Raw genomic sequence first — 115,343 nt, forward strand, 5'->3', positions numbered from 1 at the left:
GAGTAAAAATACTCACCCAACAAACAAATGATGAATTTGACACCCTCTCTTAATGTACGAAAATAATCGTACAACGACTATCTTTTAATTTTCGGGAACACCCTATTAAAAATTTGAAGAGACTGTATTTGCCGCGTAGGGCTGCCCTATTTATATCATCCGGTCAAAACAGCTTTTGCTGTTCACCATCCGGCATTTGAGGTATATGCAGGTTCAGCTTTAAAAATTTATTCAGCTTTTCTATAAAGTAAGCAGATAATAAAGGCGAAGATAGCTCCACATTTTGATGCACAAAAAAATATAGCCTTTTCAAACCTTCCTTATGCCATTTTTGGACCCGCTTTAACCAGTCGTCCAACCTTTCTTTATCTATCTTATCATTATTGCAACCTACATAACGGATAAAGGCTACAGGAGCCGTAAGCCTCATATGCAGCATATCTCTCCTGCCTGCTGTATCTACAATAATATTGGCTACATGATGCCGTTCCATGAGAATACACAGGTTATTCCATACTGCAGTATCCTCAAACCAGCTTGCATTACGCACTTCCACAGCAAGAGGTATCCCTTTGGGAAATTCTTTAATCAGCTTTTCCAGCTTATCATACTCTTTCGGAGAGAAACTGTCATGCAATTGCAGGAAGATCATCCCCAGTTTTTCCTCAAAGTTGGCTACGGCATTACAATAGGCATCCGTTATATCCTTTACATCCAGCAGTCTTTTATAATGGCTTATGGAATTAGTGATCTTGGGAAAGAATTTAAACCCTTTGGGCGTTTTCTCTTTCCATTTTATTACCTGCTCTACAGATGGCATATTGTAAAATGTAGCGTTCAGCTCAATCGAATTAAACTGTGTTGAGTAATAAGCCAGCTCATCCTTCGTTCCCCTGGGATAAAAACCTTTAAGATCCGCTTTATTCCACTTGGCACAGCCTACATAAGCTTCAAAGTTTTTTCCTTTTACCTTGCTTAGTATTGCGCTGGTTGCGGCAGCATCTTTAGGTAAAATAAAATCAATCCCCTCTGGATGGGGAACCTGTCCGAATTTCATATAGAGTAATTATTGATTTGAAAGATCTTCTTCACAATCCCCTGTAGAGCGCACCGGCTCAATAAACGCCTTAGGAGGAGTCAAGCCCTTTACCTTTTCCCAGATTTCAGGAATGCGTTTTGTCCATGCAATTTCTTTTAACTTATCCCTGGCTTCGCGAACGGGGCTTCCAAAATATGCTTTACCGGCAGATAAAGAAGAAGGCACACCACTTTGGGCATTTACTATAACCCCCTTACCAATAGTAAGCGTTTTGCTGATACCCACCTGGCCCCAAAGTATTACTTCATCTTCAATCACTGCGGCACCGGCAATGCCCACCTGTGCTGCAAAAAGGCAGTTCTTCCCGATAATAGTGTCATGCCCGATATGCACCAGGTTATCTATTTTAGTACCGGCTCCAATAACAGTATCACCGGTAACCCCGCGGTCTATGGTGCAGCCTGCTCCGATCTCCACAAAATCTTTTATTACCACACGCCCGCAACTGCTCATTTTTTTATACTGTACTTCCCGGTTATTTTTCTTATTATAATAAAAAGCATCGCTGCCAATTACAGTACCACTTTGTATGATTACATTATTGCCAATAACACAATGATCAAGAATGGTTACATTTGGAAAGATGATGCAATTTTTGCCAACCACTACGTTATTGCCCAGATAGGCATGGGGCATTACAACCGATCCTTCCCCAACAACAGCAGTTTTTGATACAAGCTCCATCGAAGGGCTGAAGGGGCGGTATCGTTCCACAATCTTCAGGTAAGCTTCAAAAGGCTCCTCTACTATAAGCAGTGCCTTACCTTCGGGAAAGGCCGTTTCTTTGTTAATGATAATAAAGCTGGCTGCAGAATGAATACATTTATCATAATACTTTGGGTGATCTACAAATACCAGGTCACCTGCTTCCACTACATGAATTTCGTTAATACCTGTGGCATGCGCCCGGGTATTGCCTAAAAGCTCTGCATTTATTAAAGTTGCTATATCAGCAAGCGGAACGGGTTGATCAAACTTCATAAAAACATTTTGTGCGAAGTTCCTTCTGTCTGTTATTATAACAAAAAAAATTACATGGGAAATTTATAAACCTTTAGGCATTCTTTTATTGTAATTATGTGTTAATAATACTACTTGGAAATTAAAGTTTCAGGTTAAAAATCATTCAGCATACGACGGGCTAACGCTACATCATCATAAGCTTTAGCCTGCTGACGATTTCAACAGAATATCTCAGTAAAAAATAATCCAACGCCTGGCTTGCATTAGTAATAATAAAAGAGGTATAAATAATTTCCGATATAATACTTATAAGTATGACTCACTGTTCATGACGTAATAAAACGGTTGGAAGTTTCATGCTTTACTAAACATCATCTTTGAATCCCTTTATCAGCAAGTGTTTGAAAGGATTTATTGTTTGAACACAATAATGATAGCCTTCATCATTCATCACTTAAACATACATAATTTTGTATACAGAATAACGGATATCCACAAGTGATTTTATTATTTGTTAATAAAATTTTTTGCAAATAATTTTTATATCGTTAAAATAATATTTAATATTGTGTCAGGAAATAAAATTCCTGTACTTACTAACCCATCTATATAAAATATCCCTTCTCCTTTGAAGGGATTTTTTGTTTTTATTACGCTCCCTTTTAAAGCTATTATGGCAATATTTATGCAGGCTGATAATTGTACTGCAGCACCTCAGAATATTTTGAAATACTATATCTGCCCGAACGGTTCATGATACACATAAGAAAAATGTGGGTACATAAAATATTATTCAACACCAGCTTGCAAACATTATCTTTACATAAAACACAGATATGCTCAAATCGATGACAGGCTTTGGCAGAGCTGAGAAAATGATTGGCCAGAAAACTTTTTTGATTGATATAAAATCTTTAAATGGTAAACAGTTTGATCTATCGTTACGGTTACCGGCTGTTATAAAGCCTTTTGAGTTTGATATAAGAAAAGTGCTGGCTGAAGGCCTGGGCCGCGGCAGCATTGATTGCACCATCAGCCTTAAAGATACCGGGGATGCAAAACCGGTTGTTATTAATACCGACCTTGCCAAAGCATATTATCATTCGCTTTCAGCAATGTCTGCAGAGCTTGGTATTGACACTTCGAATATCTTAAATGCCCTTATTAAGCTCCCTGAAGTAATAACTCCCAGCAGCGAAACGCTTACAGATAACGACTGGGAGCAGTTAAAGATACTGCTAGGTGAAGCCATCAGCGATCTGAATAAGCACAGGCAAGATGAGGGAAAGATCTTAAAAGAAGAGCTGCAAAAGCGGATTGATAACATAGTTGCCCTGCAAAAAGAAATTGTGCCCCTTGATGTACAAAGACAGGAAGCAATGCGGGAGGGCCTGGTAAAGCTTCTTGAAGAAAAAGCAGGAAAAGACAACTATGACGAGAACCGGCTGGAGCAGGAACTGATCTATTATATAGAGAAGATGGATATTACTGAAGAAATGGTAAGACTGGACAATCATTGTAATTACTTCACAGAAGTGCTGAACGAAAAAGGAAATTCTAAAGGGAAAAAGCTTTCCTTTATCCTGCAGGAAGTAGGACGCGAAATAAATACTACGGGTTCCAAAGCCTACGATGCGGCTATACAAAAAATTGTAGTAATGATGAAGGATGAGCTGGAAAAAGCAAAAGAGCAGGTATTGAACGTACTATAGAAACTCACTGCAACTTCACTTACATTTGCATCAAAGATGTAGGTGTGCGTTATTTTTTACTAATTTATTTAATTGTTTTTGCGCTGGTATCCTGCAGGCAGGTGCATGTATATGAAAAGCAGGTTGATCTGCCGGAGCATAGATGGAAAAAGAGCCAGAATGCGGTTATACGCTTTAAGATAACCGATAGTACCAGTCACCGGTTGTATCTTGTTGTAAGACATACCCGGCAGTTTCCATACAATAAATTGCTGGTAAGATTATTAATACAGGATACCACTAAAAAAACGGTCAGTGCTATGCGTATTGTGGCCCCTTTAACCGATAGCGCCGGCAACTGGAACGGTCAGCCGATGGATGATATTTATTACAGCAGGATAAAAATCACCTCCCCGGTAATGCTGCCTCCCGGTGAGTACCGCTTCGTTTTGCAGCAGGCCATGAAAGAAGACACGCTCAGTCATATCTTAAACGTAGGCATTGCACTGGATCAATAATACCTGTATAGCATGGAACAAAAACTTAAAGCCCGCTTAAAAAAGACCACTGTAAAGTTCTGGCTGCTGCTCATTTACATCATTGCTGCGCTGGTGTGGTGGTTTATTTCGCTTGAAAAGCAGAGCAAAGAAATGTACAGCTACCAGCTAAACCACCTTAACACTACCATCAACCAGGAAAAGAACCCGGTAGAATACCAGGCAGAGCTAAAAAAAATAAAGGAAGATTATCACAGCAATACAATAAAGTATGGAGGAGAAGGCATCGTTTTTTTGGGACTGATCATTTTAGGGGCAATGTTGGTGCACCGTTCCATGAAGCAGCAAAAGCTGGTTCAGGAGCAGCAGCAGAATTTTATGATGGCGGTTACGCACGAGCTTAAGACGCCGATCGCCGTTTCCAAACTCAATCTTGAAACATTGCTCAAGCACCAGCATCTTGATGAGCAAAGGCAAAAAAAGCTTATTCAGACAACGCTTGAAGAAACCAAGCGGCTCGACTTTTTAACCAACAATATCCTTGTATCCTCACAACTCGAAGGCAAATGGTATAAGATCAACAAAGAAGAACTGGATTTCTCAAATTTATTAGCAGACCGGGTAGCTGATTTTGCACAGCGCTTCTTTGAAAGGTCTATCACCAGCGATATTGAGCCCGCAATAGATATTGAAGGCGACCCGCTCCTGTTAGAAATACTGATCAATAACCTGCTGGAAAATGCCCTTAAGTATTCAGAGAAAGGCGATGCTGTAAAGGTGACTTTACAGAAAAACGCAGAAGAAGTCACCATGCAGGTGCTGGATGAAGGTCCGGGTATACCGGAAGAAGAAAGGAAGAAGATCTACTCCAAGTTTTACAGGGTAGGAAATGAAGCCACACGCAAAAAGAAAGGAACAGGGTTGGGCTTATATCTTTGCCGTAAGATCGCGAAAGATCATAATGCAGACATTTCAATGACAAATAACAATCCAAAGGGAAGTATTTTTGCCGTCAGATTTTATCTCTGACATTATCTAAAAAGAAGAACCCTGTACTGGAATGGAAGAACGACCCGAAAATATTTTACTGGTAGAAGATGAAGAAAACCTTCATGAGGCATTGAAATTAAACCTTGAGCTGGAGGGCTACCAGATTACCTCTGCCTACGATGGTAACGAAGCAATAAAAGCTGTTAAGAACGAATACTTCGACCTGATCATCCTGGATGTAATGCTGCCGGAAGTAGATGGCATTGCTGTTGCAGAAACCATCCGCATCAGCAATAACGAAGTGCCCATTTTAATGCTTAGTGCAAAAAATACCAGCGCAGATAAGGTCCTGGGACTTAAGAAAGGTGCCGATGATTATTTAACCAAGCCTTTTAATCTTGAAGAGCTATTGATCCGCGTTCACAAGCTTATTGAAAAAAACCTGAAGCTCCAGGATAAAAGCACGCTGGGAAATTCTTATTCGTTCGGCGGGAATGTTATAGATTTTAAAGCCCAGGAAGCCAATACCAGGTATGCAGGAAAGGTGCAGCTAAGCAAAAAAGAAGCGATGCTTTTAAAGTTGCTGATCGAAAATAAGAATGAAGTGGTTCCCCGCGAAAAAATACTGCAATATGTGTGGGGTTATAACGTGTACCCCACTACAAGAACCATCGATAATTTTATCCTCAATTTCAGGAAATATTTTGAAAAAGACAGCCGTAACCCGAAGTTTTTCCATTCGGTAAGGGGAGTAGGGTATAAGTATAGCGAGTAATTTTTTTTGTATGCTATTTAAAATGAGAGCTCTTACCAACATAAAAGCCTTATTCGATTTCCGGCTATACTGCATCTTCAATGACGGCTCGGGAAGCATTGTGGATATAAAGCCATTGCCTGATAAAACGTTTTAAGCCTTTGGCCAATCCTGATGCTTTTGCTTCTGCGCTGCACAACGGGGGCGTATTTTATAGAGTGAAAACCCTTGATGTGGATTTAAGCGCAGATACATTATGGCATATTTCAGAGCCGGTGACGGGTACTGTTGCTTAGGCTTCATCCAATGTTGTTAAGCTCACACATTCTGTGTCATATTTTTTGTTTTCCAAAATTTTCCCATGATCAACCAAAGTATCACTGAAACACATAAACCAATCGTTTTAGCATGTGTCATTTCGCCTTCGGAAGTTGTAATGATAATAAGTGAGTGCAGCCCTGCCGCAGTCAGGTATGATTTTGTTTCGTTAGCAAACTGACATAATAAGAAAGAGCTGCCAATACAAATAATAAGGAACCAGGTAAAATCAAAGCTGGTGTCAAACCTGAAATGCCAAGCCCACCAAAATATGCCAATTACTAAACTGTATAATACTTTTTTAAATGGCCTTAATACGTCAAGCAAATAGCCTCTCCAAAATATTTCTTCTGTTACAGCATAAAACAGTGCAATAAATGAAAATACAAATCCATAATAATGTTCGTTTACGTTGTTGTTATTAGAAACTCCGACTACTGTAAAAACCAAAGCGGGAATTAAGGAAATAATAATGCTTTTAAATTTGTTATTTCCTAATAGGGTAATTGTCCGGTTCAATTTCCTGTCAAAAATAAATGCAACAAATGCAGCTATTAATGTTCCAATTCCTGCGGGTAAAAATGGCCAGTTCATAATTATTAGCCCTTCCGTTAGTCTTTGATATTGTTGTGTAAGAAACCCTGAATTAAAAAGCCCTGATATGACAAAAGCTATTGTATAAAAAAAGATTACTTTTCCCCAAGGTATTTTTGAACTTGTAGTCATTGTTTTTTATTTCTTCAAGGTTTGTCAATTATTCAATTACAGGGTCTGCGTGGCATAATCTCTAACATTTCGGAATAGGTTCTATTGCATAGGTTTTAGCTACTGCTTTTCGCATACTGCAACCCGCTCTTCTATACGCTTTCTTTCTTCAACAGTGGCTATTTCCATTTTTAGCGCCTGTCGGTAATAAGGCAGTGCTTTCTGATATTCCTTTTTTCTGAACCAGTAATCGCCGGCAATTACATAGCTGTTGTATAAGTTCGGATTGTCTGCTATCACACTATCAGGGGCAAAGTTCTTTTTTTCAAAAGCCAGCTCTTTGTAATGCCTGTATTGCTCAAAATTGTTAAACTGCGGCGTATAAATAAAGCTATCGGCCGGTACATTTAATGCTGCTTCATATATTTCACGGTTTTGTTTCATCCCGTTTAAAGCAAATATTTTCTTCAGATCATAACAAACAAATTCACCCATTTGCCATGGCCCTGCAGATACCCAAACCAAAAGCTGCTGCGGTTCAAATACAACAGCATGATGGGCGATGAACTGGTTCACCGCTTTTTCATTCCCCAAACCAATATCCGCATTATTCAGTCCCCTGTAATCCCGTAAAATGTTGATGGTTTTTTGAACCGTATTTTGACCATTTTGCTGTAACAGTTGTGTTAACCTTTTATAGCGGTAAACAGATGCGCTGTTTTCGCGTTGCTCTACATTTGGCTGGCTGTTCCAGAAATCATTGCTCTGGAAATGATTGGTACAAAGTATCTCATTTGTATTGGGATCATATACGGCTAATGAATCGGGTGTTTTTTCAATGATTACTGCTTTGTTATCTGCTGCCGAGCCCACCAAAAAGGATTCGCTTACAAACATTTTTCTTCTTTTTGCGATAGCAATGGCTTCGTTGATGTTTTTGGCATATTGCACAATTTCACGGGCAACCAGGCTTACCGGTGTAGCGGCCCCCGGCGGGATACTACTTTTAGCGGCATTGATAGTTACTGTCAGGCCTTTCTCATTCATGCCCGATACCACCCCGATAAAACCGCCCCAGGTGACGCTCATAAATTTATAGCCCGCAGAAGGATCTACAAACTCTACAATTTTGTTCTTCGCAAAATCGTCGCCCACCCAAAAATCAAAGTTCCTTCCAATGATCATGGTACTGTCCTGAGAAGCGGCGCCCCAGGTGCCAAAAGACGTGCAACCCACCAGCATCATATTCTGCAGGGCGTGGCCAATATCGTGCGCCGAATGGTAATTCAATATGCGTGAATATTTTGTGCCGATATATTGATAGCCATCCGATGCGGATTGGGAGACACCATAAATTTCCTGTTTATATTCGTCTGTTACATGAGCCGGCAGATCGCGGTTGAACCACCCGATAAAGTATTTTAAAAAATGCAGGTAAAATTTAGAAGGGATCATTTTGTTGATCTGTGCGCTAAAATAATCTTCCTGCTTTTTTACCAGCTCTTCGCTCAGCTTCCCGTTAATAACCCCACGTTCAAAAGGAGCGCCCTGTACATACATTTCATATAACCCCGACTTGCTTTTACGAAACCAGCTATTATTGATGGTGTATAATCCCGTATCTGGTTGATGACGCTGTAGTTGCAGTGCCGAAAAATCTTTAACAACAGGCGGGTTGATTTTGGAAACCCATACCAGGTATAAAAACAAGATCCCAAAGAGCAATGCGATTACTCCAATCACTCTCAAAAACCTGCGTAAAAGCCTTCTGCTCATTTTATTCTAACAATTTTTATATCATTTTCAATGCTGCTATCATCAGTCTTGCCACAGTTTATTCCGCTATACGGCGTGCTCTTTTACTGAAGAACAAATAATATCATCCAAGTACGATGTCAGGCATACATTTCCTCCAATACCACAATGTACATTATACCCGAAACTTTTTTTATGTTTTTCTTATATCCTCCACCAACCCTTCATCATCCAGTAGCATTACGCACGTCAGCACCGCACTTAACGATGTGCCTAAAATGCCATGCAAATTTAGATTCTGGCCGGTTAAGAACAGGTTAGGAATTTTGGTGCGCGGACTGATCATTGTTTTGAGCGGATCGTGATGATCTTTTTCTATACCATACATGCTGCCTGTTGCATCGCCAATATAATCACGGTTGGTAAGCGGAGTAGAGGCATACACACTTTTAATATTTTTAACTAATTCCGGGAAACGCTCACGCACCAGTTGTAATAATTTGCTGGTTTTGTCCGTTTTAAACTGTTCATAGCCTGCGCCCCGTTCAGCCGACTTTCCCACGCGGTTGTAAGTATCCGACCATTTTGCTACTTCTTCAAAACGCATGGGTGTAAGCAATGATACAGTTGCTGCAAAACCTTTATTTCTTTTGTCTTCTGTAAAATACAGGCCATACCCTAAAGGCCAGTTCTCCTTTGTATAATTATTCAGGTTCCACAATTGCCCTTCCTGGTGATAGTAGTAATTACATTTTTCATAGGGAATTGTTTTTGCCTTTAAAACAATGTGCACAGAAAAGGAGGAAATGCCCTGTGGCAGGCTTTCAATGCGCTTCCGGTATAAACCTTTTAAAAGTGAAGACACGGTAATATGCAATGTTGATGCCGGGTTTATATTCGATATGAAATAATCGCCATACACTTTACCCTCTCTTTCTGTTTCCACATAAGCAATACGGCCGTTTTCTTCTACGATACTTTTTACCTCGCAATTACGAACGACGCCTCCGCTATTTTTCCTGATATTTGCTACTAATATTTTCGCGATCTGGGAGCCGCCATTCACGCATTTCCAGCTACTTTCAATGTAACTGTTGGTAATAAGCGCATGTACATGAAAAGGTGTTTTACCGGCGTCGCCAGCATATAAAAGATTATTGCCTGCCAATATTGCCTGTAACTTTTTATTGTTGGTGAAAGATCCGATAACTTCTTTTGCGTTTTCATTGGTACTGTTGTAGATGCCTGTATCGCCGCTTTTCAGTGTAAGGTTATACAACGGAAAAGAAGTGCACACTTCTTTTATTCTTCTGCAATAAGCAAGAATGTTGCTTTTCTCTTCAGGGAAAAATTGCGCAAGGTTTTTTACAAATGCTTCATATCCTTGTGCCAGGCAGTAAATGTTTGTGTCGTTTTCCATCAGCACTTTATCAAAACACACTTCCATCTTTTCCAGCTTTAACTGTTCCATCAGGCCCACATATTTAAACACCTGGTAAAGATTCTGCCCTTTATCCAGCCCGCCAATATAATGTACACCCGTATCAAAAACCTGTTTGTCACGTGCAAAGGTTTGCAGGTTACCGCCGAACTGTTTGTTCTTTTCCAATACGCATACTTTTTTTCCGCGCATGGCAAGAATATTTGCACATAACAGTCCCCCCAGACCACTGCCGATTATTACAATATCATATTTTTCACATTGACACATAGTAATTACAGGCAAAAATCGCGGAAATTATCTATTTAGATTTTAACAAAATTCCATCCATAATGTTATTAGCTTTGTCTGTTATTAAAATATCCTGTTTGCATTAAAAAAAGAAAAGAGTAATGATACAGAAATTACGATTATTGATAGCGGCCGCTTTACTGATATTTGCGGCTAATATTTCATTTGCCCAATCTCAGAAAACAGAAACTTTCGAGGTTTCCGGCAATTGTGGTATGTGCAAAAAAACAATTGAAAAAGCTGCTAAAGATGCCGGCGCTTCGTTTGCCGACTGGAATAAAGATTCCAAAATACTTACAGTCAAGTATAAAGCAAAGAGCACCGACCTTCCAAAAATCCAGCAAAAAATCGCAGCAGCAGGGTATGATAACGCAGGTGCAAAAGCTTCTGATAAAGCCTACAAAAACCTGCATGGCTGCTGCCAGTATGATCGAGCCACTAAGAAAGAAATTACGGATTAAACCGGCTTTCCCGCAACCGGTCAGTCTTTTTGTATCACCCACATCACATTAGAAGTATATTTTGTGTCGTCAATACGTCGCAAATGCACTTCTTTTTTTGTTGCAATCGTTTCAATGCTTTTACCCGAAAGAAAATAAAGGGGATTGGTTGTTTTATTGAACGAAAATATCCTGGTTGAAAAGAATTCTGTAAGACGGGTTCCTTTATGTTTTTCTTTCAGATCAGCATCACCGTCACGAATGATCAGCACACCCCCCTTCAGTAAACTGTCTATAGCATTTTCAATTATTTCCTGTTGGAGTGCTGGCTGCAGGTAATGCAATACATCACTAATAATAATCCCGTTATACCTGTCAACCGGAAATGTTGCAATATTTCCACAGAAAAAGTGTACCCCTTCTGTTTTGCTAAAGCAACGCTGTGCCGTTTCGATCTTTTCTTCATCATAATCTATGCCCGTAAATTTTCGTTTACCCTGGCTGGCCCAATGTAAAGTATAGCTCATAAAACCATAGCCGCAGCCCATATCTAAAAAGTTTCCTTCCCCCGGTAAAAGCTCATGAAATGGCTGGTAATAATTTTCAAGCTTCAGCTTGATTTTTAAGTACCATTCCAGCACCGGCCCTTTATAAATATAGTTAAAGAACAGGTGTTCTTTAAAATAAGCAGGGGTTTCCAGTTCTCCGATTAATGCCTGGTGCTGCTGCTTAAAATATCTGGAGATGGTTTTGGCTCTTTCCTGGTAAGTATGGCCCCAGCTTATATCATCCGCTTTAATGCGCGGCAGGTATTTGGCAGTAATAGGGCCGTTCTTCAGCAAAAAATCTCCTTTGGTCATGGTATAACCTAACCCGTGAAACAGCACCGGCACAATATCCAGCTTTAATTGCTCCGCCAGGTAGAACGCCCCTTTATGAAAACGTTTCATGGGCGGAGCCGAGGAGCGTGTGCCTTCCGGAAATACAGCAATGGAATACCCTTCGCGAACCTGTGTATTTAGCAGGTCCACACTGTTTTCTACACCGTTAGCAACAGGATAAAAGTCGGCCATCTTTATTGCCCATCCAAAAACAGGGGAGTTCCACACCCATTTGTTCGTAAGTAATATCAGCCTGGGGTTAAGCATTGCCATTTGCAGGATATCTAAAAAAGACTGGTGGTTAGCGATTACTACAGCAGGCTTCTCAAAGTTTTCATGCCCAGGGTTGATCTGCTGTTTCTTAAAATTTCCCATGATGTACAATACCGACATGCAGAATTTTGACAACAGGTAATGATATACATATTTGCCTTTTTTTCTGCCTAATACATTGAGCTTAATTAAAAAAAGGCCGATAAAAGTAAGCAGCACACTTACAAAACCAAAATAGCAAAAAGAAAATACAGATCGGCTCCAGCTCCACAAGGTCCACGGGTGAAAACCTTTGCGCACACGGTTTCTGATCACTAAAGAAAAGAAAAACGGGATAAGCACCTGCGACATGATCACCACGCAAAGAATACCCGTAACAGAAATAAAGGCAATGGATCTTAGTGCGGGGTGCCGGGCAAATATCAATACACCCAAACCAGCCACGGTGGTTATGGCAGACAATAAAATAGATGATTTATAAGAAGCAAGATTTTTCTTGCCGGTTTTATATTCATTTACCAGTCCGTCCATTACGAACAGGCTGTAATCGTCTCCCAGTCCAAATATCAGAGCGGATATGATAATATTCACAATATTGAAGGGTATATTAAACAGGGCCATAATGCCAAGTATCCATATCCAGCTAAAGAGCATAGGAATAAAGCACATCAGCATCAGCTCTATCCTTCCGTAAGTCAAAAGCAGTACCGCTGCAACAATAATAGAAATGGTCCATGCAATATGGTTAAAGTCATCGTTCACCATTTGCGTAAGGCGCCCGGTAAGGTATTGCCGGTCTAGAACCGTGGCCTGTGGTTGCTTTTCAATAGCAGCAATAACCTGCTGCTTATATTGCTGCGGTACCTTAATTAATGTCACTACCGAAGCGGTTCCTCCTTTTTCGGTAATATAATCATCTAAAAAGCTGTTCCGTAACGCCTGCAGATCATTCAAAGCAACAGGCTGGTATGCGCGGCTGATCAATTCCTTGAAGCTGTAAGCCCCATCTGCTGTAAAACCTGACGCCGGTACAAGAGTGGCAAAACTTTGTAATACCTGCTGCTTTTTTTCCCGCGTCCAGTAAGCGTTCCAAAGGGCTATCCGCTTTTGTTGCAGGCTGTCTGACATAAAGAGATTCGCCACGCCGGTGCTGGTATTAATAAAGCCCCTGCTTTTTAAAAGGTGAATCTCATTTTGAAGCACTTCGTTGCTTTGCAAAGCCTTATCCAGGGTCTTTTCTTCGCTTACAACATAGATGGATTTTAAAGCCGCCCCGCTGATACGGTTCAGCTTATGCTCTGCAGCTTTAAGTTTGCCTGACATATAGTTCAGCTGCATCATATCCGGCTCAAACGAAACCTTGCCGGCAAACGGATAAAGAACCACCGTAATAATGAAAATAACAGCAACCAGCCATTTATTAGATTCCAGTCTTATAGAAGAAATTGTATCAATCCAGGAATGGTTGACTTCTGCTTTATGGTGGGAGCTAATAAAATGTGGCAGAAAAACCAGGGAGCAGGAAGCGGCGCCAATAAGGCTGAAGCCGGCAAACAGACCCAGGTCCTTCAACATATCCGATGCAGCATATTGCAGGCTGAAAAAGCCAAGAATAGTAGTAATGCTGCCAATGGTAAGCGGAAAGGAAAGATCTTCAATAACCTTTTTAATATCGCCGGTATGCCGGTAATGATTAAAAACATGAAGCGAATAATTAACGGCTATTCCCAAAACGATAGAACCGGTACCCAAGGCAATTACCGAAATACTGCCTTTAATAAACCAGATAGCAGCAAGTGCAAATGCCGCGCCGTAAACCACCGGCACAAGGATAAGCAGCGGCGCCCGTTTCCGCTTAAAATAAACCCCCAGGAAAACAATCAGGAATAATACAGTAATGCCTTGTGTGAGCAGCGTGTCTTTTCGTAATTGTGACGCGTTATTCTGAGATACTACTGCCGCGCCAAAATAATGTGTGCTGATAGTTGAAAAACCCTGCTGCTGCAACGAATCGATAATCCCATCAATAGCCTTAAAAAGATACTGGTTCTTACCGGTATTGCCTGCCGGGTAAGCAGGGGTAATAAACAGCATCAGGGTCTTCTTATCTTTTGTAATAAAGTGATCCTGGTGAAGTGTAAAATTGTCTTCGTATTGTAACTGCTGTAACTTTTGTAATGCCAGGAAAGAAATACCCGAAGGGTCTTTTAATACTATATTTTTAACAGGAGTTGCCGAAGGAATTCCTAAAATAGAACTGCTCCGCCGAAGTGATTTTGCCAGCACTGACGGCTGCAGGAGTGTATCTATTTTTTCATAATCGCTTTCCGTTAAAAAAACGGGAAGATGGTTTTGGATCGTTTCAAAAAGTGAATAGGTAAATGCCTCGTCAATTTTATACCGGATATTTTTTATATAAGGTTTTGCACCTTTTTGCAACTGTTCTGCAAATATATCTGCATACGCAATCAGTTTAGCAGGTTGAATAAGGGTGGTATCTTTGAGGGAAACCATCACCACCAGCTTGTCTGCAAACTTCGAGTTTTCAAATACCTGTGTGAGCTTTTCCGTTTTTTCATCTTTCGGGATGATCGCATAAACATCTTCGATAAACTTTACCCTGGATGCAAAAAAAACAAACAGCGCCAGCGTTGTAAAAAAAGTAAAGTAAAGAGCCCTTTTGTTCTTTTTAAAAAATTCGAATATGGAGGTAAATATTTTTTGCATTTAACGGGAACTTAGAGCATTATTTAAACTTTTCAAATTTGCCGCATGTAGTCAGAAAATGCCGTTCTGATGTCACAGTGAGCCTGCCGAACTGTTGTTGAAGGGTGCATTTTTTCAAAAAAAGCTTCGGCATCCCGTATAGCCATCGGAACAGCCCGACACGCAATTTGGATAATATCTTAATAAATTTAAACAAGTTCAATGTGGTGATTAGCCTGTTAAGCCCGGCTTTGCTTTTTTAACTTGCGTACTTTCAAAAATAAAAACGCTATCATCCAGAATAAAACGCCCACAGCAACCGCTAAAAAAAAAGCACCATAAATATACTGTTCCAGGTTTTGTCCTATCTTTTCAAGGGTAAGTTGCTTGTTGAATGAAATATCTACCGCCCTGCTACCCATAAACAGCTTTCCCATTTTGTAGCTGAAAAAGAGAATAACAGGAATCAGGGGTGGGATACTGATATGGGCCGCGATGATGAACAGCGTTTTATTCAGCTTGAAAAAATGAGCCAGCGGAATACCTATCAGCAATTGGAACCCCCAAATGGGAACAATACCCATAAATCCACCAAAAGCAACGGAATATGCTTTTCTGGTATCACTTTCGCCGGGCTTCAACAGTATTTGCTTTAGCTCCTGCTTCCAGTTTTTGTTTTTATAGAATCTCCTGAAAAAGTTACGCGGCCATATATAAAAAAAGCAGACCATTACCAGCACTGTGTTCACAATGCTGATGCGTGTAAAGTCCTTAAACGGCCTGAAATGGCTGATCCGCTCTTTTTTGGGCGGATAATATACGGTTATAGGCGTTGAAACCACTTTTACACCGGCCCATGCCAGGCGCACGATTACCTCTATCTCAAACTCGTATTTACGGGTAAAAAACTTCATGTGGCTGATGGGGGTAAGCGGGTATAAACGATACCCCGTTTGCGTGTCGGGCAGCTCGATCCCTGTTTCTAACTTATACCAGAAATTGCTGAATTTATTGCCAAAGCTGCTTTTACCGGGTACGTTTTCCGCTGTGTCCATATTTCGGGCGCCCATGATCAGGGCAGGACCAACAACCTGTAGCTTTTTTATAAAAACAGGAAGGTCCCTGGCAAAATGCTGGCCATCTGAGTCAATGGTAATAGCATACTCAAATCCCAGTTCTATAGCTTTTTTAAACCCTTTTCGCAACGCCATGCCTTTACCGGCATTGGATGGGTAAGAAAGAATGGTAATGTCCTGAAAAGTCCGGATGATATCTTCCGTGCCGTCGGTTGAGCCGTCATTTACCACAATAATGTGGGTTGAATATTGAAGCACATCAGTAATAACAGCGCTAATGGTAGCCGCATTGTTGTACGTAGGAATGATAACGCAAACTTTTAAACTGTTAAAAGTTTCGTGTGTATTAATATCCGGTATAGATGCCTGCAATGCCACCAGGCACCAAAAATAAACGATGGAAAGGAGAAAACTAAAAAGTATATCGGGCGGCTATACCAAGTGTTCCAATTTGCAGTGGCGCAAAAGAGGAGGGAGCGGATAAAAATACAGTTGGCCGCCAGTCTGCAGTCAGGTTGATAGGCGAATCCTTAAATTTATAATCGATCCCTGCAGTGCCAAATACCCCCGCACCAAACCCTTCGTAAAAATTATTTTTAGAAAAAATATTAAAGATGGTTAGCCCGCCACCCGCAAACCAGCGAAGGCTTTCATTGGTAGGCGTTTCGATGAGTTCATGATATTGATAACCGCCTGTTATACTAACCCCGGGTGAAAAGCTTGTTTGTCCGCCCGAATTAGGAATGTACATATTTCTGCCGCCAAACCCCAGGTTAAACTCTAAAGCGCCATGGTCCGACAAAAAATTTTTATAAGAGAGGGCCAAAACATCATAAGCAATATGGGCATTCAGCCTTATTCCAATTGCTTGTTTATAATCGCTTTGCGCATTAACTATTAATTGGCTGAAAGCAAAAGCAACTAATAAAAATACTTTGATCGTCTTCATTAAAGAAAGTCTTTAAATAATTGGGTTTAAAACATCTAAAGACATCCCGGGGAAGTTTTTAGAAGGCTGTAATATTCCTTTATCAAACTTACAGGAAACTTACCTGAAAGCAAGCAGGCGGGACATATAAATATTTTTACCGTACGACTATTGGCTAAACATAACAGTGGCCGCGCAGCTGATGGTACTGGTTTTTAATTGCTGAACGGCCGGGCAGGTGAATAAAACCTGAAAATTAGGCGCTTAAGGCATTCCTTTAAACTAAAAAAACTAAATATCTTAGAAAGACCGCAATTCCGATAAATTCTTTGTTTTTCTTCCTGCGACATAAAAAATATATTGTATTAAATTTGCCGACTTAAATATGGTTTTAAATAGTAAATTATCAAAGTATTGTTTTTTAATTCTTTTTTTAACAGGAGCACTTTTTTTACGGGCCCAAACCGGCGCCGGAAAGCAGGAGCTTTATGCCGCGCTTGCTTCAGGCAGTATGGCTGCATGGAATAAGCAACTGGAACACGTTAAAAATTTAAAGGGTAATGATAAAGCGGCTTTTGAAGGCACACTGCTGATGCGTAAATCAGGAGCTTTAAAAACGCCTCCTCAAAAGCTGAACGTATTTAAACAAGGTTACAAACTGCTTGAGGAAGCCATTCGTAAAGAGCCTCAAAATGTAGAATTCAGGTTTTTGCGCCTCATGATACAGGAAAATGCTCCCAGAATTGTGGGATATAATAAAAACCTGGCCGAAGACGCCAAAACAGTAAAAAATAATTATAAGTCTTTACCGGATGCAGTACAACAGGCCGTATCAGCTTACAGCAAAACCTCGAAAGTATTAACCGGATTGTAAAAGTGTTATGGGAAAGAAAGTTTTAGCAGTATATTTTACCCAATCAGGGCAAACCAAGGCGATCCTGGATCATTTTTTAAAGCCTGTTATCGCGGATGGAAATGAAGTGGAGTTTCTCCAGGTCAAACCGCTTCGTCCCTTCCCGTTTCCCTGGCCCATTCCTGATTTTTTTGATACCGTACCGGAATCGGTAAACGTTGTGCCAACAGCATTAGAACCCTGGAAAACCCGTCTTGACAAATATGATCTGGTGATTTTAGGCTGGCAACCCTGGAACTTATCACCCAGCATTCCGTTTAATTCTATTTTACAGGATGAAGCATTCAAAGCTTTAATAAAAGGAACGCCGGTTATAACGCTGAGTGGCTGCCGGAATATGTGGATCAATGCGCAGGAAAAGAACAAGAGGCTGCTCCAAAATGCAGGCGCTAAACTGGCAGGCAATATTGCCCTGGTAGACAGGCATTCCAATCACCTGAGCTATGTTACCATTTTTCATTGGCTCGGTACCGGCCAAAAGAACCGCAAATGGGGCATATTCCCCAAACCGGGGGTTTCTGATAAAGACATTGCGGGTGCATCAAAATTCGGAAGCATAGTGAGCAGTTATTTGCGTACGATGAACTTCGACGGGATGCAGGAAGAGCTGGTAAGAGCAGGGGCGGCACCTGTAAAATATTCACTGATGTTTATTGAAAGAAAGGCCGGAAAGATATTCCAGAAATGGGTGGATATAATAAACAGGCACCCCCAAAAAAGGAAAAACATACTTATTGCATATAAATATTATCTTGCCATCGCGTTGCTCATAGCTTCGCCAATAATATTAATGGTAGATTTATTATTTTTCAGGCCGTTTTCACAGCAGAAGATCAGGCGGCAGATGAATTATTACAGAGGAGTTGAGTATAGGGAGCGCATTTAAATATACGATGTATGAATGTAAAGAATTCGTACACCATATATCCGATATCGTACGTGGTTTGGTATATTGATGAATTGAAGCGTACAACGCCCGCCTGACCGGACGGACACATAAAAAAGATTAAAAGATGATGTCATTAAACGAAGTTTATATTAACCGCACCGCACATTATTTTCCTAACAGTCCTGTGGGTAATGATGAAATGGAAGATTACCTGGGCTATATTAACGGAAAACCTTCAAAATCACGAAGGATCGTGCTGCGAAATAATGGTATTACCAACCGTTACTACGCCCTGGAAAAAGGAGGTAAAGCCACTCATACCAATGCGCAGCTGACGGCCGAGGCAATAAAAGCGCTTTTTAAACAGGATCCGGAAGGAATTAAAAACATTGATGTGCTTTCCTGCGGCACTTCCTCGCCCGACCAGATCATGCCATCGCACGCTGTAATGGTGCATGGCTGGCTGCCACAGTTAGGTAAGCTGGAAGTGGTATCACCGAGTGGTGTTTGCTGTGCCGGTATGCATGCGTTAAAATATGCGTATATGGCAGTAAGAACTGGAGATGCCAATACCGCGGTAGCGGCGGGTTCTGAACGCTTTTCCGCCTCGCTGGTGGCCAACCAGTTTGAGGATGAAGTACATAAGCTGGAAGCCCTGGAGGAAAATCCTTATATCAGCTTCGATAAGGAATTTTTACGCTGGATGCTTTCTGACGGCGCATCTGCGTTCCTGTTAAGCAATCAACCCAATCCGGCTGGCCTAAGCCTGAAAATAGAATGGATAGAAGGTATTTCTTATGCTGATGATATGGAGGCCTGCATGTACTGCGGCGCAGAAAAGCAGGAAGACGGCACATTGAAAAGCTATCTGGAGTTTACGCATGAAGAGCTGAACGAAAAATCGGTGATGAGCATCAAGCAGGATGTGAAGCTGCTGAGCCCTAATATTGTTCCCCTTGGCGGCAGGCCTTTGCCCGAGCTATTCGAAAGGCGCGGCTTAAATCCAGACGATATTACCTGGTATTGCCCGCACATGAGCAGTAACTTTTTCAAAGACAAAATTTACGAAGAGCACCTGAAATTAGGCCATCATATTCCTTATGAAAAATGGTTCGTAAACCTTAGCTATGTAGGTAATGTGGGTGCCGCATCGGTTTATTTTATGGTAGATGAGCTCCTGAACAGCGGCAAACTGAAAAAGGGGGATAAAATATTCTTGCTGGTTCCTGAAAGTTCCAGGTTCAGCTATATGTATGCATTACTGACAGCCGTATAGCCAACATCGACCTTTAAAAGTATATCAGGGTATTAGAAATAATACCCTTTTTTGTTTTCTAAATATTAGTACTGGCTCCGGGGGAGCCTGCACTAAAAAATCTGCATAGGTACTGATCTGTTTTGTATCTAAATTTGTATGTAGGGCCATTATGGCTTATAAAAACTTACAACATGAAAAAAATAATACTGTCACTCCTGCTGCTGACTGCTTTTTGTCAGGAGGCATGGTTACAAACCCCGTACGAGTGGAAGGAAGGAAAGTCGGGAAACTACACGTATAAATATGTAAGCGGTGATCCGTTGCAGGTACGTATCTATACTTTGTCTAACGGGCTTACGGTAATGCTGAGCCCTAATAAAAAAGAACCGCGCATTACTTACCACATGGCTGTAAGAGCCGGCAGCAATACAGACCCGAAAGATCATACAGGTCTGGCGCACTACCTGGAGCACATGCTGTTTAAAGGAACGGATCAGTTTGGCTCGCTTGACTGGACCAAAGAAAAACCCCTTTTAGATAGTATTGATGCTTTATATGAAGTGTATAATAAAACAACAGACACTGCTCAGCGCCGTGCTATTTACCAGCAAATAGATGCAGTATCCGGCCGCGCTTCCAAATATTCCATAGCTAATGAATATGATAAAATGATGACGGCTATGGGCTCACAGGGCACCAATGCGCATACATGGGTGGAGGAGACCGTTTATGATGAAGACATTCCATCTAATGCTGCAGACCGGCTGCTCGCTGTTCAGGCAGAGCGTTTCCGTAACCCTGTACTCCGTATTTTTCATACCGAGCTGGAAGCCGTGTACGAAGAAAAGAACCGTACGATGGATAACGATAGCTGGAAAGTAATGGAAGCCACTCATAGCGGGCTTTTCCCCACACACAATTACGGGCAGCAAACTACTATTGGTACCATAGAGCATTTAAAAAACCCTTCCTTAAAAGCCATCAGGGATTATTACTATCAATATTATGTGCCTAATAATATGGCCGTGGTAATGTCGGGAGATTTTGATCCGGATATAATGATCAAAAAGATAGACCAGGCATTCAGCTATATGAAAGAACAACCGGTTAAAGAATATAAACCCGATCCCGAACAGCCCATTAAAGGCCCCATCGTTAAAGAAATTTATGGCCCCAATGCAGAAAATATTACCATTGCGTTCCGTACAGGGCCCTATGGTACAAGAGAGGATCTTGTGTTAAAGGCCATCGACAATGTGTTAGCCAATGGCAAAGCAGGCCTTTTAGATCTGAATCTCAATAAACAACAAAAAGTATTAGGTGCCGGATGTGGTATAAGGCAATACAAAGACTATGGTGTATTTACTTTCAGCGCCTCCCCCAAGCAGGGACAGTCTCTTGATGAAGTGAAAACCCTGCTGCTGGCGCAAATTGATTCGCTGAAACAGGGAAAGTTTGATGATCAATTACTGGATGCCATTGTTGCCAATTATAAATTAAGAGAATTACAGGCTCAGGAAAACAACAGCTACCGCGCCAATGCCATGGTTGACAACTTTATTAAGACCAAGGGCGAAGGATGGAAAACAGAAGTGGAAAAGCTGGACGAAATGAAGAAAATAACCAAAGCCGAGCTGATCGCTTATGCCAATCAATTTTTTACCAGCAATAATTATGTAGTTATTTATAAAAGAAAAGGAGAGGATAAAAGCATTGTAAAAGTTGACAAACCGGCCATTACTCCGGTAGAAACGAATGCCGGCAGGCAATCTGATTTCGTGAAAAAAATCGATGCGATGCCCCTGGCCTCTATTGCGCCACGCTGGGTTGATTTTAAAACCGATCTGCAAAAAAGTACAATAGCTAATACAGAGTTATTATATGTACCTAATAAAGAAAACAGCCTGTACAGCCTCTATTTCCGTTACAACATCGGAAGCTGGAACAATAAAAAGCTTCCTGTAGCACTTAGCTATCTGCAATACCTGGGTACGGATAAATATTCTGCAGAAGATATTACCAAAGCATTCTACCAGCTGGCGGCCAACTTTTCGGTAAACAGCGGAACAGAAGATTCTTATATTCAGTTGAACGGGCTGAATGAAAACTTCTCTAAATCTTTAGAACTGTTAGAGCACCTCATCAGGAACTGTAAGCCCGATGAAGCAGCTCTTGAAGGGTTGAAAAACCGCCTGCAAAAGGCAAGGGCTAATGCAAAAACCAATAAGGGATCGATTATGCAGGGGCTGAACAGCTATGCCACATATGGAGCGGCCAATCCTTTCAACAATGTACTGAGCGATGCTGAGCTGAATGCACTTACTGCACAGGATCTGGTAGATATTATAAAAAGCCTTGTTCAATACAAACCACAGGTTTTATATTACGGTCCGTTAAGTACTGCAACGCTTGCAACTGAAGTTAAAAGATCACATCCTATGCCTACAGCCTGGGCTCCGGCGCCGAAAGTGGTTAAGTTTAACCGCACGGTTCAAAACGAAAACCAGGTATTCCTGGCTTATTACGATATGGTACAGGCCGAAATGACCTGGGTGCGCAATTTACAGCCTTACGAGTATAACAAAGAAGCCGTTGTTGATTTGTTCAACAGTTATTTTGGAGGTGGCATGGGGTCTGTTGTTTTTCAAACCATCCGTGAGTCTAAGGCATTAGCCTATTCTACTTATGCCTATGTGGGAACCCCTGCCAAAAAAGAAGACCCGTTTTCTTTTATAGGTTATGTAGGCAGCCAGGCCGATAAGTTACCCGAAGCCATTGCTGCGATGACCGAGTTGCTCAATACTTTACCTGAAAGGGAAAATGCGTTCGAAAACGGCAGGCTGAGTACTTTAAAAGATATTGAAACCGCGCGTATAGAAAAAACCGGGATCATTTTCAGCTATATAGCTGCTCAAAAGAAAGGATTGGCGGATGATCCCCGAAAAGCAAAATATACACAGATAAAGAGATTAAAGTTCAGCGATATTAAAGCTTTTCATGACAGCCAGCTAGCTAATAAGAAATATAGCTATGCCATCATCGGAAGCGAAAAAAATATGAAACCGGAAACTCTTTCAAAATATGGTACCGTAAAAGTATTGAGCCTGGAGGAACTGTTCGGATATTAGGATCTGAGACTCATTTGTAAACAATGAAAAAGCCATCTGACTCACTTATGAACCAGATGGCTTTTTCGTTAATATTACAAGGTATACAAACTTTTATACATCATAAGTAGTGGACGCCGTATCGCCGCCTCTTCCCGTCCAGTTGGTATGGAAGAACTTACCGCGTGGCTGATCGAGCCTTTCATAAGTATGCGCTCCAAAATAGTCGCGCTGAGCCTGCAACAGATTGGCCGGCAGCCTTTCTGAACGGTAACCGTCATAATAATTGATTCCAGCACTTAAACAAGGAACAGGAATGCCGTTTAACATAGCAGTAGCCGTTACGGTTCGCAGTCCCTCCTGGCAGGCCTGCACTCTTTCGGAAAAATACGGATCCAGTAACAGGTTGGTCAGCTCAGGATTTTGATCAAACGCTTCTTTAATATTGCCTAAGAAACGGGAGCGGATAATGCAGCCGCCTCTCCACATTAAAGCGATGTTTCCATAGCTCAGCTCCCAGCCATATTCTTTGGCAGCGGCACGCATCATCTGGTAGCCCTGGGCATAGGAAATTATTTTGGCCGCATACAACGCGTCGCGCAGCTGATCAATAAACTGCTTTTTATCGCCTTTGAAATCCGGTTTTGGCCCGGCAGTTAATACTTTAGATGCCGCTACCCGTTCTTCTTTCAAAGCAGACAGGCATCTTGCAAAAACCGCTTCGGTAATCAATGTAAGCGGAATACCTAAGTCCAAAGCCACCGTTCCGGTCCATTTACCCGTACCTTTTTGTCCGGCGGTATCTAAAATTTTATCAATGATCGGTGTGCCATCCTCTTTATATGCTAAAATGTCGCGGGTAATCTCTATCAGGTAGCTGTCCAGCTCGCCCTCATTCCACTCTGTAAATACTTCGTGCATTTCATCAGCGCTCATACCCAGCACATCTTTCATAACCTGGTATACTTCGCAGATCAGCTGCATATCGCCATACTCAATACCGTTATGCACCATTTTCACAAAATGACCGGCGCCGCCATCTCCAACCCAGTCGCAGCAGGGAGATCCATCCGCCACTTTAGCAGCAATACCCTGGAAAATAGGCTTTATTTCCGGCCAGGCCTCTTTAGATCCGCCAGGCATAATAGAGGGACCCAACAAAGCGCCTTCCTCGCCACCCGATACGCCGGTGCCGATATAAAGAAGCCCTTTGCTTTCCACATATTTTACCCTTCGTTCCGTATCAGGAAAATGCGAGTTCCCTCCATCAATAATAATATCGCCTTTATCTAAATGCGGGATCAGCAGTTCTATAAAATCATCAACCGGTTTACCCGCCTTTACCATCAGCATTATTTTACGCGGAGATTTTAAAGAGGCTACAAATTCCTCAATAGAATGCGCGCCCTGGATGTTTTTCCCCTTGGCCCTGCCATTTATAAAATGATCTACTTTTTCAACCGTACGGTTATACGCTGTTACACGAAAGCCTTTACTTGCCATATTCAGGATAAGGTTTTCACCCATTACCGCAAGGCCAATAACACCTATGTCTGATAATTCTGCCATGATTTATTACTAATTAAAATGTAAGATAAAATTTTAAGCGCTTTAAGGCGTGCCAAACTTACATGAAATTTTCCATTCATAAATTGCAGAAGGGAGATTAGGCAGGGCAAACGCATCTTAATCAGGTGTAAAGCTATTCCTTTAAGGGTTTAGCGCTGACATCGTATACTTTATAATCATTGCATCCGCCACGGCCGATTTAAAAATGACCCGGCAAATAAGCCCGGAGGGCTGACAGGGTTATAAAATTGAGGCTAAGGTCGCAAAAAAACTCCGCAAGGAGTGACATAAAACATGGAAGCTTTCAAAGTTAGATGCGTTTGCCCTGGGAGATTGGGTGAATTACGCCCTGCCGCCTAACCGGTTTGAAACTGGTGAGGCTTTTTTCGGTTTTAAAAGTTTTAAAGATTTAAAAATACTGTTCGTTTTTTCTAACGCATAAATATAAAGTGTTACTTTTAAGCAGCAACCTATAGAAAAATGAATAAAAATAAACACCAGTTCGACCCGATCTGGAAATCGCTTATAGAAGACCTCTTCCCCGATTTTTTACGCTTCTTTTTTCATGGTGCCGATAAGCTGTTTGGTATGCGTAAATTTGAGTTCCTTGATAAAGAGCTGGAAAAGCTATACCCGGACAAAGAAACGGACCGAAATGTGCGCTTTGTTGATAAACTGGTGAAAGTACAATGGAAGCATAGCGGGGAGCAATGGATACTGGTACATATTGAAGTGCAGGGATATGCCGACAAGCAATTTGCCCACAGGATGTTCCAATATTTCTACCGGATATCAGACCGGTACAGGCGCCCGGTGACAGCTATTGCTATTTTTTCCGGTGTACAGGGGTATTCACCTGAACGTTACGAAATAGAACTGTTAGGTACACGGCTCGAATACCAGTACAATACCTACCGTGTTATTGACCAAGAAGATGAAATGCTGAAGCGCAGCAATAATCCTTTTGCCCTTGTGGTGCTGGCGGTCAAAACGGCACTGTGTAGCAGCAAAGCAACGGATGAAGAACTGATGAGCCGCTACGAATGGATATTCAGGAATTGGCTGGAAAAAAGCTCTCACAGCGAAAAATCATTGCTATTTATGCGTTTTTGCAGAACTGTGTTCGCTTTGCCGATTCTGAAACTTATGCTACCTTTGAAAAGAAAGTAGAACAAATCACCGGTAAAAAGAATGTTATGGGTGTAAAAGAATATTTAATACAACAAGGCAGGGAAGAGGGCTTCGAAAAGGGTACCGAACAGAAAAGCAATGAGTTTGTAAAAAATCTGCTTTCTAATACCGATTTTACTATTGCTAAAATCGCCTCGCTGGCTAATGTTACAGAAGCTTTCGTAAAAAAAGTACGGGGTTCATTGCAAAAAAAGAAGTAATCTTACTCCACCTTCTTCAGCAGCACAATATAAGTAGGAAAATGGTCGCTGTAACCTCCGCGATAAACATCACCGTTATAAGTACGCATAGGATAACCTTTATATCGTCCGGTGTTCTCAATCATATAATCAGCTTTAAATACATGGTGCCTGTAATAAAAAAATCCCTCTTGGTTCCTGTTTAAAAAAGAAGAGGAAAAAAGGATCTGGTCGAACAGGCTCCAGGCATCCTGGTAAGCCAAAGTACCCTGCCCGCTTTTATACATACTTACCCAGGGATTGTACAGGTCATCCATCCTGATATTTTTGACATCGCCGGGAGCCTTAAGCCCTTTTGTAACACTGCTACTGACAGGATCATCATTCAAATCGCCCATCACTATTATTTTTGAGGCAGGGTCAATAATCAAAAGAGAATCTATAAACTTTCTAACTGTAGTGGCCGCGGCCATCCGCGCCGGCTGAGATCGCTTTTCACCACCCGAGCGGCTGGGCCAGTGGTTCACAAATACATGCATCCTTTCACCGTTCAGCAACCCTCTCACCCATAAAACGTCTCTTGTATAAACAGCGTTTTTGGTACCTGCAGGAATTTTTACAAAAACAGGGCGGCTCTTTTCTACTTTAAAATATTCAGGATTATAAATTAAAGCTACATCCACCCCCCGGAAGTCTTTAGAGTCATAATGTACATATTTATACTTACGTTCGGCAATTAAAGGATGGCGTAATAAAGTATCCAGTACATATTTATTCTCGATTTCTGCAGTGCCTAAAAGCGCCGGTCCGTCAGGATTGAGGTCTGTTCCTATCTGGGATAATACCCCAGCCAGTTTAGCAACTTTATCATTAAAGACAGCGCTGGTATAGGCTTTGCTGCCGTTTGGCGTAAAAGCAGCATCATCGTAGCTGCCGTGAAAAATGGTATCATAAAAATTTTCAAAATTATAAAAGCCTATGATGGCCGATTTATAAGTGCTCTGCGAAAAGGCACTGACAGTAAGCATTACCCAGGATAGCAGGAATGTGTTTTTCATTTGTTAGAATTGAAACAGGTTATTTATTGAGCCAAAAAGTACAGAAAATAAAAATACTGAGATTCATATCAGCCGTATTTTTTTATTCAAAAAATTATTATAATTTTATAAGGCTTAACATAACCATGAAAAAACACACGTTAACCTTGTTAATGCCATTGGTGGCTTCTGTCATCTATGCGCAATCACCGCTGATAAATGATACCATTCCTAAAACAGATTCAGCAGCTCTTGATATAAAGAGCGAAGTACGGGACAACTTACCAACTATCATCATTAATGATGATGATATGGATGATGGCGGTGCCCAGGCTGTATCTTCCATTTTAACGGCTGGTCGAGATCCGTTTCTTTCTGCTGCTGAGTTTAATTTCAGCCTGGTCCGTTTCCGGCTCAGGGGCTATGAAACACAGGGCAATACTGTTTATATTAATGGTATTGATTTTAGCGGACTGGATAATGGTTTTACTCCTTTCGGCTTATGGGGCGGACTGAACAACGCCATGCGTTCGCAGCAAAACACTTATGGTCTGCAGGCAAATGATTTTGCTCCAGGCTCTTTAGCGTTAAATACAAATGTGGATATGCGTGCAGGAGCGCAGCGTACACAAACCCAGCTGGGATACGCATTTTCTAACAGGAACTATAATCATCGGATCATTTTTCATCATGGCTCGGGCTTTAATAAAAAAGGCTGGGCTTACAGTATAGCGCTCACCGGCCGCTATGCTAAAGAAGGCTATGTACCCGGTACGTATTATGAAGGAGCCAGCTATTATATATCGGTTGATAAAAAAATAAAACAAAGAAATACATTATCGCTGATAGCATTTGGTGTACCCACCGAAACAGGCAGACAGGGCCCATCAATACAGGAAGCTATGGATTTGGCCGGAACCAATTACTATAATCCGTCATGGGGCTGGCAAAACGGGAAGAAAAGAAATGCCAATGTACTGCAAACTTTTCAGCCGGTATTTATAGCTGCTTATGAGTATCAACCTAATGATAAAACCAGCCTGCTCACAACTGCTGCATATACATTTGGTAAAAGAAAAAACTCAGCTCTCGACTGGTATAATGCCCCGGACCCACGGCCGGATTATTACCGTTATTTACCGGGCGATTACGCTGGCAACAATCCGGCTCTATATCAATCGCTGCTGCTTCATTATCAATACAATCCCGATGCTTTGCAGGTACAATGGGATAAACTGTATGAAGCTAACCGTGGTAATGTGCGTACGGTAAACGATGCTGATGGTATGGCTGGCAATAATGTTATGGGAAAACGTTCTGTGTATATTTTGTCTGACCGCGTAACTGATATAAAAAGGATAAGTGCTAATACTGTTTATCATTCGAAGCTGAACGATAGACTGACATTAACAGCAGGTGTAAATTACCGGCAGCAGGTAAACCATTATTACCAGGAAGTAAAAGATTTACTGGGCGGAGATTTTTGGGTTAATATCAATCAGTTTGCCGAGCGCGATTTTCCAGATGATCCTCTTGCTGTTCAGCATGACCTGAACCAGCCCAACCGTATTATTACAAAAGGGGAGCAGTACGGGTATAATTATAAGATTACGATGAGCCACGCTATGGCGTGGGCTCAGCTTCTGCTGAAGCTGAATCATTTTGATCTCTTCTTTACCGGGGCCATTGCGCAAACCCGTTTTTACAGAACAGGCTTCAACCGAAGTGGCCTGTTTCCCGGCATTTCTTATGGTAAGGCAGCCGGGCATAGCTTCACCAATCCCAACATTAAAGCAGGGATAACATATAAGCTGAATGGCCGTAACTACTTTTTCATAAACGGCACTTACCGCACCGCAGCACCATTCTTCGAAAACGCTTACATTTCCCAGCGTACACGAAATACAGTGCAGGACAGGCTTACAAGTGAAACCATTATTTCAGGCGAAGCAGGGTATAAGTTGAATACACCCCGTGTGAAACTGGGCATTGCCGGTTATTATACAAAAATAAAGGACGGCATGGATGTTCTTACCTTTTATCATGACCAGTACCAGAGCTTTGTAAATTACGCGCTAAGCGGAATAGATAAGGTGTTCTTTGGCGGGGAAATTGGAACAGAGATTAAACTTACGTCTACACTAAGCTTTAACGCAGCCATATCTGCAGGCAGGTATTATTATGACAGCCGACAGCGGGCTATTATTACAGCAGATAATAATGCAGAGATTTTATCAAAGCAAACTCTCTATTTGAAAAATTACAGGATACCATCCTCGCCACAAAATGCTTACAGTGCAGGCCTGTTCTATCGTTCACCACAGTACTGGTATATAAGTTTTGCAGGAAATTATTTCAGCAATATGTGGTTAAGCATTAACCCGCTGCGTAGAACTGGAGCTGCCATTACCGATGCGGATCCTGAAAATCCGTCATCAGCAGAAATAAAACAAAGCATATTAGCACAGGAACAATTTGACGGAAAATTTACGCTCGACTTTTTTGGTGGATGGAGCAGGCTGCTACCCCGAAGCTATTACATTCATAACCGGCGTACTTACCTGCTGTTTAATCTGGGCGTAAACAACATCCTGAATAGCGAAGATATCCGCTCCGGCGGTTTTGAGCAGCTGCGTTTTGATTTTGAAGAAAAGCAGGTGAATAAATTCCCTCCTAAATACTATTACGCTTACGGAATCAATTTCTTTGCCAGTATCGGCCTTAGGTTTTAAAAATTATTAAAGATGAAAAATATTTCTTTAAATAAATGGGTGGTCCTGCTCATACCGGTTGTACTGATTGTTTCCTGCAACCGGGCATTTGATGCGCCTCCGGTAAACGATGATCCCGAAGTGGATGTAACCCTGACCATTATGCAGCTAAAAGCGCGTTACGCAGCCATCGGCGATTTTAAACGTATTGAAGACGATCAGGTTATTTCGGGCGTGGTAATAGCAGATGACCGCTCAGGCAATTTCTATAAGCAGATAATCATACAGGATGAAACAGGCGGCATTCCTGTTTTGCTGGATGGCAATAACGTGTACACACAATATCCTGTGGGCCGCAGGATATTTATAAAGCTGAAAGGGATGATGCTGGGCGATTATGGCGGCACTATCCAGGTAGGGCTCGATTCTTCCCGCTCAGCAGATGGCAGGTATTTAAACCTGGAGGGTGTTCCCCAGGCGCTATTTGACCAGTATATTATAAAAGGCTCTTTCAATAATACAATCATACCTCAAATAGTAAAGCCATCAGATTTTACAAAAAAAATTAATGACCCGCTTTTGAGTACTTTAGTGCAAATCAATAATGCCGAGTTCAGAGATGCAGATATTAACAAAACATATGCAGATCCATCCAAAAACATGAGTGCGATAAATTTTACCGTTACTACATGCGAAAAGCAAAATATTATATTACGTAATAGCAGCTATGCAAGGTTTGCCGCTTTAAATGTGCCTGATGGAAATGGTGTGCTTACCGGTGTACCTTCCATATTTAACGGAACCATGCAAATATTTATCAGGGACACGGGCGATGTGGAGTTTACCCGTACGCGTTGCAGCGGACAGGTTCCGGTACCCACATTTAAAACCATAGCGGAACTGAAAACCTATGCAACAGGAGACTCTTCCATACCTGAAGGCATAACCATCAAAGGTATTGTAGTATCTGATACCAAGAATGAAGCTGCCGGCAACTACCGTTTACAGGATGCCACAGCCGGTATGCAATTGAGGTTTAGCATTGCCGCCAACCCTGCTGCTAAAATCGGTGATTCGCTCACTGTAAATGTTGGCGGACTGATCTTAAGCCTGTTCAGCGGCGGATTACAGGTAAACAATGTAGAGGCCGTGGTGAAATCCGGAACAGGTATGATTACCCCTCGTACCGCCACTATCGCCCAAATAAAAGGCAACCTTCGTGCATGGGAGTCGACCGTTGTAACAATTGATAATGTTACTGTAAATGCAGGTTCCTCCAACAGTACAGGCACCAACTATATCGTTACTGATGCTACCGGTTCTATCAACACCTTTATCAGGAATGCCGCAGGTATTATGATGCCTGCCAGAGCCACAGGCATTACCGGTTATGTATCGGCCTACCAGGCGCCTGACGAAGGTGCTCCGCTCGAAGCGCAGCTTATTCTTCGCAACCAAAGAGATATAGCAGGAGGCACCGGAGGGGCTTTTTCAGTGGTATATGATTTTTCAGGAGTAACCAGCAGTTCCGGAACTACAGACCCAACAATGGTTCCAACCGTTGACGGATTAACTCTGGGCAGCTTTAACGCGGTTGGCATAAGCGCCAACTCATCTGCCGGCGGAAGATTCTCTTTCAGCGGTTGGCCCGCCGGCGCTGTCAATGGCTCTGATGTTTTTACCGGCAGTATAGATCCTGCCAGGTATTACGAAGTAACCATTACCCCTGCTGCCGGCAAAAAAGTTGATCTTACAAAAATATCTTTTACACTTCAGCGTTCAGGCACTGGCATAAGACAGGCCAGTGTGCGCTCCGGCTTAGACAGTTATGCGGCTAATCTTCCTGCATCTGTCAGCCCTCCTAACAATAATTTATCTGTTGTATCTACCAATATATTCCAGATAGATGATGGTATTACAACGGCACAGGACGGCTGTACCATTACATTAGATGCAGCCCATACCAACCTGGAAGCAGCGGTTAGTTTCCGATTTTATGGATTTAACGCAGAAAGTGGTGGCGGTACCTTTAGTATAGATAATGTAAAATTTGAAGGAGTAGTAAAATAACCCATGTTGATCGGCCCATAAAACTTTTCCTGCCGGTAATAGAAGGCTAGGAAGAACCGCTTTTTGGTTAAAAGATTTACTTTCGCGCAGCTTTAAAATGAACAAAGAATCTTCCTGGCTGATAACAGGGTTATTTTTTACTGTATTATGGTCTTCGGCCTCCACAGCAACAAAAATCGCGCTGCAGGATGCGCAGCCGTTGGTGGTAGCTACATGCAGGTTTGGCATAGCTGCTGCCATTATGCTTTTCATTGCTCATGTGTTGTTAAAAAAGCGGCTACCGGCGGTTAAAGAAATAAAACAGCTTGCAGTGTACGGGATGCTGAATATTACCATATACCTGGGTATATATGTAATAGCTATGAAAGAGGTAACGGCTGGTGTAGGTGCATTAACCATAGCTGCCAGCCCTGTATTCATCAGTTTTCTTTCTGTTTTTATTTTAAAAAAACCCATTAGCCCACGCATATTGCTGGCTCTTATTATTTGTATATGCGGTTTTGTTGTAGTAGCCTGGCCGTTGTTTGACGGGGTTTCTGTTACGATAAGAGGTTTATGCCTGCTTATTGCAAGCATGTTTTCTTATTCTGCCGGAACTATTTATTTTTCTTCTAAAAAATGGGAGGGGCTGCACCTGCTTATCATTAATGGCTGGCAAACATTGCTTGGCGGTTTGTTTTTACTGCCTTTCATGATGTTTACTTATAAAAAAGGATTGAATCATCTGAGCTGGCATTTCTGGACAGGAACTTTGTGGCTGGCCATACCTGTGTCTGTTGGGGCGGTCTGGCTTTGGCTAAGGCTCATCCGCCAGGACGCTGTAAAAGCAGGCCTGTGGCTGTTTCTCTGCCCTATATTCGGGATTATTATTGCGGCTGTTCTCGTAAAAGATACGCTCAGCCTGTTTACGCTTACGGGAGTAGCCATGGTTTTGGGTGGCCTGGCGCTTAGCCATTATGATAAAAAAGTAAATACACCGATGGAGTAAATTTAATATTCTTGTGCAAACTAATATGCTAACCTTATTCGGGCAGATTTAAAGTTGAACTTCATATTTGCCCGGTTTTATTTGTCAGGTTTCTGTAAACTTAATATTCCTGAAATTCACTGTACCATTCTCTGGACTGTATATGTCGTTTTCGCCATCGTAAATGACCTGGGTAGAAACCACATTGCCTCCAACCACTTTCCTTAAATAATCCAGTCCTTTCACAAACACCTTCGTAAAGCTTCTGGCTGATTTGATCTCATAGGCATACAATTGTGCTCCTTTTTCTTCAATCAGATCCACTTCATTTTGCGATTTATCACGATAGAAGTAAAGATTAGGCAGCTTACCCTGGTTATACCTGTTTTTGAAAAATTCCAGCACCACCATATTTTCAAACAAGGCGCCACGCAGCGGGTGAGTTGCCAATTGCTGCTCATTTTCTATTCCTAACAGAAAACAGGCCAACCCTGTATCGTAAAAATACAGCTTTGGGGTTTTAACCAGCCGTTTCCCGATATTCCTGAAAAATGGTAGCAGACGGAAAAGAATGTAAGAAGCTTCCAGCGTGCTCAGCCATTCCTGGATAGTTGGTACAGATACGCCAATTTCATTAGACAATGCTGATGCAGTGAACTCTTTTCCCGTCCGCCCGGCACATAGCCTTATAAACGTCTGAAAGCGGGTCATATCTTTTACATTCAGTAACTGTCTTACATCCCGCTCGATATAAGTGTTGTAATAATTGCGGCTTACATCCTGTACCGGAATGCCCTTTGCCCATACTGCCGGGTAGCCGCCATTCAGCAGCAATGTATCAGTGCCCTCTTGGTGTACACGACTGCCTAATTCTTTTAAGGAGAATGGCAGTAAGGTCAGTACGGCAGCCCTTCCTGCAAGAGACTGTGTAATACCTTCCATCAACGAAAAATTACTGCTGCCCGTTAAAATGAATTTTGCCTGCTCATTTTCATCTGCAACAACCTGGATGTAGGAAAATAATTCGGGCAAATATTGCGCTTCATCAATAATCAGCCCTGCTACATATTGCTCCAAAAAAACTTTGGGCGCAGTCTGTATCTGCTCCCTTACACTGATGTTTTCCAGATTAACATAATGGTACCCGGAAAACTGATTCTTACACAAGGTAGTTTTACCGGACTGTCTTGGCCCGGTTATAACAATAACAGCGTATAGCTTGGTTAATCGTTCTAACTCGCTATGTAACACTCTGTTAATAAACATTTCTCTACATTTTGGACAAATTTAAAGTTAAACTTTAAATTTGTCCAAAAATACGCCTTTTATCGAGCCTAAACAAATAAACCCGTCCCTAAATTTTCGTTTAACTTTTATATTCTCTGCCTAATTTTACCCGTCATATATAATGTCAATTTGGAACAGGGAAAAAACATATACTTTTTATCAGATTTTCACCTGGGTGTGCCATCACATGGGGAGAGTCTGGTACGTGAAAAGCTGATCGTCCGTTTTTTAAATGAGATCGAAGACAAAGCCTCTGAAATCTTTATTGTAGGCGACATGTTCGATTTCTGGTATGAATATAAATATGTGGTACCTAAAGGTTATGTGCGTCTGCTGGGTAAGCTGGCTGAACTTTCAGACAAAGGCATTCAGCTGCATTTTTTTGTAGGCAACCACGACATGTGGATGACGGATTATCTTCAGCAGGAGTTAAATATGCCGGTTTATTTTGAGCCAAAGGAGTTTAGCTGGAATAGCAAACAATTCCTGATAGGCCACGGCGATGGCCTGGGCCCTGGCGATAAAGGCTATAAACGGTTGAAAAAAGTCTTCAGAAACCCTGTATGCCAGTGGGCTTTTGGAGTACTGCCTCCTCAAATTGGTATAGGCGTGGCCAATTATATGAGTCGCCGCAGCCGCGCCAAAACAGGCACTTCGGAAGAAGTGTTCATGGGTGAAGATCAGGAATGGCTGATCCAGTACTGCAAACAAAAGCTACAGGAGAAGGAATATAATTATTTTATTTTCGGGCACCGGCATTTGCCCATAGACTTTAAGCTTAACGATAACAGTCGCTATATGAACCTGGGCGATTGGTTAACGTTTTTCACTTATGCTGTTTTTGATGGCAACGATATGCAATTATTATCTTACCAGGATAAAGAACATAAAATCATCCGTAATTATTGAGAACTTTACTGAACATATTGATCCTGTCTTTTTTCAGCTTTTTGGCAAAAGCACAGTCCTTCTCTATGGGCCAAAAGCTGAAAACCGTTACGGGCGATTATGCTTCTTTTTCTGTAGACAACCTGGATAATATTTACCTGCTCAGCGCCAGTAATCAGCTTAAAAAGCTCAACCCTGGCGGCGATTCTGTTTCCGTTTTTAATGATATTAAAAAGTTTGGAGAAGCCACGCTGGTAGATGTTTCTAACCCGGTTAAAATAATGCTGTACTATAAAGGATTTTCTACCATCGTTGTTTTAGATGGGATGCTTAATTTAAAAAACACTATAGATCTCCGCAAGAAAAATATTTTTAATGCTACTGCTACGGGCCTTTCGTATGACGGAAAGATATGGCTGTACGATGATATGGACAATGTGCTGAAGAAGCTGGACGACGAAGGAAACATCCTGTTTAAAACGGCTGATTTCAGGCAAATCTTCGATAAGGTGCTGGCTCCTGTTAAAATATTCGATCAAAACCAGTATGTCTATTTATACGATTCCTTACAGGGTATTTACGTGTTTGATTACTATGGATCCTATAAAAATAAAATAGATATAACGGGCTGGAAAAACCTGCATATTGCCGGTAAATATATTTATGGTTCTGCCGGCAATACATTATACCGTTACAATATCAGTACTTTTAAACATGAAGAATGGCCTGTACCTGCTGAATTACAGCCATACAGGCAGTTGTTTTTCAGAAATAATAAACTGTATGTGCTCAATGATACAGGGCTTAGTATTTATGCTACCGGGTGGCGTTAAATAAAAGTCCTGTTTTAGAAAAAGCCGAACAACCATCCGCCTGCCAGGGCTGGCATCATCACCAAGGCTATAAAGTATAAGTAGGCTTTTTTATCAGGCCTTTTAGAAACAAAGTAAGAGATCAAAAAACTTATTAAATAAACGGTAGTTAAAATATAGTGTGCGAAAATTACAACTATCAGCCCCGAAATACATTGAGGGTCTTTACTCAAATTAATAAAAACAAGATAGTATAGATAGCCCCATAATAAAAGATACACCCCTGTGAGTGCTGATGCGATTTTATGGCTTGCAATAAAACTCATATCCTGTTTTGGTTAAATACGCAATTTCCATAAAAGTAACCCAGGCTTTGCCGCTATCGTTAAAATATATCCACCCCCCGGTCCGGCTATTCGAGGCGTCCTCGCCTCGAATATATATGTTGTTGCCTCCTGGCAACAATTAACTAATAGCCTCAGCATCTTTTAAGCAGTTGCCCACATGCGCTACTTCCCTTACATCAATTAAATGTGCGGCTTCTACCAGCTTTGCCAGGTAGCTGTACACTTTTAGCGGAACAACAGGCGCATACACACCATCATTGCAAAAAGCACCCTGTATTACCAGCTCCCAGCACTGTAACCAATCTGTTAGCGGCTGGCAGTTAAAGAACTTTTTAAGTACGAGGTACGGATTGCAATATTCTTTTTTAGAAAGATGGCGCGGGAACTCCCGCCACGCATCCGCTGTAACATAATGGCTGCAATAGTATTTTTTATTAAACAGATCCTCCTGATTTATTACCACCAGGTTGCGCTCTTTACTTTTTAAGGCATTTGCCGCTTTTATAAGCGAGCGGATCATTTTTGTATATAGCAACACATCGCCTGTTAGCCGGCTTTTGTAAATAGGCTCCCCGGCAGCGTAATGCACCAGTTTTTTAACCAGCTTGCTAAACTCGTAAACATGCGCTTCGGCAAATAAACCGCCAAGCACCTGGTATGGGTCGGTAATGTATTCATGCATCCAGCAATAGGTGTCAAACGGGTTTTTGGGAGTTTTGTTTTTCATGAGCGTTTATTTTATAACAAAGAGAGACCTATGAGGTCTGTTTGTCGCGGTCTTGCCTGGCTGTGTTTAGCGTACCAGCCGGTAAAACAGCGCTTGCAGCCATTGGGTTTTGTAAGTGCTGGTGCAGGTGTAGCAACGGCGTGGTGCATAACAAAAAAGTTTAGGTTGGCACCCGCACAAAAAAGGCGTGGCGCTCAACTTACCGCTTTTGAGGCCCTGAGAAGCCCAGCACGCAGATAAGAGAGCCCACGCCTAAGTCGTGAGCTATTCGTCTTATCATCCCGCGCGCTTAGAAATTTCTCAGGTTTCAAAAGCGAGATTCAAAGCGAATGCTTCAAATAATTTTATGAAGTAATCGCAAAAATAATTTCATAGCAAATATAAGTAGAAAAATATCAAAACGGACAATCGTCCGTCATTATTTTTTTTAAGCTATCTTACTTCGCTTAATGAAGGAGCTGAAATTTGTTATAAACCAATATATAATTGATAATTGGTTCCGGGATTATAAATATCCAAATGGCAAATACAAATACACTGAATTTGCCAAGGATCACTACATTGAAGAAAAACTTGCCAGAAAGATTGTCAGCTATGAAGGCTATGCAATGACGATTGAAACCCTTGAAAAAATTTGTAATGCAAGGGATCTAACGCTTGAAGAGTTTTTTAGGTTGATTAAGAGGTAATAGAAGTCGGTAGATAGTTTTAACGAACGTTGAAGCATTAGCGATGTGGCGGTATTCTGTGTTCCGTCTGCCCGTAACTGATGCTAAATTTATAAATAAAAGTTCATTGTTTATACTGTTGCCCGGCGTTTTCCATCTGCCGGGACTCAAGTCGAACAGCGAGCAAAAAGTTGAGCATATATTCGTCACCCCGCCATATTGCCAAACCAATTTGTTGGCAGAAGTGCTATTTGTCAAGATACTGTTATTGTGCTATCTCTTGTGTCAATACAAAATTTTGTGCCTTCTAAAAAGTCAAGCCCAAGAAGCCCGTTGTAGTCAGAAAAAATGCCATGAGCCAAAAAGTCGTAAACTTGAATTTGGAATTTTTCCTTTGTCAAGCCAAGAGACGAAAAAGTGTCTATTTCAAAAATTTCGGTTTCTATAATTCCGTTAGCAGTTTCTATTTCAACAGTTCCAATGTTGTCTTTCAGGTCGTGTCCAAGCAAATACAAAGCGTTACTGTCAATTGTAGTATTTGTCGCACCGGTGTCAAAAATCATTTTCAATTCATACTTGTTGTCAATTTCAACATTCACAAGCATTAGCCCCCCTTCAAGCTCCCGTTTAAATTTATAGGTCATTTTGTAATACGGTTGAAAATGCCTGTAATTTTTCTGGCCGGCTTGAAAGTACCTGTATAAATCAATGTTATTTTGTCAAAGTTTGAGGTTTTGTCCCTGCCGATATAGCAAACTTCTTTTTTGTCCTTGCTGTGAAATAACGGGATACCAGAAAGAACATCAATCTTACTGTCATCCATAACTGGATTTCCAATCAAAACCCATTCGTCTGGATAAAGAGTTTTTATGTCTGCGATATTTAGTAACTGGCCCATTTTAATGGTCATATTTATGATGCAAATTTACTGATTTCGCTTGTTATTTACAAGTTCATGAAGTCTGTCGCATTTCTGCCAACGGTTTGCAAATTGGCGATGGTGGGACATTTGAAAAACGTCAGCCCAACATTTGCACAAATGCCCAATAGAAGCGCAAATGTTGAGTTTACAACTGTCAGCCCCACTATTGCCAATACGATGTTGGTGGCAGTTTTAACTTTTTGAAGCTATAATCATTTCAAACAATTCTTGATTGTCAGTCATCTTGAGAAATGAATTGAGCTTATCATTGTTTTGTAAATGAACTAGCTCTTCAATTATTACTTCTGTTGTTTCTTTGCATTTTTTATAAAAGCGATTGTCAAATAAATGAAAATCATATCCAAGTAATGAAGGCATAATATCAGACTTGTCCAACTTTAAAGAAGCAATAATTAATCGAATAAGGGCATTATCTAAAAGGGGCAAATAGCTTATTTTATTTGAGTTTTCAAACTTAAATTCGTCAATGTCTATTTCTCTTTTGATGTCACCAGTCAAATAGCTTAATTTATCTGAATTTATACCCTCAAATACATAATTTATCATTAATCTTAACAGTTGGGAAATAGTTTCAATTTTTGTAACACTCTCATATAAGTCTGTCGAACTGTCATTTAAGTCACGTAAAACTTTCCCTTGAACTTGAAGTAGATAATTGTTTATTACTAAAAAAAGTTTATCATTTAATTTATTTGTGTTTTCTGTAAACTCAGGAAAGTTACTATTGGAATCCAATTTATAATCCCAGGAGTAAGAGAAGGGTACTAAATCCTTGAGTTTCGGCAATTTAGTTCCATCATGAAAAATACTTTCCGGACTAATATAATTTATATTTGGAGATGAGATTTCTGGTTTAGAAAGAAGGATTCCGTCTACTAATAGGCGAAAATAGATAACTGGAAAGCCACTTTCTAAAGGACTACCACTCCAACCCGGAACATTGAATAGTTTTCGAGCGAAATTTACATAAGATGAAGAATAATCACTGTGTATATCAATTGCATTCATACTTAGCAATAAAACCATAGATGGACAAGATGAAAGCACTTCCTCTACCAATTCAGGTGTAAGCCCTATCCTTGGGAAACTCGAATTACCTCTATATTGGAATGTTGGATTAAGCTCTATCGCAGGTTCTGGAATTCCAAAATCCACCACGCCATTGCTTGGATTAATAAATGCTCTCCAATCCGCATAATTTGCATGTTGAAATTCTAGAGATAGACAAATTCCTTTTGCCTTTTTTAAATGGGCATTTAAAACATTATCAGGATATTTTGGCAACCAAACAGCTTCAGCCAATTCAGAATAACTCTCTAATAAATACAAAATTGAATTACTCTTTGATTTATCTTTAATGCTATCGTATTTAACAAGTTCATCTTGATATATTTCAAAAACCTCTTTCTGAAAATCTTTAATAGAATTTAGGTAATCAGTAGTCAATTTTTTGAAAATTAAAACAAGAACGTCATTAGTATTGGCTCTGATTTCTTGTACTTCTTTTTTTTGAATTTTAAATTCTTCAAACAATTCTTGATATTTAGTGCCTTTTGTTTTCTTAAACGCAGAGGGGTTTTCAATTGCCAATTTTATTAAGAAGTTCATGCATATATTTAGCCTATCGGGATTTACCCTTTCGTTAACTAATTTGTAATCCGAATTTATACTGATGTATTCTCTTAAAAGATTGATTAACTCTGGGAAATCTTTATCTTCTATTTCAATGCCAAGTTTATTATAATCGGAAATTGCCTTTTTATCACCAGTAAAAACAGCTTTTTTTGACAAGTCATAAATTTGGAAAATTCTTAAAACATACGCTCTAAACTGTTCTATAGACATTTCTTCATCATCATTATTAGATTTGAAATGTTTAATTTCAGATTCTAACTTCTCAATATCTTCATTAATCAAATAATTCAATTTTGCATCTAAATTTCGCCAGTATAAATTTATCTGCAGAGATAGATTTTCTAACGATTCTCTCACACCTTTCAAGTCAATATTTATTCCTTTAAGATAGGAAATAATTTTGTTTAAATTCTCATTTGTAATTTCAAAATAAGTATCTATTTTCTTATCAAGAATAGATATGCCTTCCATCACTTGCTTTCTAAATTCTTCAATTTGTTCCGATATTTTTTGTAAGTTTTCCAATATTAAGGTATCTGCATTCTGTTGTCCTTGAGCATTAAAGGCACTGTACAAAGACAAAGCTATTCCTGCGTATCCTGAAATTAAACCGATTGAGCCAAGTGTCGACATGTTTTGAACACTATTGTATTGTGCTAACAGGTTTTTAATTTGAAAAGCAGCATCAGTAACTGCCAAAACCCCTTTGGTTAATTTAGGGTCTCCAATAATATTTGTAGCTAAAGAGATAATAGATTGTAAAGAGTAATCTTCCCAATTTTCTAATGCAATTCTATTTTTTTCATCTTGTTCATTCCTAATTTGTTCAAATAAGTATTCTACCTTATCATTAGTATTTTCAACCTTTTCGCCAACTTTTCCAATTTTCTCTATGGCTTCATTTTGGTTTGCGTTGGCATTTTCTATCAGTTTTCCTATTTTTTCGTTAATAACGGATTTAAGTTCATTATTGGAACTTAAAATTTGATTAGTAGCATCAATAATTCCATTTGTTTTTAAGAAAGTGTCAAAATCGGGATTTGCAGTTCTTACTTCATTCTCATTATTCCCTAACAAGCTATTAAATTGATTAGAAAATACATTATCGATATTATTCTTAAATTCAGGATTGGTTGCGGCTAATTCGTATGTTTCATTTAAAACTCTTTCTGCACTCGAAACGCCTTCAAATAGACTTTTTTGTTTTTGAAGATTTATATCTTTGGTTACATTTAAGGCAGATTTTTCATTTATATCTTCCATTAATTTACTGTATCTGCCTCCAAGATATTCTGTAAGAGGAAAACCACTTTTTTCGAACATTTTTACAATGTCATAGTTCAATTGAACTGTTGGAGAGTCAAACTTCCTGTCATTGTCATTTGGGAAATCTGAACTATAGATGTGGTCAGCTCTATTTTTAATTCTTTGTATGTCTTGAGCAGAAAGAGTACGTCCATTCTTCGCTAGATAATTTACCGCATCAAGAACTGCTATGCTACTCCAATTCTTAGATTTGCCAATTTGATAAATTGCATTTGAAACGTAAACTGGTTGGTCTTTATTCATTGTATTTTAAATTTTGTTAGGGGCGTCCTTAAAAATTGCCACCAACTCGCCGATTGGCGCAATTACTAAACGTTTATAGTCGTTTGTAAACGCTTAAATACGGCTGTAGCTTTTACTGGTTAAAACATTTATTTAATTCCGCAACCGTTTTGGTATTTGTGCTTTAGCAGTTTCAAATTTCTTCCAAATGGTTACTTTGCTAATATACTTATTTTTTAGGGTTACTCTTTTTTGGTGTTTCTCCTGCGGAAGAACTTAAAAACCATTTCTCCATCAATGGTTTCTTCGGAAATATCATAAACTACCGATCCTCCTTTATAATTGATTTTCAATTTATGTAAAGAACGCATCAGCCGGAAGATCTGCATAAGAAAAAGAACAAAAAAAGCGACCAGTTTCCCGGTCGCTTTCTATTCATTATAAATGATAATGGGCAACTATTTCAGATCAAACCTGTCCAGGCTCATCACTTTAGTCCATGCTGTCACAAAATCCTTCACGAATTTTTCACCGGCATCAGCACAGGCATATACCTCGGCTACAACTCTTAGCTCGGAGTTAGAACCAAAGATAAGATCGGCACGGGTGGCGGTCCATTTAACTTCCCCGGTTTTGCTGTCCCTGCCTTCAAACACTTCCTTACTGCTGTCTGTGGCCTTCCAAATCGTATCCATTGTTAACAGGTTTACAAAAAAGTCGTTGGTCAATATTCCCGGGCGGCTGGTGAACACACCATATTCAGATCCATCATAATTAGCATTTAAGACGCGCAAGCCACCTATCAATACGGTCATTTCAGGAGGGGTTAAAGTAAGCAGCTGTGCTTTATCAATCAATAAAGCTTCCGTAGATACCGCATATTTTGTTTTTAAATAATTGCGGAAACCATCTGCCATCGGTTCCAGTACAGCAAACGATTCCACATCGGTCTGTTCCTGTGTGGCGTCTCCCCTTCCGGCTGTGAAAGGAACTGCAATGTCATAGCCTGCATCCTTTGCCGCTTTTTCCACGGCTGCATTTCCGGCCAGTACAATCAGATCAGAAACAGACACATATTTACCACTAGCATTCCATTCGGCCTGAATACCCTCCAATACCTCTAATACTTTTGCTAACTGCGAAGGATTATTCGCCGCCCAGTCTTTTTGAGGAGCCAAACGAATACGTGCGCCGTTTGCACCACCCCGTTTATCTGATCCACGGAAGGTAGAAGCAGAAGCCCAGGCGATAGCTACCAATTCAGAAACTGTGAGCCCGGAGCCCAGCACTTTTTCTTTTAAAGCGGCTATATCGCTATCCTCTAATGTATGTTCGTTTGCAGGGATGGGATCTTGCCAGATCAGCTCTTCTGTTGGTACTTCCGGGCCTAAATAGCGGCTGACAGGCCCCATATCCCGGTGGGTGAGCTTAAACCATGCGCGGGCAAATGCATCAGCAAACTGATCGGGATTTTCCAGGAAACGCCTGGATATCTTTTCATATTCCGGGTCGTAGCGCAATGACAGGTCTGTTGTCAGCATCCTGGGCGCATGCCTTTTACCTGGTTCATGCGCATCCGGCACCGTGTTGGCACCCATCCCATGTTTAGGCACCCACTGGTGTGCCCCTGCCGGGCTTTTTTCCAGCTCCCACTCATAGCCAAATAAGTTCCATAAAAAATTGTTGCTCCATTTGGTGGGCGTGGTGGTCCATGTTACTTCCAGCCCGCTGGTAATGGTATCTCCGCCTTTACCAGTGCCAAAGCTGTTTTTCCAGCCCAAACCCTGTTCTTCAATATCCGCTGCTTCAGGATCGGGACCAACATGGTCAGCAGGTGCGGCGCCATGTGTTTTGCCAAAAGTATGGCCTCCGGCAATCAGGGCCACGGTTTCTTCATCGCTCATTGCCATGCGGCCAAAAGTATCGCGTATGTCTTTTGCTGCTGCAACAGGGTCGGGGTTACCATCCGGTCCTTCGGGGTTTACATAAATCAATCCCATCTGCACTGCGGCTAATGGATTTTCCAGGTCGCGGGAATGTATCTTCCCATCAGCATCATCGTCTGACACTAATACAGCATGATTTTCGTCCACACCTTCAGATCCATGGGTATAGCGTTTATCGCCGCCTAACCATTTCGTTTCAGAACCCCAATATACATCCAACTCCGGTTCCCAAACATCTTCACGTCCGCCGGCAAAACCAAAGGTTTTAAAGCCCATCGATTCTAAAGCTACATTTCCGGTAAGGATCATCAGATCTGCCCATGAAATTTTCCTGCCATATTTTTGCTTTATGGGCCAAAGGAGACGGCGGGCCTTGTCGAGGCTCACATTATCGGGCCAGCTGTTAAGGGGTGCAAAACGTTGTTGCCCCGCTCCTGCGCCACCACGCCCATCTGCAATGCGATAGGTACCTGCACTGTGCCATGCCATACGAATAAATAAAGGCCCGTAATGGCCAAAATCTGCCGGCCACCATTCCAGGGAATCGGTCATTAATGTTTTCAGATCGGCTTTCAGCGCATCATAATCCAGGGTTTTAAATGCTTCAGCATAATTAAAGTCTTTCTCCATCGGGTTAGACAAAGAAGAGTTTTGACGCAGCAGGTTTACTTTTAGCTGATCAGGCCACCAATCGCTGTTTTGTGTTCCCCCACCTGCAACAGCTTTATTTATTTTGCCATTGTGGAACGGGCATTTGCTGATGTCGTTAGAATCTTTTTCCATTATTGATTATTTTGAATGAATTATTGATCATTAGCTGACAGGGGGGTGAACCGCTTTACTTCCGTCAGCCGGATGATTTCCACTAACAAACTTATGACATCAGAACTATAAATAAAATTGATTAATCCTATATAACAATAGTTTCTATTTATAACAGAAAATCAGTGCGTTTAATATTGTACAAACAATGCTGCTATGAGCATATTGTAACACCTCCAGGTTATTTTGGCTGGTTATGTGCAGGGATACTTCCGTTTCTGTGAGACTCCAGATCAAACTGAAGACTGTTTATTTCCCGCAGATGGCATAGAAGCCCACAGGTATTTTTCCTCCGCAAGCCCATGTTTTCTGTGAGCAATACATTTTTATACAATATGCTAAGAAACGGCCTCTTTCTTTTGTATCTGCGATTGTATATAGTTATAAAAATCCCCGAAAGTTACCAGCGGCAGGAAGTCGCCGGGTTGCACTTTAAAATGAAAATTGCTTTCAAGCGCTACTACAAGGTCGATATAATCAAGGCTATCAAGGTCTAGTACCTCTTTAAGGCTCGCTTCCGGATTAATCAAAGAAGCTTCCGCTTCAAATTCTTCTACTAAAAACGAGTTGGTTTTTTCAATAATTTCCTGCATTTCCATATTTACCACTTTTTGACGATCAGGGTAGAATTGGTTCCCCCAAACCCAAAAGAATTGGACAAAAATACGTTTATATTTTTTTCTGTGGTATTTTTTATGATATTGAGGTATTGGGTATCCTCATCGGGATTTTCAAAATTAATATTGGGCGCCATAAAGCTGTGTTTCATCATTAACGAACAATATACCACTTCGCTTGCCCCGGCCATCCAGCATTCGTGCCCGGTCATTGATTTGGTAGAACTTACAGGTGTATGGCAACCTCCAAAAACCTCATGAATTGCCCGTGCTTCGCTGGCGTCGCCTGCCGGTGTGCTGGTTGCGTGGGCATTGATATAATCAATCTCGCCCGGCTGCAGCTTTGCATCACTCAGCGCCATTTTTAAAGATTTGGCCGGGCCTTCCACAGTAGGGTTGCTGATATGCTCGCCATTTGAAGAAAAACCATAGCCTATTATTTCCCCGATAATATCAGCACCGCGCTTTTGAGCGCTTTCCAGGCTTTCTATAACAACGGTTGCAGCCCCTCCGCTGGGGATGAGTCCATCGCGGTCTTTATCAAATGGCCGGCTGGCTTTGTCAGGAACTTCTTCCCTTACTGAAAAAGCCCCCAGCGCATCAAAAGTACCCATGGAAAGGTGATTAATTTCCTGTGCGCCTCCTGCAATAATGCAGTTTTGCAAACCCATTTTAATAAGCACATAAGCTAGTCCAATGGCATGAGATCCGCTTGCACAGGCAGCACTTACCGTAAGGTTAATACCTTTCAGCTTAAAAATTGTGGCCAGGTTCATAGTTACAGTTGAGTTGAGCGTTTGGAACACTGCCGCCGAACCTACCAGCATCGTGTCTTTTTTTTCACGGATCAGATCTGTTGATTCAATAACCGCCTTGGCAGAACTGTCATTGCCATACAGGATCCCGGGCTGTATGGCTGCTATATAATTTTCATCCATACGGGCATTCTTTAATGCTTCCACGGTTGCCACATAGGCATATTCTCCTTCTTCAGACAGCATAATACGTGAACGCCTGTCGAGCAAACCTTTTAAGGACGGCCGTTCTACCCATCCGGTTAAAGCCGAACGGTATCCAAATGCTTTGCGTACCGGATCGAAAATAATACCGGATTTCCCGGCTTTTAAAGAGGCGGTTACCTCCTGCAGGTTTTTGCCAATGCAGGAGTAAATGCCCATACCTGTGATCACCACTCTGTTCATAAATACAAATGTATTATTTTAGTCCGAAGTAGGGAGGCCATTGATTATGTAGCGTTTGTTTTTATAACAGGCCCTTTCTTTTTCTTAACAATCCCTTCCTCGCCCATTAGCAGCCCCCAGGGTTTTAAGCCATCTATACGGTCGAATATAATTTTCAGTATTGCAAGAAACGGAATGCAAAGGAACATACCGGTAATACCCCACAGCATTTCACCAATGATAATACCCAAAAAGGATATCATTGGATTTAGTTTTACTTTAGATCCCACCACAACCGGCATTATAATATTGCCATCTATTGCATGCACTATTACAAAAACGATTACCACCAGCAATACTTTACTACTTCCAAGTGTGGCAAAAGTTACAAGACAGCTTAACAAAAGCGCCGTTAAAATACCCAGGTAGGGAATTACATTAAGTATACCGCCCATAAAGCCCAGCAACACTGCATATTTTAGACCCAATACGGATAAAATGATAATAAGCAGCACTGATACAATAAGCATTTGAGTAAATAAACCGATTATGTATTTTTTAATAATTGATTTTACCTTGTCTACGATCTCTTCAACCCTTGGTCTTTCTGAAGGGTTGAATACTGTAACCAGGAAGGTATACAGGGTTCGGCGGTAATTAAGAATAAAAAAGGTAAATAATAAGGTAAACCCCAGAAATATCAACATAGAGCTAAGAGCAAATAGCGTACTCCCTAAAAGAACAGCGCTTGTAGAAAAAATTTTTTCTGCAGCATGATTTATATAATCGATTTGCTTTTGTGCATCAACATTAAATTTTGAAGTAATCCATTGCTGGGTAGAATGGAAGGCATTTAACCCATTTTGTTTTAATAATGGCCAGTCATTAGCAAAGGCACTTATTTCGTTGCTGAAAAAGAAAATAACACAGGTAAACACCAGCAGCAGGAGCATCACTACAGTAAAAGAAGCCAGTCCCCTGTTAAAATGTGCCTTTTTCTCTAAAGAAACAGACAACGGCAATACCAGCAAGGCCATCAAAAATGAAAAAAACAAAGGAGCAAACAATGTATGACCCAGGATTAATAAATAACCCATGCTGATAGCACAGAAAAGTACCAACGCCAGCTTTACTAAAAAAGGCAACTGTTTTTCCATAGATAATGAATTTGATTTATTATAACAAGCGTAATTAGTTCATATAACAAATTTAGATGTAAGCATGCATATACGTGCATTCAATAATACAGGAGAAAAATAATAAGAACAGTTTATGCGTGGGTTGCATGCCCTTTTATATTCTGTAAATATTAAAGATAATACAATCAAAACTTCATTTTATAAACAGGATAATATCAATTATCAAGAAATGTAATACAATTTATGATTTTACTGATGACATTGGTGCGGGTAATCCGATATCTCTAATAAAATAAGATATGACAAAAAGAACTCCCCGTACTCTCCAAAGTGCTGCCCGCGCAAGGGTTTTGTCAATAATTATAGCAATCATTCTACTCTCTGCCCACTTTCTGGCCGTTGGCCAATGCAGCTCGTTTCTTTCTGTAAGCGCCGGCGAAGGCAGCTCATTTGGTATCAGGCTGGAGGGCAGCTTGTGGGCATGGGGAAAAAATAATTACGGAGAATTAGGAGACGGCACTAAAATAAACCGCTTTTCCCCTGTGCATATCCTTCCCGGAACAACCTGGAAAGCGGTAAGCGCAGGTTTCAGGCATACTGTAGCTATTAAATCGGACGGCACCCTTTGGGCCTGGGGCCTTAATAACCTGGGCCAGATAGATGGAACAGGCGGGGAAGTTTTAACTCCCAAACAGGTGGGAAGCGATGCTGACTGGGCCACGATTAGTGCAGGGAGCGACTTTACCCTGGCCATTAAAACAAATGGCACGCTTTGGGCCTGGGGATACAATGGCCTGGCAGGGTTGGGTGATGGCACTATTAATTCAAGATCGACAATTTTGCAGGTGGGCACTGATACCTGGAAGGCTGTTAGCGCCGGTACGCATTGCCTGGGCATAAAAACCAGCGGCACCCTTTGGGCCTGGGGCCCCAATTATATGGGGCAGTTGGGCGATGGTACCACAAACTATAAATTGATTCCTACGCAGGTGGGGGCAGCCAGCAATTGGCGAACAGTTAGTACAGGCCATGAGTTTTCGGCAGCGCTGACAACTGATGGCAAAATATGGACCTGGGGCAGCGCTGAGTATGGAAAATTAGGCGATGGCATTACTGATACAGAGGAATATAGAGAAATACCCGCACAGATAGGAACTGAGAACTGGAAGGGCGTAAGCGCCGGCGACGACCATGTTCTTGCTATAAAAGCCGATGGCACCCTTTGGGCCTGGGGCAATCACAGGCAGGGGCAGTTGGGCAGAGGATATGCAACATCGGGGGAAGCGCTTACACCTGTTTTAGTAAACGCCTTAACAGACTTGGATTTGGTAGAAGCCGGCGACTGGTATAGCCTGGCGGTTACAACCAGCTCGTCGTTATGGGGTACCGGTTGGAACAGGGAGGGGCAGCTTGGTAATGGCGGAATCACCGAAAGCTGGTCTACGTTTCTGCACCAGTTTGGCCGGGTAGGCAATGATAACATACTGGGGATAGCAGCAGCGAATATAAGCAGCGCCAGATTGATAACCCCGTCGCAGTCAACCACAGTTATAGACAATTGCTCGCTGGTGGCAACAATAGAAAGCCTGGGCACCCGGCCTATATCGGGCAATACAGCTATTAAAGTGTGGATTGAAAGCGCCCAGCCGCAACACTATGTAAGGCGACATTATGAAATAACGCCCGACAATAACGCATCGGCAGCTACAGGCCGGATAACGCTGTATTTCACTCAGGAGGATTTCAGGAGTTTCAATTCAATAGCCGAAGCCGGCGATAGAATATATATGCCCCGTTGGAATACTGATAATGGAAACAGGGCCAATATATTGATTGAAAAACGGGGAGGAAACAGCAGTGATGGCAGTGGACTGCCGCATACTTACACAGGTGCAGTACAAACGATTGATCCTGATGATGATGATATTGTTTGGAACAGCACTACCAATATGTGGGAGATAAGCGTGGACGTGGAAGGCTTCAGTGGATTTTTTATAAAAACACAAACAGCACTGTTACCTGTAAAATTTGGTACTGTCAGCGCATTCATAGCGAACAATATGCTTACTGTAAACTGGCAGACCCTGGAGGAAGAAAACAACGAATATTTTATTATCGAAGCCTCTGCCGATGGTAAAAACTTTACTGAAATCGGCAGGATGCAAACACTTGCAAAAGACGGCAACAGCGATGAGCTGCTCAGCTACCGGTTCGAAATAAATGCCGGAACGTTTACTGCGGCATTATTAGCCGGTTTAGGGCTTTGGGGTTTGTTATTGCCTTTTGGCAGAAAATACAGAAAACAGATGTTACTGAGTATTGCTGTTTGCTGCGCCGCTATCTTCGCCTGTAATAAGCAGCGCAATGACATCAGCAGGTACACGGATCAGCGGTTATATGTTCGTATTGTACAGGTGGACAAGGATGATGCAAAAACCTATAGTAAAATAATAATAGCAGAGCAAAAGTAGAACGCGGTAATAACTTGCAGCATAAGCAAAAAAGACACGACAGACAATAGCTGTGACTTTTTATGGACCTTTCATGCCCTTTTTTCATTTTGCAGAGTAGCAACGAATCATTACATCGAATACTGTTTAAATGCGACAGAAGGCTTGTACAGGGCTCAGGAGTTCCCCAGTTTATATTCACAGATTACATAAAGGCTATATATTAAACCCGGATCGATAGACGGAATATTAATATAGCCATAAACGTAAAAATTATTTTCGGCCTAAAAGATCAGGAAATTATATAGCAGACACTTAAGGTTGCATGGTTTTCTAAATTTTGTTAATAATTATGACCAAATGCCTAAAAACTTAAAGTTTTGTAAAGATGTATGCAACTGCTGCGTCCTCAGCATCTTCCAAACAAATTATTAATTCATTTTAAAACCTTATTTTATGAAACAATTATTTGTGGCTTTAGCAGTAATGTTTTCGGTAGCTTCTTTTGCGCAAACCGGTGAAAAAAATTTCATTGACAAAAACTATATTGAAGTAACCGGCAAATCCGAAATGGAATTTACACCTGATAAGATTTACATACAGGTATTGCTGACCGAAAAAGACAGCAAAAACAAAAATGCGATCCCGGAACAGGAACGCCAAATGCTGCAAAAGCTGCAGAGCTTAGGCATTGATACTAAAAAGGACGTAATGATAAAAGACCTGGCAAGCAATTTAAAAACAGGCTTTTTATCAAAAGAGGTGTTACTGAGTAAGCAGTACCAGATAATGGTTAAAGATGGCAGAACCGCCGGACTGGTATTTTTAGCGCTGGAAGAAATAGGTATCTCCAACGCTTCTATTGAAAAGCTGGAAAGCAGCAAAATAGAAGAATACCGGCAGGAAGTAAAAATAAAAGCCATTAAGGCCGCAAAAGAAAAAGCACAGCTGCTATGTAACGCAGTAGATCAGAAAGCGGGCAAGGCGCTTTATATCCAGGAGCAAAATGTATTTGCAAGGCCGGTATATGCTAATACGGTTATGTTTGAAGCAAAAGCAAAAGGAGTAGCTGATGCAGCCGACCTGAATTTCGAAAACCTGAAAGTGGAAGCCACTGTTTTATGCAGGTTCGAGATTTTGTAAAATATTTAGCCCACAGTCTTAACCGTGGGCTAAACTTTAACCGTTTTTATCTTTCAGGATAATTAAAGAGCCGCTTCGTACTTCTCGGCTACTTTTTCCCAGTTTACCACGTTCCAGAAAGCTTTCAGGTAATCAGGTCTTTTATTCTGATACTTCAGGTAATACGCATGTTCCCAAACGTCAACGCCTAAAACAGGAGCGCCTTTTACTTCCGCAACGTCCATTAAAGGGTTATCCTGGTTAGGAGTAGAAGTTACTTCCAGCTTTCCATCCTTTACAATAAGCCAGGCCCAGCCACTCCCAAAACGGGTAGCACCGGCTGTATTCAGCTTTTCTTTTAAAGCGTCTAAAGAGCCAAACGTTTCGTCAATAGCCTTAGCCAAAGTACCTGATGGAGCCGTTGCGCCTCCGGGAGTTAAAATTTCCCAGAAGAAAGTATGGTTCCAGTGGCCGCCACCGTTATTGCGCACAGCAGGTGAAATAGTTCCCGCATTTTTAACAAGCTCCTCTAAAGACTTTTCTGCATGCTCGGTTCCGTCAATTGCTTTGTTCAGGTTATCAACATAAGCCTGGTGATGCTTATCGTGATGTATTTCCATTGTTTGTGCATCAATATGTGGTTCCAATGCATCTTTAGCATACGGAAGAGGCGGTAATGTAAAAGCCATAGTTGTAATTTTTTATATGATTAAGTAATTAAATAATGTCTGGCAATATAACAAATTTATAACGAGATAGTTGAACAGTACGCTTAAGCTCATCAAACATTATTCCAATTTGTCATCTTTTATTCTTAAAAAATACCTTCATCAGCGCGGCACATTCCTCTTCCAGGATGCCCGTTACTATTTCGGTTTTAGGATGAAAGGGAGATACAGCAGGCTCAATTCGGCTAAACCCGTTTTTGACATCGGATGCGCCCCATACCACTCGGCTTATTTTGCTCCAGTATAAAGCGCCGGCACACATCACGCAAGGCTCAACGGTTACGTACAAGGTGGCTTCGGGTAAATATTTGGCGCCCACATTACTAAATGCCGATGTAAGCGCTATTATTTCAGCATGAGCCGTAGTATCGTTCAGCTTTTCTGTCATATTATATCCCCGCGCCAGCACCTTATTATTTTGCACTACAATAGCGCCGATAGGTATTTCATCTTCGTCAAATGCCTGCTGAGCTTCTTTTAAAGCCAGCCGCATAAAGTATTCGTCCGTCATTTACCACACGTTTTTTATCTTCAAACAAAAATAGCTTAAAAGCTAAAGGCAAAGCGCAAGGCCTCCCATCAATTTAAATTGATGAACCGGTTACCACAACCTGAAATAACAAGGCAATACTTTGTATGGATCACAGAAACCGGGATGGTGCTGTCAGAGATCAACTACTTTTTAAAACATACAGAGGAACTGGCGGCTCCGCAAAACGGGTACGAACCTTTTAAAACAGCTTGACAACAGCCTTATTATAAGTGAGCCGCTGGGCGTGGTGCTGATTATTACTCACTTATCCCTTTGATCGGTGCCATTGCAGCAGGCAACTGTGTGGTATTAAAACCCAGTGAGTTTGCAACAGCCACAGAAAGCACCCTGCAAAAATCATAGCAGAGGCATTCGATCCGCCGGTTTGACCATGTTTTACACAGGAAGCACTGCTGTTGGAAAGATCATTTATAAACAGGCGGCAGAACAGCTGATCCCCGTAACTTTAGAGCCGGGCGGGAAAAGCCCTGTATCGTTTCTGCCAACGCCGATTTAAGGCTTGCTGCAAAAAGAATAACACTGGTGAAGTTCTTAAATGCAGAACAAACCTGCATTGCCCCCGAGTATGCTCTCATTCATCAATCAGTAAAAGATACCATCCAGGCATTTTATAGCAAACATCCTGTAATAAGCTACGACTATGGACGCATCATTAATAAAAAACAGTTTGACCGGGTTACCTGAAAACAGGCAAAGTAATCTTTGGCGGCACGCATAACGAAGAAATACGCTATATATATCCACTATTATTGAAGCACCGCACATAGACGATCCTGTTATGAATGAAGAGATCTTCGGGTCGTTGTTACCGGTAATTGGCTATAGCGACAACGCTTTTGCTTTAGAAATAATACGCAGGAACCCCAACCCGTTAGCTTTTTATGTTTTACCGGCAATAAAAAGGAAGCAGAGGAATAGCTTCAAAAAGTGCCCTCGGGCGGTGCCTGTATAAATATGCAGCTATGCAATAAAAGCCTGCCTTTGGGCGGCAGGAGAAACAGGGTATGAGGCGTTATCATGGTAAATATTCATTCGATACTTTCAGCCATCAAAAGGCTATATTAAAAGCGGCCACCTGGCCCGATCTGCCTTTGGCTTACCCTTCTTTTAAGGGCAGGTTGGGAATTTTGAAAAAGCTGATTAAATAGATATGAGATGAATTTGAGTCCTCATCTGCCGGCAAGCCAATATTAAGAATGCGTTAGCTTTTTGGAGCCTTTGCAAAAAGCAGGTTAATGGAGTATCTTTGAAATTATTGTTACTTCATGCAAACTATCGACACATGGTATTGTACTTACAAAGGAAAGCTTTTGGCTGTTGCCTGCCAGAGGGGATATAGCTATGAGGAGTCCAAAGATATCGTTCAGCAGTTTTTTCTGGACCTGCTGCAGAAAGAAACCAGTGATGTGAAAAATCCCGAAGCATTCCTTCTAACAGCTTTTAAGCGCAGACTGATCGACCTGTACCGGACAGACCGCCGCTCATTAGTTGCAGAAAATTATCCTTTTCCCCCATCAGCATTAGAGATTATTGAAGAGCTGGAGACCAGCATGGAATTAGTAAATAAGCTTGAAGATGCCTATAAACGCCTTCCCGCCCGCTACAGGCGTGTTATATATTTGAAATACTACCAGGGGTTAACCACAGAACAAATTGCGGAAAGCACCGGCTTCACCTGTCAAACTGTTTATAATAATCTTTCAAAAGGTATCCGGCAACTAAGACTGAACCTTGAGAACAAAAAACCGTTTTCTAAGCTTGCGGGCATTTTCCTTTCTTTTTTTCCGTAAAATAATTATAAAAAGCGGTTAGATTTTAAAGCGTCTTTCGTCTTTAATAGTAAAAGACTTCCCTGCATGGCTTATACTATTGAGGAATTAATTGTCGACGACTCTTTTATTGCCTACTGTACCCAGCAGAGCGAAACAGACATTGCAAAATGGGACGACTATCTATATCATCATCCTGAAGAGCTGGCTGTGATGGAGGAAGCGAGGCGCTTGGTGCTGGGATTACAATATATGCTTAAGAAAAAACAGGATGAGCTATCTGCTAACGAAAGCCTTTCCGGGAAGTATTTAAGCGTTGCTGACACTGATGATGAACGCTCATACAGGGCAGGAAGCAAAAGCGCCCGCAAAAAAATATGGCCGTGGGTGGCAGCCGCTGCTTTTGCATTAACAACAGGTACTACTTTTGTTCTTAAAACCTTACAGAAACAGGCAACACCTACGCCCTTTTTTGTTCATACAAAACCTGCAGGATTTGATAAGTCTGTTACTTCTCCCAAAGGTCAAATAAAAATAATATGGCTGCCAGATAGTACCAGGGTCACACTCAATGCAGGTTCATTTTTGGGAATGGATGAAGCCTTTGGCGTTACAAACCGTACGGTGTACCTGGATGGTGAGGCCTTTTTTGAAGTGGCACACGATAAACATTTACCTTTTATTGTAGATGTTTCAAAGTACAAAGTAAAAGCAGTAGGCACTAAATTCAATGTAAAAGCCTATAAAAGTGATTTCTTTAGTGAAACCGCTCTTATCGAAGGCAAGGTACAGATTCTTATACCAGGAACGACTAAAGATGCAGTGTATAAAACCCTGGAAATAAATCAAAAGTTTGTGTTGAAGGATAGTGCTGACAACGCTGCCATCCAGTTTCCAAAAGAAACCGTAGTAGCACCACTTGTTCAGACAGATCTTCCTACACACGCAGAAACTGCATGGATGGATCACTACCTGATATTTGAAGAGCAAACACTGGAAGAAATAAAAAACACCATAGAACGGAAGTACAATGTGTCTGTTACAATAGCCGACCCCGAAGTGAGGCGGTATAAATACACTGCAAATTTTCGTAACGAAACCGTAGAGGAGGTACTGAAAGCATTACAGATATCTTACCCGTTTTCATATACAAAAGATGGGGATAATATAATCATCAAAAAATAAAGGATATGTAAACCAAAAGTAAAAATCAAAAAGAATGCAAAAAAGGAGAAATGGATTGCGGCCATTTCTCCTGTAATCAAAGGAAGCGGGGCGCTTCCCATCGTTAAACCAACAAAATGTAAAGTATGGAAAAAAACGCTTATCAACGCGCGTCTTACAGAAAATTTCTTAAAAAATTGCTGTTTATGAAACTAGGTATTGTTTTATTGTTTCTTTCTGCTACGCAGGTTGCTGCCACAACTGTGCATTCGCAGGAAATGGTAACAATAGACCTACAAAACACCAAACTGGCTACAGTGCTCAAAACCATCCAGAAAAAATCTGATTACCGGTTTGTTTTCAGTAATGAAATTATCGACAACAGGATGATAGTTAGCCTTAAAACAGAGCGCGCGCCTGTGCTCGAAATTTTGCCGAAAATTTTAAAAGGCACCGGCCTTGAGTTTGAAAAGCTGGGCGAAAAGCTGATCATTATCAGACAGGACCCTAAAGCTAATGCAGTCATACTGGTAAAAGGAACGGTGACCAGCACAGGTGGAGAAAAAATTGTGGGTGCTACTGTGATTTCCAGCAAAGGAGGATCTACTATTACAAACAATGAGGGCAACTATAGTATAGAGGTTGATGAAGACGCTACCTTAACATTCAGCTATATAGGTTATAAAACAAAAACAGTAAGTGTAAACAGGCAACCTGTTATCAATATTGTTCTGGAAGAAGCCGACAGGGCAATGGAAGAAGTGGTGGTAACGGCCCTCGGTATCAAACGCCAGGAAAAAGCATTAGGATATGCAACACAGAAAGTAGGAGGTCAAAACCTGCAAACAGTAAAAGGCGTTGATCTTGGAACTTCATTAACAGGTAAAGTAGCGGGATTGGTAGTTAAAAACTCCACAGAGTTTAACGGCAAACCAAGCCTTGAAATGCGCGGAGAAAGCCCGTTAGTCATTATAGACGGGGTTCAATACTCTAACGTAACCCTGCGGGATATTCCTACAGATGATATTGAAAGCATCGATTTTCTGAAAGGCCCTACTGCCGCAGCATTGTATGGCGCCGAAGGAAAGAACGGTGCAGTAATGATCAGTACTAAAAGAGGAAAAGGAAAAGGCGTTTCCATAGACTTCAACACAAACAATATGTTCACAATTGGTTATCTGTCTATTCCTAAAGTACAAACATCTTACGGTCATGGAGAGAACGGCAAAATAACAGATGATTATGTTTGGGGGCCTAAACTGAACATCGGAGACAGTGCTATGCAATGGAATCCTATAACCAAGCACGAAGAAATGATGCCGCTGATTACCCGGGGAAAAGACAACCTGAAGAATTTTATGCAAACCGGCTTTATCACTAATAATAACATCAGCGTTACACAAACCGGGGATAATGGCTATTTCCGTGCGGGGCTGAACCATATTTATAACAAAGGCCAGTTCCCTAACCAGAAGCTAAACATTACCAATTTTACGGTGAGCGGCGAAATGCGCGCCAGTACAAAATTTACTCTGGAGGCGCACATGGGTTATACCCGGAAAGAAGCTCCCAATGTGTGGGGAGCGGGTTACGGAGATCAGGGATACCTGTACCAGATCCTGATGTGGACAGGGCCCGAATATGATCTTTCCCAATATAAAGATTACTGGGCTGTAAAAGATCAAAAGCAAAACTGGCTGTACAAAAACTGGTATGATAATCCTTATTATATGGCTTACGAAAAACTATGGGGACTTAACCAGAATTTACTGAATGCCAGTATGACCGCCAACTACAGGTTTACACCAGATCTGAAACTGATGGTTCGCAGCGGTTATGATTATTTTAAAGATGAAGATATTGTCCGCAATGCTATTGGCGCTATTTCTACAAGAGGACAGAGCGTCAATTTCCGCCTGGATCCCGATCGCCTTGGGGCGATGAGCTGGAGCTGGAATGCCAAAGGGCTTTATGGACAAAATCAAACATGGGGTTTTACCACCACGAACGATGCGATACTCAGCTATCAGAAAAACTTTGGCAAATTCGGTGTTGATGTATTAGGCGGGGGATCTATCCGCTACCTGGAATTTCGCCAGCAAGGTGCCCGTACACGCAACGGCCTGAATGTGCCGGGCTGGTATTCATTAGCCAATGCTATTCCCTCTACCGTATTAGGGCAAGATGCTATTGTAACGAACTTTGGATTTGAGCGTTCACAGGTTAATAGTTTATATGGTAAAGCCACGCTATCCTGGGATAATGCGATTTTTATAGATGTAACAGGCCGGAACGACTGGTTCTCTACCCAACCTGAGGCGGAACGTTCTTATTTTTATCCTTCTGTTGCCGGAAGTTTCATTCTTTCAGAATACATGCCTATGCCAAAGTGGGTGAATATGTGGAAGCTCAGAGGCTCATGGACGGTTTCAAAATATGCGGCAAGTATATATGATATTAACCGAACTTATGCAACAGGCTCTGTTTTAGGAAATGTTTCTGCATCTTATCCCGGCAATCTGTATCCGCTGGATTTATTGCCTTCTGCTGAAAGAACATGGGAAATGGGAACCGCAGCTTATATGCTTGGCCAGCGCCTGCGCCTGGATGTGGCGTATTTCAATAAATTATATTACGACAGGAAAATATCACAAACCATATCTTCCGCCTCCGGCTTTGGCAGCACGTTAATAAATACCGGAGAACAACTTGTGCGTCGTGGTATGGAAATAACCTTAGATGGAACGATCATCAAAAACAAGTATCTTACCTGGAATTCGCTCATCAACTGGTCTTTCCAGCACCGTTATTATAAAAAGTTAGACCCTATATATTCTTCTGATGACGCTTTTACAAAAGTAGGTAACAGGCTGGATATCTATAAAAGAGATGTTCTTCTTAAAGACCCTAATGGCAATATCATTCACCAGAACGGGTACCCGGTAGAAAGCGATTATCAATACCAGATAGGATATGGTGATCCTGATTTTTCTTTTGGTTTTTCCAATACAGTTAACTGGAAGAACGTAATTTTTGGAATCTCTATCGATGGCCGCATAGGCGGTTTAATGTACAATTATATCTGGGATAAAATGTTTGATACAGGTTCGCACCCTGACACAGATAACCAGTTCCGTTATGATGAAGTGGTAAACGGGTTGAAGAACTATATAGGACAGGGAGTAAAAGTAGTTTCTGGAGAAGTAAAGTATGACAAATATGGAAATGTTACCAGCGACACCCGCCAGTATGCACCCAACGATGTGGCCGTAGGCTATCAAAGCTATATGCAGGATATCTCAGGAAAGGGCGAGCATGGTGTAATGAGCGAAAGCTTTGCAAAGCTGAGGGAAATTTCTATCGGATACCAACTTCCTAAATCTTTGCTGGGCCACTCTAAAATAAAAAACGCTTCTGTTTCTTTAACTGCTCAGAATGTGTTACTAGTTACCAAATTTAAATTTTCTGATCCCGACAGGGATACAGAAGACCTGAACGCGCCCTCTCAGCGAATGATCGGATTTAATATCAAATTAGGTCTTTAACCACTTTACCTGAAACTTAAAACAAAAGATTATGCACGTTTCTATATATAAGTATATGCTGCTATGCTGTATTGCTGTTACAGCGTTTACGGGATGCGGCAAGTTCGATCAAATTAATACCAACCCAGATGCAACAAGCACTTCACGGTCTGAATGGTTAGCTACCAGTATACTGGGATCTATTACGGTAAGCGATATAGCCACATCAAAAGGTTTTATGTACCCGTTCATGCTAAGTAAATACACGATCTGGAAGGAAGGCGGCCCCGAAGCCATGCAATATAATCGATTTGGGAGGATCGATTTTAATCGGCTTACTGTTTTACGCAATGTACAACCTATGATAGCCAATGCACCGTCTGATGCGCTGAAGAACTCTTACACTGCATTGGGTCATTTTATACGCGCCTGGCAGTTCTTTCAAACTACTATGAGAGTAGGCGATATCCCTTACTCAGAGGCTATAAAAGGAGAAAGCGATGGAAATATCAAACCTAAATACGATACACAAAAAGAGGTTTTTATTGGTATTCTAAAAGAGCTGGACCAGGCCGATGAGCTATTTAAAAACGGGAGTGATTTTTCGGGAGATTTTATTTATGGCGGGAAAACCGATAAATGGAGAAAACTGATAAACTCTTTTCAATTGCATGTGTTGATGAACCTGTATAAAAAAACGGCTGATGCCGACCTGAATGTAACGGGCCGCTTCCAGAAAATTGTGGCAGAACGGCCTTTAATGGAAGATTATACAGATAACTTTGCTGTAACGTATCAGAACGCTGCAGGAAGCTGTTATCCATGGTCCAACACACCTGTTCAAACCAATCCATTTATTATTTATTCTGCACTTACTACTACTTTTATTGATCCTTTAAAAGCCAACCAGGACAGGCGTTTGTTCTACGTGGCAGAGCCTGCTTCGGCAAAGATTACTGCCGGGGGCTCAGCTTCCAGCTTTGATGCTTACCTCGGGCTTGAACCCTCCAATACAATGGCTAATATTGTGGCAGCCTACAATGCTGGTAATTTCTCTGACTTTAACAGACGCTATGTAAACCTGTTCAATGCAGAGCCTGTTGGACTGCTTTGTGTATGGGATGTAAAATTCCTGCTGGCAGAAGCGACCGTAAGAGGCTGGATATCGGGCACAGCAGCACAGGCTTACTATGCAGCAGGTATACAGCAGTCTATGAGGTTTTTGGTAAACTATACGCCTGCAGCATACAGGCACGGTGTAACAATGGACGATGCCTATATTAACAGCTACCCATCTGCTGCTGGTATTGCACTAACCGGAAGCAGCGAAAACCAGATCAAGCAAATCATTACACAGAAATACCTGGCCGGATTTTTACAAAATTGTGATTACAACGCCTGGTATGAAAACCGCAGAACAGGGTATCCTGAATTTTTATTAAATCCAGCTACAAATCTTAATACCCCATCTAACAAATTTCCATTGCGCTGGCTTTATCCTTCCACAGAACTGTCAAATAACAGCGACAACCTGGATGCTGCTATCCAAAGCCAGTATGGAGGTAATGATAATGTAAATGAAATGATGTGGTTATTAAAATAATTGAAACAGATCAATTTTTTAAAAGTAAATAGTATAATCTAAATCGCAATGGCTATTGATTTTTCAAGAAGGGATTTTATAAAAAATACAAGTTTACTGGCTGGGGGCGCGGGAATATTTTCCGCGCTTCCTGCTTCTATTCTTAAGGCAGCATCCATCAATCCGGTCAAAGGATCTACGTTTGAAGACGCAGCACATATTGTGCTGCTGATGCAGGAAAACCGTTCTTTTGATCATTGTTTTGGCGCATTAAAAGGCGTAAGAGGTTTTAATGATCGTAATATCCTGAAGCTGCCTGATGGCAACCCGGTATGGCTGCAGACAGACGATAAAAAGGAGTCTTACCTGCCCTTCAGGTTAGATATGAAAAACACAAAGATCACCTGGATGGGTGGCCTGCCGCATACCTGGAAAGATCAGGTAGATGCCCATAATAACGGGCTATACGATAAATGGCTGATCGCAAAAAAAACCGGCTACAAAGGATTTGAAGAAATGCCAATGACGCTGGGCTATTACAACCGGGAAGATCTTCCTTTTAATTACGCCTTTGCAGATGCTTTTACAGTATGCGACCAGCATTTCTGCTCTTCGTTAACAGGCACCACACCCAACCGCCTGTATTTCTGGTCGGGCGCATTGCGTAAAGACGGTCTTGCAAAACACCCCGCCCTGGTGCGTAATAACGAGGCAGATTACAGTGCAGAAGCGGACTGGAAAACCCTGCCCGAACTATTGCAGGAAAATGGTATTACGTGGAAAGTGTACCAGAATGAATTAAGCCTCCCCTCCGGCCTTGAAGGTGAAGACGAAGCCTGGCTAAGCAACTTTACAGACAACGACCTGGAATGGTTCTCGCAGTTCAGAGTACGCCGGTCAGAAAAATATGAGACCTATCTTACCAATAAGCTGAACGATTATGATAAAAGTCTTGCTGAACTGGAAGACAGAGTTGCGAAAACCCCGGATGACGAAAAGCTGAAACGTGTTTTAAATGGCTTACGTGATCGTAAGCAGTATTATATTAAAGAGCTGGAACGCTGCAGGAAAGAGCTTGCCGAACCGTTAACCCAATTTGAGCAAGCTTTGCATACTAATGCCTTTGTAACTAACGATTTTGACCCCGATTATCACAGCACTGAAGAAATAGAATATGATGACAATGGTACCAAAAGAAAAATGCGGGTTCCAAAATCAGATGTGCTCGCCAATTTCAGGAAGGATGTAAAAGAAGGAAAGTTACCGGCTGTTTCATGGCTGGTGGCGCCACAGTACTTTTCTGATCATCCGTCTGCGCCCTGGTTTGGCGCCTGGTATGTATCGGAAGTTTTAAATATCCTTACCCACAACGAAGAAGTGTGGAAAAAAACGATATTTATCCTCACCTACGATGAGAATGATGGATACTTCGATCATATACCTCCTTTTACGGCACCTGATTACCGGGATAAGAAAACAGGCGATGTTTCAGAAAGCATTCAACACCTGGAGAAGGAATTTGTTACAATGGACGATGAGATCAGGCAAAAGGGTGTTACTCCGCAAAATGCGCGGGAGCATGCTATTGGTTTGGGTTACCGCGTGCCGTTTGTTGTAGCTAGTCCCTGGTCAAGAGGCGGCTATGTTAATTCACAGGTTTTTGACCACACATCGGTAGTGCAGTTCATTGAAAAATTTGCATCGCGCAAAGCCGGAAAAAAATTACAGCTGGATAATATCTCTGAATGGCGCCGTGCTGTTTGTGGAGATCTTTCTTCTGCCTTTCTTCCCTATAACGGTGAAGCAATTAAAAAGCCGGAATTCCTCAACCGGAACCCATACATACAGCAGATTAACGAAGCCCGTTACATGCCATTGCCAGGTGCAATAAGCCCGTTATCATCAACCGAGATAACAGCCTTACGATCAGACTTTTCAAAAACAAAAAATTTCTTTAAACAGGAAAACGGCATTAAACCGTCCATTCCCCTGCCTTATGAACTGTATGCAGATGGAAATATTCAAACAGATAAAAACAGCATGAGCTTCATCTTCGAAGCATCAAAGAATCTGTTTAAAGAAAAGGCAGCCGGCAGTCCTTTCCTGCTGTACGCTTACCAGCCATATAAAAATACAGACGGAACAAAAATAAGAAACCGTAACTGGTCTTTTGCAGTTGCTGCCGGCGAGCGGCTTCAATACCATATTCCTTTAGACGGATTTGAGACAGTGCAGTATCATTTCGCGTTATTAGGCCCAAACGGCTTTTACCGGGAACTAAAAGGCAATAGCCGGGAAGATCTGCTGCATATTGAATGCAGGTACGCTATGGGGTCTTATAAAAGGCAACTGCAATTAATGGTAACAAACAAATCCGGAACGACAAAGCAATTTGTTCTAAAAGACAACTGTTACGGGCAGAAAGATATTATTAAAACAATAGCCCCAAATGCCAAAGCAACCTTATTACTGAATCTTGAAAAAAGTCAGGGCTGGTACGACTTTACGCTTTCAATAAAAGGAAATACTTCTTTTCAAAGGAAATATGCAGGAAGAGTAGAAAACGGCAAGAGCACCATCAGCGATCCTGCAATGGGGGTAAGTTGAATGTTAAATTTTAACTGTTAAATTGACAAATACTTAATGTAAACATCATGATGCTCTGCGAAACAAAATGTTTCGCAGGATTATATTGTAGCCTTTGGCTACATTTAAAAAGTAGCCGGAGGCTACAATAAGGGGCTTTGGTACTCCCGCTCTAAAGCTATCGTGTGGACACATTTCGGTGAGTCACCTGTTAGTTGTAAGATATGGAAGGCTGGTTCAGGCAACTGAACGAAAAATGTCCCCCTTTTGAGGGGGATATCGAGAACAACGTTATTTAGACAGAGGAGGAAGGGGGAGGACGTGTTAAGAAAATCTTCAGCTAGTCCCCCTCCGGCCTGGCGGCCACCTCCCCCGAGGGGAGGATATGCAGAACGCTCACAAAAAGATACCCGACCAAAGATGTGTCCACACGATAGGCTCTAAGGGGGTCCTTCGGACCAGCGGAGTTTATTCGGTCTTTAAAAAATGCTATATGCTCCTAAATAAGTATGAAAAAAAACTTGCCACCTTTGCAGTAGTTTTCGCCATGCTTTCATGGTATTTCTGTACAAACAGCAACTCTGAACAAATGACAACAAAACAAAAGATCATAAAAACCCTTTATCCTGTGATACAGCTTTTTTCTACTAAAAAAGATATTGAAAGCCCCAACAGCAAACAACCTTTGCAATCCTTTTATGATTTAAGAGCAACCACTAATGATGGCAATGCCTTTGATTTTTCTGTGCTGAAAAATAAAAAAATATTATTGGTAAATACAGCCTCCGATTGCGGATATACACCTCAGTATAAGGCGTTACAATCTTTGTACGAACAATATAAAAATAAGCTTGTTATCATTGCTTTTCCTGCTAATGATTTTAAAGATCAGGAAAAAGCGGATGATGCCACTATAGCCAGCTTTTGCGAAAAAAATTATGGAGTAAGCTTTCCTCTGATGAAAAAATCAGTAGTAATCGCCTCTCCGCAGCAAAACAAAGTGTTTCAATGGCTTACCCGGAAAGACAGGAACGGGTGGAATGATAAAGCCCCTGAATGGAACTTTTCTAAATACCTGGTAAATGAAAAAGGAGAACTGACGCATTACTTTTCACCAGGTATGTCGCCATTGGACAATAAAATCAGACAGGCAATTGCTGAATAAAAAGAAGGCAGGTAATATTGCTAAAATCTGAACGTAAGCAATAATCCGGCTCTTATACCGGCCCAGGGTCCATCCATTTTTATATTGGCTCCTTTAGAATCAACAGTTACCGTTGTTCTGGTAAAAGGGATATCAAGGTCGTTCTCCAAGGACTCGCGGATGTTCTGCTGGACATCAGGATCAATAGCCTTATCAGATAAGCCTGCCAGGTCTCCTTTCCCTTTTCCCATATTAGGGCCAGCGATCCACCAATCCAATCCAACCGTATTACTCAACATCCATTGTGCACCCAATAAAAACCCGCCGGTATGTGCTGTCAGATCTCCGGTAAGCTTAATATTTACATCATCTGATCCATCGTTATATACGTAATTCAGTTCATGCACTTTATACCTGGCAAACCTGTAATAAGGGGCTACATAGAATCCTCTTCCGTAGCCCTTTTTACCTAAATAAAAACGCACTTCGGGCGTAATGGCAAAATTGCTGAACCTAGCCTGGTTAAAAGCATCTGTTATCAGATCGTCATCTCCCTTAATTACATTTTTCCGTATTTCTTCTTTGAATGGCAGTGTAGAAGCAGGCATTATCCTGCCAGATATTGCCACCGAAACAGTTTTGCTGAGCACCCTTTCATACTGAACAGCATAATTTTTTAATACCGGAGCGGTTAGATTTAGTTTAAAAATATTTTTTTTATCCGCTACATCATCCGATATAGTTGTTTGAGCTGCGGTGAACTGTACACTGATCATTGCAATAAGAATCAGTAAAGAATTTTTTTGCATGAAGTTGGTTTTGAATGCTAAGTTATTTAAACCGGCTCTAAATAATTTCCATTTTTTTCATAAGATAAGAAGCACTTAATGTGTGGCAAACACCATCCTTCAGCTTATAATCAAACAGCAGCTCATCATTAATAATGGTCGATTCAAATGCTTTATTAGCGATGAAAGCAGGATATTCTTTTACCAGATCGGCAACTATTATATCATGCGTGGCAATGATGCCAAATGTATTGAAGCCGGCCATTTTTCTGATAAGGCCGATAGTGCCATGCCGCTTATCATTGCTGTTGGTACCACGTAAAATCTCGTCCAGTATCACAAAGAGATGCCGTTCCCCTTCGAGGGCTCTTATAATAGATTGCAGGCGTTTCAGCTCAGCATAGAACAGCGACTCGCTATCCTGTAAAGAGTCGGTAATGCGCATACTTACAAAAATGTCGAACGGATAAAACTCAAAAGAGCTGGCACAAACTGCAGCACCGGATCTTGCCAGCACCAGGTTAGAGCCCAGCGTTCTTAAAAAAGTGCTTTTCCCACTCATATTAGACCCGGTAAGAATCACAAATCTCTGTTGATTGAACGATACATCATTGCACACCCGTTTTTCTTTCTTTACAAGAATATGCCCCAGATCAACGGCGCTGAATGCAGGTTGTTCTTTTACTTCAGGAAAGCAGAAAGACGGATTATTATATGATAGATTCCCCAAGCTGCTCAACGACTCTATTTTGCCTATGATCCGCAGCCATCCTTTTATTTCATGGGCATGTTGTTTTTTCCAATGGCCTAAGCGATATAAAATATGCACATGGAAAAGAAATAGCCCGTTCAGTAACAGGCTCACCACAAGGTTTACTACCGTTTCCAGGTAATTGAACAATGAAGCCAACTGACCTATTAAACGGGAGGAAGCTATTCCATTTTTGTTTAGCACCTGCTGGTATTGTTTGAATAAAGAAGCCTGGAACCCCTGCGTTTCAATCAATCTCAGCTGGTTACTAAAATTCTGCAGGATTTTAGTAACTGCTGTGGATACCGATAATTGCGAAGTGATCTTTTTTGAAAAAGAAAAAGCAATGATAAGGTTCACTACAAACAGCTTAGTGAACAATGAAAAAGCGGTTTCACTCTCGGTAACAGCGTAATAAACTAAACTGCCGATGGTGCATAAAGGAAATACCATAAGCAGGTAATACCACAGGGTATTGACCAATTTTGTATCACTATCTATCCAATGCATCAGTCTCTCAAGGTCTTTCTTCCTTGCTTGATGCAGACTCCCATGCGCATATAGCTCCTGCCTGAAATCTATTGCACCGGCCAGCTCTTTTATAGCTTCCTGCCTTTCTTTAATGACATAGGAATCAGGCGTCAAAAGGTCCTGCGCCAGCGCTTCTTTACCGAAAGAGGTGCTGCACCTGTTTAAATAGGAAAAAAGGCCATCCTCACTAAACAGGTCCAGATCGTAAGAATAGGGATGGTGCGGGTCTTCATACTCTTTTCCTGCATCATAAGACGACTTATTAGTTTGTAAGAAATGTTCTTCTTTTTCATTACAATCGGCCAATGCAGAGAAATATTGCCTTTTCTGTTGCAGCTTCCCATAACACCTTACCAGGTATACAAAAGCAGCAAACACGGCTGCTGTGAAAAACCCCATCCAGCCACTGCCTTTTTGCGTAAGCAGGTACAGCAGAAATATAAAAACTGCAAAGCTCAATAACCTGGCAAAACTTAACCAGCCCGACTGTTGTTTTAGCTGGTCGGCTTTCTGGCGAAATTTTTTTGCTCTTTCTTTATAAACGGTAGCCATAGAAAGTAAAAGTAAAGATTATTCGGGGTATAGAATTTCTGTACTCTATATGGTTGATGGATGAGGGTTCATAGTTCATGGCAGATACTGGATACAGGTTACTGGTTACAGGTTACTGGTTACAGGTTACTGGTTACAAGTTGCTGGAAACTTGAAACCCGGAACCGGAAACTTTTAACCTTTTTCAACACCATCCACAACTTACTATTCACCATTGACCTTTAACTCAACGTTATTATGGCTATGCCAGGCTTTTTTCCTTTTTCAAAGCTACCGTATTGCTTTTCTATTTTTAACGCTTTAGCCCCGTTGATAGTAGCCCAGGACAACATTCGTTCCAGCGAAAGCTCTGGAAAATGCCTTTGCAGGGTTTTTATTTCCTCCCAGATATTCAGCTGGTGATTGGACGCAAGGCTATCAGTTCCTAAAACAATATTGCAATCGTTTTTTATGAGCAAGCCTACGGGTGGCTGAGCGCGGCTGATATATTCGTTGGCATTAGGACAAAGGCACCAGTAAAAGTCGGTACCAGATTGCTGAACCTGTTTAATATCGGCTTCGCTGGTGTGTACATTATGCACTAACAGCACCTGCTGCCCACTGCGAAATACAGGCAGATACGTTTGCAGGCTGGTTTTTCCCGAAGGCTGAAAAAAATCCATGTTCAGACCCATGGCCTTAAACATGTCTGCAAAGCCCCCGCTTTTTTGTTCAAACCAGCGGTTTTCATCTGCGGTTTCCTGGTTGTGTATGCTGAAAAGCTGGTTTTGGGGATAATTCAAAATCTTTTTCCAAAGAGGGTTAGATACTGAATAAGGTGCGTGTGGCACAATAGAAACCTGTAAAGGCGTTAGCAGACCGGTAAACTGGTGATAAACAGTTTTATAAAATTCAAAATTCTTATCTGCCACAGCCGGATCAGCACCCATGGCCTCAATAAAATTATGATAATATAAATGGTTCTGCTTTTTTTGCGGCAATGTATAGGTGGTATTACAAATATCACCCACAGCCACAATACCATTCTGCCGCATTTCCTGCTCAGCATCGGCAATAGCCTGAAAGATAGCACTTTCTGTAAAATCCCTTTTCTGCACTACCTGTCTTACAAAACCCGCCAGGCCGGTATTTTCGGGTATCCTGCCTTTTAAATGGCTGAGCTCCAGATGGCAATGGCAATTAATAAACCCCGGGGCAAGGATTCCCCCGGCCATTTGAACATCGTCGCCGGCCTCAGATGGATCTATGATCGCTTCCACGGTGCCGTCTTCTTTCAACACCAGTACTTTGTTTTGATGAAACCGGTACCCGTCAAATAATTGCGCTGCCTGTAACTTATTAAAATGCATCTTGTAAAATAATTTAACTTTGCTGCCCTCTGTAAAAGTAAGAGAATAACATGTTAGATAAACTGGAAGCTATAAAAGCCAAATATGATCAGCTGGGTGTGGCGCTTACCAACCCTGAAATTGTAAGCGATAACAAAAGATTTGCTGCCACAAGTAAGGAATACCGCGGGCTGGAGAAGATCGTGGTTGCCTATAATGATTATAAAAGGCTGCTGGGTGATATTGACTTTAATAAAGAAGCGTTGAATGGCGATGATGAGGAGCTGCGTGAACTGGCCAAGGCCGAAACCGCCGGCTTGCAGGAGCGTAAGGAAACAATGGAAGCCGGTATTCGCCAGTTACTGATACCTAAAGACCCCCAGGATAGTAAGGATGTCATTATGGAGATCCGCGCCGGTACCGGAGGCGATGAAGCCAGTCTTTTTGCCGGTGATCTCCTGCGGATGTATATTAAATATTGTGAAAAACACGGATTTAAAACAGCTGTTTTAAGTGAAAGCGAAGGAACGGTAGGCGGCTATAAAGAGGTACAACTGGAAGTTACAGGAGATGATGTGTATGGTACTTTAAAATTTGAAAGTGGGGTGCACCGCGTACAGCGCGTTCCTGATACTGAAACGCAGGGCCGTGTACATACATCTGCAGCCACCGTGGCGGTTATGCCCGAGGCAGAAGAGATCGATTTTGAGCTGAAAGATAGCGATGTAAAAATGGAAACAGCCCGGAGCGGAGGTGCCGGTGGCCAGAATGTAAACAAGGTGGAAACCAAAGTAATGCTGACCCATATACCAACCGGAACAGTGGTTATTTGCCAAACCGAGCGTACACAGCTGGGCAACCGCGAAAAAGCCATGCAAATGCTGCGTACCAAACTGTACGAAGAAGAGGTGCGCAAGCAGGAAGAAGAAATTTCGCGACATCGTAAAAGCCTGGTAAGCAGCGGTGACAGAAGTGCCAAGATCAGGACGTATAATTACCCCCAGGGCCGTGTAACTGATCACCGCATCAACCTGACGGCTTATAACCTGGATGCGGTAATGAATGGTGAGCTGCAGGAATTTATAGATGCTTTGCAATTTGCTGAGAACTCGGAAAAGCTGACCAAGCAGGAATAATATACGAGGCCCGGCATGCAGCGAAAATGAATAAAAAAGAATTGCTGCGGGCACTGGTAATCCTTACCTTGCATTTATGGAAAAAAAGTTGTTTCTGTTAGATGCCTATGCTCTCGTGTTCCGTGCCTATTATGCGTTGATACGCAGCCCGCGCATTACCAGTAAAAATAAAAACACCAACGCCCAATTTGGTTTTACCAATACCCTGGTAGAGTTGCTGAACAAGCAAAGACCCACACATATGGCGGTGTGCTTTGATACGCATGAGCTTACCGAACGCCATACGGATTATGCCGATTATAAAGCCAATCGCCAGGAAACCCCTGAGGACATCCTGATTGCGGTACCAGATATTAAGCGCATTATTAAAGGGTTTAACATCCCCTGTATAGAAACCGATGGCTATGAGGCAGATGATGTAATCGGGACACTGGCCAAAAAAGCAGCCGTCGAAGGATATGAAGTATTTATGGTAACCCCCGATAAAGATTATGGTCAGCTGGTTTCGGACAAAATAAAGATCTATAAGCCCGGCTACCAGGGCAGCGATGTAGAAATTATGGGGCCCGAAGAAGTTTGCGCTAAATGGAACATTAAAAACGTATCGCAGGTAATTGATGTATTGGGCCTGATGGGAGATGCGGTAGATAATATTCCGGGTATTGCGGGCGTGGGCGAAAAAACGGCAGCCAAGCTGTTAGCCGAGTATGAAACATTGGAAAATGTAGTAGCCAATGCAGAGAATATTAAAGGGGCTTTAGGCCGCAAGGTGCAGGAAGGCAAAGACCTTGCTATTCTTTCCAAAAAACTGGCCACGATCATTACTGATGTTCCCGTAGCGTTTCATGAAGAAGATTTCAGTGTAAAGGAATGGAATAAAGAGGCGTTGAAAGAAATTTTTGCCGAGCTTGAATTCAGGACGTTGGGGAAACGCTTATTAGGAGAAGAGGTCTCGGTTCCTACAGCAGCTCCGGGCGAAAAGAAGGTGACGGGGAAAAGTGTGCAGATAGACCTGTTTGGAAACGTGATCAGCGAAGAAGCCCCGGCGCCTGTTGCCGCGCCTGCTATAGAAGAAAGTGACACCGCTGCTTCTTTTTCTACATTGAAAAAGATAGGTGATGTGCCTCATGAATATATTGCAGTAAGCGGCAATGAAGCCATTACCAATCTTGTTCAGCAATTATCTTCTTTTAATGAAATATGTTTTGATACAGAAACAACAAATATAGATGCCAATCTTGCAGAGCTGGTGGGCATGAGCTTTTCCGTAAAGCCCGGAGAAGCTTATTGGGTGCCTTGCCCTCCAGAACAAAATGAGACCCATCAGCTGCTTGCGGCATTTAAACCTTTGTTTGATGATGTATCTAAAACATGGATCGGGCAAAACCTGAAGTATGATCTGCTGATCATGAAATGGTATGATATTGAGTTCAAAGGAAAGCTATTTGATACCATGCTGGCACATTATGTAATAGAGCCGGACGGCAAAAGAAGTATGGATCAGCTAAGCACTAAATACTTAGGTTACGAGCCGATACCTATTGAAGAGCTGATCGGTAAAAAAGGGAAACAACAAGGTAATATGCGTGAAGTGGACCTGGAAAAAATAACCGATTATGCCGCAGAAGATGCCGATATTACCTTGCAGCTGAAAGAAGTTTTTACGCCTATGCTTGCACAAAAGGAGGTAGAAAAAGTTTTTCACGAAGTAGAAAACCCTCTGGTTCCGGTGCTCACCAATATGGAATTTGAAGGGATCAGGATTGATGAGGAATTTTTGAAATCTTATTCAAAAGAGCTGGAAAAAGGTGCGGTAGAAGCAGAAAAAAAGGTGTTTGAAATTGCCGGCGTACGATTTAACCTGGCTTCACCCAAACAACTGGGCGAAGTATTGTTTGATAAGTTAAAGCTCGACCCATCGGCCAAAAAAACAAAAACCGGCCAGTATCAAACCGGTGAAGATGTATTGCAGAAGCTGGCAGCAAAGGGCCACCCTATAGCGGAGGAGATCATCACTTTCCGGGAGCTGACCAAATTAAAGTCTACTTATGTAGACGCATTGCCGCAGCTGATCAATCCTAAAACAGGACGCGTGCATACCACCTTCGGGCAGGCAGTAGCGGTAACGGGGCGGCTGGCCAGCAACAACCCCAACCTGCAGAATATCCCGGTAAGAACCGACAGGGGAAAGGAGATCAGGAAGGCATTTATTCCGCGGGATGAACACCACATTTTACTGTCTGCCGATTACTCACAGATCGAACTGCGTATTGTAGCCGCTATCAGTGGAGATGAAAACATGGTAAAAGCTTTTAAAAGTGGCATGGATATTCATACAGCCACAGCATCAAAAGTTTTTGACGTTCCGGTTGAAGAGGTAACCAGGGAAATGCGCTATAAAAGCAAGAGCGTGAACTTTGGTATCATTTACGGTCAGGGCGCTTTTGGCCTGGCAGACAACCTGGGCATATCACGTACAGAAGCCAAAGCCATTATTGACAGCTATAAAAAGGAATTCAGCGGTATACAACGGTACATGGATGACACTATCAATTTCGCCCGCGAACATGGGTATGTGCAAACCCTGATGGGCCGCAAGCGCTGGCTGAAGGATATTAATTCCAGCAATTTTACCGTGCGCGGATTTGCAGAACGAAATGCCATCAACTCTCCTATTCAGGGAACGGCGGCAGACATGATCAAGCTGGCTATGCAAAAAGTACATGACGCCATGAAAAAAGCAGGCATGAAAAGCAAAATGATCTTACAGGTGCATGACGAATTGATCTTTGATGCATTGAAAGACGAAGTGAACGAATTAAAGCCACTTATTCTAGAGAACATGGAAGCCGCGCTGATGCTACCCCATAGCGTGCCGGTTATTGCAGAATGCGGCGAAGGAGAAAACTGGCTGGAAGCGCATTAGGGAGCTCATAGTCAGAAAGGCCGGGAGACAGCTATAAACTTTAAAAGCATTAGCTAATTATCTCATTCCCTCACCACAAGCACTGCTTTTGAATAATCTTTCGTTCCATCCTTATCGACCTGTGCTATGCGCAGGAAAATTTTATTACCGGCAGTGTCAACAACCGTTTCATTTTTAGCGCAACTGTACAATACAAGCCCGGCGGAGCAAATAATGCAGGCAATCCTCCATTTTCTTTTGCCGCCAAAAGCCGGGATGCATAACGCCAATAATAAAGATGCGCCTAATAATGCAGCCGCTGCGTTCACATTGATACTATATTCATATTGCAGCGTAGTTGAGCTGTTACCATCTTTCGCTTTGCTTTGCACTTTACCTATTTTAATAAAATCGCGCCCGTTTGCCGAACCTTCTATTTCAAAATAGCTGTTATTGGTTTCACTTTCGGTTTGCCATTGCACTGTCAGCCTGTTATTTTTTATTACCGCGGCAGTGCTGCCAAAGATTACGGGCAGTGGTGTGCTGTTGGCTTCGTAAGCGCCCATGTCTATTATGTTTTCTGCTATACGGGCATTACCAGCCAGGTCTGCACCACCCATTGTTGCTGCATTGTAAAGCGTTTTATCACCAGCGTTAATAGCCGGGCTGCCGGGCTGCAATGTAAAATCTCCCCCGGCGCTATTGATAAACAAGGGATTGCTGTTAAGAACGTTGCTTAGAGTAGCCGTTCCCTGGTAATTAGCATTGATTACAGAACTGGAAATAGTAATGGCTGCAGTACCGCTACTTACGTTAATTACATTTGCCGTGCTGCCGTCTGTCCATACTATTGAGTTCTGTATGCTGGTAACAGCCGGGGCATTCAGGTCTAAAACCGTGCTGCCGGGATTGTAAAGCGTGCTGCCGACCAGCTTTAACGAAGATTGCTGGTTATAAAACGGGACATCGTTATTGGAAGCGTAAGCCAGGCTGTTTACAATTGTTGCATCTGTTCCGTTCCTTATAGCTACGGCGGTGCCTTTATAGGTACCGGCATACAGGGTGCCGGTACCGATGCGGTTATTGATGAATTTTGAATTGCTGACCCATAAGGTACCTGTTCCAAAAATATTGATACCGCCACCTGTTCCTCCGTTAGCTCCTCCCTGCAAACTGTTATCTACTATATTTTCGAGGAATGTACAGCCAGCCACTTTTACAGAAAAATCGCCCGGCACACCATAGCCCGCTGCGTCCAGTTGAAGAATATCTATAGCCGCCCCGGAATAGCCTGCATAATTGTTCTGGAACATACAATTTATGAACTGGCAACTGTTCCCCGGAGCGGCAATACCTTCATAAGATACAGCTCCGCTTGAAAACGCATTATTATTGATAAAGGTGCAGTTTTGAATAGCAGGCGTAATATTTACAGAATTAAAGTTGCAGGTAATGAAAATAGCGCTCCCGGTATAGCGTGGGTACAGATTGTTATATACGCTACCTGCGCTGGCGTTGCCGTCTGAAAAAGTAAAGCCATCAACCAGCGTGGAATTATCAATGGGTTGCGGATTTTCAGGATCCAGCTCAATTACCATAATGTGATAACTGTTGTCATTGTTGTTCCCCGGAGTGCCAATATCACCGCTTAATATCGTAGGATTGGCGCTGACATTTCGTTGGGTAACGTTTGTTTCAGTACCAGAAAAACCACCATAAAGCCGTACATTATTCTTCCTGATATTAAAGAACGCGTCCCTGTTATTGGTCGCGGAGGGATAATATGTACCCCTGGCTACCCATACCTGGTCATTGGCTGCCGAGGCGTTAATCATCGCCTGTAAATCGCCGGAGGCGTTATTCCAACTGGACCCGTCGCCTGTGCCATCGGCTTTTATATATCTGATGGTCTGGCTATCGGCCAGAAACGGCATCCATAAAAGCAGGCTAAAAACTGCTATTGATAATGCGCGTACCGGAAAGCGGCGCTTATTGGTCCTAGAAATTCTTTTCTTCATAAAAAGGTTTTATTATTTTTTACAGCTATCCGTTTGGCGAAAAGAAATACCATACGGCAGCCATAAGCAGCAACGCAATGATGACGATGAGCCAGTAGCCTGTATGGGGTTGTCTGAAACGGAACATGTCGTAAATATCTGTCCATAAGCTGCCGGTTACCCAAAAACAGGCTTGGACAAAAATTTGGACAAATTGTAAGTGATTGATAATTATATGATTGCCAGGTTGGGGGCAACTTACAGATGCTTACAGCCCTGATACAAAATCTTCCAGCGCCACATCGAGCGGCGAGATTTCTAATTTCTTGCGCAGGCGGTGGCGTTGCTTGCGAACGGCATCTACCGATATGCCCTGCATGGCGGCCATTTCTTTGGTGGGGATATTGAGCTTGCACAAGGCTAAAAAACGCGTTTCGGCAGCGGTAATATCGGGCAGGGCCTTCTCTATTTCGTGCAAAAAATCGGGATGCACCTTATTGAACAGGGTTTTGAAATTCCGCCAGTCGTCATCGGTCAGTATGATGAAATCTTTTAAAACAGCGGCATCGGGCCGTGCGAATTGCGCCTGCAGGCTTTCTATCAGCTTATTTTTTTCTGCCATGCTGCGGGTAAACGTAGCCAGCTGCTCCTGTGCATGAGCGGCTTCGGCTTCAGCCAGGCGCTTTTCTTTCTCTAATTTTTGCTGTCGCACTTTTTGACGCAGGCGGCGGCGGTTGTACAGCAATATGGTTATGACAGATAAAACAGCGATGCCCGCGAGCAGGGTATTGCGTATGCGCAACTGCCGTCCGGCTTCATACTGCGCACGGACAATAGCGGTTTGCATCCTGTCATATTCTACCTCCATGCTCACGGTGGCCAGCCGGTTTTCGGCTATTGTTTGCTGCAGGCTGTCTTTCCATTGCTGGTATGCGGCCTGGTAAAAATAAGCGCTGTCGTACCTGTTTATTTTTGAGAATGCAGCGGCCATGCCCTTTGCGGCCAGCATCGTGTTTTTTATATCGCCTGCCTGCAATGCCCATTGATACGCGCTCCTGTACGCGGCAAGCGCGGCGCTGTATTTCCGATGTACCTGCCATATAGCGGCAAGAGTATTTTGCGCCATTGCAGCATCGCCGTATTGTTTGTATGCGGTGCTGGATGCAATATTCTGCTCTAATAAAGGAATGGCTTCGTCATATTTTTGCTGCAGGAACCAGGCTTTCGCTATGCCACCGCCCGCTATGCCGTTCCAGATGACAGGAAGGGACGGCTCCATGGTTTTTATTTGTGCATAAAATGCAGGACGCGCATCATAATCTGCCAGCACCTGCTTTATCTTTTGATAATAAAAAATGCTGCTATCGGGCATTTGCAATTCTCTGTACGAAGCGCCAACAATGTCTAAAAGTAAAATATAATCCAGCAGGTAATCTTTGGGCAGTTGTATCAGCGCCAAACCTTTCAACCCGTAATCCACGCTGTGCCGGTAATCCGTTGTATGGTACAGCCATGTTGCGATAATGAGATAACGCAAATAAATATGCGGGAAATGCTGCACGCCAATTTTCTCCTGTATCTCTAATGTTTTAAGCAGGTAAAACGATGCCCTGCTACCGGTGCCGCTGTGTTCGGCATATAATGAATAAAGCTCGGACAAAAGCTGCTTGTCGCCGAGCAGGACTGTTTCCTGCATGGCGGCTTTTATCCTGCCGGCAGGTACATCGCCTTTCCCCAATTGCTCATAAATAAGGATTCTTGCCCGTAGCCGTGTATCGGGGTGGCGCTGCAGGTAATCGTTCAGTTGCCTCAAGCGCAGGCTAAAGGTATCCTGGTGATAATTTTTTTTAAGGTCGTCGTAGGTTTCTTCTGCCAGCTTTGTCTGTGATATGTCACCTGCTTTCCAGGCTTTGACCAGCTCATCAGCCGTAAGTTTTTGCGCCGATGCGCCGGTGGCGGAAAGTAATATGCAGCAAACGGAGAAGAAACAGGCCAATTTCACTGCAGAAAGATAAGCATAATTTTTGTGTGCCCTGTCTGGCCGGTCGGGCGCACCGAATCATGATTCATTTATAGTCTAACGTCCGTCCATTAGCGCACCTGCACAAAACGCTATAAGTTTTCGTTTAAGGACAGAAGCCCCCGTTACTCCTGGCCTATTCACCAAAAGATATGACTACCTGGTAAGTTAATTCACTAAAAAGCATAACCTTTGGTGAATGTATAAAACTTCACGATAAAGTCAACTGTCAAAAAATGTTTAAACTATTTTTACTGCCCATTTTTTTACTGGCGATACAAACCGCCGGTGCCCAGCATTTCACCGAAGCTGAAAAGAAAATGATCTTAAGCGGTGATACCACCAAAATGCTGCGTGTCATTCCGCTTACAGAACCGGAAGGAGAAAAGGCTTTAAGAGCCGTTTCAAAAGATATTGGCTATAACGATCCGCTGTTACCGGTACTAAAAAACAGAATGCTGAAATCGGTGCTTGATAGCGCCCGGAGCGGTGTGGGCATTGCGGCGCCACAGGTAGGCATCAACCGCAATCTGATATGGGTGCAGCGCTTTGATAAACCCGGCCGGCCTTTTGAGTTCTTTATCAATCCCAAGATAACATGGCGTTCAGCCTTGCTGATCAAAGGCCCCGAAGGCGATCTTTCTTTTGAAGGCAGAGGAGATGTGGTAAGAAGCTATGCGATCATGGTATCTTATACCGATATGCAGGGACAGCAACACCTCGAAATGCTGGAAGAGTTCACTGCTATCATCTTTCAGCATGAAACCGATCACCTGTCTGGGACTTTGCTTACTGACAGGATCAAAGAACAGCTGGCTAAAAAATATGAGCCCTTTCAGCCTGTAAGAGCCAAAACATTATTGAAAGAGCAGGGAAACTGATCTTTCTACGTAAAACATATTAATCCTTTATTTAGGAAACTCTGTTGAAATTATTTTTAAAGAAAGGGACGTTGCAGATACCGCCATTACCTCCCATTTTTCGATCACTTTTCCGCCCCAATATAATCCATTGATGGTAAGTATATTATGCTCTAAAGTCCAGGTTCCTTCATAATCATTGGTTATAATCGGCGGAGTTCCACACCACCCGGCATTACTCCGGGCAGTTAATTTTCCTCCCGCCTTTAGCATGTATCCATACTGATTTGCCTTAAGGTTTGCCGTTTTTTCGTACACTGTGGTTTCATCCTTATATTCTTTAGGAGTCCAGTTCCCCAACAATTGTTTTGCATCTACATGCTCTCCACCGGTAATTTCTTCCTGTACAGGTAGGGAATCATTATTCTTCGAACAGGAAGCCGCCCCGATCATTAAAGCACCAGATAAAATGATGGCAGCAAAAGATAAATTTTTTCTCATAAAAATAGCTTTAAATTAAAAAGTTCCTTCTATTTTAAATGTAAAATTATGAGCAATCGCAGCAGGACAACATAAAAAAATTTGCCTTAGCCGGGCGTATTTCTAATCATTTGGCCTGATACTTCAATCGTTAAAATCGAGCATTAGTGGTATTACTCCCGGAAACGACAACCCCGCGAAATATTCTCTAAAGTCTTTATGTTTTAAATATCTTCGCCGTCATGATCAAAAACCTACTTTTCGACTTCGGAGGGGTTCTATACAACCTTGATTTTAAAAGAACCTTCAGCGCTTTTGAGGCAATGGGATTCAGTAAATTTGAAGACACCATGTTTTCGCAATACACTGCCGACCCGTTGTTCCAACACCTTGAAACAGGAAAAATATCCCCAGAGGCATTTTACGGTCGCATTAAACAAATGGCGCCGCAGCCTGTTACAAACGAACAAATTAGAGATGCCTGGAATGCCATGCTTATTAATTTCAGAATCCCCAGCCTTGACTTTCTGGTATCCCTGAAAGAAAAATATAACCTGTTCCTGCTAAGCAATACCAACCAGATCCATTATGATCATTTTACCCGGCAACTGCAGCAGCAAACCCCCTATCATTCCCTCAACGATTTTTTTACCAAAGCCTATTACTCGCATATTATCGGTTTAAGAAAACCGGATACGGAGGTTTTCGAATTCATTTTACAGGATGCTGCAATAAAAGCAGAAGAAACATTATTTATTGATGATTCTTATACTAACTTTCCTAATGCTGAAAAGCTCGGCATGAAAATTTATTTATTAGAGCCCGGAAAACTCATAGAGAACATAAATTACGAGCAATTTAACAAATAAATTCCTGTATGGCTGATGCTATAATCCCCCTGCTTACCCTTATAGCGCTTGAAGTAGTGCTGGGCATAGATAATATTATCTTCATTTCTATCCTGGCAGATAAATTGCCCGAAAATCAACGCAACAAACTGCGGCTTTGGGGTATTGGGTTAGCGATGGTGATGCGCCTGATCTTGCTGGCAGTTATCTCGTGGATATTAAAGCTCGACAAGCCCCTGTTTGAAGTTTTGGACATGTCTTTTACCGGTAAAGAGCTCATACTCATAGCCGGAGGTATATTCCTTCTGTACAAAGCCACCAAGGAGATCTATCATAAAACAGAACAGGAAGATCCTGATAACCCTACTAAAATAAAAACCGGCACTTTTGGAAAGCTGTTGTCTGAAATTATCGTGCTGGATCTTGTTTTTTCTGTTGATTCTATCATCACCGCCGTAGGTATGGTAAACGAATTATGGATCATGTATACCGCAGTAGTAGTTACCGTGCTTATTATGTTAGCCGCTTCCAAACCTATTGCCGCGTTTATCAGCAAGCACCCATCCTTTAAGGTGCTGGCACTTTGTTTTTTGATGCTTATAGGCTTTACCCTTATTGCAGAAGGGTTTGAGATCAAAATACCCAAAGGATATATCTACTTTGCAATGGGCTTCTCTTTCCTTGTAGATATTGTTCAAATGAAAACAGTAGGCAATGCGGCAACCAAAGACAGGTAACAGGTGTTGATCAGCCTGTTTTTTACCGGCAAGACCTGAATTTTCTCACAGCATCCGCAGATTTACACAGAAAAACTTCTGGGATGTTCTGTGCCAGCCGTGAGAGATAATGATTTCCGGCAGGTATCAAAAAAGCGATGCCTTCTTCTTTTCTTTTTTAAAGATCAAAGAAAGCAGCAAGCCGATCAATAGCAAAGCAAGCCCGATCCCGAAAGAGTAAATACCGGCTTTTTCCGGATAATTATCTTTAGTAAATGCCACTATCTGCGGACCAATAATACCCCCAACACCCCAGGCGGTAAGCATAGCACCATAAACCGTAGCCATATTATCCGCTCCAAATACTTCTTTCACAAAAGAAGGAAGTACCCCAAAACCACCACCGTAACACAGCAACACAACGCATACCAATATGGAAAACAGTACCGGTTGCTTTAAAAATATCAGTATACCGAATATAACGGCTAACAGTGCTAATATGATACGGAAAGATTGCAAACGACCTATTTTATCAGACAACGCGCCCCAAACCAGCCTTCCCAAACCATTGCATATTGAACTTAAAGCTATGAGGGTAGCTCCTGCTGCTGTAAGGTAATGTTGCGTCTCACCAGAAGTAAAATCAGTTCCGGCTGGCATATTCAGCTTTAACAGATCCTGCAACAACGGCGACTGGAAGGATATAAAAACCATTCCGGCCACCACAATACAGGTAAAAATGGTCCACATCAATACAAACTTCCGGGTAAAAATAATCTGTAATAAAGGGGTAGAGTCTCCGGTTGGCTCCGGGTGCAGCGGATCGTAAGCGGCTTTACCTGCAGGAGGCATTTTTAAAAAAGAAGCTGCAAAAGCGGTAAGCACCAGCAACGTTACACCAATATAAATAAATACTGCCGACATATTATTATTGGTGATTTTTATAAATACAGGTGCCAAAACCTTCGACATGAGTACTGCACCCAAGCCAAAACCCATTACCACCATGCCGGTTACCAGACCCTGTTTATCAGGGAACCATTTCGAAACAGCCGCTACAGGTGTAACATAAGCCAGGCCAAGGCCAATACCACCAATAATACCAAAGCCCACGTAAAGCAACAACAGGCTGTGCTGCTGCAATGCAAAAGCTGCAATCAAATATCCCAGCGAATACAGTACGCCTCCAATAGTGGCTAATTTCCGGGGACCATATTTTGGCATCAGCGTACCTCCCAAAGCGGCTGAAATTCCTAACATAAAAATAGCAATGCTGAACACCCAGGCTACCTGGCTATTGTTCCACCGGTACGTTTCCGATATCGGGTTTTGAAAATAGCTCCAGGCATATACAGTGCCCAGGCACAATTGCATCATCGTGCCCATAATGGCTATCAGCCATCTATTATTTTTCTGCCTCATCAGTTCAGTATATAAATAATAAATAGGCTAAACTACAAATACCTTCACACAATATCTCAAAGCAAAATCAACCTCATATATGATTTATCTCATGATTACCGCTCCTGTAAAATATAACTTTGTACAAAGTACTTATCTCTTTATATAACAGGATTTATTCCTTTTCAATCTGCAAAAGCAATGAACAAACCAATTAAAGTAAATTATATAGAAAGTTTTGGCACACAGGACGGGCCGGGAGTAAGGATGGTAGTGTTTACACAGGGCTGCCTTTTAAAATGCCTCTATTGCCAGAACCCCGATACTATTCCCATCCAGGGCGGTACTGAAATGAGCTGGCAGGAAATTTTCGATAAGGCCATGCGCCAAAAAGAATACTTTGGTAAACGTGGGGGGATTACTGTTTCAGGCGGGGAGCCTTTACTGCACGCCGAGGCCCTGCTTCCTTTATTTAAGGCTATAAAAGAGGCAGGATATACTACAGCCCTGGATACCAACGGCTTTATATGGAACCATTATGTAGAAGACCTGCTGGAGTACACCGATTTTATCTTGCTTGATATCAAACATATCAACCCGCATACACACAAAATGCTCACCGGGGTTCAGCTATCCCCTATTTTAGAGTTTGCCAATAAAGCCAGCCGGCTCAATAAACGCATCTGGCTGCGGTATGTGCTGGTTCCCGGCTGGAACGACAGCGATGAGGACCTGCATGAATGGGCAAAATTTGGTGCCGCTATTAAAGGAGTAGAACGTGTGGAAGTATTACCCTATCACACATTAGGCGTACCTAAATATGCCGAAATGGGGCAGGAATACTTTTTATCGGATGTAAAAACTCCTACACAGGACCTTAAAAACAAGACCAGGCAAATTTTCGAGGAAGAAGGTCTAAGTAATATCGTAGTGAAATAAATCATGTTTTTAACATAAACAGTTGTCTGCAATTATGAAAAAATATGGTCTTGCTCTGCTTCGTGTTTTTTACTCCCCAGCTCTTCATTTCCTGATTGCATGATCATGTTCTCAATCATCCTTCTTCATGACGGAAGTCAGCATTTACGCTAACACGGGTTAGTAGCTTTACTGCTCGTTAGACATAAAAATAACTTCAAAAAATTAATACCATGATAACAGAAGCCGACGTCAAACAATCAAAGTTTTTAGGTACCAAATGGGTCAGTACGCTGGATGTAAATGATTTCATTTATCAGAATATTACGCCCTATTTAGGAGATGCCTCTTTTTTGGAAAATGCAACAGAAAGGACCAATACCGTTTGGAATAAAACAAAAGAATTTTTAAAAGAAGAGAGAGAAAATGGAGGGCTGAGAAGTGTGGATGCCGCAACCATCTCTACCATAACCAGCCACAAGCCCGGGTATATACTTAAAGAAGAAGAGCTGATCGTTGGCCTGCAAACCGATGAGCCGCTCCGCCGTTCCATAAAACCTTTTGGTGGTATCAAACTGGTAGAAGGTGCTTTGGAAGAAAGAGGCATGAAAATAGATCCTTCTGTAAAAGAGGTGTTCAACTATGCTAAAAACCACAACGATGCCGTTTTTTCGGCTTATGATAAAGAGATCCGCCTTTACAGGAGTAACCATATTGTAACCGGCCTGCCTGATAACTATGCACGTGGCCGTATTATTGGCGATTACAGAAGACTGGCTTTATATGGCGCCGATCAGCTGATCGCTTTTAAACAACAGGATGCTGCGGCTATTGGCGGTGAAATGACCGATGAAAAGGTACGTCTGCGCGAAGAAGTATCCTTACAAATAGCTGCTTTAAAAGACATTAAGAAAATGGCTGCCTCTTATGGTTATGATGTTTCTAAACCGGCCGCCAATGCACAGGAAGCCACACAGTGGGTGTACTTCGCCTACCTTGCTGCTATTAAAGAGCAGGATGGTGCTGCCATGTCTATGGGTAATGTGTCTTCTTTCCTTGACATTTATATTGAAAGAGATCTGGAAGCAGGGACCATTACTGAAGCTCAGGCCCAGGAAATGATCGATGATTTTGTAATTAAATTAAGGCTGGTACGCCACCTGCGCCCCGGCTCTTATGATGATATCTTTGGCGGCGATCCTACATGGGTTACTGAGTCTATTGGCGGACAACTATTTGATGGCAGAACTAAAGTAACAAAAACCTCTTTCCGCTTCCTGCAAACTTTATATAACCTGGGCCCTTCTCCTGAGCCTAACCTTACTGTGCTTTGGAGTAAAGATCTGCCAGAAGGTTTTAAAAAATTCTGTGCGCAGGTATCGGTAGACACTTCTTCTATCCAGTACGAAAATGACGACCTGATGCGTGCTTCAAGGGGCAGTGATGATTATGGTATAGCATGTTGCGTATCGCATCAGGCTATTGGTAAATCTATCCAGCATTTTGGAGCAAGGGTTAACCTGCCCAAAGCATTATTGCTGGCGTTAAATACAGGCAGGGAAGAAGAGCATGGCATTGAAATACTAAAAAGTGTTCCCGCTTTAACTGAAGGCGCTCTGAATTACGATGAAGTAATGGCCAACTTTAAAAAATCAATGGTAGAGCTGGCAAGAGTATACGCAAAATCGATGTACATTATCCATTACATGCACGATAAATACTATTATGAAAAAGCTCAAATGTCCATGATAGATACAAATCCGCATGTGGATGTTGCCTATGGCGCCGCCGGTATTTCTATTATTGCCGATTCCTTATCAGCTATTAAATACGCTAAGGTAACGCCGGTAAGGAATGAAATCGGGCTGGCCGTTGATTTTAAAATAGAAGGTGATTTTCCCAAATATGGTAATGATGATGATCGTGTAGACCTTATTGCCAAAGAAGTGGCTTCCTTCTTCTATGCTGAGTTGTGCAAGCACACTCCATATAAGAATGCTACACCTACCCTTTCTTTGCTTACTATTACCTCCAATGTAATGTACGGTAAAAATACAGGGGCTACTCCTGACGGGCGGCCAGCACATCAAAGCTTTGCACCTGGCGCCAACCCCATGCATGGGCGCGATGCTTCAGGAGCGATCAGTTCTTTAAATTCAGTGGCAAAGCTGGACTACGAGGTAGCACAGGATGGCATTTCCAATACCTTCTCCATTATTCCCAAAGCGCTGGGCGCAACAAAAGAAGAACAGATCGATAACCTGGTGGATATGATGAACGGTTATTTCGCTAAGAATGCGCACCACCTGAACGTGAATGTGCTGAACAGGGAGTTACTGATGGATGCTTATAACCATCCTGAGAACTATCCGCAGTTAACCATACGGGTATCAGGTTACGCTGTAAACTTTGTAAGGCTTTCTAAAGATCACCAAATGGAGGTGATTCAAAGAACCTTCCATGAATGTATGTAATTTTTTGTAGTTAGAGATAAGTAATAAAGCGGCCCATTTTTATGGATCGCTTTTTTTTATTCCATTCATTTGCCGGGATTTCATTCTTTCCGGGTTAGCGGGCCTGAACAGTCCTTCTAATACCCAACAAAAGCGCAGCTATTAGGGCAGTTTTTCTTGCTGCTTTTTTATTGAATAAACCATTGGAATTTTTCGATTCAAAATTCAATTGTTTTATTGAAGCAATTGTAAGGCGCATAATCAAACTCATCAAGAGAATAATTTCAAGCCCTTTATTTATTAAATTGTTTTATTACTTCGCTTAACCTGTGGTTCCACATTACATATGATCGGGTTCTGACGGAGTTCTGAAAAAAGAATACGAGAGATGGAAAATAAATTTACAAGACCTTAGCATTTTTCGGGGCAAATTTTGTCAAACAGGCAACGGCTTAATATCCGTGGTCTGCAAGATGGTATAAAGCGTCCCCATAATAAAAGCACACTCAGTGAAAGCCCATGTTAATTTATGGATTTTGATAAAATATATAGCTCGTTTTGGGCGATACAGGCATTTTTCATAAAACAGGCCCATGGGACACTTATGGCTTCCCGGCTCTATTTTAGGTGCTTACAGCGTGGTATTCAAATAGCAGTAAGCCCCATCGCCACAAAAAAGCAGCAGCAAAATATTTGCTGCTGCCTGTTTATGTTTAAGCCCAAAAGAAGTTATTGATTAATGCCCTTCGCCTTTTGCCGGCGGCGCTGCAGACGCAGGCTGGTGTGAGGCAGGCATAGTCGTTTCTTCAAAATGTTTATCGTATTTATTTTTAAGATTTTTATACGATTGTCCGTCTGCCAGGAAAGCTATAATAAACCATATAAACAATAACAGGGGAACCACAATGGTCATCATAAAATTACGGATCTCATCGCCCAGGTGCATAAATATCGAAACGATATAATAAGCCTTGGCAAGTGTAAGAATACAAACAATACCTTTCAGCAGCAGGATAAAGAAATAAGGAGGCTCGCCTTTGTGAAGAAAATAAATGAAGAATCCAATGGCCAGCTCTGCTATTGTAACAATAGACAAGATCCATGTGGTTCTCCAAACTCTTTTCTTAAAAGTAGCATCGTCAGAATGATGATGCTGGAGGGTCACTTCAGGATAAGCCGCTGAAGGAGAAATATCTTTTGTAGGATCGTAATGATTACTCATACTCTTTATAAATTCTAAGCTTTAAATACTAATTGTTGAATGATGAAACGATGCGCTTTATATCAGGTAGAAGCACAGGAACACAAATACCCATACCAAATCTACAAAGTGCCAGTATAAACCGGCTTTTTCGATCATCAGGTAATGACCTTTATTTTCGAAAACATTCGCCCGCGTCATCAGCAACATAACAATATTAATAATCACCCCGCTGAATACGTGAAAGCCATGAAACCCGGTAATTCCATAAAAGAATCCTCCAAATGCAGCAGGACCCTTTTCACGTATATGCACATCAGGGCTGTTGGCAATTAACTGTACCAGCTGGTCTTTAGGCGTATTCATTAGCTCGGCATGGGTAGCGGTGGATAAATGATATTCGCCTGCGAGGGTTGCCAGCGTATGCTCAGATGAGTTTTGCAGAGCAGCGGTAAGCTCAGGCCCATGTACCAGCTGTCCCCATGGATTATGGCGGGTTGTTTGCGTAATTAGTTCAATTTTACCATCAATTAACGTGGCATGCTCGGCAGTTAAAAGATGGTGCCATTCCAAAGCCTGGCAGGTTAAAAAGGCCAAACCACCCACTATGGTCCACAGCAGCCATTTCTGTACTTCCGCTTTATTCCTGTTATGACCGGCATGTACTGCCAGCACCATTGTTACCGAGCTGATGATAAGTATAAAGGTCATGATACTTACAAATATCAGCGGCAGGTTAGCATGGCCGGCACCGGGTAACGCATTAAATACCACATTGGGATCGGGCCAGAAGTTCTGGCTGAACCTGGTAGTACCATAAGAAATAAGGAACGCGCCGAAAGTAAAGGCATCGCTCATTAAAAAATACCACATCATCACTTTTCCGTACTCGATATTAAAAGGGCTTTTACCGCCACTCCACCATTTGGTACGATGTGTGTTTACTGTTGCTTCGTGTGCCATTCCTTAGAAAAAATTTTTATCCAACAATTATAAAAAATATTAATAAATACAGCCAAAGGAGATCTACAAAATGCCAGTACATAGCCATTACTTCTACAGGTACTGCGCTGTACAGCTTTACTTTTCCTGTTATTGACTTTAGCGCCATTACCAACAACGCCACAATACCTCCGATCACGTGTAAAGCGTGCAGGCCTGCGATTGCATAAAAAAACTGGCCGGCACCGGATGAGCCTTTAAACCTGATATTATGGCTCCACAATTCGGTAAAACCAACGATCTGGCAAACTACAAAAGAAATACCCAGGACAAACGTAATGCCCAGCAATGTTCTGTAACGCCGCATCTCACGGCCTTTAAAAGCTTTTACCGCCATCTGCATAGTAACACTGCTTACCAGGATGAACACAGTAGATGCCCAAAAAACTTTAGGAAGCACAATAGTTCTCCAACCCGTGAGATTACTTTTTACAATAAATGCGCTTGTAAGACCGGCAAACATCATGATCATGCTTGCCATTGCTACCCATAAAGTAAATTTATGAGGATGCAGTCTGCTATGTTGTTCTTTGCTCACAGTTGTCTGAACCATGATTTTTTTGATTATTTTAATTTTAACGGACCGAACTTCTGATTTGCCCGGCCTAAAGAAATGATCTGGATGATCCTGTCACTTCTCCCTGTTCCGGTACTCAAATTTATTTTATCATTTTCAGCGCTACATTTTCGCCAATAACAGCGCCAGCAACACTACCGGCAGATACATATAACTTCCAAACATCACGTTACGGGCGCTCTTTACATCCATTTTGCTATACAGGGTTACACATCTCATGATCATAAAGATATTGGCCGCTATCACCAGTACTAACGCAATCAGTCCCTTTAGTCCCGCGGTTGTGCTTATTCCTGTAAAGAACGGAGCTACTGTTATGGGTACCAGCAAAAGAGAATAGACCAATGTTTGCAATGCTGTAAACTTTGTAGGTCCTTTATCGCTGGGCAATAACTTAAAGCCGGCCTCACTGTAATCTTTATGCGCTACCCATGCTATAGCCCAGAAATGCGGGAACTGCCATAAAAACTGTATCCCGAACATAACAGCGCCTCCTAACCAGTCAATTTGCTGTCCCGGAACAAATCCTGCTACCCAGCCAATAAGGCAGGGCAAAGCTCCAGGAAACGCGCCAATCAATACGGCTATAGAGTTTACCTTTTTAAGCGGGGTGTAAACAAAGGCATATAAAAACAAACTAAAAGCAGCCAGCAAAGCCGCTGTTATATTAAAATAATACCCTAAGATGAACACCCCTAATGCCCCGGTCAACACAGCAAAGCCCCAGCCCTGTTCCGGCGTTATACGCCCGCTTGCAACAGGTCTTTTTGCTGTACGCTTCATCAGCGCATCGGTATCTTTTTCCACCACCATATTGATGGTATTGGCGCTACCTGTTACCAATATACCACCTGCAAAGAGCAAAACTATACGCCACCAGTCAATCAGCACTCCAGGTACCAGCAAATAGCTGATCACACTGCTGAACACCACCATTATACTCAAAGAGGGCTTAATAAGCTGTATATAGTCTTTTAAGTGTCCTCTTTTTTGTTCCAATTTATTTACTAGTTAATAGTTAATAGCTAATAGTTCACGGGTACCTTTCTATTCCCCATTCAATATTAACCACTTACTTAATTAATGCGAAGTTTCCTTTTCTCCTATTGGCTCAGTTTGAGGAATAAAGTCCCTTCCATCTTTACCATAATCATATGCCCAGCGATGCACTTCCGGTATCTCACCTTCCCAGTTGCCATGCCCGGGACGAATAGGTGTGGTCCACTCTAAAGTTGTAGCGCCCCATGGATTCAATGATCTTACTCTTCTGCCTTTATACATTGAATATAAATAATTGAATACAAATATCATTTGCACGGCAAACACTATTACAGTAACGATAGTGATCATAGCATCCAGGCCGTGGAATTGGTTAAAGCTAACCCAGCTGCTTTTATCCAGATATCTTCTGGGCATACCGGCAAAGCCCTGGTAGTGCATAGGCCAGAAAATAAGATAGGCACCAATCATGGTTACCCAAAAGTGAATGTAGCCCAAAGTATTATTCATGAAGCGCCCGTACATTTTAGGGAACCAGTGGTAAATACCCGCAAACATGCCAAAAAATGCAGATACCCCCATTACAATATGGAAGTGGGCAATCACGAACATTGTATCGTGCAGGTGAATATCAATAGTTGAATTACCCAAGAATATCCCCGTTAAGCCACCTGATATGAACATACTAACAAAACCAATGGCGAACAGCATAGCCGGTGTAAACCTGATATTACCACGCCACAGCGTTGTAAGCCAGTTAAATACCTTGATTGCAGAAGGTACCGCAATTAATAAGGTTAATAAAACAAATACAGACCCCAGGAATGGATTGAGCCCTGTAACGAACATATGATGCGCCCATACAAGGAATGCCAGTATACAAATGGCGAACAGAGAGAATACCATTGCCATATAACCAAAGATGGGTTTACGGGCATTAACAGACATTACCTCTGACACGATACCCATTGTTGGCAGGATGATAATATATACTTCAGGGTGGCCCAGGAACCAGAACAGGTGCTGGAACAGGATCGCATTACCACCTTCGTTTGACAACGCCTGCCCGGCCACATAAATATCGCTCAGGTAAAAGCTGGTGCCCAAATGGCGGTCAAATATCAGCAGTACCACGCCAGATAATAATACCGGGAACGAAAGTACACCCAGTACAGCGGTGAACAGCAGCGCCCATATAGTTAACGGCACCCGTGTCATGCTCATACCTTTGGTACGCATATTAAGTATTGTGGCAATATAGTTTAAGCCCCCTAACAGCTGGGAAATAATAAACAGCGCCATTGCCGTAATCCAGTAATCCATACCCGCTTTAGAACCTTCCGAGGCCTGGCCCAGGGCACTTAAAGGCGGGTAAATGGTCCAGCCACCCGACGCAGGGCCTGTTTGAATGAACAGGGATGCTACCATTACCACGCTTCCTGCAAAAAAGAACCAGTAAGAAAGCATGTTCATTAAAGGCGACGCCATATCCCTTGCACCAATCTGCAAAGGAATCAGCAGGTTGGCAAAAGTTCCGCTTAATCCCGCAGTCAGTACAAAAAATATCAGTACAGTACCGTGCATGGTCGTTAATGCATAATAAAAATCCGGTTTAATGCGGCCGCCTTCGGCCCATTTGCCGAAAAGCGTTTCCAAGATAGGAAAGGACTCATCGGGAAAACCCAGCTGAAGCCTGAATAACACAGAAAATAAACCTCCAATGATGGCCCAAATAATACCGGTGATCAGGAATTGTTTGGCAATCATTTTATGATCCTGGCTAAATATATACTTCGTTATAAAAGTTTCTTTGTGATGTACATGCACATGATGAGAATCGTCTGCATGATGACTGTGGCTTGCTGTTTCGTGCTGGGTATGTAAAATATCGCTCATAAAAAAAATATCGTTCTTTAATTATATAAAGGTATAACTAAATTATTTTGCTGTGGCAGAATCGGGTTGTGCCGCAACTGTGGCAGTGCTGTCCACCGGTTTTTTTGCTGAAGCATCTGCACCAGCAGCATTGGTACCATCCTGCTTTTCTACAACGGCTGTCTGGTATTGGGGTTTTTGGGTAGCCATCCACTGGTCATACTCTTCCTGGGTTTCCACAATAATTTCTCCGCGCATGCCTGTATGTCCGGCGCCGCACATCTGGTCACAGGCAATTTCAAAAACAAAATTCTCGTTGCCGGTTTCTTTGATCATGTCTTTGGTTGTTTTAATAGGTGTAAACCAAAGTGTGGTAGGGGTGCCCGGAACAGCATCCATCTTTAACCGGAAGTGAGGCAGGCCCACGCTATGTATTACATCTTTTGCACCAATTACCAGCTTCACAGGCTTATTTACTACCAGATGTAAAGGGCCGCCGGATACAATATCATCATGTGTGGCAGCATCGTCCCATATCAAACCCAAAGAGTTATCCTCCGCTTCATTAATAAATTTATAATTTTTCTTACCCAGGGTACCATCCTTACCTGGGTACCGGAACTCCCATTTAAACTGGCTGCCGGTAATTTCTACAGTAGCTGCATTTTCGGGAGCTGCACCTGTAATCTGGTACCAATACACCAAACCAAAAGAAATAAGTATGGTAAGCACAATGGCAGGAACTACCGTCCAGATCATCTCCAGCTTGTTATTGTGCGGGAAATAATAAGGGGTACGGTCCTCTCTTGCCTGGTATTTGAAAGAATACCAGAATAATAATATCTGGGTAACAAAGAAAACTATGCCGGTAGCAATTAAAGTGTACTTCAGCATTCTGTCTACTTTAAGACCATGGTCAGACGCAGAGGTGCCAAGCCCTAAGGTTTTATCAGCAAGTGTATGGTGTGCCCAATACACGCCAAACAGCCCTACTATAAGGAACACCAATAACAAGAACGCATTAATTCTGTTAGACTGCTTCTGGGTTCTTTCTTCCCCTTGTATTACTGATACAAATTCAGTAGCCCTCGCAATCTGGAAGGTGATAATGAATCCCAATAATAAAATCGCTATTAATAAAAAAGTATGCATACGATGTATTGTTCTGTTATTGTTTTATCTTAATTCTTTAGCTACTGGCTTTAAAACATATCCTTGCAAAACTGCCTGCCTGTATGGCCAGATGGCCGTTCGCATTTTTCAACTGTTAATATCTATGCCGGCTCCTGTTCTTATCATCCGTTAACTTAAGTATGGTGTATCACACTCTCTTTGGCAAAAGGATGATTTTTTACTACCAAAGGATACCTGCTTAAAGTACGGCCTACAAGCAGCATGATCAATCCCACAAAGAAAAGGGCAACACCCATATCATATATAATCACAGGTACTTTGTTAGGAGAGACTGCAGGGAATACCATTTGAAAAAAGTCCAGCCAATGGCCAAATAAAATAAGTATTGATACAAATGTTACTGTTGTGTAATTGCGCTTAGAGTCGCGGCTCATAAAAATCAGGATAGGGCCTACAAAATTAATGATCAGCATTGTCCAGAATATACCGGCATAATGGCCCGGGTTCCCGGCATTGCCTATCCTGTTTACAAAATAAATGGTTTCTTCGGGCTGGTTACTATACCATATCAGCATAAACTGGGAAAACCACAGATAGGTCCAGAAAATAGAGAACGCAAACATAAATTTACCCAGGTCATGTAAATGCTCTTTATTTACGGAAGGTAAATATCCGTTATTTTTAAGAAATACCACGTAAAGGGTTATTAAGGCAATCCCTGCTACGAAAGTGCTTGCGAAGGTATACCAGCTGTACATCGTACTGAACCAGTGTGCATCTATGCTCATTAACCATAACCAGGGTAAAGATGACATGATCGTTAATGCAAACACTACAATATATAATGCTGCCATAACGGTGTTATCCCATACGAACTTCTTCCTGGCCTCAATGGTCTCGGGAGGATTAGTATCGAGGCTGCGCGAACGCTGGCGCATTTTCCATCCCAGGAAAGACCAGAAGATAACAGTAAATAATGTAACAGCCGTATAAAACCCTTTATTGAGAAAACCCTTTTTATAGTTCAATACTTTATCATGCGCCACATGCTCCGCATCTGTCCAGTGATAAATTACATGGTTATCTCCAAATACAATAGATAACAAAATAACGGTGGTAATAACCCCGATTACAGGTACCGCAGCAGATACAGCTTCTGTAACCCTTGAAAAACCAATTTGCCAGCCGCCCCAGGCCAGCGTTGTTGCGCACATAAAGAACATGGCGGCATTTACCACCAGCAGGAAGTAAACACTGTTCTGTAACAGGCTTGCCCAAAAGCGCGCATGGTTCCGGTGCAGCTCTTCATCGCTGGCTGCAGCACCATGCGTTGAAATATATAGTGCAATAGCCGCTACAAGCCCAACCCCCATTAACACATACGCAATAGTGTTATATTTTTTTGCAGGTATAAATTTTTCTACTGTTGACATTCCTGATCTTTATTAAATAAATTCAAATAATTAATTCTTTGCCGTTGCTGTACTATCTACAGGCGCTGCAGCCGGAGCCGCTGCCGGTGCTGCCTTCTTCTGCTTCGATTTAATATAAGCTACTACCTCCCAACGCTCCTTCGGTGTAAGCTGGGAAGCATAGCTGCCCATTTGCCCCTTACCATAAGTAATAGAATAAAACATGGTGCCCGGGGCCATCGCCTCGTAAACAGCATCTCCAACTAAAGTAGCTGGCTTTGCAGAGTATGGACCATCGCCCCCCTTAAACAGCGGACCGTTACCATCCAAAGCAGCTCCATGACAAATGCCGCAATTCACCAGGTACAGGCGCTCTGCTTTTTTCAGATCTATATCCGTCACAGTATCCAACGGACTTTTCAGCTGCGCGGACTGTGCATACCCCGTCGAATCATGCTTCAGGTTAAAATGGAAAGCCAGGTCTTCCTGCCTCGATACAGTTCCTGCCACAGGCAACCCGTCATAGTGCGCACCCACCTCTTTTAACCTGCTGGCTGCGGGAGCATAAGTTTCATATGCCACGCTGTAAAACATATCTGGCATATAGGCAAGGCCGGGGTCTTTTCCTGCGCCGCAACCGGCGGCCACCACACTAAGCACTATAACTATTATGTAAAAATATTTGCTCATATTGATATTCGATTCTTGATACGTATTTGTTTTTAATCTCTTGAACATTCAATATTCAATATTCAACATTCAATATTTGCGGCCTTATATCTGCGGCACTTTTTTACCAAACCTTACGGTTTCCCTGTCGTAACGGCCAATCCACCAGTCTGCTTCACGATGCTGTATCTCAACGTCCTGGGCGCCCACGCTTTGTAAAAAGGCAATGGCTTCGGCCTCGTTGGTTTTATCGGTGCACTCAATAGCCATTGTAAATGTATCATCGGTGCTGCGCAGGTTAAAATGGTCTTTCTTTACAAAAGGGGCCAGCTGGCACAACCAGCAAAAAGTAAGCACCATACCTACAGCGGCAAATAACACCGTAAGCTCAAACATAATAGGTATCCAGGCAGGCAGTGAAAAATAAGGCTTACCTCCAAAATTTATAGGCCAGTCATATGCCAGCATCCAGGTAATAAAGCCAATGGCGGTAGATGTTCCGGTAATACCGTAAATAAAACCGGCAATGTGCAGGTCGGTATCTTTTAATCCCATCACTTTATCCAGCCCGTGAATAGGGAAGGGGGTGTATACATCGTGTATTTTGTAACCGGCACGGCGCACTTTAGTTACCGCGGGGAACAAAACCGCTTCATCGTAAAAATTACCTACAACAAATTTTTTAACGTTCATATATTTTTTGTTACTGGTTTCTGGTTACCGGATACTGGTAAGTACCGCTCCAAAAAAACTTGTCAACTTATAAACTTTTCAACATTTCAACCGCTCATCTATCATCCAACAACCGTCATCTCCTAATGATGATGACTTTGCTCGTGCTCAAACGCATCATAACTCTCCATTTCTTCTTTCCTATATCCCTCTTTATAGCTATCCCCGTTTTTCTTGAGAATATGCTTGATCTCTGCAATAGCAATAACCGGGAAGAACTTGCTAAACAGGAAGTAGCAGGTGAAGAACAAACCAAATGTACCCATGTAAAAACCTATTTCCCAGATGGTTGGTGTATAATAAGTGCTCCAGGAGCTGGGTAGGTAATCTCGGTAAATAGAAGTAACAATAATTACAAATCTTTCGAACCACATACCAATATTTACCAGGATGCTCATAAAGAAAGTAACCAAAATATTACGCCTCATTTTACGGAACCAGAATATCTGCGGAGAAAGCACATTACAACCCATCATGAGCCAGTAGCTCCAGCCGTAAGGGCTGTTGAGGTTCAAACGGTTTTCCTTGAATGCAAACCACTCATAAGGAGAGGCGCTGTACCAAGACATAAACAGCTCTGTTAAATACGCGATACCTACAATGGAGCCGGTAAGCACAATTACTTTGTTCATCACATCAATATGCTCCATTGTAATATATTCTTCCAGTCCCAATACTTTACGGGTGATCAATAATAATGTTTGCACCATTGCAAAGCCGCTGAATACCGCACCTGCCACAAAGTAGGGGGGGAAGATGGTGGTATGCCAGCCGGGTATTACTGAGGTAGCAAAGTCGAAAGATACGATCGTGTGTACCGAAAGTACCAGCGGGGTAGAGAGCCCTGCGAGTACCAGCGATAAAGCCTCGTGCCTTTGCCAGTGTTTGGTGCTTCCCGTCCAGCCAAATGCAGCCAAACCATAGAAGAACTTGCGCCATTTCAGTTTGGCACGGTCGCGAAGCGTAGCCAGATCGGGCAGTAAACCCGAGTACCAGAATAAAAGAGACACTGTAAAGTAAGTAGAGATCGCGAATACATCCCAAAGCAGCGGTGAGTTAAAGTTTACCCATAAAGGGCCACGGGTGTTAGGATAAGGCATTACAAAGAATCCATTCCACACACGCCCCATATGCCATATAGGGAACTGTCCCGCGCACATTACCGCGAAGATCGTCATCGCTTCAGCAGCACGGTTTACACCGGTACGCCAGCCCTGCCGGAACAACAGCAGGATGGCAGAGATCAACGTACCCGCATGACCAATACCTACCCACCATACGAAATTGGTAATATCCCATCCCCAGCCAATGGTCTTATTCAGGTTCCACTGACCGGTACCATACACAATATCCATATAAATGGACACCACACCAAAGCCTAACAAGCCCAGCGAAATAATAAAACCCACCCACCAGAGTTTACTGGGTTTGGCTTCCACGGGGCGGCAAATATCTTCCGTTACATCGTGGTAGGTTTTATTTCCTGCTACCAATGGCGCCCTGGCCTGCGATTCGTATCTGATTAATGACATATTTATTATTCGTAGTTTATCGTTTCCGGTTTATCGTTAAAGATCAACGTATAAACTTTTCAACTTTTTAACCTTTAACCTTTCAACTAATTATTAATGATGCGCTTCTTCTGCTGTTGCCGCTTCATGCTTTTCCGCACCATGCCCTGCAGCTTCGTGTTCGCCGCCACCGTGGTGATCGTCGCTCTCGATGATCTCATCCGTGTTCCTGATCTTGGCCAGGTAGTTCACATTGGGCAGTACGTGCAACTGCTCCAGCACATAGAAAGTACGTAACGGGTTATCCTTACGTTCTTTGCTGATAGCACTTTCCGGATCGTTTACATTACCAAATACAATAGCATCAGCTGCGCAGGCCGAAGAACAGGCCAGCCGGACATGCTTATCCTTCAATGGAACACCTTCTTTTTTCGCATCCAGCTTGGCATGTTGTAAACGCTGAATGCACATAGAACATTTTTCCATAACCCCTCTTGAACGCACGGTGACATCAGGATTCAGTACCATGCGTGTGAGATCATCGTTCATATAGAACACAGCGGGGTCTAATTTACCCACCACTGTCTGGTCCTGATTGTTCGGGAAGCTGTCTGCGCCGGTATAATCCAGCCAGTTAAAACGGCGTACCTTGTAAGGACAGTTGTTGGCACAATATCTGGTACCGATGCAACGGTTGTAAGCCATCTGGTTCAGCCCTTCGTTACTATGGTTGGTTGCCGCTACCGGACATACATTCTCACAGGGCGCATTGTCACAATGCTGACACATCATAGGCTGGAAAATAACCCCTTTCAGCTCGTTGGGATCTTTTTCGTCAGACACATAATAGCGGTCAATACGCAGCCAGTGCATATCATGGTAACGAAGCACTTCGCTTTTACCTACAACGGGTACATTGTTTTCTGCATGACAGGCTATAACGCAGGCACCACAGCCAAAGCAGGCATTCATATCAATGCTCATACCCCATTTAATGCCGTCTGAAGGATGTTCCCTGTACATGGTGCCGGCCTTTACATAATCATCGCGCGTGGCGCCTTTTTTGCCGGTATATGTTTCGTACAGCTTTTCAGCATAATCGCTATACTGCGTTTTATCTTTCAGGAAGGTAGCCATCGTGGTTTCTCTCACCACTTCTATGCGGCCTTCATAGCTGTTATGAATTTGGGTTTGGGCCAGCTTGTAATCCTTGCCGGTGTTGGAAACCTCAGCGTCAGCAGCATACAGAATTACGCTGGTTCCGTTGAAAGCGGACAACGGATAAACGTCTATACCTACTTTTTCATCTTCTTTGTGCTCATCCACATAAGTAGCACCCAATGTTGGGGTGCGGCCATATCCCAATGCCACTGCTATAGTATCAGCATCCATACCTGGCACTACTATTATCGGCAGCTTTATTTCTTTACCCTTTACTTTTATGCTTATAACGGGCTTTTGAGGGTAGTATTCGTAATCGTTGCTTTTATAATCAATTTTCAACTCATCGGCAGTTGAAACAGAGATCATCGCGTAGTTGTCCCAGGTAATTTTAGTGATGGGATCTGGCAGCTCCTGTAACCAGGGATTAGCAGGGTGGGTACCTGCGCCCAAAGCATTACTCTGGTATAAAACGATTTCCTTTTTAGATGATTTTGGCGCAGCACTGATAGCAGCAACAGCAGCTGCTACACCACTTGCATTGTAAGATCCGGCTGATAACCCTGCAGGCGGAGTAAATGACACCCCATCCTGTAAAGCTTTCAGGTAAGCACTTTCACTGCCCAAACGGGTTTCCCAGAAATTTTTAAAATAATCTGCATAAGAGATCGTTTTCCCGGCCCAAACCAAAAGGCTTTCCTGCCATTGCCTGGTTTTGAACAGTGGCGCGATAGCAGGCTGCATAAATCCTATGCTACCTGTAGTAGCTTCACCATCGCCCCAGCTTTCGAGGTAATGATGCGTGGGAACCAGGTAATCACAAAGCTCAGAAACCTCGTCTTGTTTTTCATTGAAAGAGATCTTCAGCTTCACTTTTGCAAGCGCTTTTTTAACGCGGTCCTGCTCCGGCCAGGTATAAGCCGGGTTAGCCCCGTAGATCATTAATGTGCCTACTGAACCATTTTCTATTTCTGTCAACAGGTCGGCAAAATCCTTATCAATCCCTTTACGATAATTTAAAGAAGCTGACCAATCGATCGTAGTTCCATAAGCACCGATAGCAGCGTTAATGGCATTTACCAGTAGTTGTACGTTTACATCATTGCTTCCGCACACTACCAGGCTTTGTCCTTTATTGTTCAGCAGGTCTTTGGCAACCTTATCAATACCTGCTTTCAGCTTTGCATTTGAAACAGCCGGTGCAGTAACGCCCGGTACGCCAACAGCAGCAGCAATGGCGGCGGCAACCAGGCCTGTTTCGGACTGGCGATGGTTGAATCTTTCATCGGCATTGGCACCGGTCATGCTTAAAAAACTCTCAAACTGGTAATGCTTACTCATCTGAGGGTTTTTCTCATCAATTTTACGGTTCAGCGCATACCCGTGCTGAAACTCAACAGGGCTAAGCCATGAGCTTAAAAAATCGGCGCCCAGGCTTACCACTACCTTTTTGGCATTTTCAAACCGGTAAGACGGGATGGCTCTTTTTCCAAAACCGGCTTCGTTGGCCAGCAACATGCCTGTATAGGAAACCGCATCGTACTGCACATGCTTACAACCAGGATACGCTGTTTTAAATTCTTCAATTATCTGTAAAGCCGATGGAGAGTTGACCGTGCTGGTAAGCAACACGATCTGCCCACCGGCGTTCTTAATCGCTGTTATAATATTTTTATCTAAAACCTCGAAAGTGGGCACTTCATTCAGCTTTCCTCCCACTCTTTGTTTAGGGTGCGTAATCCGGTACTTATCGTACAGGTCTAGTACTGAAGCCTGGATACGGGGTGTGGTACATCCCTTTACAAAAGAAAGATCATTACCCTCTATCAAAATAGGCCGGCCGTCGCGTACACGCGCCAATACAGGAACCACATCACCATCCTGCACAAATGTTGTAGCATAGTACTGCGCTTCTCCCGGGATAATATTCTCGGGTTTAAAAGCATAGGGAATGGCTTCACGCACTTTTGTTTTACAGCTGGCAGCCAGGGTAGCTGCCGCGGTGCTAAAACCAAGGTACTTCAAAAAGTCCCTGCGCGGGGCTTTTGCGTCTAATAAACCCTTGCTGTCAAAATCTTCAAAAGGAAGTTCTTCGCGGAACTCGTCGCGCACATTCTTCTGAAAATTTTCAGGATCATTTATTTCTCCAAAACCTTGCCAGTACTTATTACTCATATTTTATCTAATGTGATAATTTGCGAATGTGATAATTTGCGAACGCTCCTTAACCCAGAGCCGATGTTATACCAGCACATCGGATAGCTGTCAGGAGCTGATCAGCTGATCTAATAGTGACATTTCTGACACTCAAGCCCCCCGATATCTTTAACGGTTACGCTATCCATTTTTCCCGCTTTAATATCGTTATGAAACTTCTCGTAAATACTGTAAAATTTATTACCGCCGGTAGAATCTACGTTGAAGTTTACTTTAGTCTGCCTGTGACAGTTTACACACCATCCCATGCTCAGCTCAGAGAACTGGTACACCTCATCCATACCTGTAATATCGCCATGACAGGTCTGGCACTGTACGTTACCCACTCTAATATGCTGACTGTGATTGAAATATACATGATCAGGCAGGTTGTGGATCTTTATCCACTCAATAGGCCTGGCTTTTGAAGCATCCCATCCCTCAGCATTGGCAGGGTCGAATCCTGCATATTCATACAGCTTCTGTATCTCACGGGTACCATCTACTATATTTCCGTTCCTGTCTTTTAATTCGGGGCCGTTATACTTCTGAATGGTTTTATGACAATTCATACAAACATTTACTGAAGGGATAGCGGCAGTTTTGCTTTCCCAGGCATTGCCATGGCAATATAAACAGTTGATCTGGTTAATGCCGGCATGCACTTTGTGCGAGTAGAAAATAGGCTGCACCGGCTGATAATTAATCTGCCGGTTTACATTGATCATGCCTTTTGTAGTAAAATAGCCTCCTATTATAAATAATGCGATAGCAGCAATAGCCAGATAGGTTTTATTGCGGTAAACCGGAAGAGAAGGCGCCGATTTTACATTTTCGGCTTCGCGGGCAGCCTTTTGCAGGTTATAGTTTACATAGATCAGCACAAGAGCTACCAGCGCCAGTATAAGCGATACAACGCCATACATGATACTGTTCTGGGTAGAGGAAGCCTGGGCACCCGCACCTGCGGCACCCGCATCTCCTCCTTTAGGAGCGTCTAATTTTCCTGTAAACTTCGCATCAATATAAGAAAGAATCGCATCTATCTGGGGATCAGTAAGATCGGGAAAAGGAGTCATCGCAGAAGCAGAGATCTTGGAAACCTCTATCGCTTTCGGATAACCCGATGCAATCAGCTTGGTGTTATTTCTTATCCACTCATGCAGCTTTTCCTTATCTTCCCAACGATCCTGTACACCACCTAAAGCAGGACCGGTGCTGTTTGATTTCATATCACCTGAGTGACAGCTTTGGCACTTCCCGATGAATAAGGTTTTACCCTCATTAACATTGGCACCATCCTGTGCAAAAACAGGAGCAACATAAACAAACAGCGCTATTATAAGTAAGGATAGTTGATGAAATAAGTACTTATGATTGTTCATAAAACGCATAAAATCTAAAATGTGGATAAAAACCTCTGACTGACTGCAAAAATAAGGCTCGGCATTAACATAACAGCAACAATTTAAAAAATTTTTAAACCCGCTACCATGCTGCATTTCAGCCGATTTCCGAAGCTGATTTTTGATTTTCAAAAATCATTTGTCATTAAAAAGTCATCTCTCAATGACTGGTTTTGGTGTTAATATCTGCAGGTTTTGGTTAAATTTTCAGGGCGAACTTATAGAGATTTTATGCAGTGCTATAAGTTCAATAGCTTACTGTAAAGAAAATAAAAGCGGTTGAAAATATTAATGATGCAGGTTGGTAACTGTTATGACAAAAATCAGCCTTTTGATTGCGGTAATTTAGATCGGCGTTTATTTAAAAATTGTGGTTTATTTTGCAGCCTTACTATGTTGAACCGGTTAAAACAAAAATGGAACGTCGGCCCTGTGTCGCTGTTTTTAATTCTCTGCACCTTTGCTATCGGGGGCAGCCTTTCGGGTTATGCAGGCCGCTGGCTTTTGACCTTACTCAGCATCAACAACAAAATATTGTATACCATTATATATATAGTAACAGTTACGCTTATCTGGCCGGTTATGGTTTTAGCAGTAAGTATCCTGTTCGGTCAGTTTACCTTTTTTAAAAAATATATTTCCCGGCTATTGAGTAGAATCACCGGTAACACCGGCGTTATACTGGCTTTATGGGCGGCAACTGTTAATAACTAAATATGAGCAAGAAATTAGCCATTTTCGCCAGTGGTGCGGGCAGTAATGCACAAAAAATAATCGATCATTTTAAACACAGTGACCAAGCAGAGGTGGCCCTGATCGTATGTAATAAACCTGGTGCCGGCGTACTGACGATAGCGGAAAAGGAGGGTATTGAGTATGTACTGATAAATAAAGAACAATACAAAAAGGACGGATATGTATCTTTTTTGAAAGAAAAAGGAATAGAATTTATAATACTTGCCGGTTTTTTACTTAAAATACCACAGCCACTGATCGATGCCTATCCACAAAAAATAGTAAACATTCATCCGGCGCTTTTACCCAAATACGGCGGAAAAGGCATGTACGGATCTTTTGTACACGAAGCCGTAATTAACAATAAAGAAAAAGAAAGCGGCATTACTATTCATTTCGTCGATGAGCATTATGACCATGGCGCTGTGATTTTCCAGGCCGCATGCGAAATAACAGCAGACGATACTGCTGAAACACTGGCACAAAAAATTCACCGGCTGGAACATGCTCATTTTCCCACGGTTATTCAAAAAATAATAAACGAATTTTAAATTATTGTATATCTGTTTAATCCTGTCAAAAGGTTATAAATAATAAATAATTGTATCATAATATATTTGCTCCAGGCCTCGTGCATTTTGCTTTTATAGATTACTAATGATTGTACCTATATGAAAAAAAGATGGCGTTGTTTTTTGTTATTGCTATTGATTTTTAAAGCGAATTTTTCATTTGCCCAAACTATTGCTCCTTACCCGGACTCAGTTTATTTGTTTGCTTATTCACCCGTGAAACCGAACGACCGGACTGGACTGGCTTTCGCCTGGAGCAGCGATGGCAGTGACTGGAACGCTATTGGTCCCGAACATTATTTCGTTTACAGCGATTACGGCGCATGGGGATCACAAAAAAAAATGCACACCCCTTATTTATTTCAGGGTACAGATGGAGTATGGCATTTGGTTTGGAGCCTGAACGACAACGAAGATGTTTTTGCTTATGCCGCGTCTAAAGATCTTGTTGACTGGGGCCGCCAATCTTATCCCCAAACAAAAAGCGGACATAAAATTATTAATCCTGTTATTTCCCGGCAGGCTTCCACTAATAGTTATGCCATAACCTGGCAAGAGGCCTCCGGATCCATTTATTTATCAGAAACAAAGGATTTTAAAAATTACCTGCCTGTTAAAAGTATTCCGTCACATAGTTATAATAACAACAGGGCCCAGGCCGTTATTCTGGGCCAGAAACAAACCGGCACTTTGCATAAAGTACCTTATACGATTATTGAAGGATTAATAAATGCACAACAAAAGTTTCATTACCAGCAATTAATGAATAGTGAAACTGCAGCTGGCGACGACCGGCGATTTGCCGGGTTAAAACCCGTGGATATAACACTTACTCCTCAACCGGCAGCATCAAAAAAAATAAGTGAATTGCTCGTGGGTGCTTTTTTTGAGGATATCAATTATGCCGCTGACGGAGGCCTGTATGGAGAACTTATTCAAAATCGCGATTTTGAGTATCATCCATCTGACAAAAAATACCAGGACAAAAGCTGGAACAGCACCAAGGCCTGGCGCATAGGTTTGGGGAACCTATCTGTTGACACGGTAGCTCCCATTCACAAAAACAACCCTCATTACGCTGTTTTAAGTGACAAGCTTGGTCATCCTGTTTTAATAAATGAAGGTTTTGGAGGAATAGCCGTTCAAGCCGGCGCCAGTTATGATTGCAGCGCCTTCATCCGTATTCCCTCAGGCAAAGCCGGTACTGTTACCTGGAAACTGGCCGACAAAAACGGGAAAATATTAGGAACCGCCACTATGAAGGTGCCAGCCGGTAAAAACTGGAACAGGCTGGCCACAGTTATAACTGCCGGTGCCACAGCTGCCGATGCAGAACTGGTGCTGGTAGCCGAGCAGCCCGGCATGATTCATTTGGATATGGTTTCGCTGTTTCCGAAAAAAACATTTAAAAACAGGAAGAACGGTTTACGTGCCGACCTGGCCCAGGCATTGGCCGATATGAAACCCAAGTTCCTGCGCTTCCCGGGTGGATGCGTGGCGCACGGCGATGGTATTGCCAATATTTATCGCTGGAAAAATACCATTGGCCCGCTCGAAGCACGCAAGCCTATGCGTAATTTATGGAATTATCACCAGACAATGGGCCTGGGTTATTACGAATATTTCCAGTATTGTGAAGATATAGCGGCAGAACCACTGCCTGTGCTGGCAGCCGGTGTTCCCTGCCAGAATTCTTCTACCGGCGGGGCAGGCCAGCAGGGCGGTATTCCTATAGAAGAAATGGATGAATATATCCAGGATATCTTAGACCTGGTAGAATGGGCCAACGGAGATGCCCAAACAAGCAAATGGGCAAAACTGCGAGCCGAAGCGGGACATCCCAAGCCCTTTAACCTGAAATATATAGGTATTGGTAATGAAGACCTGATCACCGATATTTTTGAAGAGCGCTTTACTATGATCTTCAATGCCATTAAGGAAAAATACCCCGAAATAAAAGTAGTGGGCACTTCCGGACCTTTTTTTGAAGGCACGGATTATGTGGAAGGCTGGGGTATTGCCCGCAAACTGGGCGTAGATTTAATTGATGAACATTATTATGTTACCCCGGGATGGTTTATACATAACCAGGATTATTACGACAAGTATGACCGGAATGGGAGCAAGGTATACCTGGGCGAATATGCCAGCCATTTACCAGGCAAGCCTAATAACCTGGAAACAGCTTTATCAGAAGCACTGCACCTGAATAATATAGAACGCAACGGTGATATTGTGGCAATGACTTCTTACGCCCCCCTTTTTGCCAAAGAGGGGAATACCCAGTGGAACCCCGACATGATCTATTTTACTAATACAGAAGTGAAGCTAACGCCGGGATACCACGTGCAACGCCTGTATGGCAACTACGCAGGCGATACTTACATCCCTTCTGAAATAAGTTATTCTAATAATACAGATGGGGTAGTAAAGCGGATTTCGGCATCTATTGTAAAAAATACCAAAACAAATGAGCTGTTCATCCGGATGGTTAATATGTTACCAGTGAATGTAAACATTACACTTAATAGTGATATGATCCCTTCCGGCGCTGCTGTACAAAAAACGGTACTAACAGGTGCTCCTGGCGACACGAAGGTAAAACCGGCAGAAAGCATGGGAAATTTACAAGGTAACAGGCAGGAAATACTGCCTCCTTATTCGCTCACTATGTGGAAGGTAAAGGGTTTGTAAAACAATCACTTTAAATTTTTATCAAAGCTTTTGCAATTTGTTTGGTTGCTTTGCCGTCCTGATTTTTAGTTTGAAAAGATTTGTGGTCATATTATTATTTGTTTGTGGCATCTGTGCCCAAAAGGTAAACGCCCAGGTTACGGTAAAGGGTACCGTATTCGATAGCTCGGGCATTTACCCGGTTCAGTTTGTTTCGGTTTTATCCACTTCCGGCACAGGTGCTATAACCGATAACAACGGCGATTACAGTATCACCGTAAGCGAACAAGATTCGATATGGTTCAGCTACCTGGAAAAGCCTACCCGGAAATTTGCGGTGAAAAGTATTAAAGCCCCCTATGCCTTTAATATTTCCCTGCAAACATTCGTAAAACTATTGCCCGGCGTGAAGGCAAGGATAAAAGATTACAGGCGGGATTCTATACAAAACAGGCAGGATTATGCGAAATATTTTGATTACCAGAAACCTGGGCTGAAAGTCAGCTCGCTAAGCGATGGAACCGTGGGTTTTGACCTGGATGAGATTATCAATTCTTTCCGTTTTAAAAGAAACCGGCAAATGCTTTCTTTTCAAAACCGGCTGATCAGCCAGGAACAGGATGCTTTTATTAAACACCGTTTCAGTAAAGCCCTTATACGGCGAATAACACAGGTGGATAACGACAGCACCATCAGCCGGTTCATTATGCTGTACCAGCCTTCCTTTTTATTTACTTCCACTGCCAACGATTACACTTTTCATAAATATATAAAAGACTCTTACGAGCGTTTTAAAAGAGGCCTTGTACCCAGCCCCCTGTGGCTGGAAGGCGCCACCAGCGATGAGGTACCGCTCATTTACAGACGATCTGATAACTAAAGGCACCGCTTCGTCAAAATTCAGCCATCAACACCTGTAAAAATAAAATCAAAAGCAGCAGTTGCATTTTCCCGCACAAGCTCGTCTAATAATTAAAGGCAAATATAAACCAACGGAACCTGGAGGAACTGTGCAGGAATGGTTGTGGCCTGGTAAAAAACTGTTTTGTAATATCCATTTAAAAAACTATACTGATGAAACCATTGTTTATGCCATTATTAATATTGTCTTTTTTATTACTGAATTGTAATAAGAAGAATGAAATAAAGATATTTAACGATAGTTGTGCCTTTATTGATTTTAAATATTACAAAGGAGAAAAGGACAACTTGGGTGAGCTGTCGAATGATTATTTACTGGTTGCATTTGACACAAGCTATACCGATACCGAAATAAAGCATTTCATTTCTTCTTTAAATGATTTTGATCAGGGCTATCCTTATAAAATCCATACTATAGCGCAATACAGGTATAAAGAAGTGCCTCTGAAGTTCGCCACCTCCAGAGATTGTGAAGCAATAACCCAAACGATATCTACATTACAGCAGTCATCAATGGTAGCATACGCTCATTATACCATGCAAACAGATAATTGCACAAATTTGATCTGGGAGCCTATAGGCAGGCGATGCATAAACAGTTATGGAAGTGATTTCTATGTAAAAGTTAAGGATGCGGACAACCTGTCTGACCTGAACAAAATGGTAACGCAAACAAAAACAGAGCTGATCAAGAAGAACGATTTCACTACAAAAACATATACAATAAGAGCAACAAAGCGCTCAAAAGGTGATGCATTGGCAATGGCAAATTATTTTTATGAATCAGGGCTTTTTGAGTTCAGTGAGCCCGGAACATCAAAATATCCTGTGGAATAGCGCTTTACAGGTTCTTTAAAAAATACGGCATTTTTTATTCTATTGATACCAGCTCCTGTGTACCCCATTTGGAGCTGCTTTTCACCATTCCGAAATCCGGCACAAACCATTCTGTAAGCTGCATTTTGATGGGAATGCCAATCCCCATTGTAATTACAGTTTTAGCATCGTAAGTAATTTTATAAGCATCCCAGGTACCCGCGGAAGTGGTTACTTTTTCTTTTGCTTCTACCTTTCGGTTGGTTACATCAATAGATACAGTCGCCGTTATCCCGTTTTCCATTTTCACGTCCATATTAAAGCTGCCATCCTGCAAAACCTGGCCAGCACTTAGTGAAGCAGGATACTCCATATAGGTGCTTTTACCTTCTACCTTTGCGTTTTTAAACTGCTCCATTTGCTGCGGGCTCAGCAGCATCCGCATATCGATCATTAGTACGCCGTTTTTACACTGCATGACCCCTTTTCCACTGCCCATCGATTTGCCTTTTTTATCAAATACCTCTGATTGAACAGTGGCGCTGGTTACACTTCCGTTTTTAGATACACCCGATACTTTGTAAACATATTTTCCGTCTGCATTGCCTTTCCTGTCAAACATGCCGATAGTTACGGTTTTATTGTTTTGCAGATAATAGTACCCGCATTGTGCAAAACAGCATGCATTTATTATACAAAATGTAAACAATAGAAATATCCGCATAGTAGTGCTTTTAGATATGCAAAGTACTGTGTTCCGGTTTTCCGGACCATCGCATAAACAGGCGAAGGAATGTGCATGCCATTTTGGGGTTAGGGGCTGTTGTACACCAACGAAGTTGTGGACACTGTACGCATACAACCCATAGCTACCGGGCAAGTTCAGATCTAAAACGCTCTAAAATAAGAGCATTCTGGAACCTGGCGGCTATAGCATATACAATAAAAAAGCGGCTGTCTCCTACGCTCGATTGCACAAACATAGGAGACAGCCGCTTATCGCCGGGCTGTTTAATGCAACACCCCATATTTTCCGCTCTGGAACTCCTCAATGGCTTCATGAATTTCGGCCTGGGTGTTCATTACAAACGGCCCATAGCTCGCAATAGGTTCATGGATAGGCTCACCGCTTAATAATAAAACAACGGCGTCGCCGGCAGCTTCTATTTCAATTTCTTCCCCTTCATTTTTAAATAATACAAAACTATGCTCATTTACATCGGTTCCATTTACTTTCAGATCGCCTTCAATAGCTAACAGCCCTGTATTGTGAGCCGCCGGAATACTCGTTGCTACAGATGCTCCCTGTTTTAATTTTATATCGAAAAGGTTCACTGGTGTATAAGTTTCCGCAGCTCCTTTGTTCCCATTAAAATCGCCCGCAATCACATTTACTTCACCACGATTGTGGGGCAATAACACCCTGGTTATATCTTCTTTAGTTAAAGCCTGGTAATGAGGTGCAGCAGATTTATCCTTTTTAGGAAGGTTCACCCAAAGCTGTACCATTTCAAAAAAACCACCCCGGGCCGCAAACTTTTCCTCGTGATACTCCTTGTGCAAAACGCCTGAGCCAGCAGTCATCCACTGCACATCACCGGGATAAATGATCCCACTGTTACCTGCGCTATCGTTATGCGCTACACTTCCTTTATAAGCAATAGTAACGGTTTCAAATCCTTTATGCGGATGCACATCTACTCCACGGGGCTTATCGGTTGGTGAAAAATTGAAGGCCGCAGCAAAGTCCAGCATCAAAAATGGGCTGATGCGCTGTTGTGTAATACCTCCGCGGGGTATATAATTATAAACCCTGAAACCATCGCCTACCATCCCGGGTTGTACCGGTTTTGCAATGAGTCTTTCAATTAACTTTTTCATATTATATTCTCCTTTAACAGCAAAGCTACAACAGCACCGGCTGCGAAAACAATAAACAGTATTAAGCAGAAAAGCTAATGTAGATTAATTACGTTTCGCTCAAAATATTGTAGTATTTCTTCATCGGGCAGGTAAATAAATAGCAGCGCTGCTGTGTCACACAACTATATTCCTGTGCAGATCTCAAGAGAAAATAACCCGTTTTTTAATAGATCAACTGCTTAACTTCTTTTCATTGGCTGGCTGAGCATTTTACTTAAAAACTCGGGGGTAATACCAATATAAGAGGCTACATATTTTTGAGGGAGGGACTGGATCAGAGAGGGATAGCGCTCGCAAAAATTGCTATAGCGCTCTACCGCAGTAAGGCTTAGCGAATCAACCAGCCTTTGCTGAAAGGTAGCCAGCGAGCGCTCTGATAAGATCCGGAAATAGCGCTCCAGCGCAGGAACAGAAACGTACAGGTTTTCCAGGTCGGTTTGTTTTAATAAAACCACCTCGCTCTCTTCAATCGCATCAATATTTAAAGAGGCCGGAGTTCCGTTCAGAAAGCTTTTCATATCTGCGATCCACCAGCCGGATGGGGCAAACTGTAAAATATGCTCCGCCCCGTTCTTATCAATGGAATAGCTGCGCAGGCACCCGGAGTTTACAAATACGAGATGCTGCTGCAGTTCTCCCTCCTGGTATAAAAAATTTTTTTTCTTTACCTTTTTGTATTTAAGCCTGGCCGACAGCTTTTGGATATCTTCTTTACTTAATGCCACCCTATCTGTTATGCTTTGTATGATCAGTTCATGGTTCATAGATAATGATTATGATTACAGGATCTAAAAATTTAAAAGCTGCCCGATCCGCTCCTCCAGCCTGGCTTTTGCCATAAAGTGGGCCTCCAGTTCTTTATTAAAAGGAATAGGGGTGTCGAGCGATGCGCAGCGCATGACCGGTGCATCGAGGCTGTTAAAGCAATGCTCCCCGATCCACGAAGCGATCTCTCCGCCGATGCCGCCGGTTAAGGTATCTTCATGCAGAACCAGAATCCGGCCTGTTTTCTCTGCCGTATTTTTAATGGTGCCGAAATCCAGCGGCTGCAATGTTCTGAGATCTATAATTTCAATAGAAATTTCAGGATGAGCCGCAGCATATTCTTCTGCCCATACCACACCCATACCATAGGTTATAATAGAAAGATCATTTCCCGGCCGCACTACCCTTGCCTTCCCAATCTCTATTTCATAACTATCGTTGGGTACTTCTCCGCTAAGGCTCCGGTATAATGCTTTATGCTCAAAATAGAGTACCGGGTTAGGATCATTGATAGCAGCGATCAATAACCCCTTGGCATCACGCGGGGTAGAAGGGTACACTACTTTTAAACCCGGCGTATGCACAAACCAGGCTTCGTTGCTCTGGCTGTGAAATGGCCCGCCGCCCACACCACCTCCGGTTGGCATACGTATGACCACGTTTGCATTTTGCCCCCAGCGGTAGTATATTTTGGCTAAATTATTTACAATCTGGTTGAATGCCATGGTGGCAAAATCGGCAAACTGCATTTCTACCACCGTTTTATATCCCTCTAAACTTAAACCCAAAGCAGCACCTGCCACAGCACTTTCGCAGAGAGGCGTATTTCTTATCCGGTTTTTTCCAAACCGTTTTGCAAAGCCTTCCGTTACTTTAAAAACGCCGCCATATTCCGCAATATCCTGGCCCATTATAATCAAATGCGCCTGCTCTTCGAGGCATTGAAAAAGACCTTCCTGTATTGCTTCAATAAACCGTTTTTCAGAAATATTGTTCTCATCCACATTCAGCAACGTTTCGTCTTGCTGATGCGGGGCATATACATCACTTACTTCGCTCTTTGTATCAACTGTTACAGGGTAAGCGTTGGCAAGGGTTAGTTCCTCCCCGATCGTTTCTTTTAACGCTTCGTGCATAGCCGTTATCGCCTCTTCGCTTATAACCTGCCGGCTTAATAAATATTGCTCATAACCAAGCACAGGATCTTTTTTCTCCCAAAGCTTCAACAAATCCGGGGGCACATATTGAATGCCGCTGGCTTCTTCATGGCCCCGCATACGAAATGTGACGCATTCTATAAGGTAGGGCTTTTGGTTGTTGATACAAAAATCACGCACTCCTTTAATGGTGTGGTAAACGTCGAGAACATTATTACCGTCTATTGTTATACCTTCTATACCATAGCCCCTGGCTTTATCGGCCAGGTTAATGCAACGGTACTGCTCGTGAGAGGGGGTACTTAACGCATAGCCATTATTCTCTACCAGGAAAATTACCGGCAGGTCCCAGACCGCTGCTATATTTAAGGCCTCATGAAAATCGCCTTCGCTGGTACCTCCTTCACCAGTAAAAGCTAAAGTGACCCGATCTTTTCCGGAAAGCTTATCTGCCAGCGCTATACCATTGGCAACAGCCAGCTGCGGGCCCAGGTGAGAGATCATTCCACATATATGGTGCTCCCTGCTTCCGAAGTGAAAACTGCGCTCCCGCCCCTTACTGTATCCCTCCTGATGGCCCTGCCACTGATTAAACAACTGGTGCAGGGGTATTTGCCGTGCAGTGAACACTCCAAGGTTCCTGTGCAGCGGCAGGATCCATTCATCGGGCTGTAATGCAAGCGTGGCACCTGCAGCAATAGCTTCCTGCCCTATACCGCTAAACCATTTGCTTATTTTCCCCTGGCGTAATAATACCAGCATTTTTTCCTCTATCAGCCGTGGATACAACATGCTGCGGTACAGCTCCAGCAGCTGCACGTCAGATAAATTTTTCCTGTCGAAAAGGTCGAAAAGCATAATACAAACGTAGGTTATTTTTATGTACGGTGTGTGATATGCGATGTACGATATAATGTGCAATGCAGGAAAACGTGTACCGTACATCTGACATCGTGTATAGATGATGCGCTATAACCGGAACGATAAACCGAGTCCCGATAGCCATGTATTCTGTAGCCGGTAACAAAAAATGGCATGAGGCTTGTTTAATTATTGTATTTTGTGATATCTTTTATGAAGAAAGCCTTGCTATTTATTATCCTGTTTTTTTCAACAACTGGAGTATTCGCCCAATACCGCGTAGAACGTTATGATACGAGCTATTATATATCGTACCGGAATAAGCTGACGCTGGGAGTGCTGGCTAATAAAAAGAGTACAGTTTTTAAAACAAGTACGCAGGATGCAGAACCTGCTTTAAGATTCAGGCCGAACAGCCCGGGACGCCTGGGCATTTCGGCAGCATACGATTTTGTAGGGCTCGCCGCTACATTTGGCGTTAGCGGATTGGATCCATCCTATTCTAAAAGCAAGGGTAAAACCAGGCAAACCAATTTGCAGATGAGTATTACCGGCAGAAAAGTTCTGGCAGATATATACTTTCAAAAATATAAAGGGCTTTATTTTAATACGGATCTTATTGCCTCCATCGCCCCTGCCGGCAATAAGTTTTACACCCGGCCCGACATTCAAACTTCATTATATGGCACGACTGTTAACCTGATCCAGAACAGCAGGAAATTTAGCGCGCAGGCCGCTTTTTTATTAGATGCATGGCAAAAGAAATCCGCAGGCTCTTTACTGTACGGAGGCGAATTTTTTTACGGATCGGCTAAAGGCGACAGCGCTTTTATACCTGCAGCCCTGGCAGGTGTGTACCCGCATTCGGGTGTATCGAAAATCAATTTTATAACGTTCGGGCCCGGGGTGGGATATGGGTATACGCTTGTATTGAATAAACACTTTTTTGCAACCGGTATGGCTTCGGTTAATGCTGATGTAAGCTATATTAAGGAATGGGGGCGGACTATCGGCCAAAGCAGTTTCTGGAAATTCAATCCGAATTTAAAGGTAAAAGGGGCTATTGGTTATAATACCGAAAGTTGGGGTATCGGGCTTTCTTATGTTACTAACCGGATTTTTTTTACAGGTACTGATACCGACTCCCGCTATCTTAACTACAATGATAATTATAAGCTCATGTATGTTCAGCGTATTAATGCGGGTAAAACCATTCCTAAAATTACCGATTTTGCAGGCCGGGTCATTAATGCCGTAGGATTAGGGTTTTTGATCAATTAAATAACCACCAGCTCGTAAAAATCTTCCGGGATTAAATATTTACCCGCCGTTTCCTGTAGCGCTGCGGCAGTAATACTTTTAATATTTGAAATATAGCGGTTAAAAAAGTCGCTATCCAAATCGTTTAAAATAATATTTTTCCACCTGGCGATCATTTGAAAAGGTCCGTCTAAATCACCCAGGATAGAGCCCATCATAAAGTTTTTTACCAGCATCAGCTCTTCTTCATCTATGGGTTTACTACATAAACCCGCCATTTCTTTATAAACCTCGGCAATGGTTGCTTCACTAACCTCCCGTCCGGCCTCTGTAGTGATCATCCACCCGTTTTCCATCTTATTACCCATCAGATAGCTGTGAATACCATAGGTGTAGCCCTTATCTTCCCGTATATTAGCCATTAACCGACTGCCAAAAAAGCCACCAAATACAATATTCAGTACCTGGGCTTTTAAAAAATCCGGGTGGTGCCTGTTACCAAAAGGCCTTGCCAGCCTGATAGAGGCCTGAGCACTTTTCTCATCATTTATAATGCGAAATTTTTTCTGCTCTGATGGCCTTATGGAATAGGTTGTAGCCGGAATTTTGTTATTGGCAAAATCTCCAAAATGCACATTCAGCATCTGCTCCAGCTTGTGCGGCAATTTACCAGCTACAAAAATTTTAAACGTTCCCTGTTTATAATGCTGTTCGTAAAAGCTTAAAAGTTCTTCCCTGGTTAATGCGTCAAAATCTTCATGCCTGCTGAACCGTCCGTAAGGATGCTGCTCTCCGAAAAGATACGTATCGATTAACCGGCCTGCTACAAAGCTGCTTTTTTTCAGGTTTACATCCAGCTTTTGCTTCATATTCTGTATGGAAATGTCCATTTCACTCTGCAAAAGGGAGGCTTCGGAAAATATCTCCCGTATTACAGGCAATAGCTTTCCGATATGTTTTGTAAGCGTATGCAGGGTAACCGTAGCCAGCTCAGCACCGCAATTGCGGCCCAGGTGAGCGCCGTAGTATTCAAAATGTTCATTAATGTCAAACGCACTTTTTGTTACGGTACCATTTTTCAGTAAAAAATTGGTTACGGCGGCTTGCAGGTTTTTCTCTTCAAACCAGTTTCCTGCGTCAAACACCCACTCTATCTGCAGCACCTCTTCAGCACCTGCATCAATGGCATATACCTCCACTCCATTCTTTAACACATATTTCTGATAAGGTTGTAACTGCAGGTTGAAGTTTACAGCATCTACTATCGGCGGCGCTATTGTTCTGTTGAGCATTTCCAAAAATTTAACCACAAATATAGTTGGTGAGACGGGAAGTCGGAAAGCGTATTTTGTAGGCTTCCCTTTCAATGATATTATTTGCTGATACCTTTCGTACCTCACAGGTCTATACTGCAAGATCTTTTATAATTCAACTACTACTTTTAAACATCCTGCCTGCCGGGGGGCTCACCGATATCCGGCCTTGCTGACTTTACAACTTTTCATCACAGCTCTCTGCAAGTTCATCCCATTTTATAAAGCCAAATGGGGTTTGTGCTTTAATCTTGCAGTCAAATCAGTTTAACATGAAAGCAAGAGAGATATACAATAAAATTGAGTTCTGGATAGTAACTACTGTGGCAGCCTCTCTTTTACTGAGCCTGCTTATTATGAGTAAAAACCCTGATGCTCATGGCTCTTACAGGTTTGATGAGTATCATATAAAATATGATTTCTGGAAGCACCTGTTTTTACCCAGCCTGGCACAGATCATTATTTACTATAGCGGTTATGTGCTCATTAGCCGTTTTGTGGAAGAAAAAAAAGATAACTGGGCCAAAGCCGGCTCTGTATTTGGCTTATACCTTATTATTGCCACCCTGATATCCGTTACTTATACTTATACAGATGCGTGGATGTTCGGAAAATACGATTTTGATACAAGATATATTTATCTGTTTACAGATGGCTTTACCACCGTTGCCATCATATTTCTTATTTATAGCGCTTATTATATTGTAAGAGCGCTGATACTGAAATCTGCCGAAACAATAAGAGCCAAACAAAGCAATAAAAAACTAAACGAAAAAACAAGGTCCTGGTTGTTGTTTGGTTTTTTAGCATTTGCGTGCTGGATAGCCATTATAATTATACTGGGCGCTAACAGTGCACGGGAAGTAATGGCTTTCTGGGCCGTAGGAGTGCCTTATGCCTTACTTATTGTATGGATTCACATTAAATATCTCATACCGCTTGCCGGCAAAGAACGCTTTAAAAGCGCTGCTTACCTATTGCGTGTTACGCCCATTATTTTTTTACTATCCCTTTTATGCAGCGCCCTTTGTGCGGGCATTTCGGGCACCGGTAATATAGGCGCTTTTTTTCTGATACTGATCATTTTTGCTATATGCATCATTGTTCCGGTATCGTGGTATATTTCCAAAAACCGGGTAGACAAAGAAGTATTACAAACAGCCCTGGGCTCATCACAGGCTAACCTGAATTTTTTGCGCTCGCAGATCAACCCGCATTTTCTATTCAATGCCCTGAATACGCTATATGGTACTGCCCTCCAGGAAAATGCTGAGCGTACCGGCGAAGGCATCCAGAAACTGGGCGATATGATGCGTTTTATGCTGCATGAAAACATGCAGGAAAAAATCTCGCTGGCACGGGAAGTGGATTATCTGAATAATTATATTTCCCTGCAAAAGCTGCGCACCGCCTCATCTCCCGAAATAATCATTCAAACCAATATTGAAGAGCAGCTGAACCGGCTGGATGTTTCACCTATGCTGCTGATACCTTTTGTAGAAAATGCTTTCAAGCACGGCATCAGCCTGCAACAGCCATCGTTTATAAATATTTCATTACATACCAAAGAAAACATATTGTTTTTTGATGTGCATAACAGCGTGCATCCCAAAAATGATTACGACCCCGAAAAAATGAAAAGCGGTATCGGCCTGCAAAACGTAAAACAAAGGCTGGCGCTGCTATATCCTAAAAAACATGAGCTGATCATCCGCGAAAGCGCTAAGGAGTTTTTTGTGCATTTAACTATAAATTTATAAATATGCAAGGCTTAGTAAAAATCATCGTACTTTTGCTATTCAGCATTCCGGCTCAGGCGCAGTTTCGTTTAAGCGGAAAAATTGAGCGCTTTGATAACGGCCACTTATTTATAAACATCCCATTCGTATTTGGATATTACAAAGAGAATAATATACCAATACCTGTTAAACAAGATGGCAGCTTTGGTATTGACCTGCCTATACAGGAAGAAAAATTCGCAACGCTCAACTATAACAGGCAGGAATACACGCTGTACCTGAAGCCCGGCGAAACGCTCCATGTACAAATCGACAGCAGCAATAAGTACATCAGCCCGATACGCGGCTCATTGTATTCAGAAAATAAAATACTTACAGACTGTGCCATTGATGAATACCCCTGGTTCCTGAAAGCGCATTTATCAAAAGATTCCACGGCTAAACTGAAAGCGATTCCGGCGGCTATTATATATGAAAAATTCATTCAACCCTGGCTTGCCCAAAATCAACAAAAAGAAAAGATTGTTCTGGCAAGCACATTACCGGAACCAACAAAGCAACTGTTTATACAGGAAATAAAGGCAAAAGCACTATGCCATGCAAACAATTTTGCATGGAGCTTTATGGACAGTATGTCTGATTTTTATAAACTACTGTACGGAAACGTTTCTCCAAAATCTACTGTCCGCAATCCCGGCCCCATGTATTATACGTTTATAAGATACTATATTGGCTTCTTAGATGCAATGGTAGAGCTGAAAATCAAAGATATGAAACCCACCGAACCATTGCCATATTACAATATCAGCCTGGACAGCGGAAAAGCAATTGTAAATAAAAAAGGGAAAGCATATATAAACTGGCTCGCGGTAAAAAACACCAACGATGCTTTTGTAGCGGAAGCCTTTCTTGCACAGCAACTATTTGCCACCACCAATGAGAAAGAACTCGCCATCTCCCGCGGGCTTCTGGCAGAACTAAAATCTTCTTATCCGCATAGCCCGTTTTATAAGAGGCTGTCCGGACGGGTTAATGAGTTAGAGACCATGTTATCAAAAAACCTAAAGGACGAAAACATACGCATTTTTGATAATTACAAAGCGGTTCAGTCCATTTACCCTGTTATTCATTCTTTAAAAGGAAAAGTGGTTTATTTAGATGTATGGGG

Annotated in this window: 86 protein-coding genes and 3 pseudogenes (1 of these 89 running past the window's edge); 44 read left to right on the plus strand and 45 right to left on the minus strand. The window is 42.2% G+C overall.

The window, feature by feature from the left end; genetic code table 11:
- Positions 1 to 163 precede the first annotated feature (163 nt).
- Together ACYVBM_RS06975 and ACYVBM_RS06980 are read right to left on the minus strand one after the other, a co-directional pair.
- The gene (locus ACYVBM_RS06975) at positions 164 to 1,057 is read right to left on the minus strand and encodes a DUF72 domain-containing protein (RefSeq protein WP_460684918.1); all 894 of its coding nucleotides are present in this window, start codon (positions 1,055 to 1,057) and stop codon (positions 164 to 166) included.
- Positions 1,058 to 1,066: 9 nt separating this feature from the next.
- Positions 1,067 to 2,080, minus strand: a complete 1,014-nt coding sequence (locus ACYVBM_RS06980; RefSeq protein ID WP_460684919.1) for a UDP-3-O-(3-hydroxymyristoyl)glucosamine N-acyltransferase — start codon at positions 2,078 to 2,080, stop codon at positions 1,067 to 1,069.
- 818 nt (positions 2,081 to 2,898) lie between these two features.
- Here ACYVBM_RS06980 and ACYVBM_RS06985 point away from each other — a divergent pair.
- Genes ACYVBM_RS06985 through ACYVBM_RS07000 form a run of 4 tightly spaced genes read left to right on the plus strand, consistent with a single transcriptional unit; the run spans position 2,899 to position 6,015 of the window.
- Positions 2,899 to 3,774 (plus strand): YicC/YloC family endoribonuclease, encoded by an 876-nt coding sequence (locus ACYVBM_RS06985; protein ID WP_460684920.1) that lies wholly within the window; start codon positions 2,899 to 2,901, stop codon positions 3,772 to 3,774.
- Between the two features lie 44 nt (positions 3,775 to 3,818).
- Positions 3,819 to 4,271, plus strand: coding sequence for a gliding motility lipoprotein GldH (locus tag ACYVBM_RS06990; RefSeq protein WP_460684921.1), 453 nt, complete (start codon positions 3,819 to 3,821; stop codon positions 4,269 to 4,271).
- 12 nt (positions 4,272 to 4,283) lie between these two features.
- Positions 4,284 to 5,279 carry a sensor histidine kinase gene (locus ACYVBM_RS06995; protein ID WP_460684922.1) on the plus strand — a complete coding sequence of 332 codons (996 nt, stop codon included), beginning with the start codon at positions 4,284 to 4,286 and terminating at the stop codon, positions 5,277 to 5,279.
- A gap of 31 nt (positions 5,280 to 5,310) precedes the next feature.
- Positions 5,311 to 6,015, plus strand: a complete 705-nt coding sequence (locus ACYVBM_RS07000) for a response regulator transcription factor (protein ID WP_460684923.1) — start codon at positions 5,311 to 5,313, stop codon at positions 6,013 to 6,015.
- 297 nt (positions 6,016 to 6,312) lie between these two features.
- Here ACYVBM_RS07000 and ACYVBM_RS07005 read toward each other — a convergent pair whose 3' ends face one another.
- From ACYVBM_RS07005 to ACYVBM_RS07015, 3 genes are all read right to left on the minus strand, one after another.
- Positions 6,313 to 6,906 (minus strand): CPBP family intramembrane glutamic endopeptidase, encoded by a 594-nt coding sequence (locus tag ACYVBM_RS07005; protein WP_460684924.1) that lies wholly within the window; start codon positions 6,904 to 6,906, stop codon positions 6,313 to 6,315.
- Positions 6,907 to 7,137: 231 nt separating this feature from the next.
- Complete coding sequence (locus tag ACYVBM_RS07010) at positions 7,138 to 8,793, minus strand: C45 family autoproteolytic acyltransferase/hydolase (RefSeq protein WP_460684925.1); 1,656 nt, start codon at positions 8,791 to 8,793, stop codon at positions 7,138 to 7,140.
- Between the two features lie 172 nt (positions 8,794 to 8,965).
- The gene (locus tag ACYVBM_RS07015; protein ID WP_460685357.1) at positions 8,966 to 10,483 is read right to left on the minus strand and encodes a phytoene desaturase family protein; all 1,518 of its coding nucleotides are present in this window, start codon (positions 10,481 to 10,483) and stop codon (positions 8,966 to 8,968) included.
- 122 nt (positions 10,484 to 10,605) lie between these two features.
- On the opposite strand from ACYVBM_RS07015, the gene ACYVBM_RS07020 reads away from it, so the two are divergent.
- Entirely contained in the window at positions 10,606 to 10,965 is a 360-nt protein-coding gene (locus ACYVBM_RS07020; protein WP_460684926.1) for a heavy-metal-associated domain-containing protein, read from the plus strand.
- A 20-nt stretch (positions 10,966 to 10,985) separates the two neighbouring features.
- On the opposite strand, the gene ACYVBM_RS07025 is transcribed toward ACYVBM_RS07020, so the two are convergent.
- The 3 genes from ACYVBM_RS07025 to ACYVBM_RS07035 all read right to left on the minus strand — a co-directional run bounded on the left by ACYVBM_RS07025 (position 10,986) and on the right by ACYVBM_RS07035 (position 16,829).
- Complete coding sequence (locus tag ACYVBM_RS07025) at positions 10,986 to 14,825, minus strand: 1-acyl-sn-glycerol-3-phosphate acyltransferase (protein ID WP_460684927.1); 3,840 nt, start codon at positions 14,823 to 14,825, stop codon at positions 10,986 to 10,988.
- 218 nt (positions 14,826 to 15,043) lie between these two features.
- Positions 15,044 to 16,258 carry a DUF2062 domain-containing protein gene (locus ACYVBM_RS07030; protein ID WP_460684928.1) on the minus strand — a complete coding sequence of 405 codons (1,215 nt, stop codon included), beginning with the start codon at positions 16,256 to 16,258 and terminating at the stop codon, positions 15,044 to 15,046.
- Positions 16,259 to 16,292: 34 nt separating this feature from the next.
- On the minus strand, positions 16,293 to 16,829 hold the full coding sequence (locus tag ACYVBM_RS07035; RefSeq protein WP_460684929.1) for a hypothetical protein: 537 nt from the start codon (positions 16,827 to 16,829) through the stop codon (positions 16,293 to 16,295).
- A 364-nt stretch (positions 16,830 to 17,193) separates the two neighbouring features.
- On the opposite strand from ACYVBM_RS07035, the gene ACYVBM_RS07040 reads away from it, so the two are divergent.
- From ACYVBM_RS07040 to ACYVBM_RS07055, 4 genes are all read left to right on the plus strand, one after another.
- Complete coding sequence (locus ACYVBM_RS07040) at positions 17,194 to 17,682, plus strand: hypothetical protein (protein WP_460684930.1); 489 nt, start codon at positions 17,194 to 17,196, stop codon at positions 17,680 to 17,682.
- A 7-nt stretch (positions 17,683 to 17,689) separates the two neighbouring features.
- A complete protein-coding gene (locus tag ACYVBM_RS07045; RefSeq protein WP_460684931.1) occupies positions 17,690 to 18,607 on the plus strand; it encodes a hypothetical protein in 918 nt (305 codons plus the stop codon).
- Between the two features lie 127 nt (positions 18,608 to 18,734).
- Entirely contained in the window at positions 18,735 to 19,886 is a 1,152-nt protein-coding gene (locus ACYVBM_RS07050; protein ID WP_460684932.1) for a beta-ketoacyl-ACP synthase III, read from the plus strand.
- 173 nt (positions 19,887 to 20,059) lie between these two features.
- Entirely contained in the window at positions 20,060 to 22,996 is a 2,937-nt protein-coding gene (locus tag ACYVBM_RS07055; protein ID WP_460684933.1) for a M16 family metallopeptidase, read from the plus strand.
- A gap of 93 nt (positions 22,997 to 23,089) precedes the next feature.
- Here ACYVBM_RS07055 and gnd read toward each other — a convergent pair whose 3' ends face one another.
- Complete coding sequence (gnd, locus tag ACYVBM_RS07060) at positions 23,090 to 24,544, minus strand: decarboxylating NADP(+)-dependent phosphogluconate dehydrogenase (protein WP_460684934.1); 1,455 nt, start codon at positions 24,542 to 24,544, stop codon at positions 23,090 to 23,092.
- Positions 24,545 to 25,024: 480 nt separating this feature from the next.
- Here gnd and ACYVBM_RS07065 point away from each other — a divergent pair, with 480 nt between their 5' ends.
- Together ACYVBM_RS07065 and ACYVBM_RS07070 are read left to right on the plus strand one after the other, a co-directional pair.
- A complete protein-coding gene (locus ACYVBM_RS07065) occupies positions 25,025 to 25,714 on the plus strand; it encodes an RpnC/YadD family protein (protein ID WP_460684935.1) in 690 nt (229 codons plus the stop codon).
- A gap of 26 nt (positions 25,715 to 25,740) precedes the next feature.
- On the plus strand, positions 25,741 to 25,935 hold the full coding sequence (locus tag ACYVBM_RS07070) for a hypothetical protein (protein ID WP_460684936.1): 195 nt from the start codon (positions 25,741 to 25,743) through the stop codon (positions 25,933 to 25,935).
- A gap of 2 nt (positions 25,936 to 25,937) precedes the next feature.
- On the opposite strand, the gene ACYVBM_RS07075 is transcribed toward ACYVBM_RS07070, so the two are convergent.
- A complete protein-coding gene (locus ACYVBM_RS07075; protein WP_460684937.1) occupies positions 25,938 to 26,972 on the minus strand; it encodes an endonuclease/exonuclease/phosphatase family protein in 1,035 nt (344 codons plus the stop codon).
- Positions 26,973 to 27,097: 125 nt separating this feature from the next.
- On the opposite strand from ACYVBM_RS07075, the gene ACYVBM_RS07080 reads away from it, so the two are divergent.
- From ACYVBM_RS07080 to ACYVBM_RS07090, 3 genes are all read left to right on the plus strand, one after another.
- Complete coding sequence (locus tag ACYVBM_RS07080; protein ID WP_460684938.1) at positions 27,098 to 29,683, plus strand: TonB-dependent receptor; 2,586 nt, start codon at positions 27,098 to 27,100, stop codon at positions 29,681 to 29,683.
- Between the two features lie 12 nt (positions 29,684 to 29,695).
- A complete protein-coding gene (locus ACYVBM_RS07085; RefSeq protein ID WP_460684939.1) occupies positions 29,696 to 31,732 on the plus strand; it encodes a DUF5689 domain-containing protein in 2,037 nt (678 codons plus the stop codon).
- Positions 31,733 to 31,829: 97 nt separating this feature from the next.
- A complete protein-coding gene (locus ACYVBM_RS07090) occupies positions 31,830 to 32,720 on the plus strand; it encodes a DMT family transporter (RefSeq protein ID WP_460684940.1) in 891 nt (296 codons plus the stop codon).
- A gap of 84 nt (positions 32,721 to 32,804) precedes the next feature.
- On the opposite strand, the gene ACYVBM_RS07095 is transcribed toward ACYVBM_RS07090, so the two are convergent.
- Positions 32,805 to 33,965 (minus strand): ATP-binding protein, encoded by a 1,161-nt coding sequence (locus ACYVBM_RS07095; RefSeq protein WP_460684941.1) that lies wholly within the window; start codon positions 33,963 to 33,965, stop codon positions 32,805 to 32,807.
- Positions 33,966 to 34,115: 150 nt separating this feature from the next.
- Here ACYVBM_RS07095 and ACYVBM_RS07100 point away from each other — a divergent pair, with 150 nt between their 5' ends.
- Positions 34,116 to 34,895, plus strand: coding sequence for a UDP-2,3-diacylglucosamine diphosphatase (locus ACYVBM_RS07100; protein ID WP_460684942.1), 780 nt, complete (start codon positions 34,116 to 34,118; stop codon positions 34,893 to 34,895).
- Positions 34,892 to 35,707 carry a hypothetical protein gene (locus ACYVBM_RS07105; protein WP_460684943.1) on the plus strand — a complete coding sequence of 272 codons (816 nt, stop codon included), beginning with the start codon at positions 34,892 to 34,894 and terminating at the stop codon, positions 35,705 to 35,707. Before ACYVBM_RS07100 ends, ACYVBM_RS07105 begins: the two co-directional genes overlap by 4 nt.
- A 444-nt stretch (positions 35,708 to 36,151) precedes the next feature.
- On the opposite strand, the gene ACYVBM_RS07110 is transcribed toward ACYVBM_RS07105, so the two are convergent.
- Positions 36,152 to 36,760, minus strand: coding sequence for a hypothetical protein (locus tag ACYVBM_RS07110; RefSeq protein ID WP_460684944.1), 609 nt, complete (start codon positions 36,758 to 36,760; stop codon positions 36,152 to 36,154).
- A 449-nt stretch (positions 36,761 to 37,209) separates the two neighbouring features.
- Here ACYVBM_RS07110 and ACYVBM_RS07115 point away from each other — a divergent pair, with 449 nt between their 5' ends.
- Positions 37,210 to 37,449, plus strand: a complete 240-nt coding sequence (locus tag ACYVBM_RS07115) for a helix-turn-helix domain-containing protein (RefSeq protein WP_460684945.1) — start codon at positions 37,210 to 37,212, stop codon at positions 37,447 to 37,449.
- A 233-nt stretch (positions 37,450 to 37,682) separates the two neighbouring features.
- Here ACYVBM_RS07115 and ACYVBM_RS07120 read toward each other — a convergent pair whose 3' ends face one another.
- From ACYVBM_RS07120 to ACYVBM_RS07150, 7 genes are all read right to left on the minus strand, one after another.
- Positions 37,683 to 38,072: an aspartyl protease family protein gene (locus ACYVBM_RS07120; protein WP_460684946.1), complete on the minus strand. Its 390-nt coding sequence runs from the start codon at positions 38,070 to 38,072 to the stop codon at positions 37,683 to 37,685.
- Positions 38,069 to 38,338, minus strand: a complete 270-nt coding sequence (locus ACYVBM_RS07125; RefSeq protein ID WP_460684947.1) for a hypothetical protein — start codon at positions 38,336 to 38,338, stop codon at positions 38,069 to 38,071. Before ACYVBM_RS07125 ends, ACYVBM_RS07120 begins: the two co-directional genes overlap by 4 nt.
- Before the next feature lie 204 nt (positions 38,339 to 38,542).
- Positions 38,543 to 41,575 (minus strand): hypothetical protein, encoded by a 3,033-nt coding sequence (locus tag ACYVBM_RS07130; protein ID WP_460684948.1) that lies wholly within the window; start codon positions 41,573 to 41,575, stop codon positions 38,543 to 38,545.
- A 437-nt stretch (positions 41,576 to 42,012) separates the two neighbouring features.
- Positions 42,013 to 44,283 (minus strand): catalase/peroxidase HPI, encoded by a 2,271-nt coding sequence (katG, locus tag ACYVBM_RS07135; protein WP_460684949.1) that lies wholly within the window; start codon positions 44,281 to 44,283, stop codon positions 42,013 to 42,015.
- A 377-nt stretch (positions 44,284 to 44,660) separates the two neighbouring features.
- Positions 44,661 to 44,921 (minus strand): phosphopantetheine-binding protein, encoded by a 261-nt coding sequence (locus tag ACYVBM_RS07140; RefSeq protein ID WP_460684950.1) that lies wholly within the window; start codon positions 44,919 to 44,921, stop codon positions 44,661 to 44,663.
- A gap of 2 nt (positions 44,922 to 44,923) precedes the next feature.
- Positions 44,924 to 46,141, minus strand: a complete 1,218-nt coding sequence (locus tag ACYVBM_RS07145; RefSeq protein ID WP_460684951.1) for a beta-ketoacyl-[acyl-carrier-protein] synthase family protein — start codon at positions 46,139 to 46,141, stop codon at positions 44,924 to 44,926.
- A 44-nt stretch (positions 46,142 to 46,185) separates the two neighbouring features.
- Complete coding sequence (locus ACYVBM_RS07150; protein ID WP_460684952.1) at positions 46,186 to 47,277, minus strand: AI-2E family transporter; 1,092 nt, start codon at positions 47,275 to 47,277, stop codon at positions 46,186 to 46,188.
- A gap of 281 nt (positions 47,278 to 47,558) precedes the next feature.
- On the opposite strand from ACYVBM_RS07150, the pseudogene ACYVBM_RS07155 reads away from it, so the two are divergent.
- The 3 genes and pseudogenes from ACYVBM_RS07155 to ACYVBM_RS07165 form a co-directional block, all read left to right on the plus strand.
- Positions 47,559 to 48,044 (plus strand): annotated as a pseudogene (locus tag ACYVBM_RS07155) (RCC1 domain-containing protein); the annotation flags it as partial.
- A gap of 132 nt (positions 48,045 to 48,176) precedes the next feature.
- Positions 48,177 to 49,730, plus strand: a pseudogene (locus ACYVBM_RS07160) (RCC1 domain-containing protein); the annotation flags it as partial.
- 435 nt (positions 49,731 to 50,165) lie between these two features.
- Complete coding sequence (locus tag ACYVBM_RS07165) at positions 50,166 to 50,852, plus strand: SIMPL domain-containing protein (RefSeq protein WP_460684953.1); 687 nt, start codon at positions 50,166 to 50,168, stop codon at positions 50,850 to 50,852.
- A gap of 62 nt (positions 50,853 to 50,914) precedes the next feature.
- Here the strand turns inward: ACYVBM_RS07165 and ACYVBM_RS07170 are convergent, their stop codons facing one another.
- Both ACYVBM_RS07170 and ACYVBM_RS07175 read right to left on the minus strand, forming a co-directional pair.
- A complete protein-coding gene (locus ACYVBM_RS07170) occupies positions 50,915 to 51,520 on the minus strand; it encodes a superoxide dismutase (RefSeq protein WP_460684954.1) in 606 nt (201 codons plus the stop codon).
- Positions 51,521 to 51,632: 112 nt separating this feature from the next.
- Complete coding sequence (locus ACYVBM_RS07175; RefSeq protein ID WP_460684955.1) at positions 51,633 to 52,070, minus strand: nucleoside deaminase; 438 nt, start codon at positions 52,068 to 52,070, stop codon at positions 51,633 to 51,635.
- Between the two features lie 81 nt (positions 52,071 to 52,151).
- Here ACYVBM_RS07175 and ACYVBM_RS07180 point away from each other — a divergent pair, with 81 nt between their 5' ends.
- From ACYVBM_RS07180 to ACYVBM_RS07220, 9 genes and pseudogenes are all read left to right on the plus strand, one after another.
- Positions 52,152 to 52,304, plus strand: a complete 153-nt coding sequence (locus ACYVBM_RS07180) for a hypothetical protein (protein WP_460684956.1) — start codon at positions 52,152 to 52,154, stop codon at positions 52,302 to 52,304.
- Positions 52,305 to 52,482: 178 nt separating this feature from the next.
- A pseudogene (locus ACYVBM_RS07185) lies at positions 52,483 to 52,796 on the plus strand (aldehyde dehydrogenase family protein).
- A 320-nt stretch (positions 52,797 to 53,116) separates the two neighbouring features.
- Positions 53,117 to 53,260 carry a hypothetical protein gene (locus tag ACYVBM_RS07190; protein ID WP_460684957.1) on the plus strand — a complete coding sequence of 48 codons (144 nt, stop codon included), beginning with the start codon at positions 53,117 to 53,119 and terminating at the stop codon, positions 53,258 to 53,260.
- A gap of 117 nt (positions 53,261 to 53,377) precedes the next feature.
- The gene (locus tag ACYVBM_RS07195) at positions 53,378 to 53,902 is read left to right on the plus strand and encodes an RNA polymerase sigma factor (RefSeq protein ID WP_460684958.1); all 525 of its coding nucleotides are present in this window, start codon (positions 53,378 to 53,380) and stop codon (positions 53,900 to 53,902) included.
- Positions 53,903 to 53,968: 66 nt separating this feature from the next.
- Positions 53,969 to 55,066: a FecR family protein gene (locus tag ACYVBM_RS07200; protein WP_460684959.1), complete on the plus strand. Its 1,098-nt coding sequence runs from the start codon at positions 53,969 to 53,971 to the stop codon at positions 55,064 to 55,066.
- 185 nt (positions 55,067 to 55,251) lie between these two features.
- Positions 55,252 to 58,590 carry a SusC/RagA family TonB-linked outer membrane protein gene (locus ACYVBM_RS07205; RefSeq protein WP_460684960.1) on the plus strand — a complete coding sequence of 1,113 codons (3,339 nt, stop codon included), beginning with the start codon at positions 55,252 to 55,254 and terminating at the stop codon, positions 58,588 to 58,590.
- Positions 58,591 to 58,621: 31 nt separating this feature from the next.
- The gene (locus ACYVBM_RS07210; RefSeq protein WP_460684961.1) at positions 58,622 to 60,172 is read left to right on the plus strand and encodes a SusD/RagB family nutrient-binding outer membrane lipoprotein; all 1,551 of its coding nucleotides are present in this window, start codon (positions 58,622 to 58,624) and stop codon (positions 60,170 to 60,172) included.
- A 48-nt stretch (positions 60,173 to 60,220) separates the two neighbouring features.
- The gene (locus tag ACYVBM_RS07215) at positions 60,221 to 62,758 is read left to right on the plus strand and encodes a phosphocholine-specific phospholipase C (RefSeq protein WP_460684962.1); all 2,538 of its coding nucleotides are present in this window, start codon (positions 60,221 to 60,223) and stop codon (positions 62,756 to 62,758) included.
- Between the two features lie 568 nt (positions 62,759 to 63,326).
- Positions 63,327 to 63,902 (plus strand): glutathione peroxidase, encoded by a 576-nt coding sequence (locus ACYVBM_RS07220; RefSeq protein ID WP_460684963.1) that lies wholly within the window; start codon positions 63,327 to 63,329, stop codon positions 63,900 to 63,902.
- Positions 63,903 to 63,922: 20 nt separating this feature from the next.
- Here ACYVBM_RS07220 and ACYVBM_RS07225 read toward each other — a convergent pair whose 3' ends face one another.
- The 3 genes from ACYVBM_RS07225 to ACYVBM_RS07235 form a co-directional block, all read right to left on the minus strand.
- Complete coding sequence (locus ACYVBM_RS07225; protein ID WP_460684964.1) at positions 63,923 to 64,690, minus strand: DUF3575 domain-containing protein; 768 nt, start codon at positions 64,688 to 64,690, stop codon at positions 63,923 to 63,925.
- A 37-nt stretch (positions 64,691 to 64,727) separates the two neighbouring features.
- On the minus strand, positions 64,728 to 66,503 hold the full coding sequence (locus tag ACYVBM_RS07230) for a MutS-related protein (protein WP_460684965.1): 1,776 nt from the start codon (positions 66,501 to 66,503) through the stop codon (positions 64,728 to 64,730).
- A gap of 221 nt (positions 66,504 to 66,724) precedes the next feature.
- Positions 66,725 to 67,852, minus strand: coding sequence for an amidohydrolase family protein (locus tag ACYVBM_RS07235; RefSeq protein ID WP_460684966.1), 1,128 nt, complete (start codon positions 67,850 to 67,852; stop codon positions 66,725 to 66,727).
- A gap of 50 nt (positions 67,853 to 67,902) precedes the next feature.
- Between ACYVBM_RS07235 and prfA the strand changes: the two genes are divergently transcribed.
- Positions 67,903 to 68,967, plus strand: a complete 1,065-nt coding sequence (gene prfA / locus ACYVBM_RS07240; protein WP_460684967.1) for a peptide chain release factor 1 — start codon at positions 67,903 to 67,905, stop codon at positions 68,965 to 68,967.
- A 76-nt stretch (positions 68,968 to 69,043) separates the two neighbouring features.
- Positions 69,044 to 71,893, plus strand: a complete 2,850-nt coding sequence (gene polA, locus ACYVBM_RS07245; RefSeq protein ID WP_460684968.1) for a DNA polymerase I — start codon at positions 69,044 to 69,046, stop codon at positions 71,891 to 71,893.
- A 62-nt stretch (positions 71,894 to 71,955) separates the two neighbouring features.
- Here polA and ACYVBM_RS07250 read toward each other — a convergent pair whose 3' ends face one another.
- Both ACYVBM_RS07250 and ACYVBM_RS07255 read right to left on the minus strand, forming a co-directional pair.
- The gene (locus ACYVBM_RS07250; protein WP_460684969.1) at positions 71,956 to 73,890 is read right to left on the minus strand and encodes a choice-of-anchor Q domain-containing protein; all 1,935 of its coding nucleotides are present in this window, start codon (positions 73,888 to 73,890) and stop codon (positions 71,956 to 71,958) included.
- A 247-nt stretch (positions 73,891 to 74,137) separates the two neighbouring features.
- Positions 74,138 to 75,871: a helix-turn-helix transcriptional regulator gene (locus tag ACYVBM_RS07255; protein ID WP_460684970.1), complete on the minus strand. Its 1,734-nt coding sequence runs from the start codon at positions 75,869 to 75,871 to the stop codon at positions 74,138 to 74,140.
- Positions 75,872 to 76,125: 254 nt separating this feature from the next.
- Here ACYVBM_RS07255 and ACYVBM_RS07260 point away from each other — a divergent pair, with 254 nt between their 5' ends.
- Positions 76,126 to 76,770, plus strand: a complete 645-nt coding sequence (locus tag ACYVBM_RS07260) for a peptide deformylase (RefSeq protein WP_460684971.1) — start codon at positions 76,126 to 76,128, stop codon at positions 76,768 to 76,770.
- 27 nt (positions 76,771 to 76,797) lie between these two features.
- Here ACYVBM_RS07260 and ACYVBM_RS07265 read toward each other — a convergent pair whose 3' ends face one another.
- A complete protein-coding gene (locus tag ACYVBM_RS07265; RefSeq protein WP_460684972.1) occupies positions 76,798 to 77,250 on the minus strand; it encodes a hypothetical protein in 453 nt (150 codons plus the stop codon).
- 221 nt (positions 77,251 to 77,471) lie between these two features.
- Between ACYVBM_RS07265 and ACYVBM_RS07270 the strand changes: the two genes are divergently transcribed.
- Both ACYVBM_RS07270 and ACYVBM_RS07275 read left to right on the plus strand, forming a co-directional pair.
- Complete coding sequence (locus tag ACYVBM_RS07270) at positions 77,472 to 78,098, plus strand: HAD family hydrolase (RefSeq protein ID WP_460684973.1); 627 nt, start codon at positions 77,472 to 77,474, stop codon at positions 78,096 to 78,098.
- A gap of 8 nt (positions 78,099 to 78,106) precedes the next feature.
- Entirely contained in the window at positions 78,107 to 78,814 is a 708-nt protein-coding gene (locus ACYVBM_RS07275) for a TerC family protein (RefSeq protein WP_460684974.1), read from the plus strand.
- Positions 78,815 to 78,940: 126 nt separating this feature from the next.
- Here the strand turns inward: ACYVBM_RS07275 and ACYVBM_RS07280 are convergent, their stop codons facing one another.
- Positions 78,941 to 80,215 (minus strand): L-lactate MFS transporter, encoded by a 1,275-nt coding sequence (locus ACYVBM_RS07280; RefSeq protein ID WP_460684975.1) that lies wholly within the window; start codon positions 80,213 to 80,215, stop codon positions 78,941 to 78,943.
- A 180-nt stretch (positions 80,216 to 80,395) separates the two neighbouring features.
- Here ACYVBM_RS07280 and pflA point away from each other — a divergent pair, with 180 nt between their 5' ends.
- A complete protein-coding gene (gene pflA / locus ACYVBM_RS07285) occupies positions 80,396 to 81,133 on the plus strand; it encodes a pyruvate formate-lyase-activating protein (RefSeq protein WP_460684976.1) in 738 nt (245 codons plus the stop codon).
- 212 nt (positions 81,134 to 81,345) lie between these two features.
- Positions 81,346 to 83,586 carry a formate C-acetyltransferase gene (pflB, locus tag ACYVBM_RS07290; protein ID WP_460684977.1) on the plus strand — a complete coding sequence of 747 codons (2,241 nt, stop codon included), beginning with the start codon at positions 81,346 to 81,348 and terminating at the stop codon, positions 83,584 to 83,586.
- A 715-nt stretch (positions 83,587 to 84,301) separates the two neighbouring features.
- Here the strand turns inward: pflB and ACYVBM_RS07295 are convergent.
- The 12 genes from ACYVBM_RS07295 to ACYVBM_RS07350 form a co-directional block, all read right to left on the minus strand.
- Entirely contained in the window at positions 84,302 to 84,787 is a 486-nt protein-coding gene (locus tag ACYVBM_RS07295; RefSeq protein WP_460684978.1) for a cytochrome C oxidase subunit IV family protein, read from the minus strand.
- Positions 84,788 to 84,844: 57 nt separating this feature from the next.
- A complete protein-coding gene (locus tag ACYVBM_RS07300) occupies positions 84,845 to 85,729 on the minus strand; it encodes a cytochrome c oxidase subunit 3 (RefSeq protein ID WP_460684979.1) in 885 nt (294 codons plus the stop codon).
- Positions 85,730 to 85,745: 16 nt separating this feature from the next.
- A complete protein-coding gene (locus tag ACYVBM_RS07305; RefSeq protein WP_460684980.1) occupies positions 85,746 to 86,321 on the minus strand; it encodes a cytochrome c oxidase subunit 3 in 576 nt (191 codons plus the stop codon).
- A 126-nt stretch (positions 86,322 to 86,447) separates the two neighbouring features.
- A complete protein-coding gene (gene cyoE, locus ACYVBM_RS07310; protein WP_460684981.1) occupies positions 86,448 to 87,344 on the minus strand; it encodes a heme o synthase in 897 nt (298 codons plus the stop codon).
- An 81-nt stretch (positions 87,345 to 87,425) separates the two neighbouring features.
- Positions 87,426 to 89,240, minus strand: a complete 1,815-nt coding sequence (locus ACYVBM_RS07315) for a cytochrome c oxidase subunit I (protein WP_460684982.1) — start codon at positions 89,238 to 89,240, stop codon at positions 87,426 to 87,428.
- A gap of 42 nt (positions 89,241 to 89,282) precedes the next feature.
- Positions 89,283 to 90,371 carry a cytochrome c oxidase subunit II gene (locus ACYVBM_RS07320; protein ID WP_460684983.1) on the minus strand — a complete coding sequence of 363 codons (1,089 nt, stop codon included), beginning with the start codon at positions 90,369 to 90,371 and terminating at the stop codon, positions 89,283 to 89,285.
- A gap of 155 nt (positions 90,372 to 90,526) precedes the next feature.
- Positions 90,527 to 91,786: a quinol:cytochrome C oxidoreductase gene (locus ACYVBM_RS07325; RefSeq protein WP_460684984.1), complete on the minus strand. Its 1,260-nt coding sequence runs from the start codon at positions 91,784 to 91,786 to the stop codon at positions 90,527 to 90,529.
- Positions 91,787 to 91,816: 30 nt separating this feature from the next.
- Positions 91,817 to 92,455: a c-type cytochrome gene (locus ACYVBM_RS07330; RefSeq protein WP_460684985.1), complete on the minus strand. Its 639-nt coding sequence runs from the start codon at positions 92,453 to 92,455 to the stop codon at positions 91,817 to 91,819.
- 84 nt (positions 92,456 to 92,539) lie between these two features.
- Positions 92,540 to 93,127: a DUF3341 domain-containing protein gene (locus ACYVBM_RS07335; protein ID WP_460684986.1), complete on the minus strand. Its 588-nt coding sequence runs from the start codon at positions 93,125 to 93,127 to the stop codon at positions 92,540 to 92,542.
- Between the two features lie 122 nt (positions 93,128 to 93,249).
- The gene (gene nrfD / locus ACYVBM_RS07340; protein ID WP_460684987.1) at positions 93,250 to 94,698 is read right to left on the minus strand and encodes an NrfD/PsrC family molybdoenzyme membrane anchor subunit; all 1,449 of its coding nucleotides are present in this window, start codon (positions 94,696 to 94,698) and stop codon (positions 93,250 to 93,252) included.
- 93 nt (positions 94,699 to 94,791) lie between these two features.
- Positions 94,792 to 98,013, minus strand: coding sequence for a TAT-variant-translocated molybdopterin oxidoreductase (locus tag ACYVBM_RS07345; protein WP_460684988.1), 3,222 nt, complete (start codon positions 98,011 to 98,013; stop codon positions 94,792 to 94,794).
- A 110-nt stretch (positions 98,014 to 98,123) separates the two neighbouring features.
- Positions 98,124 to 99,419: a c-type cytochrome gene (locus ACYVBM_RS07350; protein ID WP_460684989.1), complete on the minus strand. Its 1,296-nt coding sequence runs from the start codon at positions 99,417 to 99,419 to the stop codon at positions 98,124 to 98,126.
- A 453-nt stretch (positions 99,420 to 99,872) separates the two neighbouring features.
- Between ACYVBM_RS07350 and ACYVBM_RS07355 the strand changes: the two genes are divergently transcribed.
- The 5 genes from ACYVBM_RS07355 (at position 99,873) to ACYVBM_RS07375 (ending at position 105,178) form a co-directional block, all read left to right on the plus strand.
- Positions 99,873 to 100,154: a DUF6787 family protein gene (locus tag ACYVBM_RS07355; protein ID WP_460684990.1), complete on the plus strand. Its 282-nt coding sequence runs from the start codon at positions 99,873 to 99,875 to the stop codon at positions 100,152 to 100,154.
- Between the two features lie 2 nt (positions 100,155 to 100,156).
- A complete protein-coding gene (gene purN / locus ACYVBM_RS07360; RefSeq protein WP_460684991.1) occupies positions 100,157 to 100,726 on the plus strand; it encodes a phosphoribosylglycinamide formyltransferase in 570 nt (189 codons plus the stop codon).
- Between the two features lie 120 nt (positions 100,727 to 100,846).
- Positions 100,847 to 103,441: an alpha-L-arabinofuranosidase C-terminal domain-containing protein gene (locus ACYVBM_RS07365; RefSeq protein WP_460684992.1), complete on the plus strand. Its 2,595-nt coding sequence runs from the start codon at positions 100,847 to 100,849 to the stop codon at positions 103,439 to 103,441.
- An 82-nt stretch (positions 103,442 to 103,523) separates the two neighbouring features.
- Entirely contained in the window at positions 103,524 to 104,300 is a 777-nt protein-coding gene (locus ACYVBM_RS07370; RefSeq protein ID WP_460684993.1) for a hypothetical protein, read from the plus strand.
- A 194-nt stretch (positions 104,301 to 104,494) separates the two neighbouring features.
- Positions 104,495 to 105,178 carry a hypothetical protein gene (locus ACYVBM_RS07375; RefSeq protein WP_460684994.1) on the plus strand — a complete coding sequence of 228 codons (684 nt, stop codon included), beginning with the start codon at positions 104,495 to 104,497 and terminating at the stop codon, positions 105,176 to 105,178.
- 34 nt (positions 105,179 to 105,212) lie between these two features.
- Here ACYVBM_RS07375 and ACYVBM_RS07380 read toward each other — a convergent pair whose 3' ends face one another.
- The 4 genes from ACYVBM_RS07380 to ACYVBM_RS07395 form a co-directional block, all read right to left on the minus strand.
- Positions 105,213 to 105,881: a TapB family protein gene (locus ACYVBM_RS07380; RefSeq protein ID WP_460684995.1), complete on the minus strand. Its 669-nt coding sequence runs from the start codon at positions 105,879 to 105,881 to the stop codon at positions 105,213 to 105,215.
- 287 nt (positions 105,882 to 106,168) lie between these two features.
- Positions 106,169 to 107,038, minus strand: a complete 870-nt coding sequence (locus ACYVBM_RS07385; RefSeq protein WP_460684996.1) for a pirin family protein — start codon at positions 107,036 to 107,038, stop codon at positions 106,169 to 106,171.
- A gap of 221 nt (positions 107,039 to 107,259) precedes the next feature.
- Positions 107,260 to 107,844, minus strand: a complete 585-nt coding sequence (locus ACYVBM_RS07390; protein WP_460684997.1) for a Crp/Fnr family transcriptional regulator — start codon at positions 107,842 to 107,844, stop codon at positions 107,260 to 107,262.
- Positions 107,845 to 107,868: 24 nt separating this feature from the next.
- The gene (locus ACYVBM_RS07395) at positions 107,869 to 109,860 is read right to left on the minus strand and encodes an alpha-ketoacid dehydrogenase subunit alpha/beta (protein ID WP_460684998.1); all 1,992 of its coding nucleotides are present in this window, start codon (positions 109,858 to 109,860) and stop codon (positions 107,869 to 107,871) included.
- A gap of 216 nt (positions 109,861 to 110,076) precedes the next feature.
- Between ACYVBM_RS07395 and ACYVBM_RS07400 the strand changes: the two genes are divergently transcribed.
- Positions 110,077 to 111,144 carry a DUF4421 family protein gene (locus ACYVBM_RS07400; RefSeq protein ID WP_460684999.1) on the plus strand — a complete coding sequence of 356 codons (1,068 nt, stop codon included), beginning with the start codon at positions 110,077 to 110,079 and terminating at the stop codon, positions 111,142 to 111,144.
- Here the strand turns inward: ACYVBM_RS07400 and ACYVBM_RS07405 are convergent.
- Entirely contained in the window at positions 111,141 to 112,415 is a 1,275-nt protein-coding gene (locus ACYVBM_RS07405) for a M16 family metallopeptidase (RefSeq protein WP_460685000.1), read from the minus strand. The two genes, ACYVBM_RS07400 and ACYVBM_RS07405, sit on opposite strands and share 4 nt — an antisense overlap.
- A 293-nt stretch (positions 112,416 to 112,708) precedes the next feature.
- On the opposite strand from ACYVBM_RS07405, the gene ACYVBM_RS07410 reads away from it, so the two are divergent.
- Positions 112,709 to 114,196, plus strand: coding sequence for a sensor histidine kinase (locus tag ACYVBM_RS07410; protein WP_460685001.1), 1,488 nt, complete (start codon positions 112,709 to 112,711; stop codon positions 114,194 to 114,196).
- 2 nt (positions 114,197 to 114,198) lie between these two features.
- On the plus strand, positions 114,199 to 115,343 hold the 5' portion of the coding sequence (locus ACYVBM_RS07415; protein WP_460685002.1) for a TlpA family protein disulfide reductase. Its footprint extends 361 nt past the window's final position; only the first 1,145 of its 1,506 coding nucleotides appear in the window; its start codon is at positions 114,199 to 114,201; its stop codon lies beyond the right edge, outside the window.

It is taken from the genome of Niabella aquatica, from assembly GCF_054779315.1.

Bases quoted from the DNA above. Each gene is read 5' to 3' on its own strand.
- gnd (WP_460684934.1), bottom strand. From the start codon at position 24,544: ATGGCAGAATTATCAGACATAGGTGTTATTGGCCTTGCGGTAATGGGT.
- ACYVBM_RS07215 (WP_460684962.1), top strand. From the start codon at position 60,221: ATGGCTATTGATTTTTCAAGAAGGGATTTTATAAAAAATACAAGTTTA.
- ACYVBM_RS07385 (WP_460684996.1), bottom strand. From the start codon at position 107,038: ATGAAAAAGTTAATTGAAAGACTCATTGCAAAACCGGTACAACCCGGG.
- ACYVBM_RS07320 (WP_460684983.1), bottom strand. From the start codon at position 90,371: ATGCATACTTTTTTATTAATAGCGATTTTATTATTGGGATTCATTATC.
- pflA (WP_460684976.1), top strand. From the start codon at position 80,396: ATGAACAAACCAATTAAAGTAAATTATATAGAAAGTTTTGGCACACAG.
- ACYVBM_RS07075 (WP_460684937.1), bottom strand. From the start codon at position 26,972: ATGAAAAACACATTCCTGCTATCCTGGGTAATGCTTACTGTCAGTGCC.
- polA (WP_460684968.1), top strand. From the start codon at position 69,044: ATGGAAAAAAAGTTGTTTCTGTTAGATGCCTATGCTCTCGTGTTCCGT.
- ACYVBM_RS07175 (WP_460684955.1), bottom strand. From the start codon at position 52,070: ATGACGGACGAATACTTTATGCGGCTGGCTTTAAAAGAAGCTCAGCAG.
- ACYVBM_RS07195 (WP_460684958.1), top strand. From the start codon at position 53,378: ATGCAAACTATCGACACATGGTATTGTACTTACAAAGGAAAGCTTTTG.
- ACYVBM_RS07005 (WP_460684924.1), bottom strand. From the start codon at position 6,906: ATGAACTGGCCATTTTTACCCGCAGGAATTGGAACATTAATAGCTGCA.
- ACYVBM_RS07000 (WP_460684923.1), top strand. From the start codon at position 5,311: ATGGAAGAACGACCCGAAAATATTTTACTGGTAGAAGATGAAGAAAAC.
- ACYVBM_RS07410 (WP_460685001.1), top strand. From the start codon at position 112,709: ATGAAAGCAAGAGAGATATACAATAAAATTGAGTTCTGGATAGTAACT.
- ACYVBM_RS07335 (WP_460684986.1), bottom strand. From the start codon at position 93,127: ATGAACGTTAAAAAATTTGTTGTAGGTAATTTTTACGATGAAGCGGTT.
- ACYVBM_RS07405 (WP_460685000.1), bottom strand. From the start codon at position 112,415: ATGCTCAACAGAACAATAGCGCCGCCGATAGTAGATGCTGTAAACTTC.
- ACYVBM_RS07165 (WP_460684953.1), top strand. From the start codon at position 50,166: ATGAAACAATTATTTGTGGCTTTAGCAGTAATGTTTTCGGTAGCTTCT.
- ACYVBM_RS07305 (WP_460684980.1), bottom strand. From the start codon at position 86,321: ATGGTTCAGACAACTGTGAGCAAAGAACAACATAGCAGACTGCATCCT.
- ACYVBM_RS07230 (WP_460684965.1), bottom strand. From the start codon at position 66,503: ATGGCTACCGTTTATAAAGAAAGAGCAAAAAAATTTCGCCAGAAAGCC.
- ACYVBM_RS07120 (WP_460684946.1), bottom strand. From the start codon at position 38,072: ATGACCTATAAATTTAAACGGGAGCTTGAAGGGGGGCTAATGCTTGTG.
- ACYVBM_RS07295 (WP_460684978.1), bottom strand. From the start codon at position 84,787: ATGAGTAATCATTACGATCCTACAAAAGATATTTCTCCTTCAGCGGCT.
- ACYVBM_RS07280 (WP_460684975.1), bottom strand. From the start codon at position 80,215: ATGAGGCAGAAAAATAATAGATGGCTGATAGCCATTATGGGCACGATG.
- ACYVBM_RS07125 (WP_460684947.1), bottom strand. From the start codon at position 38,338: ATGACCATTAAAATGGGCCAGTTACTAAATATCGCAGACATAAAAACT.
- ACYVBM_RS07210 (WP_460684961.1), top strand. From the start codon at position 58,622: ATGCACGTTTCTATATATAAGTATATGCTGCTATGCTGTATTGCTGTT.
- ACYVBM_RS07115 (WP_460684945.1), top strand. From the start codon at position 37,210: ATGAAGGAGCTGAAATTTGTTATAAACCAATATATAATTGATAATTGG.
- ACYVBM_RS07260 (WP_460684971.1), top strand. From the start codon at position 76,126: ATGTTTAAACTATTTTTACTGCCCATTTTTTTACTGGCGATACAAACC.
- ACYVBM_RS07325 (WP_460684984.1), bottom strand. From the start codon at position 91,786: ATGTCAACAGTAGAAAAATTTATACCTGCAAAAAAATATAACACTATT.
- ACYVBM_RS06985 (WP_460684920.1), top strand. From the start codon at position 2,899: ATGCTCAAATCGATGACAGGCTTTGGCAGAGCTGAGAAAATGATTGGC.
- ACYVBM_RS07345 (WP_460684988.1), bottom strand. From the start codon at position 98,013: ATGAGTAATAAGTACTGGCAAGGTTTTGGAGAAATAAATGATCCTGAA.
- ACYVBM_RS07055 (WP_460684933.1), top strand. From the start codon at position 20,060: ATGAAAAAAATAATACTGTCACTCCTGCTGCTGACTGCTTTTTGTCAG.
- ACYVBM_RS07300 (WP_460684979.1), bottom strand. From the start codon at position 85,729: ATGGCACACGAAGCAACAGTAAACACACATCGTACCAAATGGTGGAGT.
- ACYVBM_RS06975 (WP_460684918.1), bottom strand. From the start codon at position 1,057: ATGAAATTCGGACAGGTTCCCCATCCAGAGGGGATTGATTTTATTTTA.
- ACYVBM_RS07170 (WP_460684954.1), bottom strand. From the start codon at position 51,520: ATGGCTTTTACATTACCGCCTCTTCCGTATGCTAAAGATGCATTGGAA.
- ACYVBM_RS07065 (WP_460684935.1), top strand. From the start codon at position 25,025: ATGAATAAAAATAAACACCAGTTCGACCCGATCTGGAAATCGCTTATA.
- ACYVBM_RS07205 (WP_460684960.1), top strand. From the start codon at position 55,252: ATGAAACTAGGTATTGTTTTATTGTTTCTTTCTGCTACGCAGGTTGCT.
- ACYVBM_RS07275 (WP_460684974.1), top strand. From the start codon at position 78,107: ATGGCTGATGCTATAATCCCCCTGCTTACCCTTATAGCGCTTGAAGTA.
- ACYVBM_RS07225 (WP_460684964.1), bottom strand. From the start codon at position 64,690: ATGCAAAAAAATTCTTTACTGATTCTTATTGCAATGATCAGTGTACAG.
- ACYVBM_RS07395 (WP_460684998.1), bottom strand. From the start codon at position 109,860: ATGCTTTTCGACCTTTTCGACAGGAAAAATTTATCTGACGTGCAGCTG.
- pflB (WP_460684977.1), top strand. From the start codon at position 81,346: ATGATAACAGAAGCCGACGTCAAACAATCAAAGTTTTTAGGTACCAAA.
- ACYVBM_RS07190 (WP_460684957.1), top strand. From the start codon at position 53,117: ATGAGGCGTTATCATGGTAAATATTCATTCGATACTTTCAGCCATCAA.
- ACYVBM_RS07130 (WP_460684948.1), bottom strand. From the start codon at position 41,575: ATGAATAAAGACCAACCAGTTTACGTTTCAAATGCAATTTATCAAATT.
- ACYVBM_RS06980 (WP_460684919.1), bottom strand. From the start codon at position 2,080: ATGAAGTTTGATCAACCCGTTCCGCTTGCTGATATAGCAACTTTAATA.
- ACYVBM_RS07040 (WP_460684930.1), top strand. From the start codon at position 17,194: ATGGTTTTAAATAGTAAATTATCAAAGTATTGTTTTTTAATTCTTTTT.
- ACYVBM_RS07025 (WP_460684927.1), bottom strand. From the start codon at position 14,825: ATGCAAAAAATATTTACCTCCATATTCGAATTTTTTAAAAAGAACAAA.
- ACYVBM_RS07380 (WP_460684995.1), bottom strand. From the start codon at position 105,881: ATGCGGATATTTCTATTGTTTACATTTTGTATAATAAATGCATGCTGT.
- katG (WP_460684949.1), bottom strand. From the start codon at position 44,283: ATGGAAAAAGATTCTAACGACATCAGCAAATGCCCGTTCCACAATGGC.
- ACYVBM_RS07250 (WP_460684969.1), bottom strand. From the start codon at position 73,890: ATGAAGAAAAGAATTTCTAGGACCAATAAGCGCCGCTTTCCGGTACGC.
- ACYVBM_RS07110 (WP_460684944.1), bottom strand. From the start codon at position 36,760: ATGAAAAACAAAACTCCCAAAAACCCGTTTGACACCTATTGCTGGATG.
- ACYVBM_RS07350 (WP_460684989.1), bottom strand. From the start codon at position 99,419: ATGAACAATCATAAGTACTTATTTCATCAACTATCCTTACTTATAATA.
- ACYVBM_RS07145 (WP_460684951.1), bottom strand. From the start codon at position 46,141: ATGAACAGAGTGGTGATCACAGGTATGGGCATTTACTCCTGCATTGGC.
- ACYVBM_RS07050 (WP_460684932.1), top strand. From the start codon at position 18,735: ATGATGTCATTAAACGAAGTTTATATTAACCGCACCGCACATTATTTT.
- ACYVBM_RS07010 (WP_460684925.1), bottom strand. From the start codon at position 8,793: ATGAGCAGAAGGCTTTTACGCAGGTTTTTGAGAGTGATTGGAGTAATC.
- ACYVBM_RS07390 (WP_460684997.1), bottom strand. From the start codon at position 107,844: ATGAACCATGAACTGATCATACAAAGCATAACAGATAGGGTGGCATTA.
- ACYVBM_RS07095 (WP_460684941.1), bottom strand. From the start codon at position 33,965: ATGTTTATTAACAGAGTGTTACATAGCGAGTTAGAACGATTAACCAAG.
- ACYVBM_RS07070 (WP_460684936.1), top strand. From the start codon at position 25,741: ATGGGTGTAAAAGAATATTTAATACAACAAGGCAGGGAAGAGGGCTTC.
- ACYVBM_RS07020 (WP_460684926.1), top strand. From the start codon at position 10,606: ATGATACAGAAATTACGATTATTGATAGCGGCCGCTTTACTGATATTT.
- ACYVBM_RS07365 (WP_460684992.1), top strand. From the start codon at position 100,847: ATGAAAAAAAGATGGCGTTGTTTTTTGTTATTGCTATTGATTTTTAAA.
- ACYVBM_RS07265 (WP_460684972.1), bottom strand. From the start codon at position 77,250: ATGAGAAAAAATTTATCTTTTGCTGCCATCATTTTATCTGGTGCTTTA.
- ACYVBM_RS07270 (WP_460684973.1), top strand. From the start codon at position 77,472: ATGATCAAAAACCTACTTTTCGACTTCGGAGGGGTTCTATACAACCTT.
- ACYVBM_RS07235 (WP_460684966.1), bottom strand. From the start codon at position 67,852: ATGCATTTTAATAAGTTACAGGCAGCGCAATTATTTGACGGGTACCGG.
- prfA (WP_460684967.1), top strand. From the start codon at position 67,903: ATGTTAGATAAACTGGAAGCTATAAAAGCCAAATATGATCAGCTGGGT.
- ACYVBM_RS07035 (WP_460684929.1), bottom strand. From the start codon at position 16,829: ATGAAGACGATCAAAGTATTTTTATTAGTTGCTTTTGCTTTCAGCCAA.
- ACYVBM_RS07375 (WP_460684994.1), top strand. From the start codon at position 104,495: ATGAAACCATTGTTTATGCCATTATTAATATTGTCTTTTTTATTACTG.
- ACYVBM_RS06995 (WP_460684922.1), top strand. From the start codon at position 4,284: ATGGAACAAAAACTTAAAGCCCGCTTAAAAAAGACCACTGTAAAGTTC.
- ACYVBM_RS07045 (WP_460684931.1), top strand. From the start codon at position 17,690: ATGGGAAAGAAAGTTTTAGCAGTATATTTTACCCAATCAGGGCAAACC.
- ACYVBM_RS07330 (WP_460684985.1), bottom strand. From the start codon at position 92,455: ATGAGCAAATATTTTTACATAATAGTTATAGTGCTTAGTGTGGTGGCC.
- ACYVBM_RS07220 (WP_460684963.1), top strand. From the start codon at position 63,327: ATGACAACAAAACAAAAGATCATAAAAACCCTTTATCCTGTGATACAG.
- ACYVBM_RS07080 (WP_460684938.1), top strand. From the start codon at position 27,098: ATGAAAAAACACACGTTAACCTTGTTAATGCCATTGGTGGCTTCTGTC.
- nrfD (WP_460684987.1), bottom strand. From the start codon at position 94,698: ATGTCATTAATCAGATACGAATCGCAGGCCAGGGCGCCATTGGTAGCA.
- purN (WP_460684991.1), top strand. From the start codon at position 100,157: ATGAGCAAGAAATTAGCCATTTTCGCCAGTGGTGCGGGCAGTAATGCA.
- ACYVBM_RS07015 (WP_460685357.1), bottom strand. From the start codon at position 10,483: ATGTGTCAATGTGAAAAATATGATATTGTAATAATCGGCAGTGGTCTG.
- ACYVBM_RS07085 (WP_460684939.1), top strand. From the start codon at position 29,696: ATGAAAAATATTTCTTTAAATAAATGGGTGGTCCTGCTCATACCGGTT.
- ACYVBM_RS07140 (WP_460684950.1), bottom strand. From the start codon at position 44,921: ATGGAAATGCAGGAAATTATTGAAAAAACCAACTCGTTTTTAGTAGAA.
- ACYVBM_RS07200 (WP_460684959.1), top strand. From the start codon at position 53,969: ATGGCTTATACTATTGAGGAATTAATTGTCGACGACTCTTTTATTGCC.
- ACYVBM_RS07400 (WP_460684999.1), top strand. From the start codon at position 110,077: ATGAAGAAAGCCTTGCTATTTATTATCCTGTTTTTTTCAACAACTGGA.
- ACYVBM_RS07090 (WP_460684940.1), top strand. From the start codon at position 31,830: ATGAACAAAGAATCTTCCTGGCTGATAACAGGGTTATTTTTTACTGTA.
- ACYVBM_RS07315 (WP_460684982.1), bottom strand. From the start codon at position 89,240: ATGAGCGATATTTTACATACCCAGCACGAAACAGCAAGCCACAGTCAT.
- ACYVBM_RS07180 (WP_460684956.1), top strand. From the start codon at position 52,152: ATGAACCGGTTACCACAACCTGAAATAACAAGGCAATACTTTGTATGG.
- ACYVBM_RS07150 (WP_460684952.1), bottom strand. From the start codon at position 47,277: ATGGAAAAACAGTTGCCTTTTTTAGTAAAGCTGGCGTTGGTACTTTTC.